The organism is Rheinheimera pacifica (genome assembly GCF_024809855.1).
Taxonomy (GTDB): domain Bacteria; phylum Pseudomonadota; class Gammaproteobacteria; order Enterobacterales; family Alteromonadaceae; genus Alishewanella; species Alishewanella pacifica_A.
Window position 1 is genome coordinate 1 of sequence record NZ_JANUEM010000009.1, and the last position, 115343, is coordinate 115343.

General features: G+C 50.6%; 97 protein-coding genes and 2 pseudogenes (1 of these 99 running past the window's edge). 52 read left to right on the forward strand and 47 right to left on the reverse strand.

Annotated features, from left to right (window positions below; all coding sequences use genetic code 11):
* Window positions 1–400 precede the first annotated feature (400 nt).
* The 3 genes from M2404_RS12420 to M2404_RS12430 form a co-directional block, all read right to left on the reverse strand.
* The gene (locus M2404_RS12420) at window positions 401–982 is read right to left on the reverse strand and encodes a cytochrome b (protein ID WP_259240062.1); all 582 of its coding nucleotides are present in this window, start codon (window positions 980–982) and stop codon (window positions 401–403) included.
* Between the two features lie 118 nt (window positions 983–1100).
* Window positions 1101–2027, reverse strand: a complete 927-nt coding sequence (locus M2404_RS12425) for an alpha/beta hydrolase (RefSeq protein WP_259240063.1) — start codon at window positions 2025–2027, stop codon at window positions 1101–1103.
* A gap of 126 nt (window positions 2028–2153) precedes the next feature.
* Window positions 2154–2699, reverse strand: a complete 546-nt coding sequence (locus M2404_RS12430; protein WP_259240064.1) for an NADPH-dependent FMN reductase — start codon at window positions 2697–2699, stop codon at window positions 2154–2156.
* Window positions 2700–2876: 177 nt separating this feature from the next.
* Here M2404_RS12430 and M2404_RS12435 point away from each other — a divergent pair, with 177 nt between their 5' ends.
* From M2404_RS12435 to M2404_RS12445, 3 genes are all read left to right on the forward strand, one after another.
* Window positions 2877–3566, forward strand: coding sequence for a pirin family protein (locus M2404_RS12435; protein ID WP_259240066.1), 690 nt, complete (start codon window positions 2877–2879; stop codon window positions 3564–3566).
* A 241-nt stretch (window positions 3567–3807) separates the two neighbouring features.
* A complete protein-coding gene (locus M2404_RS12440; RefSeq protein ID WP_259240067.1) occupies window positions 3808–4281 on the forward strand; it encodes a copper resistance protein NlpE in 474 nt (157 codons plus the stop codon).
* A gap of 3 nt (window positions 4282–4284) precedes the next feature.
* Window positions 4285–5022 (forward strand): substrate-binding periplasmic protein, encoded by a 738-nt coding sequence (locus M2404_RS12445; RefSeq protein ID WP_259240068.1) that lies wholly within the window; start codon window positions 4285–4287, stop codon window positions 5020–5022.
* A gap of 1 nt (window position 5023) precedes the next feature.
* On the opposite strand, the gene M2404_RS12450 is transcribed toward M2404_RS12445, so the two are convergent.
* Genes M2404_RS12450 through M2404_RS12465 form a run of 4 tightly spaced genes read right to left on the reverse strand, consistent with a single transcriptional unit; the run spans window position 5024 to window position 9594 of the window.
* Window positions 5024–6208: an exo-beta-N-acetylmuramidase NamZ family protein gene (locus M2404_RS12450; RefSeq protein WP_259240069.1), complete on the reverse strand. Its 1185-nt coding sequence runs from the start codon at window positions 6206–6208 to the stop codon at window positions 5024–5026.
* Window positions 6205–7140, reverse strand: coding sequence for an N-acetylmuramic acid 6-phosphate etherase (gene murQ, locus M2404_RS12455; RefSeq protein ID WP_259240070.1), 936 nt, complete (start codon window positions 7138–7140; stop codon window positions 6205–6207). The genes M2404_RS12450 and murQ overlap by 4 nt, the downstream gene beginning before the upstream one ends.
* Window positions 7130–8020 (reverse strand): glucosamine kinase nucleotide-binding domain-containing protein, encoded by an 891-nt coding sequence (locus M2404_RS12460; RefSeq protein WP_259240072.1) that lies wholly within the window; start codon window positions 8018–8020, stop codon window positions 7130–7132. The genes murQ and M2404_RS12460 overlap by 11 nt, the downstream gene beginning before the upstream one ends.
* Window positions 8020–9594 (reverse strand): sodium:solute symporter, encoded by a 1575-nt coding sequence (locus M2404_RS12465; protein WP_259240074.1) that lies wholly within the window; start codon window positions 9592–9594, stop codon window positions 8020–8022. Before M2404_RS12465 ends, M2404_RS12460 begins: the two co-directional genes overlap by 1 nt.
* A 171-nt stretch (window positions 9595–9765) precedes the next feature.
* Here M2404_RS12465 and nagZ point away from each other — a divergent pair, with 171 nt between their 5' ends.
* The 14 genes from nagZ (at window position 9766) to M2404_RS12535 (ending at window position 29553) form a co-directional block, all read left to right on the forward strand.
* Complete coding sequence (gene nagZ, locus M2404_RS12470; protein ID WP_259240076.1) at window positions 9766–11640, forward strand: beta-N-acetylhexosaminidase; 1875 nt, start codon at window positions 9766–9768, stop codon at window positions 11638–11640.
* Between the two features lie 4 nt (window positions 11641–11644).
* The gene (locus tag M2404_RS12475) at window positions 11645–12838 is read left to right on the forward strand and encodes an acyltransferase family protein (RefSeq protein WP_259240077.1); all 1194 of its coding nucleotides are present in this window, start codon (window positions 11645–11647) and stop codon (window positions 12836–12838) included.
* Between the two features lie 116 nt (window positions 12839–12954).
* Window positions 12955–14190: a nucleoside permease gene (locus tag M2404_RS12480; RefSeq protein WP_259240078.1), complete on the forward strand. Its 1236-nt coding sequence runs from the start codon at window positions 12955–12957 to the stop codon at window positions 14188–14190.
* 70 nt (window positions 14191–14260) lie between these two features.
* Window positions 14261–15424: a Gfo/Idh/MocA family protein gene (locus M2404_RS12485; protein ID WP_259240080.1), complete on the forward strand. Its 1164-nt coding sequence runs from the start codon at window positions 14261–14263 to the stop codon at window positions 15422–15424.
* A gap of 7 nt (window positions 15425–15431) precedes the next feature.
* Window positions 15432–16493 carry a sugar phosphate isomerase/epimerase family protein gene (locus M2404_RS12490; protein ID WP_259240081.1) on the forward strand — a complete coding sequence of 354 codons (1062 nt, stop codon included), beginning with the start codon at window positions 15432–15434 and terminating at the stop codon, window positions 16491–16493.
* A 214-nt stretch (window positions 16494–16707) separates the two neighbouring features.
* Window positions 16708–17442 carry a 3-keto-disaccharide hydrolase gene (locus M2404_RS12495; protein ID WP_259240082.1) on the forward strand — a complete coding sequence of 245 codons (735 nt, stop codon included), beginning with the start codon at window positions 16708–16710 and terminating at the stop codon, window positions 17440–17442.
* Between the two features lie 12 nt (window positions 17443–17454).
* Complete coding sequence (locus tag M2404_RS12500) at window positions 17455–18360, forward strand: sugar phosphate isomerase/epimerase family protein (RefSeq protein WP_259240083.1); 906 nt, start codon at window positions 17455–17457, stop codon at window positions 18358–18360.
* 159 nt (window positions 18361–18519) lie between these two features.
* A complete protein-coding gene (locus M2404_RS12505) occupies window positions 18520–20316 on the forward strand; it encodes a GMC oxidoreductase (RefSeq protein WP_259240084.1) in 1797 nt (598 codons plus the stop codon).
* Window position 20317: 1 nt separating this feature from the next.
* Window positions 20318–20977, forward strand: coding sequence for a gluconate 2-dehydrogenase subunit 3 family protein (locus M2404_RS12510; RefSeq protein ID WP_259240085.1), 660 nt, complete (start codon window positions 20318–20320; stop codon window positions 20975–20977).
* Between the two features lie 133 nt (window positions 20978–21110).
* Window positions 21111–24077, forward strand: coding sequence for a TonB-dependent receptor (locus M2404_RS12515; protein WP_259240086.1), 2967 nt, complete (start codon window positions 21111–21113; stop codon window positions 24075–24077).
* A 29-nt stretch (window positions 24078–24106) separates the two neighbouring features.
* Window positions 24107–26836: a discoidin domain-containing protein gene (locus tag M2404_RS12520; protein WP_259240087.1), complete on the forward strand. Its 2730-nt coding sequence runs from the start codon at window positions 24107–24109 to the stop codon at window positions 26834–26836.
* A 69-nt stretch (window positions 26837–26905) separates the two neighbouring features.
* Window positions 26906–27811, forward strand: coding sequence for a glucosamine kinase nucleotide-binding domain-containing protein (locus M2404_RS12525; RefSeq protein WP_259240088.1), 906 nt, complete (start codon window positions 26906–26908; stop codon window positions 27809–27811).
* Window positions 27798–28556 (forward strand): copper homeostasis protein CutC, encoded by a 759-nt coding sequence (locus tag M2404_RS12530; RefSeq protein ID WP_259240089.1) that lies wholly within the window; start codon window positions 27798–27800, stop codon window positions 28554–28556. Before M2404_RS12525 ends, M2404_RS12530 begins: the two co-directional genes overlap by 14 nt.
* Window positions 28557–28566: 10 nt before the next feature.
* A complete protein-coding gene (locus M2404_RS12535) occupies window positions 28567–29553 on the forward strand; it encodes an isoaspartyl peptidase/L-asparaginase family protein (RefSeq protein WP_259240090.1) in 987 nt (328 codons plus the stop codon).
* On the opposite strand, the gene pdxR is transcribed toward M2404_RS12535, so the two are convergent.
* Window positions 29542–30987 (reverse strand): MocR-like pyridoxine biosynthesis transcription factor PdxR, encoded by a 1446-nt coding sequence (gene pdxR, locus M2404_RS12540; protein WP_259240091.1) that lies wholly within the window; start codon window positions 30985–30987, stop codon window positions 29542–29544. The genes M2404_RS12535 and pdxR overlap by 12 nt on opposite strands.
* Before the next feature lie 87 nt (window positions 30988–31074).
* On the opposite strand from pdxR, the gene M2404_RS12545 reads away from it, so the two are divergent.
* The gene (locus M2404_RS12545; protein WP_259240092.1) at window positions 31075–31473 is read left to right on the forward strand and encodes a GNAT family N-acetyltransferase; all 399 of its coding nucleotides are present in this window, start codon (window positions 31075–31077) and stop codon (window positions 31471–31473) included.
* A gap of 13 nt (window positions 31474–31486) precedes the next feature.
* Window positions 31487–32068, forward strand: coding sequence for an FMN-binding negative transcriptional regulator (locus tag M2404_RS12550; protein ID WP_259240093.1), 582 nt, complete (start codon window positions 31487–31489; stop codon window positions 32066–32068).
* 53 nt (window positions 32069–32121) lie between these two features.
* On the opposite strand, the gene M2404_RS12555 is transcribed toward M2404_RS12550, so the two are convergent.
* From M2404_RS12555 to M2404_RS12620, 14 genes are all read right to left on the reverse strand, one after another.
* On the reverse strand, window positions 32122–32541 hold the full coding sequence (locus M2404_RS12555) for a hypothetical protein (RefSeq protein ID WP_259240094.1): 420 nt from the start codon (window positions 32539–32541) through the stop codon (window positions 32122–32124).
* Between the two features lie 109 nt (window positions 32542–32650).
* Window positions 32651–33823, reverse strand: a complete 1173-nt coding sequence (locus M2404_RS12560) for a lipase family protein (RefSeq protein ID WP_259240095.1) — start codon at window positions 33821–33823, stop codon at window positions 32651–32653.
* Window positions 33824–33845: 22 nt separating this feature from the next.
* Window positions 33846–34373 carry a DUF6795 domain-containing protein gene (locus M2404_RS12565; RefSeq protein ID WP_259240096.1) on the reverse strand — a complete coding sequence of 176 codons (528 nt, stop codon included), beginning with the start codon at window positions 34371–34373 and terminating at the stop codon, window positions 33846–33848.
* Between the two features lie 154 nt (window positions 34374–34527).
* Window positions 34528–35394, reverse strand: coding sequence for a D-amino acid aminotransferase (locus M2404_RS12570; RefSeq protein WP_259240097.1), 867 nt, complete (start codon window positions 35392–35394; stop codon window positions 34528–34530).
* A gap of 214 nt (window positions 35395–35608) precedes the next feature.
* A complete protein-coding gene (locus tag M2404_RS12575) occupies window positions 35609–36463 on the reverse strand; it encodes a DUF4392 domain-containing protein (RefSeq protein ID WP_259240098.1) in 855 nt (284 codons plus the stop codon).
* Window positions 36463–37404 (reverse strand): 5-oxoprolinase subunit C family protein, encoded by a 942-nt coding sequence (locus M2404_RS12580; protein ID WP_259240099.1) that lies wholly within the window; start codon window positions 37402–37404, stop codon window positions 36463–36465. Before M2404_RS12580 ends, M2404_RS12575 begins: the two co-directional genes overlap by 1 nt.
* Window positions 37401–38108, reverse strand: coding sequence for a 5-oxoprolinase subunit PxpB (pxpB, locus tag M2404_RS12585; protein WP_259240100.1), 708 nt, complete (start codon window positions 38106–38108; stop codon window positions 37401–37403). Before pxpB ends, M2404_RS12580 begins: the two co-directional genes overlap by 4 nt.
* Before the next feature lie 8 nt (window positions 38109–38116).
* Window positions 38117–38842: a 5-oxoprolinase subunit PxpA gene (locus M2404_RS12590; protein ID WP_259240101.1), complete on the reverse strand. Its 726-nt coding sequence runs from the start codon at window positions 38840–38842 to the stop codon at window positions 38117–38119.
* Window positions 38843–38990: 148 nt separating this feature from the next.
* Window positions 38991–40103, reverse strand: a complete 1113-nt coding sequence (gene zapE / locus M2404_RS12595) for a cell division protein ZapE (protein ID WP_259240203.1) — start codon at window positions 40101–40103, stop codon at window positions 38991–38993.
* A gap of 11 nt (window positions 40104–40114) precedes the next feature.
* On the reverse strand, window positions 40115–40609 hold the full coding sequence (locus tag M2404_RS12600) for a GNAT family N-acetyltransferase (protein ID WP_473091812.1): 495 nt from the start codon (window positions 40607–40609) through the stop codon (window positions 40115–40117).
* The gene (locus tag M2404_RS12605) at window positions 40609–40881 is read right to left on the reverse strand and encodes a type II toxin-antitoxin system TacA family antitoxin (protein WP_259240103.1); all 273 of its coding nucleotides are present in this window, start codon (window positions 40879–40881) and stop codon (window positions 40609–40611) included. The genes M2404_RS12600 and M2404_RS12605 overlap by 1 nt, the downstream gene beginning before the upstream one ends.
* A 116-nt stretch (window positions 40882–40997) precedes the next feature.
* Window positions 40998–43868: a glycosyl hydrolase 115 family protein gene (locus M2404_RS12610; protein ID WP_259240104.1), complete on the reverse strand. Its 2871-nt coding sequence runs from the start codon at window positions 43866–43868 to the stop codon at window positions 40998–41000.
* Window positions 43868–45616 (reverse strand): glycoside hydrolase family 43 protein, encoded by a 1749-nt coding sequence (locus M2404_RS12615; protein WP_259240105.1) that lies wholly within the window; start codon window positions 45614–45616, stop codon window positions 43868–43870. Before M2404_RS12615 ends, M2404_RS12610 begins: the two co-directional genes overlap by 1 nt.
* A gap of 177 nt (window positions 45617–45793) precedes the next feature.
* Window positions 45794–46990 carry a XylR family transcriptional regulator gene (locus M2404_RS12620; RefSeq protein WP_259240106.1) on the reverse strand — a complete coding sequence of 399 codons (1197 nt, stop codon included), beginning with the start codon at window positions 46988–46990 and terminating at the stop codon, window positions 45794–45796.
* A 211-nt stretch (window positions 46991–47201) separates the two neighbouring features.
* Between M2404_RS12620 and xylB the strand changes: the two genes are divergently transcribed.
* The 4 genes from xylB (at window position 47202) to M2404_RS12640 (ending at window position 51573) form a co-directional block, all read left to right on the forward strand.
* Window positions 47202–48668: a xylulokinase gene (xylB, locus tag M2404_RS12625; protein WP_259240204.1), complete on the forward strand. Its 1467-nt coding sequence runs from the start codon at window positions 47202–47204 to the stop codon at window positions 48666–48668.
* A 142-nt stretch (window positions 48669–48810) separates the two neighbouring features.
* Complete coding sequence (gene xylA / locus M2404_RS12630; protein WP_259240107.1) at window positions 48811–50130, forward strand: xylose isomerase; 1320 nt, start codon at window positions 48811–48813, stop codon at window positions 50128–50130.
* Between the two features lie 454 nt (window positions 50131–50584).
* Window positions 50585–51169 (forward strand): RNA polymerase sigma factor, encoded by a 585-nt coding sequence (locus M2404_RS12635; RefSeq protein WP_259240108.1) that lies wholly within the window; start codon window positions 50585–50587, stop codon window positions 51167–51169.
* Between the two features lie 38 nt (window positions 51170–51207).
* Window positions 51208–51573: a VOC family protein gene (locus tag M2404_RS12640; RefSeq protein ID WP_259240109.1), complete on the forward strand. Its 366-nt coding sequence runs from the start codon at window positions 51208–51210 to the stop codon at window positions 51571–51573.
* 95 nt (window positions 51574–51668) lie between these two features.
* Here the strand turns inward: M2404_RS12640 and M2404_RS12645 are convergent, their stop codons facing one another.
* The gene (locus M2404_RS12645) at window positions 51669–52601 is read right to left on the reverse strand and encodes an aldose epimerase family protein (RefSeq protein WP_259240110.1); all 933 of its coding nucleotides are present in this window, start codon (window positions 52599–52601) and stop codon (window positions 51669–51671) included.
* 102 nt (window positions 52602–52703) lie between these two features.
* On the reverse strand, window positions 52704–54443 hold the full coding sequence (gene ggt / locus M2404_RS12650) for a gamma-glutamyltransferase (RefSeq protein ID WP_259240111.1): 1740 nt from the start codon (window positions 54441–54443) through the stop codon (window positions 52704–52706).
* 261 nt (window positions 54444–54704) lie between these two features.
* On the opposite strand from ggt, the gene M2404_RS12655 reads away from it, so the two are divergent.
* Window positions 54705–55526, forward strand: coding sequence for a helix-turn-helix transcriptional regulator (locus tag M2404_RS12655; protein ID WP_259240112.1), 822 nt, complete (start codon window positions 54705–54707; stop codon window positions 55524–55526).
* A 74-nt stretch (window positions 55527–55600) separates the two neighbouring features.
* On the opposite strand, the gene M2404_RS12660 is transcribed toward M2404_RS12655, so the two are convergent.
* Complete coding sequence (locus M2404_RS12660) at window positions 55601–57028, reverse strand: sugar porter family MFS transporter (RefSeq protein WP_259240114.1); 1428 nt, start codon at window positions 57026–57028, stop codon at window positions 55601–55603.
* Window positions 57029–57198: 170 nt separating this feature from the next.
* On the opposite strand from M2404_RS12660, the gene M2404_RS12665 reads away from it, so the two are divergent.
* Genes M2404_RS12665 through M2404_RS12690 form a run of 6 tightly spaced genes read left to right on the forward strand, consistent with a single transcriptional unit; the run spans window position 57199 to window position 68121 of the window.
* Window positions 57199–58536 (forward strand): family 8 glycosyl hydrolase, encoded by a 1338-nt coding sequence (locus tag M2404_RS12665; RefSeq protein ID WP_259240115.1) that lies wholly within the window; start codon window positions 57199–57201, stop codon window positions 58534–58536.
* 29 nt (window positions 58537–58565) lie between these two features.
* Window positions 58566–60083, forward strand: coding sequence for an MFS transporter (locus tag M2404_RS12670; protein WP_259240116.1), 1518 nt, complete (start codon window positions 58566–58568; stop codon window positions 60081–60083).
* Window positions 60084–60088: 5 nt separating this feature from the next.
* Window positions 60089–61093 carry a glycoside hydrolase family 43 protein gene (locus tag M2404_RS12675; RefSeq protein WP_259240117.1) on the forward strand — a complete coding sequence of 335 codons (1005 nt, stop codon included), beginning with the start codon at window positions 60089–60091 and terminating at the stop codon, window positions 61091–61093.
* 14 nt (window positions 61094–61107) lie between these two features.
* The gene (locus M2404_RS12680) at window positions 61108–63570 is read left to right on the forward strand and encodes a glycoside hydrolase family 3 N-terminal domain-containing protein (protein ID WP_259240118.1); all 2463 of its coding nucleotides are present in this window, start codon (window positions 61108–61110) and stop codon (window positions 63568–63570) included.
* A 49-nt stretch (window positions 63571–63619) separates the two neighbouring features.
* Window positions 63620–66193, forward strand: coding sequence for a glycoside hydrolase family 3 protein (locus M2404_RS12685; RefSeq protein ID WP_259240119.1), 2574 nt, complete (start codon window positions 63620–63622; stop codon window positions 66191–66193).
* The gene (locus M2404_RS12690) at window positions 66181–68121 is read left to right on the forward strand and encodes a sialate O-acetylesterase (RefSeq protein ID WP_259240120.1); all 1941 of its coding nucleotides are present in this window, start codon (window positions 66181–66183) and stop codon (window positions 68119–68121) included. The genes M2404_RS12685 and M2404_RS12690 overlap by 13 nt, the downstream gene beginning before the upstream one ends.
* An 81-nt stretch (window positions 68122–68202) precedes the next feature.
* Here the strand turns inward: M2404_RS12690 and M2404_RS12695 are convergent, their stop codons facing one another.
* The 8 genes from M2404_RS12695 to M2404_RS12730 all read right to left on the reverse strand — a co-directional run bounded on the left by M2404_RS12695 (window position 68203) and on the right by M2404_RS12730 (window position 78504).
* Window positions 68203–68595 (reverse strand): hypothetical protein, encoded by a 393-nt coding sequence (locus M2404_RS12695; RefSeq protein ID WP_259240121.1) that lies wholly within the window; start codon window positions 68593–68595, stop codon window positions 68203–68205.
* A gap of 142 nt (window positions 68596–68737) precedes the next feature.
* A complete protein-coding gene (locus M2404_RS12700) occupies window positions 68738–69553 on the reverse strand; it encodes a nucleotide-binding protein (protein ID WP_259240122.1) in 816 nt (271 codons plus the stop codon).
* Window positions 69554–69776: 223 nt separating this feature from the next.
* A complete protein-coding gene (locus M2404_RS12705; RefSeq protein WP_259240123.1) occupies window positions 69777–71123 on the reverse strand; it encodes a Fic family protein in 1347 nt (448 codons plus the stop codon).
* 127 nt (window positions 71124–71250) lie between these two features.
* The gene (locus M2404_RS12710; RefSeq protein WP_259240124.1) at window positions 71251–71940 is read right to left on the reverse strand and encodes a DUF6445 family protein; all 690 of its coding nucleotides are present in this window, start codon (window positions 71938–71940) and stop codon (window positions 71251–71253) included.
* A 23-nt stretch (window positions 71941–71963) separates the two neighbouring features.
* On the reverse strand, window positions 71964–73451 hold the full coding sequence (locus M2404_RS12715; protein WP_259240126.1) for a tryptophan halogenase family protein: 1488 nt from the start codon (window positions 73449–73451) through the stop codon (window positions 71964–71966).
* Window positions 73452–73482: 31 nt separating this feature from the next.
* Window positions 73483–74517, reverse strand: a complete 1035-nt coding sequence (locus M2404_RS12720) for a cupin-like domain-containing protein (protein ID WP_259240128.1) — start codon at window positions 74515–74517, stop codon at window positions 73483–73485.
* Window positions 74518–74527: 10 nt separating this feature from the next.
* A complete protein-coding gene (locus M2404_RS12725) occupies window positions 74528–75295 on the reverse strand; it encodes a SapC family protein (protein ID WP_259240129.1) in 768 nt (255 codons plus the stop codon).
* A gap of 128 nt (window positions 75296–75423) precedes the next feature.
* Window positions 75424–78504 carry a TonB-dependent receptor gene (locus M2404_RS12730; protein ID WP_259240130.1) on the reverse strand — a complete coding sequence of 1027 codons (3081 nt, stop codon included), beginning with the start codon at window positions 78502–78504 and terminating at the stop codon, window positions 75424–75426.
* 457 nt (window positions 78505–78961) lie between these two features.
* Between M2404_RS12730 and M2404_RS12735 the strand changes: the two genes are divergently transcribed.
* From M2404_RS12735 to cysW (M2404_RS12750), 4 genes are read left to right on the forward strand one after another with little or no spacing between them, the layout of a single operon-like run.
* Window positions 78962–80026, forward strand: a complete 1065-nt coding sequence (locus M2404_RS12735) for a sulfate/molybdate ABC transporter ATP-binding protein (protein WP_259240131.1) — start codon at window positions 78962–78964, stop codon at window positions 80024–80026.
* A 17-nt stretch (window positions 80027–80043) separates the two neighbouring features.
* Entirely contained in the window at window positions 80044–81048 is a 1005-nt protein-coding gene (cysP, locus tag M2404_RS12740; RefSeq protein ID WP_310503090.1) for a thiosulfate ABC transporter substrate-binding protein CysP, read from the forward strand.
* Window positions 81049–81050: 2 nt separating this feature from the next.
* Window positions 81051–81896, forward strand: coding sequence for a sulfate/thiosulfate ABC transporter permease CysT (gene cysT / locus M2404_RS12745; RefSeq protein WP_259240132.1), 846 nt, complete (start codon window positions 81051–81053; stop codon window positions 81894–81896).
* Window positions 81893–82720 carry a sulfate/thiosulfate ABC transporter permease CysW gene (gene cysW, locus M2404_RS12750; RefSeq protein WP_259240133.1) on the forward strand — a complete coding sequence of 276 codons (828 nt, stop codon included), beginning with the start codon at window positions 81893–81895 and terminating at the stop codon, window positions 82718–82720. The genes cysT (M2404_RS12745) and cysW (M2404_RS12750) overlap by 4 nt, the downstream gene beginning before the upstream one ends.
* A 16-nt stretch (window positions 82721–82736) precedes the next feature.
* Here cysW (M2404_RS12750) and M2404_RS12755 read toward each other — a convergent pair whose 3' ends face one another.
* On the reverse strand, window positions 82737–83642 hold the full coding sequence (locus M2404_RS12755) for a LysR family transcriptional regulator (RefSeq protein WP_259240134.1): 906 nt from the start codon (window positions 83640–83642) through the stop codon (window positions 82737–82739).
* A gap of 214 nt (window positions 83643–83856) precedes the next feature.
* On the opposite strand from M2404_RS12755, the gene M2404_RS12760 reads away from it, so the two are divergent.
* The 4 genes from M2404_RS12760 (at window position 83857) to M2404_RS12775 (ending at window position 89468) form a co-directional block, all read left to right on the forward strand.
* Window positions 83857–85695 carry an SLC13 family permease gene (locus tag M2404_RS12760; protein ID WP_259240135.1) on the forward strand — a complete coding sequence of 613 codons (1839 nt, stop codon included), beginning with the start codon at window positions 83857–83859 and terminating at the stop codon, window positions 85693–85695.
* A 95-nt stretch (window positions 85696–85790) separates the two neighbouring features.
* Window positions 85791–87158, forward strand: coding sequence for a chromate efflux transporter (gene chrA, locus M2404_RS12765; RefSeq protein ID WP_259240136.1), 1368 nt, complete (start codon window positions 85791–85793; stop codon window positions 87156–87158).
* 84 nt (window positions 87159–87242) lie between these two features.
* Complete coding sequence (locus tag M2404_RS12770) at window positions 87243–88298, forward strand: isopenicillin N synthase family dioxygenase (protein ID WP_259240137.1); 1056 nt, start codon at window positions 87243–87245, stop codon at window positions 88296–88298.
* A gap of 12 nt (window positions 88299–88310) precedes the next feature.
* Window positions 88311–89468: a trans-sulfuration enzyme family protein gene (locus M2404_RS12775; RefSeq protein ID WP_259240138.1), complete on the forward strand. Its 1158-nt coding sequence runs from the start codon at window positions 88311–88313 to the stop codon at window positions 89466–89468.
* 1 nt (window position 89469) lies between these two features.
* On the opposite strand, the gene M2404_RS12780 is transcribed toward M2404_RS12775, so the two are convergent.
* Complete coding sequence (locus tag M2404_RS12780; protein WP_259240139.1) at window positions 89470–90867, reverse strand: FAD/NAD(P)-binding protein; 1398 nt, start codon at window positions 90865–90867, stop codon at window positions 89470–89472.
* A gap of 241 nt (window positions 90868–91108) precedes the next feature.
* Between M2404_RS12780 and M2404_RS12785 the strand changes: the two genes are divergently transcribed.
* From M2404_RS12785 to cysW (M2404_RS12810), 6 genes are all read left to right on the forward strand, one after another.
* Window positions 91109–91654, forward strand: coding sequence for a DUF1993 domain-containing protein (locus tag M2404_RS12785; protein WP_259240140.1), 546 nt, complete (start codon window positions 91109–91111; stop codon window positions 91652–91654).
* Window positions 91635–92192 (forward strand): NAD(P)H-dependent oxidoreductase, encoded by a 558-nt coding sequence (locus M2404_RS12790; protein WP_259240141.1) that lies wholly within the window; start codon window positions 91635–91637, stop codon window positions 92190–92192. Before M2404_RS12785 ends, M2404_RS12790 begins: the two co-directional genes overlap by 20 nt.
* Before the next feature lie 133 nt (window positions 92193–92325).
* Window positions 92326–92493 (forward strand): YezD family protein, encoded by a 168-nt coding sequence (locus M2404_RS12795; protein WP_092789178.1) that lies wholly within the window; start codon window positions 92326–92328, stop codon window positions 92491–92493.
* A gap of 67 nt (window positions 92494–92560) precedes the next feature.
* Window positions 92561–93580: a sulfate ABC transporter substrate-binding protein gene (locus M2404_RS12800; RefSeq protein WP_259240142.1), complete on the forward strand. Its 1020-nt coding sequence runs from the start codon at window positions 92561–92563 to the stop codon at window positions 93578–93580.
* A gap of 62 nt (window positions 93581–93642) precedes the next feature.
* Entirely contained in the window at window positions 93643–94479 is an 837-nt protein-coding gene (gene cysT, locus M2404_RS12805; protein WP_259240143.1) for a sulfate ABC transporter permease subunit CysT, read from the forward strand.
* A complete protein-coding gene (cysW, locus tag M2404_RS12810; protein WP_259240144.1) occupies window positions 94476–95342 on the forward strand; it encodes a sulfate ABC transporter permease subunit CysW in 867 nt (288 codons plus the stop codon). Before cysT (M2404_RS12805) ends, cysW (M2404_RS12810) begins: the two co-directional genes overlap by 4 nt.
* Before the next feature lie 395 nt (window positions 95343–95737).
* Here cysW (M2404_RS12810) and M2404_RS12815 read toward each other — a convergent pair.
* The 9 genes and pseudogenes from M2404_RS12815 to M2404_RS12855 form a co-directional block, all read right to left on the reverse strand.
* Window positions 95738–96769 (reverse strand): annotated as a pseudogene (locus M2404_RS12815) (porin).
* 199 nt (window positions 96770–96968) lie between these two features.
* Window positions 96969–97754 (reverse strand): putative hydro-lyase, encoded by a 786-nt coding sequence (locus M2404_RS12820; RefSeq protein WP_259240145.1) that lies wholly within the window; start codon window positions 97752–97754, stop codon window positions 96969–96971.
* 104 nt (window positions 97755–97858) lie between these two features.
* Complete coding sequence (gene recG, locus M2404_RS12825) at window positions 97859–99943, reverse strand: ATP-dependent DNA helicase RecG (RefSeq protein ID WP_259240146.1); 2085 nt, start codon at window positions 99941–99943, stop codon at window positions 97859–97861.
* Entirely contained in the window at window positions 99943–100773 is an 831-nt protein-coding gene (locus tag M2404_RS12830) for a substrate-binding periplasmic protein (RefSeq protein ID WP_259240147.1), read from the reverse strand. The genes recG and M2404_RS12830 overlap by 1 nt, the downstream gene beginning before the upstream one ends.
* A 7-nt stretch (window positions 100774–100780) precedes the next feature.
* A complete protein-coding gene (locus tag M2404_RS12835; protein WP_259240148.1) occupies window positions 100781–101173 on the reverse strand; it encodes a RidA family protein in 393 nt (130 codons plus the stop codon).
* Window positions 101174–101178: 5 nt separating this feature from the next.
* Window positions 101179–103302 carry a bifunctional GTP diphosphokinase/guanosine-3',5'-bis pyrophosphate 3'-pyrophosphohydrolase gene (gene spoT / locus M2404_RS12840; protein WP_259240149.1) on the reverse strand — a complete coding sequence of 708 codons (2124 nt, stop codon included), beginning with the start codon at window positions 103300–103302 and terminating at the stop codon, window positions 101179–101181.
* Window positions 103303–103427: 125 nt separating this feature from the next.
* The gene (rpoZ, locus tag M2404_RS12845) at window positions 103428–103703 is read right to left on the reverse strand and encodes a DNA-directed RNA polymerase subunit omega (protein WP_215396067.1); all 276 of its coding nucleotides are present in this window, start codon (window positions 103701–103703) and stop codon (window positions 103428–103430) included.
* Between the two features lie 45 nt (window positions 103704–103748).
* Entirely contained in the window at window positions 103749–104381 is a 633-nt protein-coding gene (gene gmk / locus M2404_RS12850) for a guanylate kinase (protein WP_259240150.1), read from the reverse strand.
* 203 nt (window positions 104382–104584) lie between these two features.
* A complete protein-coding gene (locus M2404_RS12855) occupies window positions 104585–105070 on the reverse strand; it encodes a PaaI family thioesterase (RefSeq protein ID WP_259240151.1) in 486 nt (161 codons plus the stop codon).
* A 252-nt stretch (window positions 105071–105322) separates the two neighbouring features.
* On the opposite strand from M2404_RS12855, the gene M2404_RS12860 reads away from it, so the two are divergent.
* The 3 genes and pseudogenes from M2404_RS12860 to M2404_RS12870 all read left to right on the forward strand — a co-directional run.
* A complete protein-coding gene (locus M2404_RS12860) occupies window positions 105323–108211 on the forward strand; it encodes a ligand-binding sensor domain-containing diguanylate cyclase (protein ID WP_259240206.1) in 2889 nt (962 codons plus the stop codon).
* A gap of 107 nt (window positions 108212–108318) precedes the next feature.
* Window positions 108319–109779 (forward strand): aminoacyl-histidine dipeptidase, encoded by a 1461-nt coding sequence (locus tag M2404_RS12865; protein WP_259240152.1) that lies wholly within the window; start codon window positions 108319–108321, stop codon window positions 109777–109779.
* A 196-nt stretch (window positions 109780–109975) separates the two neighbouring features.
* Window positions 109976–110062: pseudogene (locus tag M2404_RS12870) on the forward strand (type II toxin-antitoxin system YoeB family toxin); the annotation flags it as partial.
* Here the strand turns inward: M2404_RS12870 and M2404_RS12875 are convergent.
* Window positions 110056–110184, reverse strand: a complete 129-nt coding sequence (locus M2404_RS12875) for a hypothetical protein (protein WP_259240153.1) — start codon at window positions 110182–110184, stop codon at window positions 110056–110058. The pseudogene M2404_RS12870 and the gene M2404_RS12875 overlap by 7 nt on opposite strands.
* Before the next feature lie 34 nt (window positions 110185–110218).
* On the opposite strand from M2404_RS12875, the gene M2404_RS12880 reads away from it, so the two are divergent.
* The gene (locus M2404_RS12880; RefSeq protein WP_259240154.1) at window positions 110219–110908 is read left to right on the forward strand and encodes a substrate binding domain-containing protein; all 690 of its coding nucleotides are present in this window, start codon (window positions 110219–110221) and stop codon (window positions 110906–110908) included.
* Here M2404_RS12880 and M2404_RS12885 read toward each other — a convergent pair.
* The gene (locus M2404_RS12885) at window positions 110905–111699 is read right to left on the reverse strand and encodes an isocitrate lyase/PEP mutase family protein (RefSeq protein WP_259240155.1); all 795 of its coding nucleotides are present in this window, start codon (window positions 111697–111699) and stop codon (window positions 110905–110907) included. The genes M2404_RS12880 and M2404_RS12885 overlap by 4 nt on opposite strands.
* A gap of 284 nt (window positions 111700–111983) precedes the next feature.
* Here M2404_RS12885 and M2404_RS12890 point away from each other — a divergent pair, with 284 nt between their 5' ends.
* A complete protein-coding gene (locus tag M2404_RS12890; protein ID WP_259240156.1) occupies window positions 111984–112394 on the forward strand; it encodes a hypothetical protein in 411 nt (136 codons plus the stop codon).
* Between the two features lie 13 nt (window positions 112395–112407).
* Here M2404_RS12890 and M2404_RS12895 read toward each other — a convergent pair whose 3' ends face one another.
* A complete protein-coding gene (locus M2404_RS12895) occupies window positions 112408–113337 on the reverse strand; it encodes a M14 family metallopeptidase (RefSeq protein ID WP_259240157.1) in 930 nt (309 codons plus the stop codon).
* Between the two features lie 196 nt (window positions 113338–113533).
* On the opposite strand from M2404_RS12895, the gene M2404_RS12900 reads away from it, so the two are divergent.
* The 3 genes in view from M2404_RS12900 to M2404_RS12910 are tightly spaced (at most 10 nt apart) and all read left to right on the forward strand, a layout consistent with a single transcriptional unit that may run on beyond the window.
* Window positions 113534–114025 carry a MarR family winged helix-turn-helix transcriptional regulator gene (locus M2404_RS12900; protein WP_259240158.1) on the forward strand — a complete coding sequence of 164 codons (492 nt, stop codon included), beginning with the start codon at window positions 113534–113536 and terminating at the stop codon, window positions 114023–114025.
* Window positions 114022–115086 (forward strand): HlyD family secretion protein, encoded by a 1065-nt coding sequence (locus M2404_RS12905; RefSeq protein ID WP_259240159.1) that lies wholly within the window; start codon window positions 114022–114024, stop codon window positions 115084–115086. Before M2404_RS12900 ends, M2404_RS12905 begins: the two co-directional genes overlap by 4 nt.
* 10 nt (window positions 115087–115096) lie before the next feature.
* Window positions 115097–115343 carry the beginning of a DUF2955 domain-containing protein gene (locus M2404_RS12910; RefSeq protein ID WP_259240161.1) on the forward strand. It continues 806 nt past the right edge of the window, so only the first 247 of its 1053 coding nucleotides appear in the window; it begins with the start codon at window positions 115097–115099; its stop codon lies beyond the right edge, outside the window.

The window sequence follows — 115343 nt, forward strand, 5'->3', positions numbered from 1 at the left end:
GAGCAGGTTGAGCATTTTATGGATAACGCCGCGCCGTTTCCGGGAGGCGGTCATGGCTTGCAGCGGGTGTATCAGAGTTAGGATCAGTTATTTAGGCCCGTTGGCTCTAACCAGTTTAGGGCTGCCCGAACTCCCTGCTCCCCGATAAAGGCCACTGAGGCCACGATAAAATGCCCATAATTCCTGAGGGCTTAAAGTAGTGTATTTACCATCTTCTATACGATATTTCATCTTCACAGTCCTTTTAGTGATAATTATTTACAATAATGTCACTAAATTGTGTTTGATTGCAATGATAAATAGTATTAATGCAACAATGGTGGGCCATAGCATCATCTGCAATGTCACCAAATGCAGTTTTGAAAGGGCATGATTCAATATGGGAGCACGCTCAAGCCGCCTACTTAGGCCCCAACATTTTAAGCAACGTGCGATCTTTTAGCTTTAGGTGATGATAAAACGCGGCAGCTGCATGGCCGAGTATTAATAGCCATACCACGTAGGCTCCGCCTTGTTTATGAATAAAGTCCATCGGTGCTTCAAACTGCTCAAAGCTCAGGCCCATACCATTGGCTACCACAGTCTGAAATAACCAGGTGTCTGCAAACTTGGGGATATCGAACAGGAAAAAATATTCAGTGGCTACGCCGGTGCCCAGATAACCGGTTAACGGCATCACAATTAACACGCCATATAAAGCAATATGCCCCAGGTGCGCAGCTTTATGCATTAAAGCTGAACCTGGTTCGGGCTCAGGTTGCGGGTTAGTTAAACGCCAGTACACTCTTAATATCACCAACACCGCAATGGTTACACCAAAAGACAGATGCAGTTGCAGTGCTGTCCAGTTTTCCGGTGTGCGCGCTTCAGTAAACCACTGCCGGTAGTAAACGCTGATATATGCCAGTAAAAACAACAAGGCGGTTAGCCAGTGCAGCGCTCTGGCAACATAACCATAGTGAGAGGCCGAGTTTCTAAGCACGGGGTATCCTTTTAAAACGGGTATTGGCTGTTAGTGTGTTTAAAAGCATGGGGCAAATAAAACATATTTTATTGAAGAAAACGCTGTAAATTATCGAACCATGCAGCCAGGCTGTAACTTACAGTGCTTTGCTGTTACCCAGTAAAAAGGCCAGTGGCAGGTGTAAACGCTCTGCCCAGGCGTTTTCGCTGTGTTCGGCGCCGTCAAAGCGCAAGGTTTGCCAGTTGGTATCGTTGTAACCTTTGCTGGCGATAATGGCATCGGCCTGTGCCTGCAGCGGCGGGTACCAGGCATCCAGCGTGGCGGTGCCGTAGTCAAAATACAGTTTGTGCTTACCGGCTTCAGGCAATTTACTGCGCATATAGGCAAAAAACTGGGCCGGTACCGGGTTGTTGTGTTGCTCAAAGCTGCCGGGCCAATGGGTAGATAAACAAGCCGCACCGCCAAATACCTGTGGGTATTCGCTAATGGCATACAATGAAATTAACCCGCCCATGCTGGAGCCCATAATAAAAGTATTGGCGGCGTCGGTATGCACGGCGTAGCGGCTGTCGATATAGGGTTTGAGCTCCTGCACCAAAAACTTAAGGTAGTTATCTGAATACACCGGTTGTGTAAATAGCGAGGCCTGTTGCGCTGTGGCAGGTTGATATAACGCCTGCTGTTGCTCGGCAGTTAAAGCCATAAAGGGTTGCTGCGGAAAGTACTCACTGTGCCGGTGCGGCCCGGCGTTAAAAATGCCTACTACAATAAAAGGCCGGGTTTTACCCTCTGTTATCAGCCTGGCAGCGGTTTCATCTACCCGCCATTCCTGTTGGTTCCAGCTGTTGCTGCCGTCAAACAGCACCTGGCCGTCATGCATATACACTACGGCGTATTTTTTCTTGCCGTTGTAGCCTTCTGGCAGCCAGATGTCGATGTGGCGTGGGGGGACAAATTCAGAATGATAGTTTTCCAGCCGTTCTATACTGCCCGAGCTGACTTTGGGCAGCTTGGCAAAAGCAGAGCAACTTAAAATAAATAACAATAGCGCAAGAAGTTTCATAACGGCATAGCCGGCAGCGGTTAAAGGTAGCTTATTTTAGCCCAAAGCCACCAAACAACCTACTGCTGAAGATAACGCACAGAAGAAAAGCAGCCCGGTGTTTAAGCTTAGCCGGGCCGGAGTGGCTTAACGCGTCAGTTGTTGTTGCCATTTGGCCAGAGCGTCGAGTTGCTTACGCACCATGCCCTGTATTTTTTCATCGGTCAGATTACCATCGTTGTCAAAGCTGCCGGTAAAAGCATTGGCAAAGACTTCGGGTTGGTTTAGCGGATGCAAATTCACATACACACAAACCTGGCGCAGATGGTATTGCGCCCGGCTGGTGCCCATGCCGCCACCGGCGCCCATAATGGCGACAGGTTTGCCGCTTAACAACTGGTTGTCTGGCTCGCGTGAGGCCCAGTCAATGGCGTTTTTCAACGCCGGTGCCAGCGAGTAGTTATATTCAGGGCAGCCGAACAGCAAGGCATCGGCTTCGCCAATTTGTTTTAACAGCTGTTTTACTGCGGCGGGTTTTTCCGCCAGATCGGCATTGTAAAACGGTACTTCCTGCAGATCGGCCAGATGAATTTGCATACCGTCAGGCGCATGCGCCTGGGCGTAACGCAGTAGCCCGCGGTTAGTGGATTTCGCCCGTAAACTGCCGCAAATGGCCAGCACATTAATACTCATAATCAGCTCCGTAAGTAGGTGTTGTAGTTGTGTCGCTCAGGACCAGTGTAGCTTATGGTGGCATTGCCGTGCTTTAGTTCAAAAAAACTGAACATTGAGCCCAAATTATTCCGCTTTTGTCGCCGGGGTAGCAATTATAAGCTACACCCAACTTAAGACCTGAGCGGGAGAAAGACAATGTTTGACATACGTTATGCAGCAGATCGCGGTAAAGCTGATTTTGGCTGGTTGCAAAGCCGGCATACGTTTTCGTTTGGCAGTTACTATGATCCGGCGCAGATGGGATTTTCGGCGCTAAGGGTAATTAACGACGACAGAGTGGCACCCGGTGCCGGGTTTGACACCCATGGCCATAAAGATATGGAAATTTTAAGCCTGGTGCTGTCGGGCCAGATTGCGCATAAAGATTCGGCCGGTAACACCGAAGTGCTGCCTGCCGGCGAGTTTCAGCTGATGAGCGCCGGTAAAGGTATTTACCATAGTGAGTTTAATGCCAGTAAGCACGACGAGCTGACCTTTTTGCAAATATGGCTGCAACCAAACCAGTTTGGCGGTAAGCCGGGGTATCAGCAAAAAGACTTTGGCCAGAAGCCGGGCCTAACGCTGATATTATCGCCGGATGGCCGTGAAGGCAGTTTAACTGTACTGCAGGATGCGCAGCTGTATCAGCTGATTTTAGCAACAGCGGCACAACAACAGTTGGATATCGCGCCCGGCCGCAAAGTGTATATTCACCTGATCAGCGGTGAGCTGGACGTTGCCGGACATACACTGCAGCGCGGTGATGGTATTAAGGTAAGTGAGCAAACCGCATTGCAACTTACCGCCACCAGCGCTGCCAAGGCACTGATTTTTGACCTGCCTTAAGCCGCTAGGTAGTTGCCCTCCGGCCTGGCTTGCTTATTGTGTATTACCAGATAAGCAAGCCATATATTTTTAGTGTGGGCCTCTAACAATAACATGATGATGCTTATCCCTTTTGTATGGATTATTCAGCCGCTATACAGCCCAGGCAGCGCAATATCACCTTTTAGCACTGGTAAAGCGCTGTTGATTAGCTACTTTATATGCTGGCTGTCAACATTGCCCGATACATTAGGAACTTAGAATGTTAAAGCAGAGTTTGACGAGAAATTTAGTTAAAGGTTTGGCTGTTACGGCCGCAATACTACTGGCCGCCGGTTGCGACAATACCGCTAAACAAACAGTAAATAATGCTCCGCCGCAAAGTGTTACGCAACAGGCTGATACTACACATAATGCGCGTACCAGCTTGGATTGGGCCGGTACTTATCAGGGCATGTTGCCCTGTGCTGATTGTGAGGCGATCAATACCACAGTAACGTTAAATGCTGATGGCAGTTATCAGCTGGAACGGGTGTATGTAGGTAAATCAGTCAGGGTATTTACTGAACAGGGCATATTTAACTGGAGTGATATTGGTAGCACGGTGTTGTTGGAGGCGGAGCAACCTGTACAGTTTTTTGTTGCAGAAAATCAGTTGTTTATGCTTGATAAGCAAGGAAAACGTATCGAGGGGGACATGGCTGCACGCTATCGCCTGCAGAAACTCACGGAGTAAAACATGAAGTTTGGGCTGTTATTATTGTTGGCAGTATTAAGCATGGAAGGGGCAATAGCACAGCCAAAGACTGGGCAACTGATTATTCATCATCCCCAGTTGCCGCCTTTTATTTATCTTAACGGGCGCTCAGAGCAGGTTAGCGGTATTTTGCCTGAGTTGTTTGAGCCGTTTTTCCGCCAGCAAAAAATAAGCAGCCGCTATGTTTTCAATAACCCGTTGCGCGCCGAACAGGCGTTGTATCAGGGCGAAATTGACGCCATGTTTATTAATCCTCTCTGGTTAAGTCAGCCGGAAGCACTGATATTTTCAGATCCGGTACTCAGTTACAACGACTACCTGTTTAGTTTAAGGCCTGAAGATGCGGTAATGGATTTAACCACAGCGCGTCAATTGCGGATCTGTACCCGCGAGCATTATATATATCCCGAGCTTGAACCGTATTTTAGCCAGCAGGGTTTTATCAGGGTAGATGCCTCCAGCCAGGAAGCCCAGCTAAAAATGTTGCTGAATGAACGTTGTGACTTAGCCTACATGAACGACATTATTGCGCGCTGGTTAATGCAGCAGCAGTTGCAGCAAGCCACGTTGTATCCGTTGGAGCAGGGGTTAGCCAAAGCCAGCATCAGTTTATGCCTGCACCCTAAATGGCGTGCGTTATTACCGGCACTGAACCAGTTTATTTTGCAACAACAGCAAAGCGGCGCGGTGCAGCAGGCAGTATTACGCTACCTGCATTAGTCTACGGATACAGCAGGTAAGGCTGGCGTTGCTGTTTAAATTGCTGCAATGCGTTTTGCCAGCTGGCACGGATTTGCTGTTCGGTTTGCCCCTGTTCAATTTGCAGCCTTAACTGATCGGTGCCGGCCAGTTTGTCCATAAAGTTGGCAGAGGTAAAAAACACTTCGTTGTGTTGCTTAAATAAGGTATGCCACTGTAGCAAATACTGTAAATTCAGCCCTTGTGCTTTTACCTGGCGCAAATCTTCGCCGTGCAGCAGTTTGTCCATTAATGGCGGTGTTAATGCCGCACCTGGGGTAGATACCGGCATAAACTGAAAGCCGGCAGGACCAAACTTGTCATAACCAATTACCTGAAACGGAAATTCCGTGCCGCGGCCAACACTCAGTGGTGTGGCTTCAAAAAAGCCCAGTGATGGATACAGCGCTATGGCCTGATCATTGGGCAGGTTCGGGCTGGGCTTTACCGGTAACGAATAGTGCTGGCTGCGCTGATAACCGCTTAATGGCATTACGTGCAGTTGCAGTTTGTCGGCGTTAGCAATCCAGTGCTCGCCTTTAATCATTTGTGCCAGCTCGGCCACTGTCATACCGTGCAGCAGCGGAATAGGGTGCATGCCAACAAAAGACTGAAAGGCGCTATCCAGCACCGGGCCATCTATATAAGCACCATTCGGGTTGGGCCGGTCCAGTACCAGCATGGCTACGTTATGCTCGGCTGCAGCCTCCATCATATAGTGCATAGAACTGATATAGGTGTAATAACGCACACCAACGTCCTGAATATCAAAAATAACGATATCCAGCTGTTGCATCTGTTCTGCTGACGGCTTTTTACTGGCACCGTATAACGACAGCAACGGTAAACCGGTTTTGCTGTCGGTACTGTTTTTTACACTGGCACCGGCGTCGTAATCGCCGCGAAAGCCATGCTCAGGTGCAAAAATACTGACAATATTCACCTTATTGGCCAGCAGCACATCAACCAGATGCTGCCCGTCAACCAGCGAGGTCTGGTTTACCAGCACACCAACACGTTTGCCCTGTAGCAGCGGCAGGTACTGTTGCAACTGCCCGGCACCGGTTTGTAGCCCGGCTTCGGCCTGCTGCTGTGTATCAGAACGTTCTGTATCTGGCTGGCAGGCCAGCAAACAGCAGCTTAGCAGTAATAACAGTAGTGGTTTCATTGGGGAGTACCTTGCTGTAATACCTTACGGATAAAGCCATGTTGCTGCTGCAACTGCTGGCGGCAGTGTTCAATATCCTGCCCGCTGAGAATATGCAAAATGGCCAGTTTAGCGCTCATGTCGGCAGCTTTTAACGCTTCACGTGCTGTTTCTGGTGTGCAATCGGTGGCTTGCATAACTATACGTACTGCGCGTGCTACCAGTTTTTCGTTGCTGGCGTGCAAATCTACCATCAGGTTCTGATACACCTTACCGCTGCGGATCATAGCTGTAGTGGTGAGCATATTTAAAATCAGCTTTTGCGCCGTACCGGCTTTCATCCGGGTAGAACCGGTAACCACTTCCGGCCCGACTACAGCAGCAATACCGATATCTGCCGCACTTAGCACCGGTGCATTGGCATTACAGCTGATGGCGGCGGTAAAGCAGCCGATACTACGGGCATAGGCCAGGCCGCCCAGCACATAAGGTGTACGGCCACTGGCTGCTATGCCAATCAGAATATCGTTGGGCTGCAGGTTTATGCTTTGTAAATCTTCTACCGCCAGTTGCGGGTTGTCTTCTGCTCCTTCTACCGCTTTGTATACGGCGCCGTTACCACCGGCAATTAACGCTACTACCTGTGAAGATGGCACGCTGTAGGTTGGTGGGCATTCTACGGCATCAAGAATACCCAGCCGGCCACTGGTGCCCGCACCCAGGTACACCAGGCGGCCACCTGCATCAAAGGCTTCTACTATGCGATCAGCCACTGCTGCCACCTGTTCAAGGCAGCTGGTAATGCTTTGTGCCACGGTTTGATCTTCAGCGTTAATGCGTTTTACGATCTCCAGGCTCGACAACAAATCAATATCCCAACTATCGGGATTACGCGCCTCTGAGCTCATGGCATCCAGTTGTTGTAGTAAAGAGTCCTGTTGGTTATTTGTCATTGCCGTTTCCTGAAAGGGGTAAAGAGTGTGTTAGTTGTGTTGCAAGAATAAAAGCGCCATCCAGTGCGCTACCGCGTGGCGGTTGCAGCAAAGCGCGGCATTCTGTATTTAAAAGCGGGGCGGTAATATCAGCCAGGCCGCCTAACAAAACTACCGGTAGCTCAAATTGCTCACGGGCGCTCCAGAGTAGTTGGTGCACGGCTGAACTGTGGCGTTGTAGCAAGGTGTCGGCAACTTCACAGCGCCCGGCATAATTAAACACCAGTGGTGCCAATGCCGCATAATCATTCGGGCTGGCGGTTTTCAGCCAGGGCAGTAATACAGCAGCATCGTCACCAATTTGTTGTGCCACGGCCTGCAGCAGCGGGCTTTGCACACCGGCCAGGCTGTCTACCTGCCATAGCAGTTCGCGTACTGCTTGTTTTCCTAGCCAGGCACCACCGCCTTCGTCACCAATATTAAAACCCCAGCCTCCAACCTGTTGTTCAGCGCCATCGCCCAACAGGCGCATAGCAACCGAACCGGTACCCAGTGCTACTACCAGTACCGGCTGGCCCAGGTTAGCGCCATAAAGAGAGGTTTTAGCGTCGGTTGTCAGTAAAAAACTGGCATAGTGCCGGGCCAGTTGCTGGCAAGCCTGCTGATGTTGCTGCGGGTTACCTGCACCAGCCAGCCCTAGTACCGCCACCACTTGCTGGCTGCTGATACCGGCTTGCTGGCACAGGCTGGCACTGAGTAAATTAATATTACTCAGTGCCAGCGAAAAATCGTTTGTCAGTGAGGCCGGGCCGGCCTGTTGCTGCCAGTGCTGGCCGGTGCTGGTATTGGTCAGGCGGGCCAGTGTTTTACTGCCGCCACCATCAACTGCCAAAATCCACATTAGTTAACTCCCTCCATGGCAACGTCTTTTTCTTCAGTTGGCTTACCGGCCAGACACACTAATGTTGCCACCAGAGTACCGATACACAGCTGCCAGGTAAAGCCTAAGTCCAGTGCAGCCAGTTGCGGGCTAAGTTGTTGCAGAATATAAGGTTGTAGTAGCAGCGTTACGCAAAATCCGGTTAACAGTGCTGCGGTAACAGAGTAACGGTTGCCGCGTTTGCTAAATAAGGCGGTAAAAAATACTCCCAGCAAGCCACTGTATGAAAACACCATTACACTAAGGGCAAACGCCAGTAGTGGCATATCCGAATACTGCTGCCAGTAAAAACATAAAATAGCCATGGCCGACAGCGTAATAGCAGTAAACAGCATACCCAACTGACCGGCGCGGACAAAATGCCGGTCTTTGGTATCGGGCTGGCGCTTTAACCGCCAGGGTTTGTACATGTCGGCTACCAGCACTGATGACATAGAATTTAAGCCCGAGGTAATAGTAGATAACGCCGCAGCTATTACACCAACTACTACCAGACCGCGCAGGCCAGACGGCATTTCATTTAATACGTAATACATAAATACGGTAACTTTTTCCCCGCCGAAGCTGTCAGCAAAACCTTGCGCTGGCTGGTATAAATCTGGGCGCTGATAAAAGATATATAACAAAAAGCCAATCAGAATAAACACCAGCATAATGGGGATCACCATCAGTGCTGAGCTTAGTAGTGCTTTGGCACCGGCTTTGCTGTCTTTACAGGTGAGCACACGTTGCGTCATGTCCTGATCTAAGCCAAAAGCGGCGATATTCAGCAAAATAAAACCGGTTAATGCTGACCACATATTAAAAACACCCGCTGAGCTGACATCAAAACGCCAGTCAAACAGTAATAATTTAGAGGGCCCGCCCTCTGCCGGTGAGCTAAGTGCCTGTGTCAGGGTGGGTAGATCCAGCCCAATGCTTTGGTACAGGTAGCCCAGCACCAGCAGCGCAGCCAGCACATAAACGCCACATTGCAATGCATCGGTATAAATAACTGAACGAATGCCTCCGGCAACAGTGCAGGCCAGGCCAATTAATGCCAGTAATACTACGGCAGCCAGTACACTACCTGCCTGAATGTCGTTAAACAGCAGCATGGCTACGGCAATGGCAGCCATATAAAGCCGTGCGCCGCTGGCAAACACCCGGCCAAATAAATACATTTTACCGGCGTGATCTTTGGCACTGGCACCAAAGCGTTGCTCTAACAGTTCGTACACCGTGGTAACTTTAAGCTGGTAATAGCGCGGCAGTAAAAACTTAATCACGATATAGGTAGCAATAAGGGCGCCAATATTAGTGGCGATATAGCTTAAGTTGCCACGAAAGCCCATATCAGGGCCGCCAAGAAAGGTGGCCGCCGATTGCGAAGTGGCCAGCACCGACAGTGCTACCACCCATACCGGCATGCTGTTCGCTGCCAAAAAGTAGTCATTACTGTTACCGGCTTTCTGCCGGTTTACATACCAGCCCGTCAGTGCCAGTATGACGAAGTAACCAAAAAATACCGTCCAGTCCAGTAAAGTCAGTTGCATGCACAGCTCTTAACAGAGAAAAAGTACTTAACCATACCATAATGTATAGTAGGTGGGTAAAGTATTCATTTAAATTTTACTTGAATGAATAATTTATTTTTGTTGTACTGCCTGCAGCTTTTGCCAAAATAACAGGATATCGCCGTGGTTGTTTTATCTCTTGGGAACTCTATGTCATGTTTGACCCGCGCTTCATTACTGCTGCTCAGCGCCTGCAGCTTTACTCTGTCGGCTGCTGCTATGCCGGTTAAATCTGCAACGCCTGCTGCCAGTGTAAAACAAATGCTGGGGCAAAAACTGATGCTGGACCTGCGCTACTATTGCGAACAAGCGCCGATAAATGGCCAGTGCCGCACACCGATGACAAAACTGCCGCCTGAACTGGCCACGCTGGTACGTGATTACGATATCGGCGGCGTGATCCTGTTTGCAGAAAACCTGGCCGGTGTCGCCCAAACCGTGCAGCTGAACCGTGATTTACAAAGCGCGGCAGCGGCATCAAAACTTAAATTACCGCTATTTATCGGTATCGATCAGGAAGGCGGCCGGGTTGCCCGCCTGCCACGCAGTTTAGCCACATCTTTTGCCGGTAATATGGCAATAGGTGCAACGTATGCAGAACACGGCACTAAGTTTGCCACTGAAGCAGGTAAAGTGCTGGCCGATGAATTACTGGCACTGGGTATTAATGTTAACTTTGCCCCGACAATAGATGTTAACGTTAATCCGCAAAACCCGGTGATTAACGTGCGGGCTTTTGGCGAAAACCCACAGCAAGTTGCTGAACTGGGTAATGCTATGACCAGTGCCATGCAACAGCGCGGCATGATCGCAGCGCTAAAGCATTTCCCCGGCCACGGCGATACGGAAGTAGACAGCCATTTAGGCTTACCACGGGTAGAGCACAGCAGCGAGCAAATCCGCCAGGTAGATTTATACCCGTTTGCACACATTATTAAGCAGCAAACCCCGGGTATGATTATGACAGCGCATATTCAGTTTCCGGCGTTGGACAGTAGCACCTTTGTTTCGAAAAATGGCGAAGAAATGCTTAAACCCGCTACGCTGTCGCGCACCATTTTACATGACGTACTGCGTCAGGAAATGGGCTACAAAGGCGTGATAGTGACTGACGCACTGGATATGGCCGGGATCAGCAAGTTTTTTACCCACACCGAAGCAGTAGTGCAAACCTTTGCTGCCGGTGCCGATATCGCTCTGATGCCGGTAAAGCTGCAACACCCCAGCGAGCTAACCGCGCTGGCAGCGCTGCTTAACGAGCTTGAGGCTGCGGTAAACAAAGGTGCTATTGCTAAAACAGAACTGGCCGAATCTTATCAGCGCATTGTCGCATTAAAGCAGCAGTATCCTTTATTACCGGCGGTGAAATCGGCGGCAGAACAAACCAAACTGGCCGGCAAACTGCTGGGTAGTGCTGCACACCGGCAAAGCGAGCTGGCACTGGCCAAAGCCGCGATAACCCAGGTAAAACCGGCTTCGTCTTACTGGCCGTTTAAACTTAGTGATACCAAAAAACTGTTACTGATTATGCCGGACCAAACTAAGGCTAAGGCCCTGGCCGCCGCGCTGCAGCATTACAGCAAAGATCATTTCGTGATTGACAGCATTAGCTTGCAGCAAACCGACCTGAGCAAAGCCAGTGCACAAATTAGTGCGGCTGATTTGGTAATAAGCGGTTTTATTGCCCCTATGCAAAGCCTGGCTGATATTGGCGGTATGGATGATTTAACCGGCATTGCCAATATTGCTGCCGCTTACGAGCGCCAGAGCCTGCAATTTGAGACGTTACTGCCGCAGATCACAGCGAAGAAAAAACCGCACGTGTTTTTAAGTATGCGTGCACCCTATGATATCAGCCGTTATGGCCAGTATGCCGATGTAGTGCTGGCAAGCTATGCCTATAACACGTCAGAACAGCCAACTGCTATGGGCGCCGGTAATGCGGTGTATGAAGCGCTGGCGCAAGCTTTACTTGGGCAGTACCGTTTAACCGGTAAGCTGCCGGTTACTGTTAGCGGGTATTAAAACTATGTTTAACTGGTATCAGCGTTACGCCGAAGCAATACTTTCTGTGTTACCGCCAAAGCGCCTGCTGGCGCTGGACGCGCTGCGCGGCCTGACAATTACTGCCATGATACTGGTTAACAACCCCGGCAGTTGGAGCCATGTGTACAGCCCGTTGCTGCATGCACAGTGGCACGGCTGGACAGTAACAGATCTAATCTTCCCGTTTTTTATTGTTATTGTTGGTATGTCGCTGCAATTAAGCCTGCAGCGGCAAAACAGCAGTGGCAATATTGCAGTGATAAAACATGCCGCAGTGCGCAGCATAAAGCTGTTTGCGCTGGGGTTGTTTTTAGCGCTGTTTTATTACAATTTCCGCGATCCGGCGTACAACTATATTGAGCAGAAACTGCTTACGCTGCGCTGGCTTGGGGTATTGCAGCGCATTGGCCTGGTGTACTTTTTTACCGTGCTTATTGTGCTGTATTGCGGCACCCGTGGCCGCATTGGCTGGCTGTTAGGGCTGTGTGCCTTATATCTGGCGGGCATGTTGTATCTGCCATATCAGGATGCGCACGGCAATCAGTTCCGTGGTTTATTGGAATTTGGCAACAGTTTTGCTGCCTGGCTGGATCATGTGGTGCTGGGCGCCAGCCATGTTTATTACCGCAGTGCCACGCCATTTGCTTTTGATCCGGAAGGGCTTTGGTCTACCTTACCGGCAATCAGCAGTTGTCTGACCGGAGTGTTAATGGCGCAGTATCTGCAAAGCGAGCGCACGCTGGTGCAGAAAATTCGTGGCTTATTATTATTTGGCGTAGTGGCAGTATGGCTGGCCGAACTGTGGCATATGGGCCTGCCAATTAATAAAAGCTTGTGGACCCCCAGCTTTGTACTGTTAAGCAGTGGTTATTGCGCTATCGCACTGGCAGCATGCCTGTGGTTATGTGATGTTAAACGCTGGCGGCTATGGAGCGCGCCTTTTGTGGTGTTTGGTGCCAACGCTATTTTGTTTTTTATGTTTGCCGGTGTGGCAGCACGCATACTGATGATGGTGTCTGTCGGCGATACCTCTTTACACGGCTGGTTATTCAGCGCTGTGTATCAGCCATTGTTTGGCGATTACAACGGCTCACTGGCTTTTGCGCTGAGCTTTTTGTTGCTTTCCTACCTGTTAATGCACTGGTGTTATAAACGCGGTTATATCTTTAAAGTTTAAGTAGGCGATGGCGGTTTTTTCTGCTGCGTGCCAGCTTGTAATTTTTGGTGTAACCGGTTACAGTTATTTCTGTTGTGGATAAAAAGTATGCTGATCAACAGAGTTAGCAACCACCAATGCCAATAAAATCAACAGGGAAAAACACCGCCATGCCTATCAGCATCCGACTTAAATTGTCGCTCATGATGTTTCTGCAGTTTTTTATCTGGGGCGCCTGGTTTGTTACCATGGGCACCTATCTGTCACAGCGTTTTTCTGCCTCTGGTGCGCAAATGGGCATGGCGTATGAAACGCAGTCTATCGGTGCTATTATCGCGCCTTTTATTATCGGCCTGATTGCCGATCGCTACTTTGCAGCACAGAAAATTCTGGCGCTGTTGCATCTGGTAGGGGCGGCCTTGCTGTTTAGTGCAGCCTATAGCGGCAGTTTTAGCAGCTTTTACCCCTATATTCTGTTGTATATGGTGGTGTATATGCCAACGCTGGCGCTGGTTAATGCCATTAGCTTTCGCCAGTTGGCAGAACAAACCGCGCAGTTTGCCCATATCCGTGTGTTAGGCACTGTCGGCTGGATCACTGCCGGTTTGTTAATTGGCTGGTTTGGCTGGGAAAGCAGCCAGAACTTGCAGTTCACTTTTATGCTGGCCGCCGGCGCGTCTTTGGCGCTTGGCGTGTTTAGCCTGACTCTGCCCGATACTCCACCACAGGCCTCGCAGCAGCGGCCTACTATAAAGCAATTGTTGGGGCTGGATGCACTGGCATTGCTGAAAGATCGCGCTTACCTGGTGTTTTTTCTGGCCTCGGTGCTGATCTGTATTCCGCTGGCGTTTTATTATCAGAATGCCAATCTGTATCTGAACGATTTGGGCATCAGCGGCGCCGCTGCAAAAATGTCGCTGGGGCAAATGTCTGAAATTGCCTTTATGTTACTGCTACCGTTATTTTTACGCCGTTATGGCATTAAAGCCACCTTATTGGTGGGCATGCTGGCCTGGGTACTACGCTATGTGCTGTTTGCCTATGGTAACAGCGGCGAGCAATTGTGGATGTTGTTTTTTGGTATTTTGCTGCACGGTATTTGTTATGACTTTTTCTTTGTCAGCGGCCAGATTTACACCGAACAAAAAGCCGGCCGTGAGATAAAAGCAGCAGCGCAGGGCCTGATCACGCTGGCAACCTATGGTGTGGGTATGTTGCTGGGGTTCCGTCTGGCCGGTTACATCACCGATTTGCATCACCTGGACAGCGGTTACCAGTGGTGGCAAATCTGGTTAATTCCGGCTGGTATAGCGGCGTTGGTATTAATGGTATTTGTATTAAGCTTTCCAAAGCAGCGCCGGTTACCAGTGTAACCGCAGCGGTGTTGCTACAGTAAAACAGTGTAGGGTTTTTCGGTGTTGTAACCGGTTTCAAGGGGTGTTAATGGCGCAGACAAAAGTCAGAATGGCGATGGTTGGTGGCGGCGAGGGGGCTTTTATCGGGGCTATACACCGTATTGCAGCCCGGCTGGATAACCAGATAGAGCTGGTAGCAGGCTGCTTTAGCAGTAAGGCTGAACGCAGCGCTGCTATGGCGGCACAGTTGGGTATCAGCAGTGCGCGTTGCTATGATTCCTACCAGCAGTTGTTTGCTGCTGAAGCCCTGTTACCGCCGGAGCAACGGATAGAGTTTGTTACTATAGTGACACCGAATCATCTGCATTTTCCGGTGGCAAAGGCAGCCTTGCAGGCCGGTTTTCATGTGTTGTCAGATAAACCTGCAACCTTGTCATTAGACGAGGCACTGCAGCTACAGGCGCTGGTGCAGCAAACGGGCCTGCATTATGGTTTAACCCACACTTATGCCGCTTACCCAATGGCGCTGCAAGCCAGATTATTAGTGCAGCAGGGCAATTTAGGTGCGGTGCGTCGCGTTGCTGTAAGCTATCCGCAGGGCTGGCTGGCAAATAAGGCCGATAGCGATGGCAGTGCCCAGGCGCAGTGGCGCTTAGATCCGGCCCGCTCGGGTGTCAGTGGTTGCTTTGCTGATATTGGCACCCATGCTTTTCAACTGGCGGAGTTTATCAGCGCGCTTGAAGTAACAGAGTTGTGCGCTGATCTGGTAACCGTGATAGACGGTCGCCAACTGGATGATGATGGCAGCGCTTTGCTACGTTTTAGTAATGGTGCCCGCGGTACTTTGCTGGCCAGCCAGGTATGTGCCGGCATGGGCAATGGTTTACAAATTAGTGTGTATGGCGAGCTGGGTTCACTCAGTTGGCAACAGGAGCAGCCGGATCAACTGATAGTACAAATGCACGGCCAGCCGAAGCAAACCTGGCAGGCGGGTACTGACAAAGCCTACCTGGCACCGCAGGTACGGGCTTGCTGCCGTACTCCGGCGGGGCATCCTGAGGGCTATCTGGAGGCTTTTGCTAATATTTATCGTGACTTTGCGCTGGCATTACGCCAACCCACAACCGGCAACCTTGCAGCAGGTATTGAGCAGGCGGTGCGCGGCATGGCCTTTGTACAGGCTGCTGTGGTAAGCAGCAGGCAAAATGCTACCTGGGTAAGCATAGCCGGGCAATACACTTTTACGGGATAATAAATGTATGCTGACAAGCAAAATTAAAGGGCCTGCGATATTTCTGGCGCAGTATCTGCCACCTGCCGGTGAGGCCTGTACATTAGAGTCATTATTACGCTGGGCAGCGGAACAGGGATACAAAGGCGTACAGTTGCCAACCTGGGATAAACGTATTTTTGATTTAGAGCAAGCTGCACAAAGTCAGCAATATTGCGATCAGCTGCTGGCATTATGCCAGCGTTATCAGTTGCATATTACCGAGTTGTCGACCCATTTGCAGGGCCAGTTAATGGCTGTGCACCCGGCATACAATGAGCTGTATCAGGGCTTTGCCCCGGAGCACGCGAAAACCGAAGCGCAGAAGCAACAATGGGCTACTGAGCAATTGTTACTGGCGGCGCAGGCGTCAAAACGGTTGGGCCTTAACTGCCATGTTACTTTCTCCGGCGCTTTGCTGTGGCATACTGTGTACCCGTGGCCACAGCGCCCGGCCGGGCTGGTAGAGCAGGGCTTTGCCGAACTGGCGCAGCGCTGGTTGCCGGTGCTGGATGCTTTTGATGCAGCCGACATAGATGTATGTTATGAGCTGCACCCGGGTGAAGATTTACACGATGGCTTATCATTTGAGCGCTTTCTTAACGCTACAGGGCAGCACCCACGCGCCTGTATTTTGTATGATCCCAGCCATTTTCTGCTGCAGCAGATGGACTACCTGCAATTTATTGATTTTTATCATCAGCGCATCCGGGCGTTTCATGTTAAAGATGCTGAGTTTCGCCCTTCCGGTAAAGCGGGTGTTTACGGTGGCTACAGCAGCTGGCTGGACCGGCCGGGCCGGTTTCGCTCGCTTGGCGATGGCCAGATAGATTTCAGCGCTATTTTCAGCAAACTGACACAATACGGCTATACCGGCTGGGCAGTACTGGAGTGGGAATGCTGTTTAAAACACCCGCAACAAGGTGCGGCAGAAGGTGCTCCTTTTATTGCCAAGCAGCTGATTTGCGTGGCCGAGCGGCCCTTTGATGATTTTGCCGGTGGTGCTACCGATGCCGATCGTAACCGGCGAATTTTGGGTTTAAGTGACTAAGGCTGCCATATAGCCGTGCAGGCGGTGCATAACTGCACCGCTGTAAAAACAGACAAAAAATAACCAATCTGGCTTGACAAAATTCTGAGCCGGATTTAACTTAAATGATGTAACCGGTTTCATTGGCAGTGATCGCAGAATCACGCCAACACAATAATTATAACGAGCGGTACCGGCCAGCAACAGCGCTGGCCACAACAAGGGGAGCGTCAACGTGATCAGAGTTAACTCGGATGCGTTTTGTCGTACAGTAGTGTTCAGCCTGCTGTTAATGGCAGCTGTTACCGGCTGTAAACCTGCACCAACTACCTCCGAAAGCAGCGGTGTTGCTAGTACTGATAAAATCACTGCAGAAGTATCCGGCGGCTGGCAATGGCTATTTAATGGCGAGTCTGCCGAAGCCTGGACAAGCAAGAGTGGTGAACCGATTGGCGAGCAGTGGCAAATTATCGACAATGCACTGGTGCTTACTGCAGCTGGCGGCGGGGATATTGTCAGCAAACAAAGCTTTACCGATTTTGAGCTGGAACTGGAATGGCAAATTGCCGCATCCGGCAACAGTGGTATCTTCTACAAGGTTAACAGCGCAGGTTGGTCCGGTGGTTTAGAGTACCAGCTACTGGATGATGATAATTATCCCGGCCATGACAACCCTATTCATTTTACTGCTTCATTATTTGATATTTACGCACCGCAAGTTGATGCCCATTTACCGGCCGGTAGCTGGAATCATACCCGGATTGTAGTGCGCCACCCGCAGGTTGAGCACTGGCTTAATGGCAAGCTGGTGCTGCAGTTTGAGTTAGGCTCCGCCGACTGGCAGCAGCGTGCTGCCAACAGCAAATTTGCCCCTAAGAGAGTGCTTGGCGCCAACGAGCCGGGGCATATTATGCTGCAAGACCATAATGACAAAATAGCTTTTCGTCAGATCCGGATCCGGGCCTTATAACAGGAGCATGTTATGGCTATTAACCGCCGCCATTTTTTATCTCGGGCTTTTGCCGGGGCTGCTGTTGCAGGCTTTGCCAGCCAGTTGCCGCTAAGCTGGCCGTTGTTTGCTGCCAGCCCGGTGCAGCCAAAAATTTCGCTGGCCCAGTGGTCACTGCACCGCCAGTTACGTTCCGGTCAGTTAAAGGTACTGGATTTTGCTGTAAAAACCCGCCGCGATTTTCAACTCGGCGCAGTGGAATACGTAAATCAGTTTTTTGCCGACAAGGCGCAGGATAAAACTTTCTTACGCCAGCTAAAACAGCGTGCCGATGACAGCGGTGTCAGCAGTTTACTGATTATGGTAGACGCTGAAGGCGATCTGGCCGCTATAGATGCAAAGCAGCGCCAGCAGGCGGCAGAAAATCACTATAAGTGGGTTGAAGCTGCAGCATTTTTAGGCTGCCACGCTATCCGCGTCAGCATTGCAGATAACGCCAAAACCGACGCAGTAAAGATGCAACAGGCAGCAGTATTGGGCCTGCAACAACTGGCGCAGTTTGCTGCACCCTTTGGCATCAGCATTATTGTTGAAAATCATATGGGCCATTCTATGGATGCCAACTGGCTTGCTGCGGTATTACAGCAGGCCGGTAATATTGGCAGCCTGCCGGACTTTGGTAACTTTAGCGGTGACAAATACCTTGGCACGCAACTGCTGCTGCCGTTTGCCAAAGGCATCAGTGCTAAAAGCTATACCTTTGATGAAAACGGCGCTGAGAGCAGTATCGACTATCAGCGCATGTGGCAATTAATCCAAAGCTCAGGCTACCAGGGCTATATCGGTATTGAGTATGAAGGTGAAAGTGCTGACGAAGATACTGGGATCCGTGCAACACGCGATTTACTGCTGGCGGTAGCCAATTACACCGGGCGTTGAGGTTAAATTTAAAGCCCGGTTTTTTGCCTGTTGATGTAACCGGTTACAAATTGGTGTTCAAGTGAGTAGTTCCAGGCCGGCAGGCCGTGAGGAGCCAGGCGGCATAATTATTATAACAAAGCACATTAGTGCAACGTGTGCAGACGAGGAGAGCGCAAGATGTCAGGAGCATCCGGACAACAGGAATATGATGTTATCGTAGTCGGCTCGGGGGCCGGCGGCGGTATGTCAGCATTAATATTAAGTATTGCCGGTTTAAAGGTGTTAATGCTTGAAGCCGGACGGCATTACGATCCGGTAACAGAAACGCCGATGTTTAACCTGCCCAAAGAGGCACCGTTGCGCGGTGCCAGCACACCAGACAAACCTTTTGGTTTTTATGACGCCACCATTGATGGTGGCTGGCAGGTGCCGGGTGAACCTTATACCCAGGCCAGCCGTGAGCCACAGCAACGTTTTGACTGGTGGCGGGCGCGTATGCTGGGCGGGCGCACTAACCACTGGGGCCGCATTTCACTGCGTAACGGCGAGTATGACTTTAAGCCTTACAGCCGCGATGGCCAGGGCTTTGACTGGCCGATAAGCTATGCCGATTTAGCCCCTTACTACGATAAAACCGAAATGTTAATTGGTGTGTACGGTGACACCGGCCACGGCCTGGAAAACACGCCAGACTCACCTGAAGGCATTTTACAACCTGCCCCCAAGCCACGTGCTTATGAGTTATTGGCGAAAAAATCCTGTGATGAGCTGAATATACCGGTGATCCCGGCGCATCTGGCCATTTTGAGCCAGCGTCAGGACCATACCCGGTTGCCGGCAAAGCTGTTTCCTAACAGTGAACTGGGGCAAAAAGTGGTAGCCGGTTCTATGCAATCCCGTGCGGCTTGTTTCTGGGCTACACCTTGCGGCCGTGGCTGCTCTATTAAAGCCAATTTCCAGTCTACTACGGTGTTAATTCCACCGGCACTGGCCACCGGCAATCTGACCGTTATTACTGATGCGATGGTGCGCGAAGTCACGCTGAATAAGGCCGGTAAAGCAGATGGCGTAATTTATATCGATAAAAACAGCCGTCAAGAAGTAAAAGTTAAAGGCCGTGCCGTTGTGGTGGCGGCCAGTGCAGCCGAAACGGCGCGGATTTTTCTTAACTCGCGCAGCCCGCTGTTTCCGGATGGTATTGCCAACAGCTCCGGCCTGGTGGGTAAGTATCTGATGGATACTGTTGGGGCAGGTGTCGGCGGGCAAATTCCGGCGCTGGAAAACCTGCCGCCGATGAATGAAGACGGTTCATCCGGTATGCACCTGTACCAGCCGTGGTGGCTATACAAGCAGCAAAAAGCCGGCAAGCTGAATTTTGCCCGTGGGTATCACATTGAAATGAGCGGTGGCCGTGGCATGCCGGGAGCCGGTGCTTTTGGCGGCCTGCAAAGCTTTACTGAAGGTGCTTACGGTGCCGGTTTTAAACAAGCGTGCCGGCGCTATTACGGCACCTTTGTGCACTTTGATGGCCGTGGCGAAATGATCCCGAACGAAAACAGCTATGCCGAACTGGATCCGACAGTGGTAGACCAGTGGGGGATACCGGTACTGAAGTTTCACTGGCAGTGGTCAGAGCATGAGATAAATCAGGCGGCGCATATGCAAAAGACCTTCGCCGACATTATTACCGGTATGGGCGGCAAGGTAACCAGCAATATAGAAACCGACGGCCGCAAAGCCATTATGAACGGCGGCTCTATTATTCATGAAGTGGGCGGCACCATTATGGGCGCCGACCGTAAGAAATCGGTGTTGAATCAGTATTGTCAGGCCTGGGACGTACCCAACCTGTTTGTTGCTGATGGCGCACCTTTTGCGTCCAACGCTGATAAAAACCCCACTCTGACTATTATGGCGCTGGCCTGGCGCACCAGTGATTACATTGTTGAGCAGTTCAAGCAAAGGAATATCTGATATGGCAGATCATAACGACAACAGCAGCACCAACTTAAAACGGCGGGATGCCTTAAAGTTGCTGGCAACAGCCGCCGTAGCCGTGCCGGTACTGGGCATGGCGGGCCATGCTGCGGCGGTAACGGCCAAAACTAAAGGGGCAGAGCTGATTTACCGGCCTACCGATCCGGATATGCTCAAGCCGGTAGTACCCTGGTCAATGACACTGACTCAGGCTGAACTGGACGATCTGGCCGTACTGGCTGACATTATTATTCCGGCCGATGCACAGTCGCCTTCTGCGGCCAGCCTGGGCGCGCAGCACTTTATTAATGAATGGGTGAGTGCGCCTTATCCGCAACAAAAAGCCGATCTTGTGCTGGTACGCGGTGGCCTGCTCTGGTTAAACGGCGAAGCAAAGAAACGTTTTGGTAAGGCATTCGCCCAACTCAGTACGGCTGAGCAACGGCAAATTTGTGACGATATTTGTTTTGAGCCCAAAGCGGCTGCCAACTTAAAACACGGTGCCCGTTTCTTTGCCAAAGTACGCGATTTAACTGCCACAGCTTTTTACACCACTGAACCGGGTATGGCCGACATCGGCTATATCGGCAATAAACCTATGGCCAGTTTCGACGGCCCGTCTGATGAGGTGCTGCGCAAACTGAAACTAAAAAGTTAAACCAAAGCCCCTGGTTAAGCGGGCAGCTAAATAGTGACGCAAGTGAAAACAGGGTTCTGACTGCGTTTAGGCGGTAAGAGAAACTCATAGCTCAGAACAACATTTAAAACTAAAAAAATGAGAGCAACACACTATGTACAGCAAAAACATGTACAACAAAACGGGGAATATCACGCAGCCTGTAAAGCTGCACAAACACCGGCTGGCACAGGCAGTAAGCCTGAGCCTGCTATTAACGGCCGGCTGCAATACAGCACTGGCGCAGCAAGCTGAGCCAGTGGCAGAAACCAAGACTGAAGCCGAAGTTGAGGTAGTGCAGGTTCGGGGTATCCGTGCCAGTATGGCCGAGAATATGGCGATAAAACGCTTGTCCAGCGCGGTGGTAGATGCCATTACCGCTGAGGACATCGGTAAGTTTCCGGATAAAAACGTTGCTGATTCACTGCAGCGCGTGCCGGGTGTGGTGATCCAGCGTGACGGCGGCGAGGGTTCAACCGTTAGTATCCGTGGTTTATCGTCTGATCTTACGTTTACCCAGTTAAACGGCAACTTTATTGCATCGTCACCCGGCGAACCGTCACGTTCTTTTGACTATACCCTGTTGCCGTCGGCGATGATCCAAACCGTTGAAGTATTTAAATCGCCGGAAGCCCGGCTGGATGCCGGTGGGGTTGGCGGTACTGTACTGTTACATACACGCAAGCCGTTTGAGATGGATGCTAATTCCGGCGTACTAAACATTGAATCAACCTATGCTGATGTTACCGACAAACACGAACCGCAATTTACCGGTGTGTATTCGTGGAAAAATGATGCTGAAAGCCTGGGCCTGTTGGTGGGATATACCCGGCAAAACCGTACCAGCCGTGTGTTGTCGGGCGGTACCGATTCAAGCATCTGGCGTTGGAGCGGTGTGGCGGATACAGCGGTAGATGTTAACGGCAACCCGGTAGACAACAACAACAACTGGGCAGCACTGACCGATGCTCAGGGTAATGTTTACAATGGTGTTTGGTTTCCACAGGTAGCGCGTGTTGGTGTTACCAAGGAAGAGCGCGAGCGTGAGGGTTTGCAGCTTACCGGGCAATGGCGCCCTACCGACCGGCTGGAGCTGGGGTTTAACTATTTTGGTTTTACTCTGGGCCAGGACAGAACCCGTTCAGTGGTGTCGATGCCGGAGTGGTCATTAAACCCTAATTTTCTTACCGGTGTAACACTGGATGCTTCCGGCACTATTATTACTGGCATGGACTATACCGTCGGCGCCGGTGGGGCCGAGAATGATTTGCAGTTTCCCTGGATGAATGGCAGCTATGTCAGGGAAGAGTCTACCTCAGATACTTTCGATTTTAACTTCAGTTACGAGGGTGACAGTTACCGCTTGAAGCTGGTTGCCGGTAACACTAAAGCTAAAGGCGGACCAACAGAAAGCTGGGATGTCGCGTATAAAAGTTCAAACTGGGGTGAAAACCAGCCGTTTATTGAAAATGCTGCACAGTATGCTGGCTGGTCAACGGGTGACCGTATGTCAATGTATATGGACCCTAATACCTTAACCAACCTGCTAAGCGGTGTCGGCGGTGGCCGGGATCCGGGTTCATCTAATTCCAGCTTTGTGCGCAGTACGCTGGAAGAGCGCTACTATCAGCTGGACCTTGATTTTGATATCGACTGGGGTATTTTTACGCTGGTTCGTACCGGCTTAAAATTCCGGGATGCCAAATTACACCGCGAAACCGGCAATAACTTTTTTCTGGCTCCCGACTTTGATGTTGAAGGTGCACTGGCCAGTGGCCGGGGTATAGATCAGTTTGACAGCTACCAGTGGAATGGCGGTATGCCACTGGCAAAAGACGTACTAAAAACAAATGGCGAAGGCAATATTGCCGGTGGCTTTAATATTAACCTGATGCCGGTGATCGACTGGGATAAATACCGTGACATTATTTTAAGCAACTACAAACCCTATACCCGGATTGAAGATAATTTTGTTTACAACATCCGTGAGCAAAGTGAAGCATTCTATCTGCAGGGCGATTTTAGCTTTGGTGATTTCCGCGGTAATACCGGTGTGCGGGTAGTAAAAACCAAAACCACCGGCGAGTCGACCGATTTATACACCTACTTTCTTGATCATACCGACGATGTAACCGGTTTACCTGTAACCGGCGACGCCCGTTTTGTCGAAAACTGGCAACTGATCTCGCAAACCACTGAAGAAACCTATGTGTTACCCAGCCTGAACCTGGTATGGGATGCCGGTGATAATCTGGTAGTGCGTGGTGCGCTGGCAAAAGTGATGTCGCCCCCCGGCTACAGCGATTTGGGTAGTCAGGAGCGTATCAGCTTTATATCAGATGAATGGGCTAAAGACCGCGAGGCTTTTAACACCCAGCCAGGTTTTAGCGGCAGTGGCGGCAATAAAAACCTTAAGCCGTTTGAATCTGTGCAGGCCGATCTGTCAATAGAGTACTACTACGGCACCGGCTCGGCGGTGGGGATGGCACTGTTTTATAAAGACGTTGATAACTTTGTGGTGCCGCTGATCATTGACTCGGTGCGCGATTTTGCCGGCGAGCCGGGTGTGGTTGAACCGGGCCAGATCACTATCAGCCCTTACAGCACTGTAGGTAATGGTACAAACGCCAAGTCGCAGGGGGTTGAGCTGTTTATCCAGCATGCTTTTGCCAACGGCTTTGGCCTTAATGCCAACTATACCTACAACAAAACTAATCAGGCAGATGTGAATGTTGATGGTGAAAAATTTGGTGAATCGCCTTTAGTGGGCAGTGCCAAGTACCAGTACAACCTGTCGGCGTTTTATGAGACAGACGATTACAGTATCCGGGCGTCTTATAACAAACGTGGCGAAACGGTACTGGGCATTAACAGTGGTTTAAACGTATATCAGGACCCTTATGATCAGGTGGATGTGAATGCCACCTACGCCCTGACAGAGAGCTGGCTGCTAAGTGCATCGGTTATAAACCTGACAAAATCTGAATCAACATCCAGGTTAGGTAACGACACCGACGCACGCTTTTTAAACAATAGCTACTCTGGCCGGCGCTATTATGCCGGTATTACGTTTAATTTCTGAACCATGCACACAAAGAGGCAGAATATATAATGAAAACAATACAACAATGTCAGCTACTGTGTGCGATGGCAGTAGCACTAGGTGCAATAACCGGTTGTGATAGTGGTGAGACACCGGATGTAAATAATGCACCAACACCAGTGTTAACCTCAGCCGAGGTAAGCGCCAGTGCTGTAAAAGGGGTTTTAAGCGGCGCTGCGGTTAGTGTCAGTGCATTAAACGGTACTACGGTAAGCAGTACCGCCGTGCAAACCGACAGTAACGGTATGGCGGCTACCACCCTGACATCAGCTCCGGGTTATGCTTTTAGCGCAGTGCACAAACTGGCGGTTACCACTACTGCCGACAGCAGTATGCTATGTGATCTTAACCTGTGTGGCGAAACAGCCTTAGGGGCGCCGGTCAGTGCTGACGCGCTGGGCAGCGTGACATTAACTAACCTGTTCTGGTTAAAAGCGCCGCTGGGCGCTGCCGCTGATGGTACTGCTGATGCCACAGTGCAGGTTAATGCGCTCACTACCTTTGCCAGCCAGTTACTGGAGGCAGCAATTGCAGGGGGGCGTAATGTGTCGGCACTGGCTACGCTGGAACCGGCGCAACTGGAATACTCAGCGCAGCTGTTACGTATTCTTGGCGTTGACATGCCGGCAATAAACCTGCTGCAACAGCCACTGCAAAGTGCCGATAATGCAGAAAATTTTGCTCAAAGCAGCAACCAGCTGATTCGGTTATCCTTTGCTAATGCCGCTTTTGCCTATATTGGCGCAGAGGCAACCCTGGCCGATACGTTTGCTGCCGCAGCAGCACAGGTAGCGCTGGCGGCAGAAGGCGATGAAGCCGCTGCTACAGCACTGCGCCAGCAACTGCTGGATGCATTGCAGGGCCACCCGGTACTGGCAGAGCTGGGTTTAACCCCGGACAGCATTATTGATATTGAGCTGCCATTAGTACTGGCAGATAACAGTAGCGGGCCAATTCGCGAATACACCACTGCAGCCTATTTAGCCGGTGCGCAAATAAGCTACCGTGGTGCTATCAGCGATAGCGAAAGTGGTGACCAGGCTTTTGATGGCAGTGCCGACACTAAATGGCTGGATAATACCGGCGTGCCCAGTGCAGAGGCTCCGGCCTGGTTAACACTGCAGTTTGCCCAGGAGCAAGCTATCAGTGTGTTGTCTGTTACCAGCGCCAACGATGCGCCGGACCGTGACCCGGAAAACTTTAACCTGCAGGCCTCTAACGATGGTGAGAGCTGGCTTACGCTGGGGCAGTGGGCCGGTGTCAGCTTTGAGCAGCGCTTAACAGCGCAGGATTTTGCCTTTAATAACAGCTTGCCGTATAGCTATTACCGGCTGAATATTACAAAAAATAAAGGTGATACCAACTTAATGCAACTAGCTGAAGTGCAGCTGTTTGGCCCGGTGTATCCCGACCAAATTCAGCAAGGTGGCAGCATAACTGCCAGCGGTGCCATTGGCGATGCAGAAAGCGCCGATATGGCGTTTGACGGCTTGCTGAGCACAAAATGGCTGGATAACACGGCGGTGCCAACAGCTGAGCAGCCATCCTGGGTGCAGGTGCAATTTAGTGAAGCAAAAGCGGTCAGCAGCCTGGCTATCAGTAGTGCTAACGATGCGCCGGACCGCGATCCGGAGAACTTTAACCTGCAGGCATCAACCGATGGTGTCAACTGGCTGACTTTAGGCGAATGGGCCGGTGAGAGTTTTGACAGCCGTGGTCAGCGCCGTTTATTCAACACCGGTAATAGCCTGGCTTATCACTACTACCGGCTTAATATCAGCAAAAACAAAGGTGATGTCAGCCTGATGCAAATTGCTGAAATTGAGCTTATCGGGCCTGCGGTACCAGCGCTGAATCATGCTTTAACCGCTACAGCAGTGGCCTCCAGCGGTGCTATAAGTGAAACTGAAGCCGCCGGCTATGCCTTTGACGGTGACAGCCAGACTAAGTGGCTGGACAACACAGCAGTGCCAACAGCCGCAGCACCAGCCTGGGCCAGTGTAACCCTGGCAGAGCCACAGGCAGTGAATATGCTGGCGCTGGTTAGTGCCAATGATGCGCCGGACCGTGACCCGGAAAACTTTAGCCTGCTGGCCTCTGATGATGGTGAGTATTGGGTTAATCTGGGGCAATGGGCCGGTATCAGTTTTAGCGAACGCGCCGAGCGGCAAACTTTCGCAGTAGCTAATGCGCTGGGTTACAGCCATTACCGGCTGAATATCACGAAAAACAAAGGTGATAGTGCTTTAATGCAGGTAGCCGAAATTGAACTGATTGGCCCACAGGTACAGGCGCAGGATCACAGTGATAATGCTGCAGCCCAGGTTACCGAGCGTGCTGCTATCAGTGATGGCGAAGCGGGTACTATGGCGTTTGATAATAACCCGGCAACCAAATGGCTGGACAACGGCGGCGTACCTTCGGTTGAAGCGCCCTCCTGGCTGGAAATCAGCTTGCCGCAGCCGGTAATTGTGAATACCTTTGCTATGACCAGTGCTAACGATGCACCGGACCGCGATCCGGAGAACTTCCGTTTACTTGGTTCAAACGATGGTGAAAGCTGGCAGGTACTGGGTGATTGGGCAGGTGAGAGTTTTGCAGCCCGTGCCGAGCAGCGTAGCTTTAGCATACTGAATGGCCGCAGTTTCAGCCACTACCGCATTGAGATCACAAAAAACAAAGGTGATACCAATTTAATGCAGGTGGCAGAGTTTGAGCTGATCGGCCCTGTGCTTTAAGCTGCAATATTGTTGGCATACAAAAGGCGCAGCCAGGCTGCGCCTTTTATCATAAAGGTAATCTGATCGATGTTAACTGTAAGCTCTGCGCTGTTTGCCGGTATCGATGCCGGCGGCAGCCATTGCCGGGTGCGGCTGGAAGATGAAAGCGGTAATCTGCTGGGTGAAGGGCGCTCGGGCGCTGCCAATTTGGGGCTGGGCTGGCTACAGGTTGAAGCCAATGTCTGGCAGGCGCTAGATGCCGCTTTATTGCAGGCCGGGCTGGATAGCAGTGCTTATACCCGCTTGCATGTGGGAGCCGGTTTTGCCGGTGCCCATCTGGCCGGGTTAAAAGCCACAGCGCTACAGTGGCAGCACCCTTTTGGCAGTTGGCATGTTACCACCGATTTACACGTCGCCTGTTACGGCGCACACGGCGGCGAGGCTGGCAGCGTGATTATTCTGGGCACCGGCTTTAGCGCTATCGGGCTGACCGAGCAGGATGAAACCCTGCTTGGCGGCTATGGCTTTCCAATCAACGCTGTTTGCAGCGGTTCTGGTTTGGGTTTGCAGGCCGTGCAGGCGGTATTGCTGGCACTGGATGCTCTGGCACCTGCTACGATGCTAAGCACCTTGTTACAACAGCACTTTAATGGTGGAGCGGCTTTGATGGCAGAGCAACTACTACACGCTACACCGCAGCAGTATGCTGAACTGGCGCCGCTAGTATTTCAGGCGGCAGACAGCGGTGATGCGGTTGCACTGGCTATGCTGCAACAGGCATGCGATTTTATTACCAGGCTTACCCGGCAGTTGCCACAAGGCCGTTGTTGCCTGTTGGGGGGCGTAGGGCAGCGCTTGCTAACTTATCTGCCGCCAGCACAGCGTAACCACTTTAGTGCTCCGCTGGCACCGGCAACAGTAGGGGCTATTTATTATGCCCGCCGCCAACTGGCCATTGCAGCGCAGGAGGCTAAGCAGTATGGCACAAATTGAAATATGCCTTGATAGCGACAGCCGCTACCTTACGCAGAATATCCGCACCGTTTGCGCTGCCGGTATTGACAGCATTGAGCTGTGCAGCCAGATGGCGCTGCAGGGGTTGTCGGTTAGTGCTGATGCGTTACGCCAGGCTCGTGCAGCCTGTAATTCGCATACACAGCTGCGGGTTATGCTAAGGCCCAGAGCAGGTAATTTTGTTTACTCGGTGCCCGAGCAGCAGCAAATACAAGCACAGTTACTGCAGGCAGCAAAATTGGGGGCTGACGGCATTGTGGTCGGAGCCCTGACGGCAGATGCGCAGCCGGATCTGCCGTTTTTAACCGGTTTGTTGCAACAGTGCCAACAACTGGGCCTGGCTTGCACTTTTCACCGTGCTTTTGACGCCTGCATCAGCCCGGCTGCAGCGGTAGAGCAGCTGCTGGGATTAGGCGTGCAGCGGTTATTAAGTAATGGTACACCTTGGCAGCAACAGCAAAGCATAACGCAGGGGGTACGCCAGTTGGCAGCGCTGCAGCAGTATATTGCCGGGCGCATGGTGCTGGTGGCCGGTGGCGGGGTTACGCTGGCCAACTTACCGCAGCTGCAGCAAACACTGCACGACAATGCACAGCTGTGCTGGCATTTGCATTCGGCGGTACTTACCGACGATAAGGTAGATGCCGCTAAGCTTGAGCAACTACAACATTGTCTGACTGAACGGGCTAAGCCAAATCAACAACCAGCGCCAAACCGGCAATAAGGAGAGCCACATGCTTAAACGGAGGTATTTTTTAAAACTTGGCGCTATGCTTGGCGCCGGTGTATCGGCTGCAGCCTTGTTACCGGGTTGCGCAGCTGTAGCGGCGCCGGGGCGTAAACCTGTGGTGATCAGCACCTGGGATTTCGGCCTGCAGGCGAATAAGGTGGCGTTTAATTTATTACAACAGGGAGCCCGTGGCGTTGATGCGGTACAGCAAGGTGTAATGCTGACCGAAGCCGACCCGACCGAGCGCAGTGTCGGCTATGGCGGCCGACCGGATCGTGACGGCAAAGTCACACTGGACGCCTGCATTATGGATGAATTTGCCAATATCGGCGCGGTGGCGGCGCTGCAGCAGATTAAACACCCAGTGGCAGTAGCCCGGGCGGTGATGGAGCAAACACCGCATGTGATGCTGGTAGGCCAGGGCGCGCTCGATTTTGCGCTGGCACAGGGCTTTGTTGCTGAAAATTTACTCACGCCAGAGTCAGAACAAGAATGGCGGCAGTGGCTAAAAGATGCCAACTACCGGCCAATTGTTAATATTGAAAACCATGACACCATAGGTATGCTGGCGCTGGACAGCCACGGCAATTTAGCCGGCGCCTGCACCACCAGTGGTATGGCGTTTAAACTGCACGGCCGGGTAGGTGATTCGCCGATTATCGGCGCTGGTTTATATGTTGATAACGAAGTCGGTGCGGCCACAGCCACTGGCCATGGCGAAGAGGTGATTCGGGTGACAGGCTCATTTTTAGTGGTCGAGTTGATGCGCCAGGGCTACAGCCCGCAGCAGGCGTGTGAGCAGGCGGTACAGCGTATTTATCATAAGCTGCAACTGCGCAAAGGCAATATTGCCGACACCCAAATTGGCTTTATTGCACTGAATAAAAACGGTGAATATGGCAGCTATTGTCTGCAGCCGGGTTTTAATTTTGCCGTGCAGCACCAGGGGGAAAGTAAGCTACACGCTGCGGCAGCATTGCTAACCCGGTAAAGCCACTTGTGCCAGTGCGTACCGGCATAAAGTTACCAACCGTTTCAGTGCAGCAGCTAATTCCGGCTGGCTGCTATTGGCAATACCCAGTATCAGGCCACTGCGCGACTCAGCATTAAACAGATAGCGGCTAAGTGGCTGTGCTTTAATACCATAGGCTGCGAGTTGTTGCTGTAAACTGACATCATCGATTGGTTCAGGAAACTCCAATACTAAATGTAAGCCAGCGTCCAGCGCATATAAGCGGCACTGCGGCAAATCTTGTTGTAGCAGTTGTGCCGCAAACTGCTTTTGCTGCTGATAATAGCGGCGCATTTTGCGCAGGTGACGGCCAAAATGGCCTTCGCTGATAAAATCGGTCAGAGCGGCTTGCGGCAATAATGGTACATCGCCATGCAGCGCCTGCAAAATGCTGGCGGCATGGGCGATAACCGCCCTGGGGGCAACCAGATAACCGAGGCGTAGCGCCGGAAATAAGGTTTTGCTGCACGAACCGGCAAACAACACGCCTTCACCGCCTGCTAACCCTTGCAAGCTGGCAACAGGGCGGTGCTGGTACTGAAACTCGCTGTCGTAATCATCTTCTACCAGCCAGCAGTTGTGTTGGCGCGCCCATTGCAACACTGCCAGCCGGTTTGCCAGTGGCATAATGCCGCCCAGCGGATACTGGTGCCCAGGCGTAAGGAATAGTGCTTTGGCCTCAGATGATGATGGAAGCTGTGTTATATCCAGGCCATTGGCAGAGCTGGCATCCAGATACTGCACCTGCAACTCGCACAACTGCAAGGCTTGTTTCAGGCGCGGATAGCCGGGTGTTTCCATCAGTACCTGCTGGCCTGCCTTTGCAACCAGTTTGGCTGCAATAAACAATGCCTGCTGTGCTCCGGCGGTGATCAGTATGTTGTGCTCGTTACATACTACCTGGCGCGACTGGCACAGATAAACAGCCAGTGCCTGACGCAGCGGCAGATACCCTAATGGCTCAGCAAAGCCGCTTAACTGCTCACGATTGCTGTGGCGTGATAACAGGCGTTGCCATAACGCATAAGGAAACAGCGGCAAAGCCGGTACACCAGGTTGTAGTAAGCCGCTTACCATTCCCTGTTTTTGCGGTAAATCATAATGGTTTAGTGTTAGCTGGTTAACTGGCAAAGCCCGGGCAGGCTCCGGCTGAAAGTACTGCTCTGGCACCGCAATAATCTGATAGCCGCGGCCTGGCTGGCCTTCGATATAACCTTCTGCTACTAATTGCTGCAGCACCTGATTCACCGTGTTGCGGCTTAGCTTTAAGTCTGCGGCCAGCTGTCGGCTGGATGGCAGCAGGGCACCATTGGGCCAGAGCCCTTGCAGAATTTGATATTGTAACAACTGATATAGCTGTAATTGCAGGCTACCCCGGCCGCTAAGTTGCAGGTTGTCAGTTAGTATGCGCAACTGGATCTCCCACTTTGTTAAAACTGGTACTTTTTATGAGGCCAGTTTAGCCGCTATGCTAGCGGCAAGACAAGAAGGAGGCAGCTAATGACTATCGTATACCGACAGGAAAGCAGTTTTAATCTGGACGAAATGCTGGCGCTGTACAGCGCATCGGGTATTAACCGGCCAACAGACGATAGCGCAAGAATGGCCGTTATGCTGGCAAGTAGCAATTTACTGATTACCGCCAGGCAAAATGGCCGGTTACTGGGGCTGGCACGCTGTTTAACCGACAAAGCCTATGTGGTGTATATCTGTGATCTGCTGGTAGATAAAGCTTACCAGCAGCAGGGTATAGGTAAAGCGCTGTTGGCTGCGGTACTGCAGGCTACCGGGCCGCAGGTACAACAGTTACTGCGCAGTGCGCCGTCTGCCATGCAGTATTATCCGCAAGTGGGTTTTACCGCGATAGATAACGCCTTTCATATTCAGCGCCAGTACTAAGCAGGAGACAGCAGTGTATCCCCCCGCTTTTTATTACACCGATGACCGCACACAATTACAGGCATTTTTACAGCAACATTATTTTGGTTTACTACTTAGTAGTAACGGCAGTTTTAGCTACACACCACTACCGTTTTTATTTTCCTGGCACAGCACGGGTGATAAAGCGTATTGCCATTTGGCGCGCAATAACCCGCAGTTAAGCCAGTTGGATGGAGCGCCGGTTACTATTGTTATTCAGGGGCCGCATGCCTTTATCGCCGCCAGTTGTTACCGGCAGCAACCGGCGGTATCTACCTGGAACTACGCTCTGGCTGAGCTAAAGGGTACAGCACGGTTATTGGATGCAGAGCAAACGCTGGCATTGGTCAGAAAACAGGAAGCGCATAGCGCAGCTGATATGACGCAAGCCACTGACTACCAACAAAAGTTAGTTAACGCTATAGTCGGTGTTGAGATTAACCTGAGCAGTATCACGGGCCGTTTTAAGTTATCGCAAAGCAAAACGCCTGCCGAGCAGCAGGCGGTTATCAATTATTTGCAGCAAACCGAGCAACCTGCCACGGTATGGCAAATGATGTTATCGCAGCATTAGCTTGGTGGCTTTCACATAGTTGCCGGTATTCCGGTTTACAGCACGGCATTAGTTTAATGCGTGCGCGGTAATTGGTCTAACCCCAGTAGTTGTTCGGCAAAAAATAAACCAAGCACTGTACCAACAGAAATGCCAAGCAGTACACCGGTTGCCGCTATATTAAGCGACAATTGCAGTGGCTGACTGATGAGCAGGTGGCTTTTTAACACGACAAAACTGGCAACAAGTAATACCGCTGCTAAGGGGTTAAACAATAGGCTGATAGGCACATCGAAAGCCCACAAACTAGTGGCATCTTTAAAGCGCAGATATACGTTGAGCGTTGGCAAGATGGCATAAATAAGCGCAGCAGCCAGCAATAGCCCAAGCCAAAGGCTTACGCCATGCAATTCAATAATTTTATAGCTTTTAATCGCAGCATAAATAACGGCTGCGGCATAGGCTAAAAAAGCAGGTAAAAGCAGTATGCCCATAGTTTAATTCTTATAAGCGTTCGCCATAGAGTAGCTTCATATGGATAGGAACTTTCATTACGAATGACAAAGGCGGCCAGATAGTGATTAACCATCTGGCCAATAAGTTTTACATGACGCTACTGATAGCTTCGCGGGCACTGCGATAAAGTGCACCAACGGTTCTATCAAATACCCAGCGGATAAATTTAAATGACAGCTCTGTCACAGTAGTTACTGCCTGGCGGGCGAATGTTAGCATGTGGCCCAGCAAACCTTTGGTCTGTTCAGCAAGAACCGTAGATGCTTTGGCAACGGCCTCCAGTGTTCTCGCCAACATATCGTAAAAAGTCAGGCCGGTACCAATAGCGGCCTGAGCCATAACAGCCGTGTAATAGCCTGAGTCTTTGAGTAAAGTGATTAAGCCAGAGCTTATTTTTTCTGCCCAATAACTGGTAAATGAAGCCTGATGGCGATTTTCATATTTCAGCCGGACCCCAATATGGTTGACAGATGATTGTGTTTGCAGATTACGCCAACTGTTATTGTTGGCTGTATTCAGGTAACCTGGCGTTGCTTCTGTAGCCATTTTATGTGCAGCAAAGCTGATCCCTTGCCCAGGCGCTAACAAGACTTCTTCACCTTGATAAGGGGCATGTACAAAAGGCCACAGCGGTACCATTGGAACAGGGTCTGCAGCATGTGTACAGCGGAAAATACGGTCGATGTTATTAGATGTTTTGATGGCGAAACCATCCAGCCCGACACGGGGAGCGCCGAAAGTATATAAAAAGACCTTATTTTTATAACGACGTTTAACCCAATCTGCCGTGATATGTGCCAGTGCGCCACCCAGGCTATGGCCGACACAATGTACAGTTCCGTTTGAGCTGCGTGCCAGTAAAGGCGTTAATGTGCTTTCTAATGCTGGTTTCATACTTTGAAAGGTTTTATTAAAACCGGCATGGATTAACGAATTATTCTCACCACCGGTTAAGCCGATATGAGCGTCGGTAATACCGTCACTTAAGCTTGCGGTGCCACGAATAGCAATAACATGGTCGCCATCGTACTGTGCTTTTCCTTTACCAACAGCAGCAAAGCCTGTGGAGCGTTTTAGCATTCGGGCCAGTATGCTGCCGGAAATACCCTGAATAGGGCCATTTGATAAATCAAACTGAAATGCTTTATCAACATCAGGGACTGATTTACCAAAACGGTATAAACCTGAAGAGCTTGGTTTCTGTATGTCATAAGCTGCAGACGCCAGTTGTACTGCCAGTTTAGGTGTTAAAGTTGCCATTAGATGATCCTTTCGATGGTAATTAGTCCAGACTGCAGACACCTGTCACACCGTGTGGGTGGTCAGGAAACTCATGGTTGGGTAATTCGTAAGTTTTTTCCGGATGTGTTAATTCGCAACGTAATTGCTGCATTTTCTCGGTAAGTGTTTTCGCTTCAGAAGCATTCAGCGTGCTGTAGTACCACAACAAATAGCGTTGTTCGTCGTAATCAACATAAAGTACTTGTCGCTTAGCTGTATCAAAAGCCCCACCGGGGCGACTTGAGCGAATGTTTTTTTCATCAAAATCGAAATGGCCACTGCTGTCAGTTACAGCATGGTCCAGGTACTCTTTGTCGTACGTAAGCTCACGGAATACTTTAACGTTGGCCACCGGGGTGCCATTGAAAGTGATTTTACCGTGCACGGCAGGTGATAAATGCACATCGTATTTTTTAAACCAGCTAAACATATCTGCGTTAACCTGTTGTGAGAAAACAATAAATACTAAAAAGCTCAATACCGCTGCCAACAGCGGCAACGGCTTTCGCCATACGTTGGACATACGCATCCGGGCTCCGGCTAAAATGACGTTACTAAAAGATATATAAATAATGCAATTTTGTAAATTAATTATTTTATAAATTGAGGTTAAAAGAAGATGAAAGATGACGCTGCCGGGGTTGGCAGCGCCACTGTAGCGGTATTTTTAACAAGGCATAGAGTTAATAATCGAACTTATACGTGCTGAACAGCTGTTGTACCGCAAGCCAGATATCGCCAACTTTACCGTCAGCTACCGGTTTATCGTTAACATATAGTACCGGTGCAATTTCTTTGCTGGAGCTGGTAAGCCAGATCTCATCTGCAGCCAGCACTTCGGCTTCGCTGATCTCGCGCTCTTCAACTTTAATGCTGCTGTGTTTGGTTAAAATGGCTAGCAGTATCTGCCGGGTAATGCCAGGTAGCAGTTTATGGCTTAACGGTGGCGTAGCAATAACACCATCTTTTACCACAAACACGTTTACGGCTGCGCCCTCGGTTAAATTACCGTCTTTATCAAACAGTAATATCTCCTGTGCGCCTTGGTTGTAGCTTTGCTGGTAGTGCAGCACATTGCCAAGTAGCGATGTCGATTTAATGTGGCAGCGCTGCCAGCGTAAATCCTGGCCGGTAACCACAGCATAGGTGGTGGCTTTGGCTTTATCTGCCACCGGCTCTGGTGGGATGGCAAAGGCAAAGCCAAATACCGTTGGCGCTATATTGGCCGGAAAAGCATGGCCGCGCTTGGTATCGGTACCGCGGCTAACCTGAAAATACACACCGAGGTTATCGCCCAGTTCTGTGCGATTATCTGCCAGCAGCTTATCAGCAATGCTTTGCCAGTCAGCCAGGCTTAGCTTAGGGTCAATCGACAGTTGCGCCAGGCCGCTGTGCATGCGGTCAATATGCGGGCCAAAACCAACAAAGCGGCCGCCATAACTTGGGATCACTTCGTAGATACCGTCGCCAAATAAAAAGCCGCGGTCCATCGGCGATATTTTCGCTTCGCTGGCCGGTACAAAGGCGCCGTTTAAATATACTGTTGTCATAGCATTTCTCTCATCAAAGCTACTCAGATGTATGTTGAGCGGAATCGATATGCTCTAAACCAACCGTTGACGGCATGGATGCCGACAAATTCGTCAGGAACGAATTTGAACAGCTCCGCTGGCCCGTCAAGGGTGAACTTCATGGATGAAGTTCATAACCGAGCCTACAGGGACGTATTTACGGCGTGTTGGTGTGGGCATATCGGTTCTGCGGCTAGTCAGCACCTTGCAACACAGTGCACAAATCTTTAATCAATTGCTGGCCTTCAGTATGCTCCAAGCCGTCTTCAGTCAGAGTGTTTAGCCGGGTAACGCCATCCATACTGCCTTTGGCTGATAAATACTGCAAAATTGCCAGCGGGTCGGCATCACTTAGCAGGTTTTCATTGCGCAGCAAGGACACCATAGCCGCCAGTCCCCAGGCTGCCCAGTTCGATACATCGGCGACAATCAGCTCGTCGCACTGGGTAACACAAGGCGTAATATTCAGCGCACTAACGGCCTGCAGCAGATTTCCCATACCAATTTCATTGCCACCATCGCCAATGCCAATAGTCGGGCAGGGAGCCTGGGTTAAAAAATAATCAAAGCTGGCACAGCGGGCACTGATATCTTCACCGCGCATATTGGCGTAGCGCTGCTGTGCATTAAAACCGGGCCTTTCGATAGAGATCACCAGCTGCGGCTGTAATTCTGCCAGCGCCTTAGTGGCAATGGTCGGCAGCGCTTCGTACTGATTTACCGTAATTTGGTAGCACTGGTAATCAGCTTTTAATGCGCTGTATAGCGGGTCGCCACAGACAATGACAGGCTTTGCTCCTAACTGCGTGAGCAACTGATATAAAGCAATAGCGCCAACCGGGCCGTCGGTTTCAAAGGTATCCAGCACCGGAAAACCGGTGCCGATAAGCACAGTACCACGGCATTGGTTAATCAGCCGCGCTGCACGCAGAATATAACCGGGGCGCAAATGTGGCTGCAGTGTGGCCATGCCACGCAGGTTTTGCCGCACTAATAGCTGTTCTATCTGTTGGCTTAACGCCAGAAAATCAGGGTTCAGTGCTGTCATTACAGGCTTACCAGTTGGCTTGTTATAGCATCAGTACGTACTTTGGCTAAACACAGTGCATTGTGCGCCTGTTCAGGGCTGATGGGGGTAAAGTACAGCTCTGTACCGGCCACCGCCTGCGCCAGCAGCGCGCAATCAAGCGATAGAACTGAACCTATTTTCGGATAACCGCCCAGTGTCTGACGGTCATTCAGTAATACTATCGGCTGGCCATCGGGCGGTATTTGTACTGCGCCGTAACAGATGCCTTCAGATAACAACTGGCTTTGCTGGCTGTGAATGGCAGTACCAGTTAGCTTATAACCCATACGATCGGCCTGTGGTGTTACTTTATAGCTGTTAAGGTAAAAGCGCTGCCGCTCGGTAACAGGAAAGCTGTCTGCCTGATAACCTTCAACCAACCGTAGTGTCAGAACGCGGTTAAACTGCGGCCGGTAGGCCAGCGGCAGGCTTAGCCGTGGTAGCTGGTTAACCGGCTGTGCGGCCAGCACATCACCGCTTTGTAATTTATTACCCTTTAAGCCACCAATACCTTCGCGCAGCACGGTAGATACGCTGCCAAACTGAGGCGTAACAGCAAAACCTCCGGAAGCGGCCAGATAAGCCCGCAGGCCCTGGCTTACCATGCCCAGTTCTATAACATCGCCAGGCTGAACTTTATGCACTGTCCAAAGCTCAGCTGCTTTGCCATTAATGCTAAGTGGCAGTTCGGCACCGGTAACAGCAATATAGCTGCTGGTGTTGGTGCGCAGTTGCAGGCCGCCAACACTGCACTCTATCAGGGGGGCACCATAGTCGTTGCCCAGTAACCTGTTAGCCCAGCGGGCAGAAGGGGCATCCATAGCGCCGCCGGTGGTTAAGCCCAGCGCACTCTGGCCGAAACGGCCTCTATCCTGCAACAGGCTTAGTACGCCGGCAGCTATTACTTCAAAGCCACTCATAGCTTAGCACCTTGTAGTTCACCACCCAGGCGTAAAAACTCTGCTTTATCTATCGCGACAAAACGCACTTCATCGCCTACCGACACCGGCATTACCGGTGTTTGCTCAGGGTTAAACATCCGCGTTGGGCAAAGGCCGATTAAATTCCAGCCGCCAGGTGATTGTGCCGGATATATCGCAGTTTGCCGGTCGGCAATAGCAACGGCACCCCGTGGCACTTTGGCGCGAGGTGTGGCTAAACGTGGCATTTGCAATAGTGGGTCTACCTCACCTAAATAGGCAAAGCCCGGTGCAAAGCCAATGGCATAAACACGGTAACTGACAGCCTGATGACGCTGAATAACCTCATCAATGCTGATGTTTTTTGTTTGGGCAATAAGGGCTAAATCCGGCCCGCTTTCCTCACTGTAATACACCGGTAGTTCGACAACTTTGCCGCTCTGGCTATCGCTATTGTGCAAGTTGGCCAGGCAGTGCTTCAGCTGTGCCTGTACGCGAAAGTGGTCGGTACGCAGCGGGTTAAACATCACCAGCACCGAGGCGTAAGAGGGCAATACATCGATAAGATCTTCAGCCAGTTCTGCCCGGATCAGCACACAAGCCTGTTGTACCAGAGCGGATATAGCTGGGTCAATGCGCTGGTCAAAATACAATATCAGGGCATTTTCACCGGCCAGGGTAAGTTGGTACTGCGGTTTACTCATACCCATACTCATTTTAACAGGGCCCTAATTTGCTGCACCTGGGCAATAGCGGCCTGGTTATCGCCATGCACACACAATGTATCGGCAGCCAGAGCCAGTTGTTTGCCGCTTGCGGTGGTGACGATGCCGTGTTTAACCAGTTGGGTAACCTGGGCCAGCATTTCATCAGCATGTAATACAGCGCCCGGCTGGTTGCGCGGGGTGAGTTTGCCATCGTCTGTATAACGCCGGTCAGCAAAGGCTTCAAATAACAGAGTAACGCCCTTGGTAGCTGCTAAATCGCGGTAATCCTGCTGCTGTGCTGTGGCTAAAATCATCAGTTTAAGCGGTTTATAGTAGCTGGTAACGGCGTCCAGTACCGCAGCAAATACGGCTGGTTTGCTCATCATATCGTTGTATAAAGCACCGTGCGGCTTGACATAGCTAAGGGTTAAGCCAGCGCTTTGTGCCATACCATCCAGTGCGGCAATCTGGTAATGCAGGCTGTTCACTATTTCACTGTGCGACAGAGCCATACTACGTCGGCCAAAGCCTTGTAAGTCGGGGTAAGATGGGTGTGCGCCGATAACAACACTGTGCTGTTTCGCCAGTTGTAAGGTTTTTGCCATTACATCCGCATCACCGGCATGAAAGCCACAGGCAATATTGGCCATATCAATATGTGGCATAACGTCGCTGTCCAGCCCCATTTGCCAGCTGCCAAAGCTTTCACCCAAATCACAGTTAAGTTTCATCTTCCCTCCGCAATGGAAAAATAATTTATTCATATTGCGTTCAATTTTAGTAATAGTCTAGTCGTATGCGACCAGTTACTGCTATCTGTTGGTCGCACAAGCTTATGATCAGGGTAGCAAGTATGCCCTGTTGTTGGCAAAAACTGCTTTATGTGATGGTGGTGTTGTGTTTTAACCCGCGGTTTTGCATTTCATGCAGCCGCGAGCTGCAACGGGCGAAGGTGAACGCCAGTTGTTTTGCCTGATACAACTCATTAACCGGCACGTCGGCGCTAAGCAGTAACATAGTGCCTCTGTCGTAGCATTCATCTACCAGGGCGATAAAGCGGCGGGCTTCGTTGTCCAGTTTGCTGACATAGTATTCTTTGTGCTCACGCTGATAACAGTCTTCAACGCCGTGCACTATCGGCTTATCGGCCAGATAGCTAAATTGCGGTACGCCGTGTACGGCAATAGCGGTGTACTGGCTACACAGCGCCATATAATCCAGCTGGCTACGCGGCCCGGCGCAAATGGCGTTAAAGTTAAAGCCTATAAGGTGTTGGTTATGCCACAGTGCCGGTACATTGCGGTTTAGCAAATTAATTGTTGGTAATGCCGTCAGCGGGCCGCTTAGTTGCTCTGCCTTTTGTTGCAGTGTTGCCAGGCTGGCACCCTGTAAATAATACGGCCAGCTTTGCTGCTGGTGCAGGCGGTAATCTTCGCCGCTGTCCAGCGTTACCACCTCGCAGTGTTGCTGCAACAAGGCGATAGTGGGCAAAAACCGTTGCCGTTGAAGGCCATTGGCGTATAGCTGCTCCGGCAAAGCATTCGAGGTAGTAACCAATACCACGCCAGCGTTAAACAAATGGCGCCATAGCGTACCGAGTAACATGGCATCGCCGATGTCGTTGACAAAAAACTCATCAAAACACAATACCCGGTACTGCGCTGCCCACTGCGCAGCAATATGCTGCAACGGCTCTGGCTGGCCGCTTAGCTGGTGCAGCTCCTGGTGAATACGTGCCATAAAATGATGAAAATGCAGCCGGATCTTCTGCGATGTTTTTAGCTGTTGGTAAAACAGATCCATCAGCAGGGTTTTGCCACGGCCAACCGGGCCCTGAATGTACAAACCACGCAGCGAAGACGGAGCCGCGGCGCTTTGGCCGCTACTTAGCTTCTGTGCCAGCAGCGATAAGTGCTGCAGCAGTTGATACTGGTTTTCGTCGTAGCTTAGCGCTGCCTTGGCAACCTGCTGTTGGTATAGGGTAAGTGGAATAACTGCCTCACTTAAGCAAAACTGGCGCGGATATCGGCGATGGTAATAAACAGTTTATTTTCACTATCGGCAAAGGCGGTAAAGCCGTAGTGTTGATAAAATTGGCTTACACCGTCTTTAGCATCGACTATCACCAGTGGAAAACCCACGGTATCGCTGGCATGCAGCAATTTTCGCAGGGCATCTATCAGCAACCATTCGCCCAGCCGCAGGTTCTTATAACGCTGATCAACTGCCAACCGGGCAATGAGGCCGGCGGAGGTTCCTGGCTGATGCTTTTTCTGTAAAGGAGTTGGTAGTGCGTTTAAGTCAACCGGGGTCATGGTCAGAGTGTAAAAACCGGCTATATGCTGAGGGTTGTTATCATCTTCCAGCACAAAGGTACGGCTGTTGTCTTTACGTGCTTGCTGGCCAGCCATTACTTTCAGGTAGTTGTTTAATGGCACAATGCCGCAATCAAAGCGGTTGCGGTCATGTTTAACTTTATCCAGCAGTACCGTTTGCATCAATGTGTTTTGGTTTCATAACGTGTTGCAGCAGCTTTTAAGTTAGCATTAGCTGCTGCGGGGCTATCCAGCGCCTGCATCAGCAACATAGCATCACGCTCTGACAGCTTAAGAGATTGTTCGCGCTCGATAATCTGCTGGGCTTTTTCTACCGCAGCACTTAATACAAAAGCGTTAATACTAGGCATACCAGCAATAGCGGCTGCCTGCGACAGCATTTCTTGAGTATCAAGATCAACCCGTGCGGTAATTCTGGGGGCTGTGGTGCTCATTAGTTTACTCTCATGTGTCAAAGTGGTGCTTTGGTGTATTGTGGATGTTAAAGCTAAAAAGGTCAAGCAATGTGCCAGTTTGGCACATTGCGATAAGCTCCAAGTGAAAACAGCCGCTAGCGCAGCCGTTTACTTTCTTGTGGGCCAAGATAACTGGGTTTAAGGCCACCGGTATCGATCAGCAGTTTTTGCAGCACCAGCGCCGGATCTACCAGATAAATACGCAGTGTATGGGCGCCGGGTTTAGTTACCTGCAGCGGGCTTTTAATTATACGCACACCATCCAGTACCGATTGCTCCCACACCTGCTGGCTGTTATCGGCCAGTGTATCAACCAGTTGCGGCGGGTTGTTATTCAGTGCCACGGCAAAACGCAGGCCGCGCCCCGGCACTAGGTCCAGCGTGGGTGCCACTATGCTGTGCAGGGTAAAAGTGCCGGTGCTATGAAAAAACAGCGGATACTCCAGATAAGGTGCCTGTTTTAGCGCACTGGGTTGATAATCCGGCACTGTCATGGCTGACATTGAAGAGTGCGTGCGGCCATGGCCCGGAATTTCCTGCCACCAGGCTTGCTTATTATTGGCAACCGTTTTGCCACTGGCGACTTCGATAGCGATATAGCCATCTGCTTCAACAAAACCCTGTGTTGCTGTTGTAGCGGGTTTTATGGCGGCTAGCTGTACTTTTGCCCCGCCCCAGCCGGTGCCCTGAATATGCACTTCGGCGTTATTCAGCCCGGTTTGGGCTTTGCTCCAGTCAACGGATACGGCAATGTGTTGCTCAACGTTGATTTTACCGCTGCTGTGGCTCAGTTTTACCCAGTCTGCCGAGGCTTTAGCGCTAAACTCAAATGGCACTGTGCCTTTATTAAACACTTCGATAGTGCGTTGTTGCTGGCCATGCGGATAAAAGCTATCCAGTACCAGTTGCTGGCCCTGATATTCGCTTATTGGCCATGATAGTGGTGAACCTTCGGCGGCTACGCCCATATCTGCTACTGCCATAGGTTCAGCTACTGAGACAACAGGCATCAGGTTAGCCGGTGGGTTACGCCAGTAAGTAAAACCAATATGTGGTTGCGACATCATATGGTTCCAGCGGCCGTTGCCCAGGCTATGGTATTGTGCTGTCAGTTCGGCGTCGCGGTTAAACCAAAACCTTACCTGCTGCGCCCAGTAGTTGGTGGTAACCCGGCCTTGTGCGCCATGCAGCTGGTTTATCGCCACCGCGCGGTTTAGCTCATACACCGCCTGGCTGGCTTTTAGTGGGTGGGCAACCAGCTGAATATAAGCATCATGCAGCTTTGGGATTAACTGCTGTTGTACCTTATCTGATGTTGCTACCAGTTGTGCCAGTTCATCGCTGATGCGCTGTGCCTCACTGTAATGAAAAATACTGTAAGTGCCGGGCTCTACCGCTTCGGGCTTGCGGCGGCCGTTATGCCGGGTGTAGCCCTGGATCAGCTCTGCTATGGTGGAGGCATGTTCAGGGCCAAATTGTTGCGTGGCCCAGTCAACAGCATATTGCTGCAAATTGTTAGCGTTAAAAGCGTCCGGGTTCCAGGCCATACGCAGGAAAAAATCAATCGGAAATTCCATCGGTTTTAAATCACCGACATTCACTATCCAGATACGGTCAGCCTGATAGTGCCAGGCCAGCTGCATTTGTTCCCAGATTTTTGCCATCGGCACGGTGTTGATCCAGCGATACGAGCGGGGGCTGCCAACATAATCAAAATGATAATACACGCCGGCTCCACCGGCCCGGTTACGCTCGCTGGCGGTAGGTAAGCGGCGGATATTGCCATAGTTATCGTCAGCCCACAGCAGGGTTACATCGTCGGGTACCCGCATGCCTCGCTCGTAAAAGCTCTGCACTTCTTTGTACAGCGCCCATACCTGCGGCACAGTTTCAATCGGGCGGTCGGTAAAGGTTTGCTGCAAAATAGTGCGCTGATCGGCCACTATCTGCTGCAGTAATTCAATATTATCGCCTTCGCTCATCGGTTCGTCTTCCTGGCCGCGCATACCCAGCGTAAAAATACTTTCCAGGTTTTTGTGCCGCTTCGCGCCGTGCTGCCAGAACTTATAGATATTGTCGCGGTTGATAGAGTATTCCCAGGGCCCTTCGCCGTATCGGTTCCATTCTTTGTCGGCGCGCATCATCGGCTCGTGGTGGCTGTTGCTCATCACTATGCCCATTTCATCGGCCAGAACGGCATTTTGCGGATCATCATCGGCAAAGGCGTTGTTCCACATTGCCGGCCATAAAAAGTTGGCTTTAAGTCTTTGTAACAACTCAAATACATGGATATAAAACTGGCTGTTATAGTCGCCGAATTTCTCCGTTACCCAGTTTGTTAATGCCGGGTGTTCGTCGTTCAGAAAAATGCCGCGGTATTTTACCTTTGGTGCATCAGTAATGGCGGTGCCCGCTTTAATATACAGCTGTTCGCGTTTTACTACCGGCACATCGGCCCACCAGTGCCATGGCGAAACGCCAAGGGTTTCGGCCAAATCAAACACGCCGTAAATAGCGCCGCGTTTGTCACTGCCCGCTATAACCAGAGCTTGTGCTACGCCCGGCAACGGTTGCTCTATCACCTGAATAAGATAGGCTTCCCACTTGCCGGCAATAGCGCTGCTATCCAGTTTGCCTGCTGCTGTCAGTTGATCCAGCAGCGGGTTATTGCCCAGGGTACCAATAATCAGTACTTGCCCGGTTGGCTCAGCTCCTGGTTTGTAGCTGATACTCAGCTGTTTATCACTAACATTGGCAATATCTTGCTGCAGGCTGTTAACTGCCCGCAATAAGCCTTTATGGTCTTGCTCTGCTAGCAGAATGGTGGCCTGGCTGTTTTTGCCTACCAGCGCAAAATCAGCTTTAGCGGGCGTCAGTGCCAGATAATCACCCGGCAAGGCATATGTTTGCAGGCTAAACAGCGCACAGTACAGTAGTAAACAGTGCAGTAATAAAGATGCTTTCATCAGTTAACCCCGGTTTCCTGTCGGCTATGTAAACCCAGCATAGTGCCAACGAAACCACCGGCTACCTGCGTGCTTAACAGTTTGGCGTCCTGGGTGCCGGCCAGTGCTTGCCAGTCGTCATTGCCTTTTGCGTAATAAAAACTGATGCTACCGGCGCGGCCGCTTATTTTCAGGCGGATTGGCTCAATGGTGTCGGTTAGCGGCTGGCTGGCTATTTGCTGCGGTGCGCCGCCATTGGCCTGTTCCAGAAAAATGCTCACTTGCTCACCCTGGGCTTTAATACCCAAATAGTAGTGATATTGCTCGTTTTGAAACGCGACTATTCCGGCAGAAAACGGGCCTGCAGAGCGTTCACTGGCAGAGGCTTGCCCGGCAGGTAGTGTTAAGCTGGTGCTGGCATCAAAATGGGTATGTTGTTGGCGACGGCCAATAAAAGCCGGTTGCTCGGATGAATCCAGCCCGCTGGCACCGGCCTGCAGCGTAAGTTGCTGCTTGTTCAGGCTAAGCCAGCTTTGGTCATATTTACGCAAGGTATTCCAGTTTAAATCCAGAGTGTTTGCGCTAAAGTCGTCACGCCAGCTAAAGTTGCCGGTCAGTGGTTGCGCTGCAGTTTGCGTGGCCAGGCTGGCCGGGGCAGCAGGGCGGTAAAGAATCGCTTCACCGGCCGGTAAAATATGCGGCCAGCCATCCTGCCAGCTAACCGGTAATAAGAAGGTTTCACGGCCGGTATTAAAATAGCGTTCCTGATAGGCGCGGCTGGCCAGAAATACCGCCCACCAGCTGCCATCGGGCAGTTGTACAAAGTCGGCATGACCAGCGGTGGTAATAGGATCCGGCCGCTCGGGTGCCAGATCGCGCTGGGTTAAAATAGGGTTGTTGCTATAAGGTACGAAAGGTTCTGTCAGGCTGCGGCTGCGAAAGATTACCGCCGAATGCTGATCTGCTGTACCGCCTTCGGCACAGAGTAAATAATACCAGCCATCATGCTTATACAGGTGCGGGGCTTCAATCCAGATCGGTTTAGTGCTTAAGTCAACACCGCCATTAACCAGTAGCCGTTGTGAATCGGCTACAATTTTCTGGTTTGCTAAATCGTATTCCCATAACCAAATGGCTTTATGGCCCTCGTACAATGATTCGACGGGGTCGCCATTGTGGGCAATATACACTTTGCCATCGTCATCAAAGAAAATATCCGGGTCGATACCTTCTACTTCAGGTAGCCAGATGGGATCAGACCAGGGGCCAGCAGGATCGGTAGCAGCAAGAATAAAGTTGCCGCCTCTGTCTACTACGGTGGTGATAATATAGTAAGTGCCATTATGGTAACGCAGCGTAGGGGCGAAAATACCGCGCGACACCTGCAAACCGGCCATTTCCATTTGCGACTGGCGCGTTAGCGCATAGCCAACAAGCTGCCAGTTTACCAAGTCGCGGCTGTGCAGAATGGGCAGCCCGGGTGTGTAGGTAAAAGACGACACCGTCATATAATAGTCATCACCATTGCGGGTAATGCTGGGATCAGGGAAAAAGCCCGCCAGTACCGGGTTCTGATAGGTGCCCTGCGCTAATGGCTCGGCAAACAGCGGGTCAAGGCCCTGATATTCAAACCAGTTAAATTGTGCGGCTGCAGGTGCTGGTGTAGGGGTGTGGTTTGCTACTGTATCCACAGCGGGTTGGCAGGCGCTTAAGCAAAACACCAGCCCCAGTACCGATTGTTGTAACATCGTCCGATAGTTGTTTGTCATTTATAACACTCCCGCTGTCAATGCCGGGGCAGCCTGTGCGCTGGCCCGCTACATAAAAGGTAGTGTCATTAAAAGAAAAAAGGCCATATTCATCAATGGCCTTAGTGTTATGAAAATACGTCTGCGTTGTGCGTTTTTTGCCCAAAGCGCTAACCGGGCAAATAGCAGCGTTTCAGGTTAATCATTTACCGCCATGGCGTTAAAGGCGTCATGGCGCTCAGTACGGTACTCTTTTGGTGTCTGGCTGAAATGGCGCTGAAAAACGGCATACATATATTGTAACGACGGGTAACCGCACATTTTGGCAATCTCGGTGGGATTAACCTCGGTTTCTCGCAGCATTTTGCAGGCTTTGGTCAGCTTTTGGTTATGCAATTCTGTATGAATAGAATGGCCCCGCTCCGAGCGGAAGCGTTGCTCTAAGTTAGAGCGCGAAATACCAACAAAGTCTGTAACCTGTTCAACCTTGGCGCCACGGGTGGCATGGCGGCGAATGTAATGCATAGCCTGAATAACATAAGGGTCGCGCAGGGCTTTAAAGTCGGTAGACTGGCGCGAAGCCACGCCCACCGGCGGCACCAGAATACGCTTATTACCCACATCAATATTGTTCAGTTGCATATGCAGCAGCTTGGCGGCCTTGTAACCCATTTCAAAGCAGCCCTGGGTTACCGAACTTAAACTAATGCGGCTGAGATAACGGGCAATATCATCATCGTCGATACCAATAATGGCGATATTGTCTGGCACAATAATGCCAACGTGCTCACAGGCCTGCAGCAAATGGCGGGCGCGAGAGTCGGTTACGGCAATAATGCCGATGGGTTTGGGCAGGCCCTGAATCCAATCGGTCAGGCGGTTCATCGCATATTGCCAGGTTTCCGGCCGGGTGCAGTGGCCCTGATATACCTGGCAATCGTAACCATCTTGGGCTGTTAGCGTGCGTATGGCACTTTCACGTTCACGTGCCCAGCGGTGCTGTTCATCCACCGGTACACTGTAAAACGCAAAGCGATCCAGCCCTTTACGTTTTAAATGCTCATAGGCACTTTGTACTAAAGCGTAGTTATCGGTAGCGACATAGGGCACTGCCGGGTAATCGGCGGCATTATTGTAAGACCCACCAACACCAACCAGCGGTTTTACTGTGCCTGCCAAAGCGCGCTGGATATTCATATCATCAAAGTCGGCAATAATGCCATCGCCGCTCCACTCGTGAATATGTTCCAGCCGGCAGAGAAAATCCTCTTCCAGATACAGATCCCAATCCACTTTAGATGACTGTAAATAGTGGCCTATACCCTCAATAACCTGTCGATCGTAAACTTTGTTCGCATTAAACAACAACGTAATGCTGTGTTTGGCCTTAAACATATCCCCGCCCCGTCTGGTTTATCTGGTTATTATTTTTGTTTTGTTTTTTTAACTAAAATAGTGCAAGCGTGTTCAATATTAGACCAGCCAGCGCAACAGGCAAACCAGAAAACATAATTCGGCCATTCATTATGAATTTTCGTAATTGCTGCTGGCAGCAGGCTCATCAAAGATGCGTTCATCAACGCTAACATTCGGATAATTATTGCAAATGTACATAGGTATAGACTTAGGCACATCCGGCATAAAGGTTATTTTACTTAGTAGCTCCGGCAGCGTTATTGACAGTAGCAGTAGCTACCTTTCCGTAAGCCGGCCTCATCCATTATGGTCAGAACAAGACCCACAGCACTGGTGGGCTGGCCTGCAGCAATGCATGGCCCAGCTAAGCCAGCGCCAGCCGCTGGCCGGGGTAAAAGCCATCGGGCTGGCGGGGCAAATGCATGGTGCCACCTTGCTTGACAGCAACAACCAGATAATCCGTCCGGCGATACTGTGGAACGATGGCCGCGCTTTTGCGCAGTGCCAGCAGTTGCAGCAACAGGTGCCGCAATTGCAGCAGTTTACCGGTAATCTGGCCATGCCCGGTTTTACTGCACCAAAATTGTTATGGTTGCATCAAAACGAGCCAGAGCACTTCGCCCGTGTCGCAAAAGTATTATTGCCAAAAGACTACCTGCGCTTTTGCCTAAGCGGTGATTTTGCCTCTGATCTGTCTGACTCGGCCGGCACTTTATGGCTGGATATGGCCGGGCGCGACTGGAGCGACGCACTGCTACAGGCCTGTGGTTTACACCGCGGGCACATGCCGCAATTGTATGAAGGCAACCAGATCACCGGTACTTTGCTGCCAGAACTGGCGCAGCGCTGGGGCATGGTCGAAGTACCACTGGTTGCCGGTGGCGGGGATAACGCCGCCGGGGCTGTTGGCGCCGGTATTGTCCGTGCTGGGCAGGCCATGTTATCGCTTGGCACCTCGGGGGTGTATTTTGCGGTCAGCGATGGGTTTATGGCGAATCCGCAGTCGGCAGTGCATAGTTTTTGCCATGCATTACCCGGTAGCTGGCATTTAATGTCGGTAACCTTAAGTGCCGCCAGTTGCCTGCAATGGTACGCCGAACAGGTGGCACATGCGCCGGTGGCTGAGCTGTTAGCAGAACTGGAGCAGGCCAGTGCAGATACAAGTGCGGATATTGCAGAGTTGCCACTGTTTTTACCTTATTTATCTGGCGAACGTACACCGCACAATAACCCTAATGCTAAAGGCGTCTGGTTTGGTTTAAGCCACAGCACAGATCGCAAAGCGCTTACCTATTCAGTGTTAGAAGGCGTGAGCTTTGCCCTGGCGCAAGGGGCCGATGCCGTGCATGCCAGCGGCCTGCAGCCGACAGAAATTAACCTGATTGGCGGTGGCGCCCGCAGTGCTTATTGGCGCCAGCTAGTGGCAGATATATTAAACCTGCCGCTTAGCTTTCGCCAAAGCGGTGAAGTGGGGCCTGCACTGGGCGCTGCCAGGCTGGCGCGGCTGGCTATAGAGCCACATACCCCAATGGCCGATATTTGCCCGCAACCTGAGCTGGTAAGCCGGCATTTGCCCGACAGCCAGCGCCATGCTGCACTATTGCCGCGCTACAGCAAATTCAAAGCACTGTACCAGAGCCTGGCCGGACATTTTTAAGCTACAGCTTCTGAGCCAAAGCAATGACGATGGCAATTATGTTGAAAAGCACAAGATGGCTCTGAAAAAACATAATTGTGATAAGCCGCATCATTGCCCAACATTACTCAGGCAATATGTATGCAAAACCAAGGAGAGCAGCGTGGCTCAGTATTTCGATCAAGTAGATAAAATTGCCTATGAAGGTGCTGACAGCACCAATCCCCTCGCATTTAAACATTACAACGCCAGTGAAAAAATCCTCGGTAAAACCATGGCAGAGCACCTGCGCATGGCAGCCTGCTACTGGCATAATTTCTGCTGGAACGGCCAGGATGTGTTTGGCCAGCCCACCTTTGGCAGGCCCTGGCTGGCAGCCGGTGATGCTATGCAACAGGCAAAGCATAAAGCCGATGTTGCCTTTGAGTTTTTCCAAAAGTTAGGCATTCCGTATTATTGTTTTCATGACGTTGACGTAGCACCCGAAGGCAACAGCATTAAAGAGTACGTTAATAATTTTGCTGCCATGGTAGATGTGCTGGAGCAAAATCAAGCGCAAACCGGCGTTAAACTGTTGTGGGGTACCGCAAATTTATTCAGCAACCCGCGCTATGCCGCCGGTGCTGCGTCTAACCCCGATCCTGAAGTATTCAGTTACGGTGCTACCCAGGTATTTCATGCCCTGAACGCTACCAAACGGCTGGGCGGTGATAACTATGTACTGTGGGGCGGCCGTGAAGGCTACGAAACGTTGCTTAACACGGATCTGCGCCAGGAACGTGCCCAACTGGGCCGCTTTATGCAAATGGTGGTAGAGCATAAGCATAAAATTGGTTTTAAAGGCACCTTACTGATAGAGCCTAAACCGCAAGAGCCCACTAAACACCAGTACGATTATGACTCAGCAACAGTGTACGGCTTTTTAAAGCAGTACGGCCTGGAAAAAGAGTTCAGAGTTAATATCGAAGCCAACCATGCCACCCTGGCCGGCCATTCTTTTCACCATGAAGTGGCAACTGCTATTTCGCTGGGTATTTTTGGCAGCATCGACGCCAACCGGGGGGACGCACAAAACGGCTGGGATACCGATCAGTTTCCTATCAACGTGGAAGAGTTAAGCCTGGTAATGTACGAAATTTTAAAATCGGGCGGTTTATCTACCGGCGGCTTTAATTTTGACGCCAAGTTGCGCCGCCAGAGTGTCGATCGTTACGATCTGTTTTATGGCCATATCGGTGGCATGGACCATCTGGCCATGGCATTAAAACGTGCCGCTACCTTGCTGGAAAAAGACTTCCTAAGCGCCGCTGTTGCCAAACGCTACGCTGGCTGGAGCAACACCCTGGGTAAAGCCATTCAGAGCGGTGAGCACAGCCTGCAATCACTGGCTGATATGGTCGCGCGCGAACAACTGAACCCGCAAGCAGTGAGCGGCCAGCAAGAAAGGTTAGAAAATCAGGTTAATCTGGTGCTGTACCGCTAAGGTTGTGTTACCCCGTTGTTGTTGCCCGGCTTGCCGGGCTTTTTTATGCTAATTATCAACATAGCGTGTATTTTTGCCGGTTAAAAACAAATATGTACCGCAAACGGCTGCCCCAGTGCGAGCCAGAATCGATCAGCGGCTGACAGACACTGCTGGAAGATATTTAATTTTTATCTGACCCTGTTTATTGTTATCTGACCCTGTTTATTGAGCCTGTTTATTCATTAAACCGCATATCCCTAACTTACAATGACGTGTTGGTGCAAGTAATCTGTGTGATGGATATTTCTGCTTGCCGTACTTTTTGCTTGCAGGAGGTCATGGCTCCATATAGCTTAACCAGCAGGCATGGTGTGATAAATACTGATACTTCTGTGTTGTTTTCTGCGTGGTTGGTTACATTTTGAAGGTAAGTACGAGAATAAAAAATGCAGAGGCTGGCCCGTTGCAGTTGATGAAAAAACTCCAGCGTTACGCAATTTATTGTAGCCGGCAGCAACATGAAGCTGAGGATCTATTGCAGGATGCGCTGCTTGAAGCTGTCAGGCAAGGACGGGCAGAGCTGAGCCTGGCGGCGAACCTGCGCTGGCTGCGTGGTGTTATTCGCCATTTGGCACTGGAGCGTGCCCGCAGTGCCGTGCGTAGCCGCCAGCGTGATTCCGGTTATTATCAGTTGATGCCGCAGCAAGCGGCAGAACCTATTCCGCCAGACACCCGTTGGTTACAGATTCTTTCCGCCGGGCAACAGTTGGTGGCACGCTTAATTATGGCGGGGCATAACCGACAGGAAATCTGTTACCTTCTTGGGTTATCTGATGTGGCGTTGAGGCAACGGCTTAGCGCGCTACGAAAACAGCTGCAATACCGGCAGCATAATCCGCAAGAGTTTTGTATGCTGAAGTTACCTTTGCCGTATGGGCAAATTCGCCAGCGGCTACTGCCGTTGCTGGCGCAGACAGGGAAACTGGGCTGCCACGATCCTGACGGGCATTTATTTATTATTTCACACCTCACAAAAAACAATTCGGCGGCAACTTAGTGTCGGGCAGTTCGCCTTTATAGGTAAGGAAACAACAAATGAAAACATTGCGCATAGGTACCATCGTTTATTATGTGTCTGACATTGGCCGTACAGAAGCTTTTTACCGCGACACTATTGGGCTGCAGGTAGAGCGGATGGAGGCCGACGACAAAGGGGAACCCTGGTTGCATGCTTCTATTCCGGGAAATGTTGATTTGGTCTTTTTTAAAGGTGAAGTGAAAATTGGATCTTCGCCGGTTATCGTGTTTGAACTGACTGAAGATATTGAGCAGGTGGTTAGTAATCTGGCGGAAGCCGGGGTAACTATCGTCACGCCTGTTAGCCATGCTCCGGGTGGCTTATCAGCAGATTTCCTTGACCCGGACGGTTATATTTTGTCCGTTTATCAGCAAAGCGTTTGATAAAGACGGGCGGCAGCCGTATCTGACGCGGCTGCCACTTCGGCACTTAAGGTATGGCTTTAAAATTTGGCAATTTGCTTAAGGTTTTGTCTGTACTAAGTGTTTCTTTCCAACTGATAACATATATGCGCCAAAAACGGTTGTTCTGGCCCGGTTAAACGCAGTGGGAACTGGCTGTGGTTTGGGGCGTCGGGATAGAACTGCGGCTCCAGGCAAATACCCTGACGTGGGGTAAAAGGCACGGCCAGATAATCACCGCTATAAACCTGCAGGCCGGGGTAGTCTGAGCTTACCAGTAACCTGAGCTGTTGATCCGGGCTGGTTAGTATCGCTGCGGGGTGCTGCATATTGGTGTTAACTACCAAATTGTGATCAAGCAGTACTGTGCCGATGGTTTTGCAGTGGCGAAAATCCAGTGCGGTTTCGTCTACTGACAGTAGCGCACCGGTGGGAATTTTATCATTGTCGGTCGGGGTATATTGCTCGGCGTTAAGCCATAGCTGATGCCGGTTTACCGGCTCGGCTATGCCAGACAAATTAAAGTATGGGTGCAGGGTTGGCCCGGCCAGCGTTAACTGCGCTGACTGCGCTTCAAGCGTAATATCCAGCGAACCGTCTGCATTTAGCTGATAGGTTACAGTAAACTGCAGTGGGCCGGGGTAACCGCCCTGGCCATCCTGCACCGTGCAGCCTAGTACCAGCAAAGAGGGGTGATGCTGCAGGCAATGCCACGTCAGGCGGTGCAAGCCAATACTGCCGCCATGCAGGTGATGGCGGCCTTCATTTTGCTGTAACTGATAACGCTGTTCGCCAAGTGGTAATACGCCGCCGCCAATACGGTTGGCATAGGGGCCGACCGCAGCACCAAGATAGCAGTTATCCTGCAGGTACTGTCGGGTGTTTGTGTAGCCGAGGATTATCTCACGCTGGCTGTTACCCAAACGCACTAGCCAGCTTTGCATGCTGGCACCATGCTCCAGTATCGTCAGGCGGTCGCCTGCCGGGTTGGTTAAGGTAAATTGGCGCATAGGCTTAGTTACTCTGGTAAATAACTCAGCCTAACCTTGTCGGCGCAGCGGCAGTATTGCGTTAGCTGCCGCTGCTATTACGGAATTTGCCAGCCGCAATGCTTAATGAGCCGCGGCTATGCCGTCTCGTCTGGAATCAGAGCCTGCAACATAGCCTTTGTCTAATTTCATCACAGCCTGACCACCACCGAATACTAAGCCTGTGTTATTGCCATGAAAAAAACCTTGTGCTGTTGCCATAATGGGATTTTGTGGTGCATGCCCCATCAAATACAGCTTATCGACGGTGCTTTGCGGGATTGCTTGTTCAAAACTGACATTATTGTCTTCCCAGTGCCGAAATCGCGGTGCATCAATGGCTTGTTGTACATTCATATCAAACAGCACCATGTTAAGCAGCACTTGGACATGTGCTTGCGGCTGTTGCGGACCACCGACAATGCCGTAACTTAACCAGGGTTGTTGCTTACCCTGGGCATCTGCTTTGGTGACAAAACCCGGAATGATGGTATGAAATGGGCGTTTGCCCGGTGCCACGGTATTTGCTCTGTTTGGTTGTATTGATAGTCCTACCCCGCGGTTTTGCAGTGCAAACCCGGTGCCTGGCACTACAATGCCTGAGCCGAAAGGTCCCGCTAAGCTGTTAATAAAAGATACCATGTTGCCATCTTTATCCGCGACGCTTAAATAGGTGGTATCGCTGGTCGTTAGCGAAGGTTCAGGGGCCGCGTGCGCCATCGCTTTGCTGGCATTGATGAGTGCGCGCCGCTTGCTTATTACCTGATCTGACAATAATTGCTCTGGTTTTATCTGCATAAAGGCCGGATCGCCGACAAAGTGCTCCAGGTCAGCATACGCTAATTTTTTTGCTTCAATTAAATGATGCAGATAATCAGCAGAATTGTGCTGCATGGCGGCTAAATCATAAGGCTCTAATATCTTTAGCATTTCTAAAGCCGCAATACCCTGGCCATTGGGTGGTAATTCCCACAAGCGATACTCTTTGAACGAAACAGACATCGGCTCTACCCACGTCGCACTATAGTTCGCAAAATCGCTTTGCGTTAAAAAACCACCCAACTCCTGCACTCTTGCTGCAATTTTTTCTCCCAGTTCACCGCCGTACAGCACCTGTGGGCCGTGTTTTGCAATAAGCTTTAGCGTGTTGGCATAATCCGGGTTATAAAACCATTCACCTGCCTTTGGTGTTCGGGTCTGATCAATTAAAAAGGTTGAACGGGAACCTGGGTCCCAATTGATATTGCTTTCAAATAGCCCCCATTCAATCGCTGTGGCTTCCGATACCGGAAAACCTTGTTCCGCCAATTCAATAGCCGGGGCCATTGCTTGCGCCAAAGTAAGTGTGCCATGCGCCTCTAACAGTTTCGCCCAGCCTGATAGTGCGCCTGGCAGTGTAATAGATTGCGGGCCACTATCCGGCACCCGCCTGCGGTCTTTCATTTTGTCGAATGTCATCAAAGCACCTGCATGACCGCTGCCATTAATACCAACCAGCCGCTGCTCTTGCTCCAGCCACACCATAGCAAACATGTCACCGCCAATGCCGGTCATATAGGGTTCGACCACACTAAGCACCGCAGCTGCAGTGATTGCTGCATCAATTGCATTGCCGCCATTTTTCAGCACTGTTAAACCAGCCTGACTGGCTAAGGGTTGACTGGTTGCTACTACGCCATTGGGGGCATACACAGCCTTTTCCCGGAACTGCTCGACTGGCGAGCCAAGCCCTGCCCGAAATGAAAAACCAGCCACTACGGCAGATATCGCCACCAGCATAATTATCGCCAGCGTCCACAGTAAAAACCGTTTGATCCCGCGCATATTATTTTATCTTCCTCTACGTTTAACCACAGTCAAATTTCTAATGTTTATTGCTTGTCGGCGTGATAAGCCGAAGACGATTTGGTGAAATCAATGCGATTTTTAGTCACAAAATACAACCCAATGAATGTTCCGGGCTATAGTAGCCCGGCCAGCCAGTGCATTATTGAACGATATTGCGATTGCATGCACAAAGTCAGGTAAAGTATTGAAAAAGCCTGGGCTTGGCTTGAAGTGGGTAAATGCAGGAGTATCGCAAGGATGGATAAAAACCACAGTCTGGTAAAAAGTTGGGTAAAAAGAGCTGCTGGCGAGACAGAACGCATCGAGGCGTGTTTTAGCGGGCTGGCTTATGCGCCACATAGCCATGACACTTACACCTTGGCTTTAACAACGCTTGGTGTGCAAAGCTTTAATTATCGTGGTGAACTACGCCACTCCCTTCCCGGTGAGGTGGTGATATTGCACCCTGACGAGACCCACGATGGCCAGGCTGGAACCGACAGCCCATTTGCTTATCGGGCGATAACCATTAACCCTGTCGACGTGCAAAATGTTCTGCAAGGCGCCAGTTTGCCTTTTTTGCAAGGTGGCGTGACGAGAGATCCCCACTTTATCCGAATTGCCACCCGGCTGTTAGCAGAATTCAACCGCCCGCTGGAAACATTAGAGCAGGAGGATCTCATTTATGCTTTTGCCAGCTGTTTACAGCGCGCCACGTCTAACAGTATTAAACATACTCAGGCAAACTACTTTGCTATGAAACAAGTACGTGAATACATTGACGATGTAATAACCGTTGCTTCCTCTACGCCAATCGACATCACTCTGGATGAGCTGGCTGCTATTTCACAATATAGTAAGTGGCAAGTAGCTCGCGATTTTAGATCCCTCTATGGCACAACGCCTTACCGTTACGTAATACTAAAGCGATTACAAAAAGCAAAAGCCTTAATTGAGCATGGCTTGCCATTGGTGCAAGTCGCCTGTAACAGTGGCTTTGCTGATCAAAGCCATCTGACACGACATTTTAAAAAGTGCTTTGGTACAACGCCGAAAGTGTGGGCAAATCTAAATCAATGATATTCGGCATTGTTAAAGCAGCAGCCACAAGTGCTGCTGTAACAAAAGTTGCCATTGCATCTGGTGCTTCCACCTTAACCCTGCATATCTTCCAGCTCGGTGCCTTTGGTTTCATGCACCATTTTCGCGACAAAGATTACTGATATCAGCGCGCCCAGCGTGTATAAACCATAAGCTCCGGCTAAGCCTATGCCGCTTAGCAACAGCGGGAATGTCATAGTGATAAGGAAGTTACTGCTCCACTGTGCCAGGCCGCTAACCGCCAGGCCTGAGCCGCGAATTTGATTAGGGAACATCTCGCCCAGCATTACCCACATGACCGGGCCCCAGGACATATTAAAGAAAAACACATAAGCATTGGCACTAATTAGCGCCACTATACCCCAGTCGCCCAGCAGCAGGCGGCCATTGGTGTCCTGATCGGCATTGGCAAAAGCCAGTACCATCAAAGCCAGCGTAATGGCCATGCCAACAGAGCCCCATTTCAGCAGTGGCTTGCGGCCAATTTTATCAATTACCAGCAGCGTAATCACACAGGCAGCAATACTCAGGCCGCCGCTTATCACATTAATTAGCAGCGCGTCTGATTCGGAAAAGCCCACTGCCTGCCACAGCACCGCGCCGTAATAAAACACCACATTAATACCCACTAACTGCTGAAACGTAGCCAGGCCAATACCAACCCAGACAATACGACGCAATTTGCCGCTTTGCTTGTCTATTAAATCGCGCAGCTGTGGTTGATTATTGCCTTCCAGCGATTGCTGAATTTCGGTTAATTTGCGTGTTGCTGCCGTGTCGCCATACAGCCGCGTTAACACCGTGTTCGCCAGTGCTGTTTTGCCTTTTAGCACCAGAAAACGCGGGCTTTCCGGTATAAACAACAGCATCAGTAAAAACAGCACTGCCGGAATCAGCTCCATCCAGAACATCCAGCGCCAGGCGGCAAAATCCAGCCACAGCATAGCGGTAGAAGCACCGGCGAATTTTGCCAGTAAGTAGTTGCTGATAAAGGCCATAAACAGGCCAAAGATAATGGCAATTTGCTGCACTGTGGTGAGCATGCCGCGATAACGCGCCGGTGCCACTTCAGAGATATAAGCCGGAGCCATTACCGACGCGGCCCCTACCGCCAAACCGCCGAGAATACGGTAAAACACAAACTCCAGTGAGCTGTCTGCCACGCCTGAGCCCCAGGCGCTGATAACAAAAAACACGGCCGCAACCTGCAGTAAGGTACGCCTGCCGCTAATGTCGGCTAACCGGCCGGCAAAAAAAGCGCCAACGGCACAGCCCAGCAGCATGCTGGCTACGTTAAATCCGGTACCGGCACTTTGTGAATTAAACGCCTGCTGCAGGCCATCCACGGTGCCGTTAATTACACCGCTGTCATAGCCAAATAAAAAGCCACCTAAGGTGGCAACTATAGTAATAAATAAAATAAAGCCGCGGTTATCGGCCTCTGTCGCAGTGAGCGCTGTGTTTACTGAGTTAGGCTGCAAAATAGTGACCCCTGTTATTGTAGTTATCTTTATGCAGCATAAAGTTTAATCGGTACTTAAGCAGCGTGCTTGTTAAAAAACATAATTCTTTCAGTACATTTCGTTAATCCGCCAGGCGGCCTTGCATTGTATGGTAAGGTCAGATTGTCATTATAAAAGTAGCAATACCCATGATGTCAGCACCTAAATTTTTGCTGTTATACAAACCGGCACTACTGGTTTGCAGCCTTTGCCTGATAGCTCTGTTAGCAGCCTGTACGGCTAACCGGCAAACAGCAACTATAGTGCCCGGGCAGGCAAAGCAGGGCAGTGCTGTTAGTGGCCGTTACGCTAACTTATTTGCTCAGCAGGGCTACAGTCAGCAGGCCATTAACGCCAAAATCAGCCAGGCTTTTAACCAGCTGTTTTATGGCACACCAGATACCCAGGCCGTGTACTTTGCTGATGGCAGTAACGGGCATGGCACCAAGGCATATATTGCAGACATTAATAATAATGATGTGCGCTCTGAGGGTATGTCGTACGGCATGATGATCGCCGTGCAGCTGAATAAACAGGCTGAATTTAATGCGCTGTGGAACTGGGCTGTCAGTCATATGCACCATAGCGACCCGGCGCACCCGGCTTATGGCTACTTTGCCTGGTCTGTAGGTACCAACGGTGTGGCGCTGGATGAAATGCCCGCGCCTGATGGCGAAGAATATTTTGCTACAGCGCTATATTTTGCCTCGGTACGCTGGGGCGACGGGGCTGGCATATATCAGTACAAGGCCAAAGCCGACGAATTGCTGCAGCATATGCGCCACCGCAACATTATTACCGGCCAGACCTTACGTGGCAGCCAAACCGGCACCAATTTGTTTCATCCTGAATATGCCATGGTGCGCTTTACACCCGATTTAGCCAATGCCGACCATACCGATGCCTCTTACCACTTACCGGCTTTTTATGAAGTGTGGGCCAGAATGGGGCCAGAAGCCGACCGGGCATTCTGGCAACAGGCCGCCCGGGTTAGCCGTGATTATTTTAGCAAGGCTGCGCACCCAAAAACCGGCCTGACACCGGATTACGGCAACTTTGACGGCAGCCCATGGGCGGCGTCATGGCGGCCCGAGTCGGCCGATTTTCGCTTTGATGCCTGGCGCACGGCAATGAACTGGTCATTTGACTGGAGCTGGTGGCGCAAAGATGCCAGAGCAGTAGAACTAAGCAACCGGCTGCAGGCGTTTTTTATCAGTGAAGGGCTAAGCAACTACAGCAGCCAATACAGCCTGGACGGCAAAAAGCTGGATAACACGCAGCAAAGTGGTTTAGTGGCAATGAATGCCGTAGCCAGCCTGGCCGCTACAGGGCCCGATGCCGGTAAATTTGTGCAGGCTTTATGGCAGCTGCCCGTACCGGAAGGCCACTACCGTTACTATGACGGCATGTTGTATATGCTGGCATTGTTGCACGTAAGCGGGCAATTTCAGGCCTGGTTGCCTGCAGCAACAGATAAAACAGAATAAAAACAACGATAATCAACAGGCAGGCAAAGATGCAGACAGCTAGCTCAAGCGCCACAGCAAAACTCAGTACGCCAGAAAAGCTTAGTGTGACAGAAAAAATCGGCTATAGCCTCGGCGATCTGGCGGCTAACCTGATCTTTCAGACACTGATGACCTTTCTGGCTTTTTTCTATACCGACGTTTATCAGATCCCGGCTGGCTCTGCGGCGGCTATTATTTTTACCGGCGGTATTATCGGTGCTTTTTTTAACCCGGTAATGGGGCTGATTGCTGACAGAACCCAAAGCCGCTGGGGTAAATTCCGGCCCTGGATTTTATGGACAGCCGTGCCCTTCGGCGTTATTGCTTTGCTGGCGTTCAGCACGCCCGATTTCAGCCCGCAGGGTAAAATTATTTATGCTTTTACAACTTATGTGTTGCTGGTGCTGGTGTATTCGGCCAATAACCTGCCATATTCGGCATTAAGCGGCGTACTTACCGGCAATATGGCCGAACGTAACAGCTTGTCGGCATACCGCTTTGTAGCGGTAATGGTGGCGCAGTTTATTATTCAGGCGCTGTTGCTACCACTGGTGCTGATCCTGGGCGACGGCGATAAAGCCGTGGGCTTTGAAAACACCATGACGCTGTTTGCCTGTGTGGGTATCGCTTTTTTTCTGATCACCTTTATTACCACCAAAGAGCGGGTGCTTACCCTTAGCAGCGGCAGTTCCAGTATCCGCCAGGACTTAGGCGATCTGCTACGCAACAAGCCGTGGTTTATTCTGCTGCTGTTAACGGTGCTGGTGTTTATTACGCTGGCACTAAAAGGCGGCATGTATATTTTTTACTTTGAGCATTACCTCAGTGCGCCACATGTTGCGCAATTTCTGCAACATATCGGCTTTAATCGTTTTATTGCCGGTTTAAACAGCCTGCTTACCGGCATGGGTTTAACGGAGTTTCTCTGGCCGCAAGATGCCGCTACCTCGGGTTTTAGCCTGTTTAATGCCGGCGGCATTATCTGCATGATTATTGGTATTGGTTTTTCCAAGCCGCTGGCCGACAGGTTTGGCAAGCGTGATGTGTTTGCCGTGGCGCTGTTTATTTCTACGCTGTTTATTCTGCTGTTTTATCTGCTGCCGCCTGATGCTATTGGTCTGGTGTTTTTAGCGCAGCTGCTGCACGGCTTTTTTTACGGCATTACTATTCCGCTGCTGTGGGCCATGATTGCCGACGTGGCTGATTATTCCGAATGGAAAAACCACCGCCGCGCCACCGCCATTATTTTTTCAGCGATGATTTTCGGCCTCAAATTAGGGCTGAGTATCGGCGGTGCTCTGGTAGCAGGCATTCTGGCGCATTACGGTTATGACGCCCTGTTAGCCACCCAGGCCGAAAGCACCATTAACGGCATTAAACTGTCGGTTAGTTTATATGCGGCGCTGCCGTTTTTACTCGGTGTGGCCTGCATGTTTGTGTATGAAATTAATAAGCATAAAGAAATGCAGATTGAACAAGAACTAAGCCAGCGCCGCGCCGCGGCTGGTGTGCTGCAGGGAGAATAACGCTAATGTCCGCCACCGATTATAAAGCTCTAAAAGCCAAAGCAATTTCGCAACCACTGGTAGAGCATATTTACACTGCCGACCCATCAGCGCATGTGTTTGACGGCCGTATTTATATTTACCCGTCGCACGACATTGACGCGGGTATTGCCTTTAATGACAACGGCGATCATTTTGCCATGCAGGATTACCACGTACTGTCGCTGGACGACCCCGATGCCACTGCAGTAGATCACGGCGTAGCGCTGCATATTAACGACGTACCCTGGGCAGAGCGGCAAATGTGGGCACCGGATGCGGCAAAAAAAGGCGATAAATATTATTTTTATTTTCCGGCGAAAAAAGCCGATGGCCGCTTTCAGTTGGGTGTCGCAACCGGTGATAGCCCAGCCGGGCCTTTTACGGCACAGCCGCAGCCAATACAGGGCAGTTACTCAATAGACCCGGCCGTATTTGCCGACGATGATGGCAGCTACTATCTGTACTTTGGCGGCATCTGGGGTGGCCAGTTACAGCAGTACCGCAATAACCACTACGATGCGCAATATGCCGAACCTGCCGCCAATGAACCGGCACTGGGGCCCAAAGTGGCCCGGCTAACCGACAATATGCTGGAATTTGCCGAAGCGCCGCGCGAAATTTTAATCCAGGACGAACACGGCCAGCCATTACTGGCCGGTGATACTGAGCGGCGCTTTTTTGAAGCGTCCTGGCTGCATAAGTATAACGGTAAATACTATTTTTCTTATTCTACCGGCGATACCCATTATCTTTGCTATGCCACCGGCAACAGCCCCTACGGCCCTTTTACTTATCAGGGCCGTATATTGGAACCGGTTATCGGCTGGACTACCCATCATTCTATCTGCGAATTTAACGGTAAATGGTATCTGTTTTACCACGACTCGGTGCTGTCTGAAGGAGTAACCCATTTACGCTCGGTAAAAATGGCTGAACTACAGTATGACGCCGAAGGGCGGATCCGCACTTTAACGCCGTACCGCGACTAAACAGGAGGCACCGCATGGCCAGGCAACTGCTTGCAGCACTATTAGGGGTTAGCGCAGTATTTACTGTGTTAGCGCAACAGCCATATCAAAACGCCAGCCTGAGCACAGAGCAACGGGTAGACGATTTACTGGCCCGCATGACACTGGAAGAAAAAGTCGCCCAGTTGCAAACGGTGTGGCAGCAACGCCGGGGGATGGAAGGGCCGCAACTGCAGTTTTTAGCCGACAAAGCAGCACAAATTATCCCGCTGGGCATTGGCCATATCGGCCGGCCGAGCGAATTTAAAACACCACAACAAATGGCAGAATTTAACAATGCACTGCAGCGCTGGCTAAAAGAGAATACCCGGCTGGGCATTCCAGCGCTGATGCACGAAGAAGCGCTGCACGGCTATGCCGCTTTTGATGCCACCAGCTTTCCACAGGCAATCGCGCTGGCCAGCAGCTGGTCGCCGGAAGATATGCATGATGTATATGCGCTGGCCGCCCGCGAAATGCGCGCTACCGGGGTACACTGGGCCTTAACGCCGATTCTGGATATTGCCCGCGACCCGCGCTGGGGCCGGATTGAAGAAACCATGGGCGAAGATCCTTACCTGATGTCAGCGATGGGGGTGGCAGCGGTACAGGGCTTTCAGGGTAACAGCGGTAAAACCGGCCAGTTTGCGCCAGATAAAGTGGTCGCGACATTAAAGCATCTTACCGGCCATGGCCAGCCGCAAGCCGGGCTAAATATTGCCCCGGCACACATTTCCCCGCGTGAGCTGCATGAAGTATTTTTGCCGCCGTTTGAAGCAGCTGTAAAGCTGGCGCATGCCGCCAGTATTATGGCATCGTACAATGAAATTGATGGCATTCCATCGCATGTTAACCGCGCCTTATTGCAAGATATAGTGCGCAAAGAATGGGGTTTTACCGGCGTAATTGTCAGTGACTATTTTGCCATTGAAGAGCTGAACAGCCGCCATAATTTGTACGACACCGAGGCCGCTGCAGCCAAAGCCGCCTTACTGGCCGGGGTGGATATGGAAACGCCGGATCCGAAAACCTTCCCGCACTTAACAGCACTGGTGCAAAGTGGTCAGTTAGACGAAAGCGCGATAGACACCGCAGTACGCCGCGTACTGGCGCTGAAATTCCGCTTGGGTTTGTTTGACAACCCCTATGTTGATGCCAGCAAAGCCAACGCACTGGTGGGGGCTGCTAACGATCGCGACTTTGCCCGGCGGGTGGCGGAAAAATCCATGGTGCTACTAAAAAATGACGGCATTTTACCGCTAAATGCAGCAAAAATTAGCAAGCTGGCGGTTATTGGGCCGCATGCCGATGAAGTGCTGCTGGGCGGTTACAGCAGTATTCCACGCCAGACAGTGAGTATTTATCAGGGCTTAAAACAAAACCTGCAGGGTAAAGCACAAGTGCAGTTTGCCCGTGGCACTGTTTTAACCAAAGCCTTAACAGCAACTAAAGCACAAGAGCAGAACCAGGCTTTTATTACCTCAGATATCCGCCAGCGCAGCCAGGCGGCCGGTACGTTTTCTATGCAACGCTGGAACTATGATCCTATAGCGCTGGCGACTGATAACGATCGTAAAGGCCTGCTGGACGAAGCCGTGGCACTGGCAAAAACCGCCGATGCGGTGGTACTGGTGTTAGGTGAAAACGAGGGCTTATCGCGCGAAGCCTGGGCCGAAAGCCATTTGGGCGACCGCACCAGTTTAGCGCTGGTAGGTAACCAGCTGCAGCTGGCGCAGGCCATTCTGGCTACCGGCAAGCCAGTAGTACTGCTGCTAACTAACGGCCGGCCGCTGGCACTTGGCGAGTTGGCCGAAACAGCACCAGCCATTATTGAAGCCTGGTATCTGGGGCAGGAAACCGGTGCTGCTGTGGCCAATGTGCTGTTTGGCGATGTTAACCCGTCTGGCAAGTTGCCGCTGACATTCCCGCGCAGTGCTGGCCATATTCCCAGCTATTACAACCATAAAGCCTCTGCTAAACGTGGCTATTTGTTTGACGACATGAGCCCGCTGTATCCCTTTGGCCATGGCCTGAGCTACACCAGCTTTACCTACAGCAACTTGCAGATTGATGCCAGCGATGCCAGCGCCAATGACGAAGTGCAAATAAGCCTGACGGTGCAAAACAGCGGCCAGCGCCAGGGCACTGAGGTGGTGCAGTTGTACATTAATGATCCGCTGGCCAGTGTCACCCGGCCGGTGCAGCAGTTAACCGGCTTTAAGCGGGTACCCCTTAAACCCGGCGAACAGGCCACACTGCAGTTTACTGTGCCGGTTAACCTGCTGGCGTTTTTTGATCAGCACATGCGCTGGGTAGTGGAGCCGGGCGAAATCCGCCTGATGCTGGGCAGTTCGTCGGCAGATATTCGCTTAACAGGCAGTTTTGTTATTAAAGGTGACGTGACTGAAGTAGCTAACAATAAGGCGTATCTGAGCCAGGCCGTGATCAGCAATAAATAACCGCGGTGGGCATATCACAATAGGATTAACCGCAACAGCGGGAGGAATTATGCAACAAAGCAAGCGATATCACGGCAGCGGGCAGTTGTCGGGCATGCTGACACTGGCGTTAGCCTGCAGTTTGGCGCTGGTTGGTTGTGCTGGGCAGGCACCTGACGGCAGCAGCCAGGGCGTAGAAAAACCGCAGATCCAGCCACAAAACTGGCCACTGCAAAGCGCGCCGATTGCGCGCAACCAGCAAATAGAAGACAAAATTAACGCCTTGCTCCGCCAGATGACACCCGAGCAGAAAGTCGGCCAGATTATTCAGGCCGATATTGCCTCGGTTACACCCCAGCAAGCGCGCGATTATTACCTGGGCTCGGTGCTAAACGGTGGCAACTCGGCACCGGGGCGTGATAACCGGGTTGGTGCAGCTGCCTGGTTGCAGCTGGCCGATGCGTTTTGGCAGGCCAGCACCGACACCAGCGATGGCAGGCCGTACATTCCGCTGATCTGGGGTACCGATGCCGTGCACGGCCACAGCAATGTAAAAGGTGCGACCATTTTTCCGCATAATATTGGCCTGGGCGCCATGCGCGAACCGCAGCTACTGCATGCTATTGGCCGTGCTACTGCTGTTGAAATGCAGGTAACCGGGCTGGACTGGACTTTTGCGCCAACCATTGCGGTAGCGCGTGACGACCGCTGGGGCCGCACTTATGAGTCGTACAGTGAAGACCCGGCACTGGTCGCCAGCTATGCGCCGCATATTTTGCAGGGTATTCAGGGCATGCCGGGCGCCGCAGACTTTTTGCGTGGCGAGCATATGCTGGCTACGGTTAAACACTTTTTGGGTGATGGCGGCACTGTCGGCGGTAAAGATCAGGGCGACAGTATAGATACTGAAGCACAACTGCGTGATATTCATGCGCCAGCTTACTACAGCGCCATTAAGGCCGGTGCACGGGTGGTAATGGCGTCTTACAACAGCTGGCATGGCGATAAAATGCACGGTTTTGCCTCTATGCTAACCGACGTTTTAGTACACCGGATGGGCTTTGATGGTTTTGTGGTAGGCGATTGGAACGGCCACGGCCAGATAAGCGGCTGTACGCCAACAGATTGTGCGGCCTCGGTTATTGCCGGGCTGGATATGTATATGGCGCCGGACAGTTGGCAGGCGCTGTATGCCAATACACTGGCACAGGTAAAAGACGGCCGCCTGCCGATGGCGCGGCTGGATGAAGCCGTACTGCGCATACTACGCATTAAGGCAGAAATGGGCTTATTTGAGCAGGTAAAACCCTCTGAACGGCCACTGGCCGGGCGTTATGAACTGCTGGGCAATGCACAGCACCGGGCACTGGCACGTGAAGCTGCGCGTAAGTCACTGGTATTGCTGAAAAATAACCAGCAGTTACTGCCACTTCAGCCAACTGGCCGGGTGCTGGTGGCGGGCGACGGTGCCGATAATATCGGTAAGCAAAGCGGCGGCTGGACATTAAGCTGGCAGGGCTCGGGTAATGCCAACAGTGATTTTCCTAATGGCGACTCTATTTATACCGGTATCCTGCAAACGGTTACTGCCGGGGGCGGCAGTGTGGAGCTTAGCGAAAACGGCCGTTACAGCCAGCGCCCTGATGTTGCCATAGTCGTATTTGGTGAAGAGCCTTATGCCGAGTTTATTGGCGATCGCAGCCATCTGGCGTTTGACGACAACCGCGGTTTGCAAATTCTTAGCCAACTAAAAAGCCAGGGTATTCCTACCGTGGCGGTGTTTTTATCCGGCCGGCCGTTGTGGGTAAACCCTGAGCTGAATCAGTCTGATGCTTTTGTTGCTGCGTTTTTACCCGGCAGCGAAGGTGGAGCGGTGGCCGATGTGCTGTTCCGCTCGCCTGCAGGTGCTGTGCAGCATAATTTTCAGGGCAAATTGTCATTCTCCTGGCCGGATAACGCCAAAGGCGAGCCGCTTAACGTCGGCGATGCGGGCTACAAGCCGCTGTTTGCCTACGGCTATGGTTTAAACTACGGCGACAATACCACTGTGGGCCAACTGCATGAAGAAGCCGGCATCAGCGCTGATCAAATGCTCAATACCAGCCGTTATCTGCATGCCGGTAAAGCCGTAACACCCTGGCAGTTGCAATTGCTCGATCGGGGCCAGATCACCCGGGTAACAGACGCCCTGCATACCTCAGCCCGTGGCGCAGTAACCGCCACTGCCACAGACCGGTTGCAGCAGGAAGACTCGGTTACGCTTAGCTTTGCGCAGCCTGGCACAGTGCTGCTAACCCATGCCGACGGTGCAGTGCTGGATTTAGCCCGTCAGTCTAACGGCGATATGGCGCTGGAACTGGAATATCAGGTGCTGGCGCTTAGCAGCAATAACACTACGCTTGGCATGCAATGCGGCGACAACTGCAGCGCCAATATTGATATCAGCGGCCAACTGGCGCAAATGCAGGGTAAGGGCTGGCAGAGTATGAAAATTGCGTTGCGCTGCTTTAGTGAAGCCGACAGCACTTTTGATATCAGTAAAGTTACCCGGCCAATGGTGCTGCAAGCTGGTGCTGGCCTGGTGTTACAACTGGCTAATGTGCGGCTGGCGCAAAATGAAGGCAATGCCACATGCGGCAACTAAAATTTGCTGGCTATACCGCCTGGGTTAAGCACGCCAGCTTATATATTGCACTGCTGCTTAGCCCGCTGGCATTTGCTGATATCAGCCTGCCAAAACTGATTAGCGATGGTATGGTGTTGCAGCGCGACAGCGCTATTACATTGTGGGGCTGGGCTGCTACCGACGAAGCGGTTGAAGTGCGCTTTAATGGCAAAGTCATTGGCCAGGCTAAGCCTGTCAACGGCCGCTGGCAGCTTAAGCTGGCAGCACAACCCGCCGGTGGGCCTTATCAGCTAAGCTTTCACGGCCATAACCAGATCACGTTGCAGGACATTTATTTTGGTGATGTCTGGGTGGCGTCGGGCCAGTCTAATATGGAAATGGAGATGGCACGCCTGGCCGAGGCCTATCCGCAGGATTTAACCGCCGCCAGCTATCCGTTAATCCGCCAGTTTAAAGTACCGCAGCATTACAATTTTAAAAAGCCGCAGCAGGATTTCAGCAGCGGCCACTGGGTTGCTGCCAGCCCGGACACTATTAGCGGGTTTTCTGCACTGGCGTTTTATTTTGCCCGTAACTTGTTCAACCATAACGGCATAGCCATCGGCATTTTAAATAATGCGCTGGGTGGCTCGCCGGTTGAAGCCTGGATGAGCGAGCAGGCGCTGCAGCCATTTCCTGACGCGCTGGCTGAAGGCCTCCGCTTTCGCGACGATAAGCATATTCAGGCAGTTACCGAGGCCGATAAGGCAAAAAATGCACAGTGGTATGGTGATTTACAGCAGCGTGATGCGGGCTTAACCAGCAGCACACCCTGGTATAGCACTGCTTTGGACGACAGCAACTGGGCCAGCTTTAACGTGCCGGGCTTTCGGCCCGGGCCTTTTACCGGTGTCTGGTGGTTGCGTAAAACAGTGCAGCTAACTGCCAAACAGGCGGCACAGGCTAATACCTTGCGGCTGGGCTCTATCGTCGATGCCGACGAGGTATATATCAATGGCACGCAAGTGGGTGATACCACCTATCAGTACCCGCCGCGCCGTTATGCTTTACCCGACAACCTGCTTAAAGCCGGTAGCAACCTGCTGGCAGTTCGTATTACCGCCACCAATGGTAAAACCGGCTTAATGCCGGATAAACCCTATTGGCTTGGCACAGACAATAACAAGCTGGATTTAACCGGGCCGTGGAAAATGCAAAGCTCCGCCCAAGCAGAGCCTTTACCGGGAGATACCTTTATCCGCTGGAAACCGCTGGGCTTATTTAACGGCTTAACCGCGCCGTTAACTTATCTGCCGGTTAAAGGCGTGATCTGGTATCAGGGTGAATCTAATGTTGGCCAGTACGCGCAGTATCAGCCGCGTTTTACCGCGATGATCCGCGATTGGCGGGCAAAATGGGCGCAAAATGGCGGCCAGCAACAGCCGTTACCATTTTTATTCGTGCAGTTGGCTAATTATCTGGAAAAAACACCAGAGCCTACCGACAGCCACTGGGCCGGGTTACGCGAAGCGCAGCGCCACAGCTTAGCCGAGCCGGATACCGCTATGGTGGTGGCAATTGATACCGGCGAGTGGAACGATATTCATCCGGTAGATAAAAAAACCTTAGGCCAGCGCCTGGCGTTAGCCGCGAGGGCGGTAGCGCTGGGCGAAGATGTGCAGTATCAGGGGCCGCAGTTGTTGTCGGTACAAGCGCAGGGCAATAAATTACTGCTTAGCTTTGATCAGCAACTGGTACTCAAACCCGGCCAAAGTTTTGCCATCGCCGGCAGCGACGGCAAGTATCGCTGGGCGCAGGTAAAGCTGCAGGGTAAGCAATTAGTGCTGTCGCATGCTGATATTACCGCGCCGGTACAAGTACGCTACGCCTGGGCCGATAACCCGGATGCAGTGCTTTATAACACCGAAGGTTTACCGGCATCACCTTTTATTTACCAGCCAAAGTAAATACTCAGCCAGCCATCAATATTTTATCTTTGTTAGCGCCCAATGGGCGCTATGTTATAGACGCTAAACACAGCGGCTCTTCTAAGGTGTTTCAAAATACTGCCTCTTTCTGAAAAGCTTGCATAGGTTATCTTCACAGAACTCCAACGTAACACTGTCGAAGAAATAGGCGGAGTCAAACATAATTATCCACTTATTTGAGTCATTGAAATACTCTGAAGGTGAAGATAGTGAAGCACTTCTAGAAGATTTGTCGCTGTATACCAAATTTATTATTTCTATGCCTTTTTCGGATTTATCATGCAGATGCGTAAGAACTTCTGCTTTACTAGTACCAATAGTAAATCCATATGCACCTCCTTCTTCAACGACTTCATGAAGCGAGCTCGACCACAGAAAAAATGCAAATAAAGTACCGAGTATAAATACCACAAGGAGCGATTTATAAATGACTGAACTAGGTTTAGCTTTCATTCATCAAACCTCGGGATTTTTGCAAAAGGGGTCGGAGACAATCAAAGTTAAGTTTGGCTAATCCATTATATTTCAGTTGCTTGCATAAAAAATGGTTATTATTAGCTCCGCCCCCTTTTTCCGGTACAGTAGTTTGTTATGCCTAAATACGCACATCATAGCCAGCGGCTTTAAGTTCACGAATGATGCTGTACGCTTGCTCATCTATAGAGCTGCCTATCTTCTTGTATACAAGACCGCTCAAATCACTAGGTATTGCAACCTCACCTTTATGTACACAACATACTCGCGAGCGTCCGAGTCTCCCCACAAAATATCCGAATTCAAAAATTACATTTGGTCTTGCTCGCTTTTCCAAGTGCCTTTCTTTATCAGAAAGATCTAATTGGCTAACAGCGAAAGCAACCTCGTCAGGTGTCAATAGGATGAAGGCATATCCCACATCCGCGTGCTTTTCGAACTTCTCAATTATTGTTGCTCCCTCATCTACTTGACGATGAAGAACCACTGGCTCTAGGCCAATTTCATGCAAAAACCTCTCAACGTCCGTTTTTAACTCAGTATCATGTCCATGAACAACGAAGACCTTATTTGACAGGGATGCCGAACGATGTGTTGCAGTCGGTCCCGCAAGCTCACCATAAACATCAGACTCTAGAGCTGCTCTAGTAAGCTCAAGTGCCTTCAATAGGTTGGACTTAGCACCCTCGAAATTATCTCTTCCATTTCCTTTTGTAATTAACGATATACCTTTTGCTGCAAGAGCACGCGCTGGAGATGAATCTTTACAAATTCGGTCGACAGCATTACGAGTTCTAGTTTTCCACGCTAGCCACTCAGGCACGTCCGTTCCTGCATATTGACCTGGATAGTCGGTGTCAGCTTGACAGAAGTTCGACCAAGTAAACCTCTGTCCTTCAGTTATAAGGTTATCTATAAGTGTTTTATCACTGTCCATATTTCTCTCTATATATTCTTGGTCACCAAAGGGCATAACACTTATTCGGCGGGTCGAGCCGCAGTTAAACACGGGTTAACCCATGCTTGTAAATGTACAGAACACTACACCGCTTATTTAAAACTTACAATAACTTATAGAAACAGCTGATAGTCGTGCTGGCGATAAGTGCGGGCTAAGCTGTCTTAACCCGTTTATTACTAATCTGGAATAGTGCGCCTTGTTATGCTTTTTTTCCGTTCAGCTTGGATAGAAGCTCAGATGGTGCGATATAAATTATTGTTCTTCCATCTTTGGTACTGAAAAAAAGCTTCATTTCAACCAGCTTTGTCAGATAACTGCGTGCTGTATTTTCTGAAACTGAGTAAGAGCTGGAAATTTCTTTTGCGCTAAAAACTCTGCCTGGTTCTTTAACTGCCTTTTTAATTAAATCTTTTTGGATAAAGTTAAGTTTTGAACCCCAGGACGTTCTCTCCAGTACTTCAGATATTTTCTGAAACTCAGTCGCTTTTTGATTCAGGTATTTTTTTAGCTCATCGAAGGCTTTGTATATTGTATCTAACTGAAAGTAGATAAAATAAGTAAGATCGTTGCTGTCTTTTTCAGTGTACATATAAGACAAACCGTACTCTCTTGGCTTCTCTCTTAAAAGCTTACTGATGGAAATGTATTTGAACAGAATATAATCACTTTTCAACATAAACCAGTAAAACAGGGCTCTGGCTGTCCTGCCGTTTCCATCTCTGAAGGGATGCTCATATCCAATCATAAAGTGTAACGTTATTGCCTTAATCATAGGGTGTATAAAGTCGTTACCCTCTATGCCGGTGTGATTTGTATTGGCGAATTCGCACAGCTTCAGCAACCGGTTTTCTATCGTAGAAAAATCCGGTGGTTGGTGGGCAATATTGCCATCACCGTCTTCTATATATATATCGTTGTGCTGCCTGAACTGACCAGGGATCACACTGTTTTCAGTAGTTCCGGCGGTTGCTATCCTGTGAAACTCAAGAATCATATCGAGTGTTAATGTGTTTTTACTATTTTGCTCGGCGTATTTTAGTAACAGATAGTTATTGAGAATCATCCGTTCATCTTCATCGACCGGCTCTCTCCCGTCTTCCAGCATTTTTTTTGCAACTTCCCGGGTTGTCGACGCACCTTCTAACTGGGCACTGGTAATGGCTTCTTCCATTATTAATGAAGAAACCAAAAACCTGCTCTGCAGGCTGTCACTCGCTGCTGAATCAGCTACCGCGCCCACGTTTCCACCGGTCACTTTAACCAGTTGATACAGGATCGCCTCCATCGAGTGAGGTGTGCAATAAACAAATGGAGCCCCGTGTTCATCAAATAATCCGATAGGCTTGTATTGTGACATCCGTTTAAATTTGACAGCTTTCCATAAGTTTTCTGCGTTTTCTTTAGGAACCCGCCATTTGAACTGGCTCCAGTGCAGATAACGGCCATCAGAATCTGTTACATCACACTTTTCCAAAAGCGGAATAACAACCTCAAGATCTTCAGGAATACTGAGTACTGGTGGTTTTTCAACTCTCGACTTAGCCATAACGTATCTCTGACAAACTTGCTTATTTGGTTTTTAGAGTAAGCTTTTTATTATTTAAACTCAAATTTTAAAATTTGAGTTATATAGCATGCATAAGTGGCATTGCATAACAAAGTATGGGCAGTATTTAGCCGCGCTCTGGCTGTATATCAATAAAGCTGCTAATGGTTAGCCGGCCTAAACGTGGGTTGGCGGATAAGCTGGTGTTTGGGGTAATAATGCCGCTGTGCAATGCATGGCGGCGGTAAATAATCAGCCGATTAAAGATGCCTTGTTGCGCGCCAATTTGCTCAAATAGTGCGGTATCGCCGCCAATATAACCATCGCTGGCTTTGGGCAGGTTGGGGCCGTCGTTTTCGGCTTCCAGCGCGCGGTAATAGGCCATAGTTCGGCTGTCATCAATAGTTTCAAAACCGGTTTTGCGGTGGCGGTAAAAGGCAGTGCCGCCCTGATCACCGTGAAATAAATAATGCACCGCCGCCAGGGCGTGTTTTTCGGTAGTGTCAAAATGCGGAATACGTTGCAGCAGTTTGAGTTGTGTCGGTGGTGTCGTTACCAGCGAAAAATGACACACCGAAAAGCCCAGCGCTGTTGCCGGTAGGGCAAAGTAGTCAATTAACGTGGCCTGCAGGCTTTGCAGCATAAACTGGCGATAGCTTTCAGGCGCTGCTGAGCGCACGCCCGGATAATAAGGCGAGTTGGCAACATATTGCTGGCCACAGGCATATTCAACTAAGGTTTCAGGCTGCGGTATAAAGTTATCTACCAGCAACAAGGGCGATTGTTCTTTGCCTGTAGCCAGCCTGGTGATCTGCATCTGTTGTTATGCTCTGTCAGGCACTATGTCAGATTAGACGGACAGTACTGGCGCAAAAAGTCACGGTGCGACGGCAGCCGGTGCACAGCGCTGTTAATCGTGTCGCGGATCTGTTGTAAGTGGCGGCTTAATTCGCCGCTGTTCAAGCCTGCCACCAACTGATGATAACTTTGCGGTTGTAACCGCTGCCCCAGCATGACATGGCTCCAGGATTCGAGCCGGAACATCTCATCACCGGTCTGGAAGGCATGAGCACTTTCGCGGAACAGCTCTATACGGTGCGCCAGCGAATCCGGGATCGTCATAGTACGGCAATAGTCCCAGAACGGACTGTCGTTACGTTCGGTCTGGTGGTAATGCAGAATAATAAAATCGCGGATTTTCTCTACTTCAGTAATAGATTGCTGGTTATATTCGTCGGTTAAGGCCGGTGTAATGCCGTTAAAAGGAAACAGCCGCAGTAGGCGGATAATACCGCTCATAAACAGGAAGATACTGGTCGATTCCAGCGGTTCAATAAAGCCACTGGATAAACCAATAGCGACACAGTTTTTCTGCCAGAACTTTTTACGCCGGCCGGTTTGATAACTCAGTACGCGGGGCTCCATAATTGCCGGTGCTTCGAGGCCATCCAATAAACGCTGCCTGGCTTTGTCGTCGGATAAATAATCGCTGGCATACACCAGGCCATTACCCACCCGGTGCTGCAGCGGAATTTTCCACTGCCAGCCGCTGTCATGGGCAATAGCCCGGGTATAAGGCGGTACAGTAGGGCCGGGCTCTGTTTGTACTACTACCGCTTTATTGCATGGTAACCAGTGATCCCAGCGCTCGTAACCGGTTTTTAATGTTTGCTCAATTAACAGGGCGCGAAAGCCGGTGCAGTCGATAAACAAATCGCCGGTTATTTCCTGGCCAGATTCCAGCACCAAAGCGCGGATATCGCCGTTAACATGCTGCTGCACCTGAGCAATTTTGCCCTCAATGCGTACTGCCCCTAAGTCTTCGCTGAAGCGGCGTAAAAAGCGGGCATAACGGCCGGCATCCAGATGGTAGGCATAGTTAATGGTGGATTGCTCAGTTTTAGCAAACTTATGCTGCTTGGCCGCCTGTAACTCGTAACAGTAGTCACCAAACGGGGCGGCTATGCCCTGGCTTAAACCGTGTAAATAATAGTGCTGAAAATCACTGAGAAAACTGCCTTTGCCGGTTACGCCAAAAGGGTGGAAGTAATGGTCACCCTGCTGGCCCCAGTTTTCAAACGAAATGGCCAGTTTAAAGGTGGCATCGGTAGCCTGCATAAACTCCTGCTCGTTTATGCCGAGCAAATTGTGAAACAGCTGTACCGGCGGCACGGTAGATTCGCCCACGCCGACCGTGCCTATTTCTTCTGACTCTATCAGCACTACATCAATTAAGCCTTTTAGCCGTTTTGACAGCGCGGCTGCAGCTACCCAACCGGCGGTGCCACCACCGGCTATCACCACTTTTTTAACGGTATTGTGTTGCATTGTCTGCTCCCTGTGATTTTTATAATATTTTTTAGCGATTTAACCGGTTTAGCAGCATGGCTCTGAGTTGCCGCGCCTGCATCTCATCCAGCTCACCCAATACACCGCGGGCGGCTTCAGGCAAATGTTGCCCGGCTTGTTTTGGGTCGTCAAAAACATAGTAATTTAACAGCGCCTGCCAGGCGCGGCGTTCATGCTCTGGCTTGTCGCGCAGGCACAACAGGGCGTGGTATAACAGGTTCATGCCCGAGCCGGTATAACGTGGGGCTGTGCTCCACCAGTAATTAATTAAAATATTAAATGTGCCCGGTGCCTCTACCTGATGCCACCACATGCTGGGTAAATACAGGGCATCGCCGGGTTCTAACTCGGCTATCTGGCCTGCCGCCACGGCAGCGGGGAAATTAGGAAAACGCTGTAAATCCGGGTTGGCAAAATCGACCATACTGATGGCCTGGCCACCCGGTGTCGGCTCCAGTGGCCCGGGGTACAAATTACTGATTTGTTCTGGCGGAAATAACGTAAAACGGCGTTTACCCAGTACGCAACAGGCCAGGTTTTCAGAGGTATCGTAGTGGCAGGCGGCCAGTGAATGGTTACCCAGCCAGATGCTGACGCGGTCTGGTTCAGTGGCATAGCCCGGCTCAGGTTTGGGTAACTGCATATTATGCTGATCGGGCAGGGTGGGAAAATGGCTCTGCAACAGGTTAGATGCAATGTAAACAGAGGGTGGTTGTGCTTGTTCCTGCCAGGCCAATATATCGCGTAGTACCTGATCAACCTTACCTAAACTAACAGTAAAATTCAGCTTAGTGGCGTTGTCATTATAAAAATAGCGACCGTTCAGGCCGGGTTCGCCGTAATATACCTGGGTGGGCTGGCCGTTATAGTGGCTGTTAAGGTAATCGGCCACTAAGGCCGGATTTTGCTGCCCCAGTTGTACCATGGGCCAGTGTTTTGCCAGGCCTTTTAGCACCACCGGTTGTTTGGCGTTGACGATTTCTGCCGGTAAAACACCGGGTTGGCAAGTGTCAACAATACGGCAATGGCGGCTAATATTCAGCATAATGCTTTGCTCATAATGGCTTGTTGCTTACAGTGGCGGCCTGTTGCCGGTTAAGCTGATTTTTGCGCTCAATTAGGCTGCGAATATTGCCCATTGAGTTAACAATGGCATACGCCAGTTGTAAAAAACCGGCCTGATGCAGCTGTTCTAACTCTGTGCCACGCAGTGCAGCCAAACGGGCAGCATTAATACAGTAATTGCCGGTCAGGCGGTATTTTTCGCCGTTGTCGAGGCTGAACTCTATATTGACCGGCTCTATCAGCTCCAGTTCGGTAAAGGCTGCAAACATCGCCGGCGCTATAGCCAAGCCCTGATGAATCGCCTGCAGCCGGGCTGAAATATGCTCCAGATAAGGGCTGTTACCACCCTGGGGTAAAAACAATTGCTGGCCGTATTGTTCACTGATTTTGGGGTGGTCCATATCAATATGTACTACCGGCTCTGGAGCTTCGTTCAGATCACTATTTTGGCGCTGAAAGCCAATCAGAAACGGGCCTTTTTCAATGCTGGCCGGAATATAGCGGGCGTCCCAGCCAGACGGATGCTGGTTGCTCAGGTATAAATTTTCATCTGCGGCAAAACCTAACAAAGCAATGGCCTGATACTTATTATCAGCAGCGTCACTGCGCAGCAGAATAGGGTACTCTTTTTGTAATTCGGTAAATTCGGTAGGAAACGCCAGTGTGCTGGCAATGTTGTCGCCGTATTCTGTGCCAAACCGGTGTAGTACACGGGTATGCTGGTGGCTGATATTGTTTAATAGTGCATGTCGGGGCATTTTTACATCCTGTGTCTGCTGTATCGCAATAACTCCCGTCGGTCAGGAAAAGCCGCTGCAATAGCGGCCTGGCTTTTAATGTACAACCGATACAACATTCCCGCCAGTCTGGCTGGCGGGATCAGTTGTTAGAAGTCGTAGCGGACACCAATCTGATAGCGTGGCCCCAGATCCGTCAGATACCACAACATGGCTTCATTGCGGGCATGAGAGCGGCTGTTTTCGCCTGTCAGGTTCAGCACTTCGGCAAATACCGTTAACTGCGGGTTGATGTCGTAGCTGACATTAACGTCAATTTGCCAGTAGGCTTCTTCATACCTGGGGTTATTTGAGCCACCTTTGTTTACTTCAGCCAGGTATTTATCACGCCAGTTCCAGGCCACCCTGGCTTGCCAGCTGTCTTTTTCGTAAATACCAATCAGGTTGGCGGTATCACTGAGGCCAATCAGCGCAAACTGTGACTCGCCAGGATCAGCGTTGTTATTAAAGCCAACGTCACCGCGCACTATGGTGTAGTTTGCCTGCACACCAAAACCGCTTTCACCAAAGAAATGCTGGATAGCAAATTCAGCACCGTATATTTTCGCTTCGCGGTTGTTGTCGGGCGTGCTGGTACGGAACACCATTTCCGGGTCATCATCGTTAGCGCGTAAATCAAAGCCCGGGTTACTGGCTAAAAAGTCGATTTGTTCTTGCGTACCGGTAAACTGCGGGTTAGCGCCGTATCTGGCAATCATATCCGGATGGTTACGGAACTCATTAAAGGCCATCATGGCGAATAAATAGGTATCGTCCAGCGGGAAGCCGGCATCGCGCACCGCCTGGGCCGCAGCTATTGCCCGTGGCCCACCGGTAACATCACGAATACCCAGCAGTGGCTGATCTACCTGGCGGCTGCCGATAAAGTTAATCACGTTTTTCTGAAACACCCCGGCCGACATATAACTGAACGGGTTGTAATACCATTCCAGCGACAAATCAAAGTTGCTTGATTCCAGCGGCAATAAGCCTGGGTTAGAGGCATCTGCTGTTGGCTGCGCGCCCAGCAGTGTTGAGCCACCACCGCCGCCAAAGTCAGACGCCGACACACCAAGGCTGCCCAAACCGGCACGGGCTATTGTTTTACTGAACGAGAAGCGGCTGACAAGGTCATCGCTCAGGTGCAGGGTGATATCCAGGCTGGGTAACAGGTAGTCGTAATCATTGTCTGCATTCGCCGGCTCTGGTGGTACTGTGGAATCGACATAAGCAATGATGTCGTTATTATCTTCCCAACTGAAATACACCTGGCTAACCAGTGAACTGGATTTTGATTTGGTTTTTTCATAACGCAGGCCGGTTAATACATCAAACGGCATACCGCCAAGCTCACCGCCTAATGCCACCTGAAAATACACAGCTGTGGTGTCTTCTTCAACGATGTTGTCATACGACAATGAGCTTTCAACACCGGTAGGAATACCGGGGTATAAATCTAACGCAGCGGTGTATAACGCACGCGGGTCGGCAATAAAGCCATAGCCGCCTGGTCGTGCGCTGTAGTCGTCAAACTCGCCGGGTAAGTCAAATGGTTGAATTAAATCGCCAAATTCGCCGGGGTTGCCTACGTTCCAGTTACCCAGTGCGATATTGTTACCGGCTGTCTGGATAGAGCGTGACTCCATCTTGCGCATCTCTACGCCAAAATCAAAGCGGCCATCGGCCAGCTCGTACATACCGTCCAGTTTAAGCTGTTTAATTTTGCTTTCCTGGCTGGCGTTACGAATACGGGCAATGGATGAGCCGACATCACCGGCATCTACCACGCCATTGGCGTTGGCGCCCTTCTCCGGTATGGTGTCGTCGTACACGTTTTGATAAGTGGGTAAATCGGCACCAAAGAACCACTCACGCGAGGTCACAATAGGTGCGCCTAAACCCACCGCCAGTTCGCCTGAACCGCGTGGGCCGGTACCACGGCTGAACATTTCAGAGCTGTGGGCATCCAGCATCAGGGTTAGCGCATCATTAACCTGATATTCCAGGTTTAAACCGGCAGATTTCAGCGTATTGGTTTGCTCACGCCATTGTTGCTCATAGCCTTCATCTACGGCGCTGGCATAGGTTTCCTGAATATAAGACGGTGTTTTTACTAAATTATTGTCAAACTCTACCACCTTGGTATTGCTACCGGTTTGCATCCAGTTACCCACTTCACCACGGTGCTCAACCAGATTGTTCTCGGCAAAGGTATAATCTGCCGTTGCAGTAAAGTTGTCGACCGGCCTGAACTGTAACGTAAGCTGGGCATTGTCGCGCTCGCGCCGGGTATTGGAAAACGCATAGCGGATATCATTCGGCCGGGCATATAACTGGCCTTGCTGAGGTGCATTAATCACTTCAGTATCAGCGTTATTCCAGGTGCGGTCGGCATCGGCGATATCGTCCCAGTAATCTACCTGCCAGTCGTTAACGGTAGCGCCGGTGTAACCGGAGTCGCGCCGTTGATGGCTGGCCGATAAACTGACACCGAATTTGCCGTTATCCAGCGCATGGCTGAAGATGCCGGATATTTCCGGGGTAACATCATTGCCGGTGCGGTTAGTGGTGTCATGCACCGCTTTTAAGCCAACACTGGCTACCGTTTCTTCTGTATCCAGCGGGCGGGCAGTTTTAACGTTAAGTGTGGCGCCAATACCACCGGTGGCAATATTGGCTTTACCGGTTTTATACACTTCTACCGCGCGGATACTTTCTGACGCCAGATTAGAGAAATCAAAAGCCCGGGCGCTGCCGCCGCGGGTGGTGCCGTCCGCACCCGAGCCTGCACCATAAGTGGTGGCTGATGGCATGGTGCGGCCGTTCAGGGTAACCATATTATTGTCGCCGCCAAAGCCGCGAACTGTTACTTCAGAGCCTTCACCATTGGTGCGGCTGATAGACACACCGGTAATACGCTGCAGTGATTCTGCCAGGTTGGTGTCGGGAAATTTACCGATATCCTCAGCAGAGATGGCATCTACCACCCCCATTGAATTACGTTTTATATCAGCGGCTTCCTGCATACTTGACCGTACGCCACGCACTTGTATTATTTCAACGTCTGCCGGTGTTACAGCTTCGGTCTGTGGGGCTTGCTGCGCGTACAACGGCATACCCGCGGTGCTGCCAAGCAGCAATGACACGGCTTTGGCCAGTGCTGTCCGGCTGAATTTTTTCCTGTTTTCCATTTTATCTACATCCCCTCGTGATTTGTTATAAGTCATTCAAATCAAACACTCGGGCAGCAGCGCTGTTATTTACTACATATACTAGGAGCTGCCAGCATGTTCGTTTGTGCAGGTGCTGACCTAGCGGCTTCCTGCACATCCATGCCGAATAGCCAACCCCCGACAGTCATTGTAGTAATCTTGTCACTTCGGGGAAGTTGTCAAAATGCGTTACCTTCTTGCTTTTTTTATTATGTGCTGCAAATGCAAAGTAAAAACGCTGTGGCATGGCAGTGTTTTACTGCTTGTGGGAATGGCTTTGGGTTGCTTATATTTCAAAAAGATATAGAAGATTCTTATTTGCTATTTTAAAGTTATTAACTGCCCGGCGTAAGATAGCGTTGTCGACTGCTGCGAGCGCAATACAACACAGCCTGAGCGGCCATGCACTGTAACAACAGAACAGGATCAACAGGTTATGAGTATCAGCATTGAGCAGGTAAATAAACGCTTTGGCGACTTTGTGGCGGTAGACAACGTTAATCTGAATATCAATACCGGCGAATTAACGGCACTGCTGGGGCCGTCTGGCTCGGGTAAAACTACCTTGCTGCGCATTATTGCCGGGCTGGAACAAGCCGACAGCGGCCGTATTCAGTTTAATAATGAAGATATTACCGGCCAGCATGTGTCTGAGCGCGGTGTGGGTTTTGTGTTTCAGCATTATGCGCTGTTTAAACATATGACAGTATTTGAAAATGTCGCTTATGGTTTAACAGTAAAACCGAAAAAATTTCGCCCCAGCAAGGCTGAAATTGCGAAAAAAGTGAATAAATTACTGCAGCTGGTGCAGCTGGACTGGACTGCAGAGCGCTACCCGGCGCAGTTATCCGGTGGCCAGCGCCAGCGTATTGCACTGGCCAGGGCGCTGGCGGTAGAGCCCAAAGTGCTGCTGCTGGACGAGCCTTTTGGTGCTTTGGATGCCAAAGTGCGGGCCGAACTGCGCCGCTGGTTACGCCGCTTACACGATGAAATTCATGTCACCAGTGTATTTGTCACCCACGATCAGGAGGAGGCGCTGGAAGTAGCCGACCGCATAGTGGTCATGAACAAAGGCGCTATTGAGCAAGACGGTACCCCAGAGCAGGTTTACGATCACCCGGCCAACCCTTTTGTGTATGAGTTTCTTGGCAATGTAAATTTATTCCATGCCAGGGTGAAGCAGGGCCAAACCACCATTGGTACTGTGCAACTGGCATCGCCGGAGCATACTAATGGGGATGAGCAGGACGGCTTTGCCTATGTGCGGCCGCATGAAATTGAGGTATTTAAAGCGCCGGTAAGCGACGCTTTAAAAGTAAAACTGGATTTGGTGACCATAGTCGGGCCGGTGGCGCGGCTGGAAGTATTAACCGATACTGAGCAACAGCTTATTCATGTTGAATTACCCAAAGAGCAATTTAAACAGCTGGCGCTGGCGCAGGGCGATATCGCCTGGATCCAGCCCCGTTACAGCAAAGTCTTCCTTGGTGAAGGCATTTAATTTACAGGACTATACCTATGCACACTTCAAAAAAACTGGCGTTGCTGTTGTTTGCTACCTTGCTGAGCGCACCGCTGGCCGCAAAAGAGCTGCTAAACAGCAGCTATGATATTGCCCGTGAATTATTTGCTGAAATTAACCCGTTATTTATTGCGCACTGGCAGCAGCAAAGCGGTGAAACCTTAACCATTAACCAGTCGCACGGCGGCTCGTCGCGCCAGGCGCAGGCTATTTTGCAGGGGTTGCGCGCCGACGTAGTAACCTTTAACCAAAGCACTGATATTGATGTATTACACCAGCGCGGTAACCTGCTGCCGGCTAACTGGCGGGAACGCTTAGCCAATAATGCCTCGCCGTATTACTCCACCATGGCCTTTTTGGTGCGTAAAGGAAACCCGAAGCAAATCAGCAGCTGGCAAGACTTGGCTAAGCCCGGTGTTGGCCTGGTCTTTCCTAACCCGAAAACCTCGGGCAATGCGCGTTACACTTATTTAGGCGCTTATGGCGATGCATTGCAGCGGTTTGACAACGACGATGCTAAAGCCCGCAACTGGGTAAAAACCTTTTTAGCCAATGTAGTGGTATTTGACACCGGTGGCCGTGGTGCTACCACGTCTTTTGTTGATCGTGGGCTGGGCGATGTGCTGATCACCTTTGAATCTGAAGTAAACGGCATTATTAAACAATATCCGGATCAGCAGTTTGAGCGGGTAGTGCCGCCAACCAATGTGCTGGCCGAATTCCCGGTTGCCTGGATTGATCGCAACATCCAGCGCAACGGCACTGAGAAACAAGCTAAAGCCTACCTGGAGTTTTTATACAGCAAGGCGGCGCAGCAGGTACTGGCACGGCACTTTTACAGGGTACACGATGCCGACGTAGTTGCTGCTACTGCGGCGCAGTTTCCGGCAACTAAACTGTTTAAAGTAGAAGAGGTGTTCAGCAGTTGGGATGCCGTGCAAAGTAACCATTTTGCCAGCGGTGGTGTGCTGGACCAATTATTAGCCGAGGGTAAACGCTAACCGTGACCTTTTATCGCAGTTTTACCAGTAAACGTGTGCTGCCGGGCTTTGGTATCAGCCTTGGCAGCAGTTTGTTTTTTATTAGCCTGGTTATTTTGCTGCCCATTACCGGGCTAATAGTACAAACGGCAGAGTTAAGCTGGGCGCAGTACTGGGCAATTATTTCTGATCCGCGGGTAGTGGCTACCTATAAAGTCACGCTGTCTGCAGCGCTGGTAGCCAGTGCTTTTAATTTGTTTTTTGGCCTGCTTATGGCCTGGATCTTAACCCGTTATCGTTTCCCAGGCCGTATTTTGCTGGACGGCCTGATGGATTTACCCTTCGCTTTGCCCACCGCAGTAGCTGGCTTAACGCTGGCAGCGGTGTTTTCTACCCAGGGTTGGTTTGGCCAGTATCTGGCATTGTGGGATATAAAAGTGTCTTACACCTTGTTGGGCATAGTGCTGGCAATGATTTTTACCAGTGTGCCTTTTGTGGTGCGCTCGGTGCAGCCGGTGCTGGAAGAATTTGGCCCGGAATACGAAGAGGCCTCAGCTACGTTGGGCGCCAGCCCGTGGCAAACGTTTTTCCGTATTATTTTGCCGGAAATAAAACCGGCACTGCTTACTGGCACGGCACTGTCATTTACCCGCAGCCTGGGCGAATTTGGTGCGGTTATTTTTATTGCCGGTAATCTGCCGTGGCAAACCGAAGTAACCTCGCTGATGATTTTTGTCCGGCTGCAGGAATTCGACTACGCCGGTGCCAGCGCTATTGCCAGTGTGGTACTGCTGGTATCGTTAATTTTACTGTTTATTATTAATGGCATTCAGCAGCGCTACCAGCACATTACCGGAGGCGTGAAATGAGCCAAACTGCGCTTAACAGCTCACGGCGCTGGATCCGGCCGTTATTAATCAGCCTGGGTGTGGTGTTAACGCTGTTGCTGTTAGTGGTGCCGCTGGTGTTTATTTTTGTTGCGGCATTTTCAGCCGGTGTTGGCGGCCTGTGGCAAAACCTGACCGAGCCTGACATGCTGCATGCCATTGGTTTAACACTGCTGGTGGCGGGCTTAACGGTGCCGATCAATCTGATTTTCGGCACCCTTATTGCTTGGTGTGTTACCCGCTTTAGTTTTCCCGGCCGGCGTTTATTACTCACGCTGATTGATATTCCGTTTGCCGTATCCCCGGTGGTGGCCGGGTTGCTGTATTTGTTGTTGTACGGCAGTAATGGCCCTTTTGCCAGCCTACTGGATCAGCACGATATACAGCTGATGTTTGCCTGGCCCGGCCTGGTAATGGTAACGGTATTTGTGTCTTGCCCCTTTGTGGTACGCGAACTGGTGCCGCTGATGTCAACATTGGGCACCGAGCAGGAAGAAGCTGCTGTACTGCTAGGCGCCAGTGGCTGGCAGGTTTTCTGGCATATTACCTTGCCCAATATCCGCTGGGCGCTGCTGTACGGCGTTATTTTAACCAACGCCCGTGCGGTGGGCGAATTTGGCGCGGTGTCTGTGGTGTCGGGTACTATTCGTGGCCAAACCAATACACTGCCACTGCATATTGAACTGCTGCAGCAGGATTACAACACCGCCGGTGCCTTTATTGCCGCCGCCTTGCTAACCCTTATCGCTATTGCCACCTTAGTGGTAAAAGCGTTTTTGCAGTGGAAGCTGGCCCGGCAGCACTAAGCTGCCGCCGATCTGCTTAAACCGGGACCGATAATGCCGCACCACTGCTTTTGGCCAGGGTAATAAAAGTTTGAATATGTTTATTCAGCTTTTCCTGCTTACGGTAACCGACATAAATATGTTTATGAATACCGCTGCTGCCTAAACGAATAACATTAACCGGCAGGTTTTGCGCATATTCCAGTGCCAGCCATTTCGGCATAGCGGCAACGCCGCGGTTAGCTGCCACCATTTGCAGGATAATGTCGGTAGCTTCCAGCGTTTTATGCAGTTTGGGCATACACTGCGCCGGCAGTAAAAACTGCTGAAAAATATCCAGCCGTGCCGTTTCTACCGGGTAGGTTAGCAGGATCTGGTCGCTTAGCTGCGCCGGGGTTATCTGGCTTAAACCGCTTAGCTTGCTGTGCTGGCTTACCACCAGCACCAGCTCGTACGGAAACACCGGTTCAAACACTATACTTTCTTTGTTGATTGGGTCGGGCGTTATCAGTAAATCTATATCGTAGTTAAACAGCGCCGCCATGCCACCAAACTGAAAGCGCTGTTTTACGTCGATATCTACCCCCGGTGATTGCGCTAAAAACGGCTGTACCACCTTAAGTAGCCATTGGTAACAAGGGTGGCATTCCATACCCACGCCGAGGCTGCCCTTTTCATTATCGGCAAACTGGCGCAGCGTATCGTCTATACGTTCAAACTGCGGCAGCAGGCGGTTGGCTTGCTCCAGCAGGTAGTTACCCGCCTCAGTTAAACGGATATTACGGCCATCCTTTAGCCACAAATTAATATTGCGCTGTCGTTCCAGCTTTTTTATGGTGTGGCTAAGTGCCGACTGCGTCAGGTTTAAACTGCTCGCCGCCGCCGTTAACGAGCCCTGACGGGCGATTTCGCGCAAAATACTCAGGTGAATTTTTTCAATCATGCTGCTACCTATACTTCAATGTATGATAAATATTCATTTATAAGCTGAAATATAGCATTTTTAATCATGTGTGTAGCGATCTGTAGTTAGTCGGTGTTTCAGGTATGGCGCTGATAAGATGGGCTGAAACAAAAGTATTGTTGATCTGTCGCTAAGAAGTTTTACTCTGTTTATCTTAATATTACGCCTTTTACACTACAGGGGCTAACGGCAAATGAACACAGAACTGCTTTGCGTGCTGGCTATGCTGCTGTTGTGTATTGGTTGTTTTGCGGCGAATAAACCCCGTACTGATGTTGTGGCCTTAATGGTGCTGGTGTTGTTTCCGTTAACCGGTGTGCTGGATTTACAGCAAACGCTGGCCGGGTTTAGTGATCCTGCCGTTATTCTTATTGCGGCCTTGTTTGTTATTGGTGATGCCCTGGTGCGCACCGGTATTGTCTACCGGCTGGGCGATGCCTTGGTTCGGGTGGCAGCGAACAGCGAAACCCGGCTGCTGGTACTGCTGATGTTAGCGGTAGCGTTATTAGGCTCGGTAATGAGCTCTACCGGTGTGGTAGCTATTTTTATCCCTGTGGTGTTAAGTATTTGCGCCCGGTTGAATATTGCGCCGGGGCGCTTGATGATGCCGCTGGCTTTTGCTGCGCTGATCAGCGGTATGCAAACGCTGGTGGCGACACCGCCAAATATGGTGGTGCACAGCGAATTGCAGCGAAACGGTCTGGAAGGCTTTAACTTTTTCAGCTTTACACCTATCGGCTTAGTGGTGCTGTTGCTGGGTATTGCTTATATGCTGCTGGCACGGCGCTGGCTTAAACCGCAGTTAGCGCCGGGGCAGAATGGTGCGCCGCGCCTGACATTAAACGCGCTGGCGCAAAGTTACCGCTTAAACGAGCGTGAACACCGGCTAAAGGTATTACCGGGGTCGCTGTTACTAAACCAGCAACTGAACGAACTGGCACTGCGCAAAGACTACGGCATTAATGTAGTGGCGGTAGAGCGCCAGCAGAAATTCCGTACCTTGCTGCTTAATGCTACCGGTAATACGGTAGTTCAGGCCGGTGATGTGTTGCTGGTTGATCTGATATATCCGGCACAGGGCTTATTGCATATTTGCCACCAACTGGGGCTTGAACCACAGCCATTAACCAGTTCTTACTATGCTTTGCATGCTCATGAGTTAGGGCTGGCAGAGGTGGCGTTTCCGCCGGAGTCATCTATGCCGGGTAAAACGATTCAGCAACTGTCGTTTCGCAGCCGACATAAACTGAATGTAGTGGGGTTGCGCCGTGGCGGTGAGGCGCTGCAAGGCGTTCTGGTAGATGAACAATTGCAGCGGGCCGACACACTGCTGGTAGCCGGTAACTGGAAGGACATTCATAACCTGCAGCGCCAGGGCCGGGATTTTTTGGTACTGAGCCTGCCAGCCGAAGTGGATGAAGTAACTCCGGCAGCCAGTAAAGCACCGCATGCACTGTGTTGTCTGGCGCTGATGGTGCTGCTAATGGTAACGGGCATAGTCCCTAACGTTATAGCTGCACTGATTACCTGTCTGCTGTTAGGCGCACTGCGGTGTATTGATTTAACCAGCGCTTATAAAGCTATTCACTGGCCCAGCCTGGTGCTGATTGTGGGTATGCTGCCCTTTGCACTTGCTCTGCAGAAAACCGGCGGTATCGAGCTGGCTGTCAGCAGCCTGTTGTATATGCTTGGCGACAGCGGCCATTACGCCCTGCTGGCGGCATTATTTGTGTTAACCGCGGTAACCGGCTTATTTATTTCTAATACTGCCACTGCGGTGCTGATGGCACCGGTTGCGGTGTCACTGGCCGGTACACTGGAGGCATCGCCTTATCCGTTTGCTATGATGGTGGCATTGGCCGCTTCGGCAGCCTTTATGACGCCGGTATCCTCACCGGTAAATACTTTAGTGCTGGGGCCGGGGCAATACAAATTCAGCGACTTTATGCGTATTGGTGTGCCCTTTACCTTGTTGGTACTGGTGGCAAGTGTGTTGCTGGTGCCGCTGTTATTTCCGTTATATCCGGCGTAATAAACTCAGCTTAAACAATACTGCTGTCATATTATTTAGGCATACTGCGCCGGGCAGCTTTACCGCCACATTCAGCAGAGCAGGATAACTTAGTAATGCCACAGCCTTTATCTTCAGCGGCCAAAGCCGTTAGCCTGCGTGAAGCATTTAGCTACTGGCTGAAACTGGGGTTGATCAGCTTTGGCGGCCCGGCTGGCCAGCTGGGTATGATGCACCAGGAACTGGTAGAAAGGCGGCGCTGGATCTCTGAAGCGCGTTTTTTACATGCACTAAACTACTGCATGTTGCTGCCGGGGCCGGAAGCCCAGCAACTGGCCACCTATATCGGCTGGTTATTGCACGGGGCTAAAGGTGCCTTAATCGCTGGTTTGCTGTTTATCCTGCCGTCATTTTTTATCCTCAGTTTGCTGGCGTGGCTATATCTGGCACATGGCGACGTGCCGCTGTTGCAAGGCCTGCTGTATGGCGTAAAACCGGCAGTTACCGCCATAGTGCTGTTTGCCGCCTGGCGCATCGGTAAAAAAACCTTACATACTACAGCGCTTAAACTGCTGGCGTTGGCCGCGCTTATTGCGATCGCGGTATTTAAAATGCCATTTCCGTATATTGTTATTGCTGCGGCGTTTATTGGCTTAGCGCTGATGCGCTGGTGGCCGGTGCAGCTTAAAGTAGCGCCAGCAACGCATGGCAGTACTCAAGCCGGTGCTGTGGCAGATACTGCGGTAATAAACGATAACACTGCATTACCAAAGTGGCAGTTATTTAGCTGGTGCAAGTTTATATTCGGTATAGCGCTGGGCATAGCGATCTGGGCAGCTTCGCTTGGTGTGTTAGCCGTATTGTATGGCTGGCATAGCCCGCAAGTGCAGCTGGGCTGGTTTTTTACCAAGGCAGCACTACTAACCTTTGGCGGCGCTTATGCGGTATTACCTTATGTGTATCAGGGTGCGGTAGAGCACTACAGCTGGCTGACAGCACTGCAAATGATCGACGCACTGGCGTTGGGTGAAAGCACCCCCGGCCCTTTGATTATTGTGGTGGCTTTTGTCGGTTTTATCGCTGGCTGGACAGAGCAACTGTTTGGGCCAAACATGCTGCCACTGGCTGGTATGCTGGCCGCAGCTATTGTCACTTTTTTTACCTTTTTGCCGTCATTCCTGTTTATTTTAGTTGGTGCACCGCTGGTTGAAAGCAGCCGTAAACAAGCCGCCCTTACCGCACCGCTTACCGCCATTACGGCGGCGGTGGTGGGGGTAATTGTTAATCTGGCACTGTTTTTTGGCTACCATGTGCTGTGGCCGCAGGGGGGAAGTGGCAGTTTCGATTGGTTTGCCTTACTGCTGGGTATCGCTGCCGGTGTCGCTTTATTTCGTTATAACCAGGGCATAATGCGGGTGCTGGCATGTGCTGCGTTGTTTGGCATGGTTGCGTGTCAACTAATAGCCATCTGCGCTTCCGGCTAGCTATATATCCAAGCGGCCGGTTATTTCTGTTTTATATAACTAATAGTTATCAAATCCTTCGGCGCCTGTTATTACAGGCATAGAATGCGCACATTGAACAACCCACAATGTGAGCGCTATATGACGTTACAACTTCCGGTGCTGGATCTCGCTTTATGGCGTGCTGGTGGCGAGCTACGCCGCCAGTTTCTGGCGCAGCTGGGCGAAGCTGCACGCGATGTCGGTTTTTTTTATCTTACCGGCCACGGCATTGCACAAACACAGCAGCAGGCAATTTTACAACTGGCTGCCGAGTTTTTTGCTTTGCCACAAGCAGACAAAGATGCCGTGCAGATGGTGAAGTCGCCGCATTTTCGTGGCTATACCCGCTTAGGGGGCGAATTAACACTGGGCAAGGCTGATCAGCGCGAGCAGTTTGATATTATGGCCGAGCATAGCGTGCCGGTACTGCAACAAAATGAACCGGCCTGGTGGCGTTTATATGGCCCGAACCAGTGGCCTGCAGCATTGCCAGCCATGCAACCGGTTTTGTTACAATGGCAGGATCAGTTAACCGACCTTACCGTAACCCTGCTACGCGCTTTTGCGCTGGTACTGCAGCAAAGTGAAGACGCCTTTGACAGTACTATTAAAGATGGCCCATACCGCCATATGAAACTGATTCGTTACCCTGGCCGCACTGCGCCAGAGCAGGAGCAGGGTGTAGGTGCACATAAAGACCCCGGTTACTTAACGCTGGTATTACAGGATGGCCAGAGCGGCCTTGAAGTGCTAACGGAAAAGGGCTGGCTAAGCGCAGTACCGCTGCCCGGCGCCTTTGTGGTGAATATAGGCGAGTTGCTGGAGCTGGCGTCAAACGGCTATTTGCGCGCAACTTACCACCGTGTGGTTAGTCCGCCTGCCGGTGTTGAGCGGCTGTCATGCGCCTTTTTTATGGCGGCACAGTTAGATGCCACAGTGCCGTTGCTGCCATTGCCAGAAGAGTTAGCATTGCAAGCCAAAGGCCCGGCCAGTGATCCGCTTAACCCGCTGTTTTATCAGGTGGGGCAAAATGTATTAAAAGGCCGTTTGCGCTCACACCCTGATGTGGCGCAGGCACATTATTCGCCTGTTTCCGGCTTAGAAAAAACTGCTGTTTAACGGATAAAACCAATGAAATTTAAAACCCAATTGCTGCACAGCAGCGCCGGTGCCGATGCACAAACCGGCGCTTTAACTACACCCATTTACCAAAGCAGTACCTTTACTTATGGCTCGGCGGCAGACGGCAAAGCCCGTTTTGCCGGTGAGCAGCCAGGCTTTATTTACAGCCGCATGGGCAACCCGACAGTACAGGCGCTGGAGCAACAACTGGCAAATCTGGAAGGTGCCGATGAAGCACTGGTAGTCGCCAGTGGTATGGCAGCCGTTAGCAGTATTTTTTATGCACTGGTAAGTGCCGGTGACGAAGTAGCCTTTATTGATCCGGTGTACGGCGGCACCGCAGCGTTTTTAATTAATACCCTAAGCCGTGCCGGTATTAAAGTAAGCCGTTACCTGAGTGACGACGACTTAGTGGCCAATATTAACCCCGGCACTAAACTGGTGCTGTTTGAGCCTATCACCAACCCTAATCTTAAGGTTGCCGATTACCGCAAGGTTAAGGCCGCAGCGGCCAAAACCGGTGCTATTACGGTGTGTGACAATACCTTTTTAACACCCTATTTATTTAAGCCGCTTGAGCATGGTATTGATTTGGTGATGCACAGCGCCACCAAATATTTAAGCGGCCACGGCGATATTATTGCCGGTGTAGTAGCGGGCCGCTCAGATTTGATGCAGCAGGTGCGTACCATAGCGCTGAAGCATATTGGCGCTCCCATAGGCCCACAGGAAGCGTATTTACTGCAACGTGGCCTGCGCACGCTGGCACTGCGGATGGATGCACACTTAGCTGGTGCAGCAAAAGTAGCTGAGTTTTTAGCACAGCATCCGTTGGTGGCTAAGGTGATTTATCCCGGTCTGGTTACCGATGCCGGATACCCGGTACTGGCTGAAACTGTGGGTGCCTTTGGCGGTATGGTTAGTATTGAGCTGGCTGGCGGTTTCAGCCGTGCTGCACGTTTTCTGGATCAATTGCAGCTGTTTACCCAGGCGGTAAGCCTGGGGGATTTGGAAAGCCTGGCCTGCCACCCGGCCAGCACCACCCATGCGGCAATGGATGCAGCAAGCCGTTTAGCTGCCGGTGTTACCGATGATTTAATCCGCCTGAGTATTGGTGTTGAAGACCCGGCAGATTTAATTGCCGACCTGCAGCAAGCGCTGGCGTAGTTTAAGTGACACTAAGTTGTTTAATGATCTGGGTTGCCAGTTTTTGTGCCTGGCTTCTCAGCTCATTTACAGCTGTACTCTCCCATAACTCACCACGTAAATTGCTACCCAGGGTAAATAATGCCGGTTGTGCCTGGCCGTGGCGGTTTAACACCATGAAACTGTCTACATCAGCAGCAATACCTAATTGAAATTTATCCTGTTGCAATAAGCCATCTTCCAGCATCTGGCAGATAAAATGGTGTGGCAGGTTACGCCAATCTGTTTCCGGCCCGGTACAATTGATAACTGCAGCAACATTTAGCTGGTGTTGCTGATGACTTTTCCGTTCAATAAACTGCACCTGTACTCCATCAGCCTGCTGTTGCAACTGAACCAATTTACCGGCGTAAACCCGCAGGCTGCCTTCCAGTTGCAGGTGTTGCAAATAATCGTGAATATGTAATGGCAGACGATGCCGGGCAACACCCCACAAATGGCGTATCTTTGATAAAAAGCGCTGTTTGTCGGCACCGGATAATCTACGCCATAACTGTTGTGTATAAGGGCGTATTGCATCAATAACCGGTTCAGCAGAAATCCCCAGTTGTCTTACCAACCGGATGTGTTGGTGCACTATCTTAACCAGTTGACGCAGTGACGTTGCTGCCAGTAATTCAGTTGAAAAATCCGGATAAGTTAAGCCATTGTGCCGGTGAGGCAGCATAGCGTAACCATGGCGCGACAACGAGATGATAGGCTGTGTTATGCCATGCTGCCGTAAACTGAGTACTGTATCTGCCATCGTTAAACCGTTACCGAGTATTAATACCGGTTTAGTGTTATTGAGCAGTGTTTCGGGCAGCCTCTGCCAGGGGTTTTGCAGATAAAAAGTACTGCGTGCAAAGCTGGCGTCGGGTAATACCCTGTTGCCGGGTAGCTGGTTTCCGTTTGCCAGCACCACTATATCGGCGCAAAGCTGCTGTGTATTGTCCATGCTAAGCAGAAACTGTTGTTGGTGCGGTTTGCAGGCGATGATGGTAGCGGGAACATGCCGCAGCTTTATCGCTTTACTTTGTGCTGCATGGACAGTTTGCTGCCAAATCTGCTTTATATACTCTCCGTAAAGTGCTCTTGGTAAAAAGGCCTGGGCAACAAAGTGTTGTGGCAGGTTGCTATACTGGGGTCGTGTCATTACCCAGTTAACAAAGTGCTCGGGTTGATCAGGAAACAAACTCATTTTGGCTGCATTAACATTAAGCAGTAATCTGGTTGCATAAGGCTGATAAGCAGTACCGGTTAAAAAGGTCGGTTCAGGGTTTATCAATGACAACTGAACGGGTTGCTCCAGTTGCTGAACAAGCTGAGCTGCGGTGGCAGTGCCGGCAAAGCCACCACCAACAATAACAATATGCTTCATATTTCCTACAGTTACCTATACAGGACTAGTTTTCCATTCTGCCATAGTGATACTTTTAATCTACTATATTCCTAAAAGAGATATAAAAATAATAATAACGTTATTTAAGTTATATTAAGATGATTGTGTAAGCGCTGCTTACTCCTGCTTTTTCACCTGTCTTTTCGCGGCACCTTTTGGCTGCCGCGTTTTTTTACAGCGCAGGATACTGAATAAGGTTTTCTGGCACAGGAGAGACAAGATGAGCGTAGGTTTATATGACGTCACCGTTCCGGTATTTATCCGCAGTTTAACCAATCTGGCCAGTTTACTACGCAAGGCGGGTTATCAGGCTGCGTTAAAAGGCTATCCGGCAGCGCTATTGTTGCAAAGCCGCTTATACCCGGATATGTATGAGTTGTCGCTGCAAATAAAACGTGCTGCTGATATTGCGCGTGAAACCATTGAGTTGTACAGCGGTAAAAACAGTGTCAGCTTTGTAGAGGAGGTGGTCAGTATTGAGCAACATATTGCTTATGTTAACCACAGTATCAGTTACCTGCTAACCATTGCCCCGCGCCAGTTTGAAGGTGTGCTGGAGCAAAGCTTCACCCTACCGCCTCAGCACGATGAGCGCTATACCTCACTTGGTTATGCACTGTTTTATGCACTACCCAATTTTTATTTCCATATTACTACTGCCTATAACATTTTGCGCCATAACGGTGTGGAGATAGGTAAACAGGATTACCTGGGGCTGAATTTATATCGTAATCAAGGATTCCAGGATGCGGGTTCTGGTATTTAATGGCGCACCGCGCTATCACCATATTAATGTAACGCTGGCGCAGGTGTTTGCGCAGGCGGCAACAGAGCAGCCTGCAGCAACAGTGCAGGTGTTACATTTACACCAGATAGCGGCAGATTTGGGCAGATCTGAAAGTTTGCTGCAATTGTCTGATACCGCTGCAGAAGCGTATCAGGATGTACTGGATGCTGACTTGCTGATTTTCAGTGTGCCGCAGTATGCGGCCGGGTTGCCGGGGCTGTTTACACACTTTTTTGATTTGCTTGATGTAACTGCGTTACGCGGCAAGGTGGCATTAATAGCGGCTACCGGCAGTGGCTTATATTCGCCTTTGCTGGATACACAGCTAAGGCCGCTGCTGGATCATTTTGGCTTGTTTGTTATGCCAATAGATAATTACCTGCCGAATTCTGCTTTTAGTACGTTACCCGGTATAAACAGCACCTTGCTTACCGACCAGCAAGCGCTGGCCCGTGTTCGCTTTAGTACCCAGCAAGCTACCAGCCTGGTAGCTGCCAAGCTACGATCAGTCGCTTAGTGGTAAACCGCGTTTGTCAGGGGGTAGGTTCTCTTATTTCTTTTTGGTATAGACAATCATAATTTGCTATTTATTGGTTATTTATATTCGTGTTTATGATAAAGCCGTCAACCGCTGCGCTAAGGAGCACAACATGACAGTAACTGATGAAGCCAAAGATGCGTTGCCGCAACTATTGGCATTACTGGAACGGTTGGTGGGCCAGATAGAGTTTGGTTCAGTAGAGCTGATTTTCCACCATGGCAAATTAGTGCAACTGGAAAAAAACGAGAAATTACGGCTGGAACACCAACCCAAATAGCACTGCCCGCTGACCGGACCTCCGGAAGCCTTTGCCAATAATAAAATTATTAATAAAGGATTTCGAAATGAAGATCAGCACTGTAGTTAAACACCTTACACTGGGCACCGTATTGGCTGTCAGTAGTTTTATCGCTACTGCCAATACTACTATCCTAAATGTGTCTTACGACCCAACCCGCGAGTTTTACCGCGAATATAATCAGCTATTTAGCAAACACTGGCAGGCACAGGGCAATGCAGCACCTACAGTGCGCCAGTCGCATGGTGGTTCTGGCTCACAGGCGCGTTCGGTAATCGACGGCCTGGACGCTGACGTAGTGACCCTGGCATTGGCCTATGATATTGACGCCCTGCACAACAATGGCAATTTGATCCCGGCCGACTGGCAAAGCAGGCTGGATAAAAACAGCTCGCCTTATACATCTACCATAGTGCTGTTGGTGCGTAAGGGTAACCCGAAAAACATTAAAAACTGGGACGATTTAGTCCGCCCTGATGTAGAGGTTATTACCCCTAATCCGAAAACCTCCGGTGGTGCACGCTGGAACTATCTGGCGGCCTGGGGTTATGCGCTGAAAGAATATGGCTCGGAAGAAAAAGCCTACGAATTTATAGAAAAGCTGTTTAAAAATGTGCCGGTGCTGGATTCCGGTGCCCGTGGTGCCACCAATACCTTTGTGCAACGTGGTATTGGTGACGTGTTTATTGCCTGGGAAAACGAAGCCATTTTGTCGGTAGAGCAGTTAGGCAAAGGCCAGTTTGACATAGTGGTGCCCAGTGTCAGCATTTTGGCTGAACCGCCGGTAACAGTGGTGGATAAGAATGTTGACCGCAAAGGCACCCGCAAAGTGGCAGAGGCTTATTTACAGCATTTGTACAGTGACGAAGCCCAGCATCTGGCGGCTAAGCACTATTACCGGCCGTCTAACCCCGCTATTGCCAGCCAGTATGCAAGTGCCTTTCCTAAAGTAAACCTGTTTACTATTGATGAAGTGTTTGGTGGCTGGACCAAGGCGCAACAAACCCACTTTAACGATGGTGGCGTGTTCGACAAGGTTTTGGCATCTATCAATAAAAACCGTTAATTATCTGACCAGTGCGCTGCCGCTGGCAGCGCCTTTAGCGACCCGACAACGCGGAGCCTTATATGGCAACTGTAGTATCCCGAACTGTGATCCCCGGCTTTGGCTTAACACTGGGGTTTTCCGTATTTTATCTGAGCTTATTATTTTTACTGCCGGTAGCCGGTTTACTGATCTTTACCCTGCAAATGAGTTGGGCCGATTTCTGGCAGGCTATCAGCCACCCGCAGGTTGTTGCTTCATATAAACTGTCGTTTCTGGCGTCTTTTGCCGGTGCTACCATCAATGCGGTATTTGGCAGCCTGACGGCCTGGGTGTTAGTGCGCTACCGTTTTCCCGGCAAAAAGGTAGTAGATGCATTGGTTGATTTACCCTTTGCGCTGCCTACCGCAGTTGCGGGTATTGCTTTGGTAACACTGTATTCCACTACCGGCTGGGTGGGGCAATATCTGCAGATATGGAATATTCGTATCGCTTATTCTGAAATTGGTGTGATTATCGCCCTTACCTATATTGGTTTGCCGTTTGTGGTGCGCACCGTGCAGCCGGTACTGGCTGACTTTGAGAAGGAACTGGAAGAAGCCTCTGCCAGTTTAGGTGCCAGCCGCTGGACGACAGTAAGGCGGGTTATTTTACCGGCGTTGCTACCTGCTTTACTCACCGGTTATGCGCTGGCTTTCGCCCGGGCCTTGGGTGAATACGGCTCGGTTATTTTTATTTCCGGCAATTTGCCTTACCGCACTGAAATTACCCCGTTGCTGATTGTAGCCAAAGCCGAGCAATACGATTACCAGGGTGCAGCGGCTATTGGTGTGGTGATGTTAGTGGCGGCATTTTTGTTATTGCTGTTAATCAACGGTTTACAGTGGTGGACCAATAAACGCAATGGAGGTGCAGCATGACAGACGTTAGCGATGCAATACCGGCAAAACCGCTGCAAAAAGCGACTACAGAGCCGCGCTGGGTACGTTATAGCTTAATCAGCATAGTGCTGCTGTTTTTAAGCCTGTTTTTACTGCTGCCGTTGTCAGTTGTGTTGTATGGTGCTTTTGAAGCCGGGCTTAAAGTGTGGTGGCAGGCCGTTACCGAGCCGGACGCCGTGGCCGCAATCAAGCTGACATTGTTTGTGCTGGTTATTGTGGTGCCGCTTAATGCTATTTTTGGTGTAGCAATAGCCTGGGCCGTAGCCAAGTTTGAATTTCGCGGTAAAACCCTGCTGGTATCTATTATTGATATGCCGTTTGCGATATCACCGGTGGTAGTAGGGTTAATTTTCGTGATCTTTTTTGGCAGCCATGGCTGGTTGGGGCCCTGGCTACAGCAGCACGACATAAAAATTATTTTTGCTGTGCCCGGTATTGTTATCGTTATTTTGTTTGGCACTTTGCCGTTTGTCGCGCGCGAGCTTATACCGTTAATGCAGCAGCAGGGCAAAGATGAAGAAGAAGCCTCGTTAACCTTAGGTGCCAGTGGCTGGAAAACCTTCTGGTACGTTACGCTGCCTAATATTAAATGGGGCCTTATTTACGGTGTTGTGCTGTGTAATGCCCGCGCTATGGGCGAGTTTGGTGCAGTAGCTGTGGTGTCGGGCCGTATTCGCGGCGAAACCAATACCATGCCATTGCATATTGAAGTGCTGTACAACGAATATATGTTTACTGCTGCTTTTGCGGTGTCATCTTTATTAACCGGTCTGGCGCTGGTTACCATAGTGGTAAAAAGCTATGTGGAATATAAAGACGAGCGTAAGCATAAAACAGCCTGATTTGACGGTAAAAAAAGCCCCGCAAGCGGGGCAACCAAAATGGTTATTTCAACAGGAGGAGGAAGGTGCATTTGCCAGTCCGTGGCGCTGCAATTCATCCATAAAAACGGTGTTACATCTAGGGCTTGTTGACGTTTCAAGATTAAATTTTGTTCGCTCTGGCGGCGTTCTGAACGCGAAACAAGGAGCGAAGTTTAGTCATTCTAAATAAGCGACGAGTGACAAAGTGCAGAGCGCCGCCAGACGAACCCGAAGGGCAGCGCCTGGCCGGTCTTTCTGCTGCGTTAGTGCTCGTTTATGTAGAATAACTACACTGCACTCGCACTGCCTGGCATAAAAACCGGCCAGACTGCTGCAAAAAGAACCCTGAAACGTCAACAAGCCCTAGTAGCGGTTTAGAAGCTGTAAATAATACCCAGTGACAAACCAGAGTTGTTTTCGCCGGCAATAGCAGGGGCTGTTGTACCGCGGCCACCACCGGAGATACTGTAAAGTGCCGCATCATCGTTTGAAGTAATGCCGTAGGCAGCATATAAGGTCAGATCTTTACCCAGATTACGGTCAACGCCTACTACTGCCAGGGTGGCACCGGTGTCCGGGGTGTCGTTATCACTTACCTGATACAACTGGGCGCGCAGTACATATTTATTCAGCTTGTAGCTGGCACCTGCACCATAAACATTACGATCACCGCCTGGAATATCGCTGGCATTTTGGTATAACGCCGATACCCGCAGCTGAGCACCAATATCGTAATAAGCCCCCAGCCGGATGGCTTTAGGGTCAATGCCCTCTATACCTTCAAAACTTTCATAAGCCGCCGCCAGATACAGGCCTTTTACTTCATAGGTTAAAGAGGTGCTGTAAGATTCGCGTACATTATCGGTGGTTGAGCCGGTAGTATTATGTGGTGTGTAATGAAAGGCTCAACTGATATTGTTAAATTGCGGGCTTTCATAGGCGATGCCATTTTTAAAGCGTTCATCAAACACGTTACCAATATTACTGCTACCGGTATTAATACGGGTAAGGTTACGGATGTCGCCGATGCGATCACCAAACTGGTCTACCTTACTGCGAATGGCTTTTAGCGGGGTATCAAACTGGCCTGCTTTTAGCGTACCGAATTCGCCGCGCAGGCCAACATAAGAATCCCGGTCTGCAAACTGGCCGCTGCCTTCATCAAAACGAATGGTTTGCTCTAACTGGACAAAGGCTTCCAGACCGTCTTCCAGCTTGGTACTGGCACGAAAACCTAGCCTGCTGGAATTGCTGGATACATTGGTGCCGCTGTCTACGCCGTTATCCAGCTGATCCAGTGATAAATGTGCGCGGCCATAAATAGTTACATCAGCTGCCTGAGTAACGGCGCTGGTAACGGTGAGCAGCAACGCAGCCGCCACCTTACCTGTAGTAAAGGATGTCATAGTGTTTTCCTGAATAATTTATTGTTGGTTTGGTGCGGCCCGGTTGGGCACTGGGGGGCAATGCTGCTGTAGTAAGGTAAATTTATACGTTAAAATCGAAATAGTAAATTGAGTTTTTATTCTTTAAAAGAATATAAAATAAGTGAATGCACATTGCCTTCCGTGGCTCAGTAGCAGCAGTTCAGGGACATTACTGTCGTCAGAATACCGACAGCTTACTGTTAGCCAAATCGGTTACCAGCATATGGCCCGGGCTGTGAGTAATGCAAAAATCTACTTTAGCATTGGCTATGGCTACCTGAGGGGTAACGCCGCAGGCCCAGAATACCGGCACTTCGCCCGGCTTTATTGTTACCGCATCGCCAAAATCCGGTTTATTAATGTCATTAATACCAATAGCGGCCGGGTCACCAAAATGCACCGGCGCGCCGTGCACCTGCGGAAAACGTGAGCAAATTTGGATTGCGCGTATTGCATCAAACGGTTTCATAGGCCGCATACTGACTACCATACCACCATGAAATACCCCGGCTGGTGTACAGGCGATATTGGTGCGGTACATGGGTACGTTAACTTTTTCTGTAATATTGCGGATTTCCAGGCCATCGGCCAGTAATGACTCTTCAAACGAGAAAGAACAGCCAATTAAAAACGTCACTAAATCATCGCGCCATACATCACGTACATCGGTTACTTCATCGGTTAGCTGGCCGTTTTTGAAAATACGGTACTTTGGCAGATCGCTGCGGATATCCAGATCTTTTGCCAAAGCAGGCATATCAATGGCTCCGGGTGTTGCCGCCATACCCAACAGCGGGCAAGGCTTGGGGTTAAAGTGGCAAAATTGCAGAAAATCGGCGGCGTACTGTTTGGGTAATATCGCCATATTGGCCTGAACAAAACCCGGTGCAAAACCCGAAGTATTGCCGTTAAAGGCACCACTGCGGCACTGCTGGCGTAATTGGTAGGGGCTTAATGCTGTCATACGAAGGTCCTTGAGCGAAATTCCGTTGTTATATTGCGCAGTGTGGCTGAAACCGTCCAGCGTAATACGGTAGTGTGCTGTAATTTATAGCCAGTTTTGTTGTATCAGGCATTACCATAAATTTCTTTATTGGCCAGCCAGCGTTTGATTAGCGCTAGGCTGGCGGGGCGGTTGTGTTGCCATAACTGTGTTGCCAGTTGTTGTGCCTGTGGCAGTAAGTCGGCGTCGCGGCTGAGATCGGCAATTTTAAACTGCAAAATACCCGTTTGGCGGGTGCCCAATAGTTCGCCGGGGCCACGTATTTCCAGGTCACGCTGGGCAATAACAAAGCCGTCGTTAGAGTCGCGCAGTACGCCAAGCCGGGATTGTGCAGTGCGTGACAGCGGCGCATGGTACAGTAATACGCAATGCGAAGCGGTGCTGCCACGGCCTACGCGGCCGCGTAGCTGGTGCAACTGAGCTAAACCCAGTCGCTCGGGGTTTTCAATAATCATCAGGCTGGCGTTGGGTACATCTACACCAACTTCAATTACCGTGGTGGCTACCAACAGGTCTAATTCGCCACTGCTAAACTGCTGCATTACCGCTTGTTTTTCAGCGGCTTTTAACCGGCCATGCACCAGGCCAATTTTCAGTTGCGGTAAGGCTTGCTGCAAGTTCAGCATGGTGTCTTCAGCTGCCTGACATTGCAGGGTTTCAGATTCTTCAATCAGCGTGCATACCCAGTACGCCTGGCGTTGCTCGCTTTGCACGGCGCTGCGCACCCGTTCGATAATATCATCGCGCCGGGTATCGGGTATTGCCACTGTTGTTACCGGCGTACGGCCTGGCGGTAGCTCGTCAATAATTGAGGTGTCCAGATCAGCATAAGCGGTCATCGCCAGCGTACGCGGTATCGGTGTGGCCGTCATAACCAACTGATGCGGATACTTACCTTCGATACCGCCTTTTTCCCGCAGCGCCAGGCGCTGGTGCACGCCAAAGCGGTGCTGCTCGTCAATGATGATCAGTGTTAAGGCATTAAACTCTACCTGTTGCTGAAACAGCGCATGGGTACCTACCACCATTTTTGCACTGCCATCGGCAATGGCTGCAAGGGTTGCCTGACGCGCTTTGCCTTTGGTTTTGCCTCCCAGCCAGGCTACGCCAATGCCTAAAGGTTCAAACCAGCGGGCAAAGTTTACCGCGTGCTGCTCGGCTAATAGCTCAGTGGGAGCCATTAATGCTACCTGATAACCATTACCTATGGCTGTCAGGGCCGCTAAGGCTGCTACCAGAGTTTTACCTGAGCCGACATCACCCTGGACCAGGCGTAGCATTGGCAGAGTTTGGCTTAAGTCGTGGCGTATTTCGTTGGTTACCCGCTGCTGGGCATTGGTGGGTGAAAATGGCAGCGCGGCTAAAAAGCGCTGCTGTAAATTGTTGTCAATTTTCAGTGCTACAGCTTGTTGCTGCTGGCTTTGGCTGCGCAGCTTGTGCATGCTCAGTTGCTGCGCCACTAATTCTTCAATAATCAGCCGTTGCTGCGCCGGGTGTTTACCCAGCTCCAGTAATTGCAGGCTGGCGTCTGGCGGCGGCCGGTGAATATAAGTTAACGCCTCAGTAAGTGACCACGGCTGGCGCAGCATATCAACTGGCAGATATTCATCCGGCTGGCTGCGTTGTAAATACTGCAGCGCCGCATCGGTAAGGCTGCGCCAGGTGGCCTGGCGTAAGCCTTCTGTAGTGGGGTAAATGGGTGTTAAAGTTTCACTGACTTCGGTCAGCAGTTCGTCGTTGTGAACACGGTATTCGGGGTGCAGCATTTCCAGCCCGCGTGGGCCGCGCTTGGCTTCACCAAAGCAACGCAGTAGTACACCCGGGGTAACCGCATTTTTTTGCGCAGCGCTAAAGTGAAAAAAGCGCAGGGTAAGAAAGCCGCTGCCATCTTTAATTTTTACCAGCCAGCTGCGCCTTTTACCCATTTGTATTTCGCTGCTGGTAACTTCGCCCAGTACAGTGCCGTGCATCAGTGGCATTAAATCGGCTATGGCATAAATACGGGTGCGATCTTCATAGCGTAGCGGCAGGTGAAACAAAATATCCTGTATGCTTTGTATGCCCAGTTTATCCAGCCGTTCGGCTACTTTGGCACCTACGCCTTTAATGGCAGAAACAGGCTGTCTGGCAACAGAGTCGGCTAATGTCATCAGGGCTGTTTATTTAACCGGGGGGCAGGTTGCAGCTTGGTTGGTATGGCATATAAGCGCTCTACCGTGCCGTCGTTTAACATGGTGGCCAGATGTTGGCGCAGTATTGGTTCCATTGCTGCATAGGGGCTTAGCCGTGATAAACCAATATGAATAAAGCCAGACTGGCCGCGGCTGAAGTCGATGCCCGCATTACGGAATTTATTGTGGTAGCTGCTGATATTATCAATAGCTTCAGAGGTGCTGACAGTAGGTGCAACTAAGCCATCTACTCTGCCACGGATAACCATTTCCAGCCCGGCTTCAATTGAGTCTACCTCTACGATATGCCGTTGTTTTTGCTGTAGTAGTGCCGTGATTGCCGGCGAATAAATATAGCCGCGGATACTCACTAGTGTTAGCTGCTGCAACTGTGCTTCGGTTTCTAGCTGGCGCTTGTCGTCCTGGCGGATAAACAGGCTTTCAGGCACAGTTTTATTGTAGGGCAAAAGGTACATAATGGCGTCACGCTCGGCGCTGAATTTCAGGTTGGACATTAAATCTACTTTGCCTTCGGCCATCAGCCGCAGGCAACGTGCTACCGGCGTTTTAGGAGTAAAAGCCAATTTAAAACCTGCACGGCGGGCTAATTCCTGCATTAAATCAACTGACGGGCCGTAAGGTATGGTGACGTCTTCGTAATGATGAAAGCGGGAGAAATGATCCAGACACCAAAGCAGCTGCGGCTCGCTTTCGCCTGGCAGTGGCTCTTCTGCCTGCACTGCCGTAGCTGCCAGCCAACTGGCCAGCATAATGGTAACGGTAAGGCAGAGCGGGCGGGCGGGAGTCATTGTCGGCCTAGTGTGTTGACGGCACTTCCATTACGCCGTCGATCTCAATCTGGCTGGCACGCGGCAGGGCCGATACCTGCACAGCGGCACGCGCCGGGTAAGGTTCGGCGAAGTACTGGCTCATAATTTCATTTACTGTGGCAAACTGGCTAAGGTCGGTCAGAAAAATATTGACCTTCACCATATCATTTAAGCTACCACCGGCGGCGTCACATACTGCAGCCAGGTTCTTAAATACCTGATGGGTTTGTTCAGCAAAGTTTTCTGATACCAGTTGCATAGTGGCTGGTACTAATGGGATCTGGCCGGACAAATATACCGTGGTACCAATTTTTACTGCCTGGCTGTATGTGCCAATGGCGGCCGGTGCATCGCTGGTACGGATAATCACTTTAGACATGCTGGTTATTTCCTTCTGTAAACTTTTTGTACGTCTGGCATAACACGGATTTTGCGCATTACATTGGCCAGATGTACCCTGTCACGCACTGACAGCGTAATTTTAATCACGTATTCACCGGTGTCGCGATCGTCGGTGGCTAAGTCCTGAATATTCGACCCCTGCGAAGCAATCAGGGTGGTAAGTTTAGCCAGTACGCCCTGACGGTTAACAATAAACACGCGGATATCGCACAGGAACTGTTTATCGCCGGTTTTATCCCAACGTACCGGGAAAAACTTGCCTGGCTCTTTGTCCCAGCCTTTAATGTTGCGGCAATCAGCCCGGTGCACGTTCAGGCCTTTGCCCGGCGTGGCGTTGGCGATAATATCATCGCCAGGTATGGGCCGGCAGCATTTGCCAAAGGTTAGTAACATACCCTCAGAGCCAATGATAAAGGCTTTGCTTTTCGGCATCGGGCCGTTGTTATCTTTGCTGCTGGACTCATCAGAATCAAACTCGCCCAACAAGCGCCGCGCTACGGCGATGGCCAGCTGATTACCCAGGCCAATTTCACTGCAAAGTTCGTCTAATGATTTTTGTGTGGTGTTTTGCAGTACCTGTTCTATCCGCTCCGGTGCGATATCTTCCAGTTTTACTTCGCCCAGCGCCGAACTTAATAAGCGCCGACCCAGGCCGGTAGATTCATTTTGCTGCTGTTTTTTCAGGTAGTTACGAATGCCTAAAATAGCCCGGCTGGTTACCACATAATTTAGCCAGTTGGCGTTGGGCTTACCGCCGGGGCTGGTCACAATTTCTACTGTCTGGCCGGTTTCCAGCGGTTTGTTCAGCGGGTAAGGTCTGCGGTCTACTTTTGCACCTACGCAGCGGTTACCAATATCGGTATGTACGGCATAGGCAAAATCAACGGCTGTAGCGCCAATTGGCAGCTCGACAATTTTACCTTTGGGGGAGAACACATACAGCTCGTCCGGGTACAGTTCTGATTTTACGTTCTCGACAAATTCTGCGCTGTTACCGGCATTTTGCTGTAATTCCAGCAAGCTTTGGATCCAGCGTCTGGCACGGATTTGCGCTGTGGTGTCCTGATGCTCGCCATTGGCTTTGTACATCCAGTGGGCGGCAATACCTTTGTCGGCCATTTCGTCCATTTCACGGGTACGCATTTGTATTTCTACAGGTATACCGTGCGGGCCAATTAGCGAGGTATGCAACGACTGATAACCGTTTTGTTTCGGAATGGCGATATAGTCTTTAAAGCGAATCTCAATCGGCTTGTACAGATTGTGCACCACGCCCAACGTGCGGTAACAGTGATCAACGCTTTCTACCACTACACGAAAAGCATAAATGTCCATCACGTCGTTGAACATCAGCTCTTTGTTTTTCATTTTACGGTAAATGCTGTACAGGTGTTTTTCGCGGCCGCTGACATCAGCATTAATACCGGCTTGTTCTAAGCGGCCTAAAATTTCATGCTGAATTTTTTCCAGCAGCTCACGGCGGTTGCCACGAGCCTGTTTAACCGCAGTAGACAGCGCACGGTAACGCATAGGGTACAGCGCCTGAAAGCCCCAGTCTTCGAGCTCGTTTTTAATATTATGAATACCCAGACGGTTAGCGATAGGGGCGTACAGTTCGAGGGTTTCTTTGGCAATACGACGGCGTTTTTCAGGGCGCAGAGCACCTAAAGTGCGCATATTGTGGGTGCGATCGGCGAGCTTAATTAAAATAACGCGGATATCCTGCGTCATTGCCATAAACATTTTTTGCAGGTTGGTAACTTCAAATTCCTGATAGTCTTTGAACTTTACCTTATCAAGCTTACTTACCCCCTGCACCAGCTCAGCTACGGTGTTACCAAACAGGCGGGTTAAATCTTCTTTGCTTACCGGGGTGTCTTCAATGACATCATGCAGCAGGGCGGCCATTAAGGTTTCGTGGTCCATGTGCATATCGGCCAGAATACTGCTTACGGCAACCGGGTGGGTTATGTAAGGCTCGCCGCTGGATCGGGTTTGTGGCGCGTGCGCGTCTCTTGCCACTACATAGGCTTGTTGCACTAAGGCAACCTGCTCCGGTGGCAAATAGGCACTAATCTGGTTTTTCAGACCTTCAAATAAATACACCTGTGCTCCCAAACTGCGACAGCAAATAAAACACGCCGTTAAGCGCGGGATTTATTATGAATATACGTCTATTTATCACAGTTGCCAACGGCTAAACGCCGCTGGCCTGCATACGGCGAGGGATTTTAGTGGTCTGAACCGATAATCGCAGCTACGGCTGCCATTTCTGACGCTTCCTGCTGGATCTGGTCGCGACGCTCTTGCTCGTCCAGAACTGAATTGGTGATAAAGCCTTTTTCAATTTCGCGCAGGGCAATTACGGTTGGTTTATCGTTTTCGATATCTACCAGCGGCTCTTTGCCTTCAACAGCTAACTGACGGGCACGACGTGCGGCCACCAGGATTAAGTCAAAACGGTTACCAATTTTATCTACTGCATCTTGAACAGTTACGCGTGCCATTTACCACTCCAGTGTTCGGGCCATCACAAGACCGCATAGTTTACGCTAATTTGCTGTTTTCGCCAACAGTTGCTTAAGCAACGGGCTATGTTTGCTGGCCTGGCTGCCGTAGCTGTTACGCTGTGCCAGCACAATGCGCTCAAACTCGGCTAAAGCCGTGTCAAAGTTATCGTTAATAATCAGGTACTCGTACTCGTTAGCATGGCTCATTTCGTTGTGTGCCTGCGCCATACGTTTGGCGATAACGTCTGGTGAATCCTGCCCACGCTGGTTTAACCGTTGCTCCAGCTCTGTAAGATTGGGCGGCAGAATAAAAATACCTTTAGCTGACGGTGCCTGCTGGCGGATTTGCCGTGCCCCCTGCCAGTCGATATCCAGAAAAACGTCTATGCCCTGGCTTAGGCTGGTGCGAATAGTGCTTTTTGAGGTGCCATAGTAGTTACCAAACACTTCGGCCCACTCTAAAAACTCATCCTGTGCAATGAGTGCTTTAAACTGCTCTACGCTAATAAAATGATAGTGCACGCCATCTTGCTCGCCCGGCCGTGGCGCACGGGTGGTGTGCGATACACTAACCTGCATATCGCGGTGGTTTTTTAACAGCGCCTGGATCAGGCTGGATTTACCGGCGCCGCTTGGCGCCGAAATAATAAACAGATTACCGGCAAGTTCCTGCATGGGGTTGACGCCTGAAAATGAAAGAATGCGGATTTTAGACGCTGTTGGTCGTTGCTGCAAATAAGATGAGATTGTTTAGCAAGGAGTCGGTGTACCCTAAATCAACCGTTGCAGGCCAGGATGGCCGAATCGAGCCCCCAGGGATGGGTTTACGGCGTGTTGATGTGGGTATACCGGCTCCGGGTGCCCCAGAGCTGGAACGGTTAATTCTTTTGCTTTTTAGCTTTAACGGATAAGGTCAGCGTAAAAGTTGCCATCGGCTCGTCGCCATGTAAGCTCGGGCAGGTGATTACTACCGACACCGGCTTGTTAATGCGCTCGCCTGTGGCTAACGATTCATCAATCATGGCGTCAATAATATCGCCATCATGGCTGGTAAAATGCACTGTTGCTTCCGGCCGTTTTAAAAACTGGCCCTGCACATCTTTAAAGGCAAAATTAGCATTTACGCCACGCGCTTTGGCTTTGCTGAACACTAAAAAAGCGCCTGCTAAATCAGCACCTATAGCCAAAGCGCCAAAATAAATACTGCCTAAATGGTTTTTAGTGCGCCAACTGTGCGGCATGGTAACTTCCAGCGTTTTGTTGTTCATACGCACAATTTTCGGCGAGCAAAAGCCAATCAACGGAATATAACGCCAGGCAAATAATTTTAAACCCCAGTTAGCTTTACGCAGGGAAATAGCCATAGCATGGCTCCTGTATTTAATTTTTGCTTGAGCTTACACTGGTATGACCATTGCTGCAACCTGGCCGTTAATGCTGCAAAAAATACCATTCGTCAGGTTTATACTGACGCTGGTAAAGCAAGCTATAGTAAAGTCGGATTTAAAAATAACTTTTTACAGGTAGCGGATATTAATAACGTGCGTTGTTACCATCTGGTGTTACTTTTTTCCCTCTTACTAAGTTGTCTGAGTGTACCGCAGGCAACAGCTTTGGTGCTGACACAGGATGATTATTTATACCGCATCTGGTCGGTAGAAGCTGGCTTACCACAAATTTCAGTTACGGCAATAGCGCAGGATGCGCAGGGTTTTATCTGGTTGGGTACGCAAAACGGCCTGGCCCGTTTTGATGGTCTGAACTTTAAGGTATACAACACCGCCAATACTCCGGCCTTACCCTCTAACCTAATCTCGGCACTGCATATCGATGCACAGCAACGGCTATGGGTTGGCACTGTTAATGGCCTGGCAAGGTTAGCGCAGCATGAGTTCAGCCGTTTGGATCAACAACAGGATGCTCTGGGGGCAGTAAGCAGTTTTGCTGAACTGGCAGATGGTACTGTGCTGGTAGGTGCAATGCGGTTATTTCGCTGGCATGAGCAATTACAGCACTTACAACCGGTATTTGAACACCATGGTCAGGTATTTCAGCTGCATCAGCAGCATGACACGGTATGGATTGGCGCACTAAACGGCTTTGCCACGCTTAATGCTGATGGGTACCAGTGGCATCCGGCACCTGAGCAGGTGTCGGCTTTGCAAATTTCAGAGATTGCCGTGCAGGGCGCTAATGTGTATTTGGGTTCAAATATGGGCTTGTTCAGCTGGCAGAATAAACAGTGGCAAAAGCTAACCTTACCGGGCCAGCCAACGGATACCCGCATAGAGCTACTCTACCGGGATCCACAGCAGCGGCTATGGGTAACTACCTACGAAAAGCTTTATAACCTGCACAAAGGCGTATTAGTTGAAACCGATTTTGTCAGTGATAAAGATGGTGATTTTGTCTGGGTAGAAAGCATGTTGCAGGACAAGCACGGCAATTTGTGGCTGGGTAGTCATTCTCATGGTTTGAAACGGCTGCGCCGTGCATCAACCCAGCGCTTTAGCCGGGCGCAGGGTATACCGGATCCTTATGTTTGGGCACTGATGCCCTGGCAGCAACATTTGCTAACAGGTACCAGTAATGGCTTGGCCTTGCTGCAATACGGCCATTTTCAGCCACTAACGGCCAACCAGTATTTGCCAAACAACTTTGTATATAGCCTGTTGCTGGACACGCAGCAGCGGCTGTGGGTAGGCACCCGTGGCGGTTTAAGCCAACTGGATGGTGTAACACTGGCCTGGCAGCGTAATTATGATGCCATAGCGCATTTGCTGGTGACCACGCTGGCGCAGGAAGATGAACGCATTTGGGTTGGTACCAACGGTGGTTTGTTCTATTTGCAGCAGGATGAACTGCAGCAGTCTGAGGTGCCAGAAACTCTACGCCAGGCTAAAGTACGGATGGTGTTTCCTGATAGCCGGCAGCGGCTATGGGTTGGCACCGAAAACGGCTTGTATATGCGTGACGCCAGCGGCTTTAATCAGGTTGACGATATGCCATTGTCGGGCGGTTTTGTTAGTACTATTACAGAATTTGCCGATGGCAATATTTTGGTGGGAGGCCTGGACCAAGGCTTTGTGTTGGGGCAGCCGGGGCAGTGGCAATGGTTTAACCAGCAAAATGGCTTGCCGGGCAGTGGAGCTCTGCATGCTGAATTGGTCGATAATCAATTATTGATCAGCAATTTTCAGGGGTTTTACCGCGTAAATTATGCTGGTTTACTACAAGGCCGGGTAGAGCAGCTGTATATGTTAGTGGACGATCGCAGGCCGGAAGCCGCCACCGATTCACATCGTTGCTGTAATGGTGCCGGCAGCAGTAAAGGTGTAGTGTATCAGGGGCGGGTATGGTATCCAACACTGGATGGCGTAGTATCTCTGCCGCTGCAGCAGCTAATTCAGCATGGCCCTTTGCCTGAGCCTGTACTGGAAAGTTTAATGGCTGATGAGCAGTATTACCGCAGTAGCAGCGTCAGATTAGCACCAGAGCAGCGCGACTGGCATTTCCGTTTTACAGCACCTTACTATGTGCAGGCGTCATCAGTGCAGTTTCGCTATCAGTTGCAGGGTTACGACGCCCAGTGGATTGATGCCGGTAACCGACGGGAGGCCTTTTACACCAACCTGCCGCCCGGCCATTACAGCTTTAATGTGCAGGTACGGGTGGCGGCCGATTACCGCTGGAGTGACGCAGTAACCATGGATATACGCTTAACACCGTACTGGCACGAAACAGCCTGGGCGCGTGGTGTATTAGCAATGTTGTTTATATTGTTGTTGTGGGGGATTTATCGCTGGCGTTTACTGGCATTGGCCCGTTTGCAGCATCAGTTAGCTAAACTGGTGGCCGATCGCACCCGCGAGTTACACCAGGCAAATGAAAAATTGCAGCTGATGAGCATGCAGGATGCGCTTACAGGCCTGCACAACAGGCATTATCTGGACAGTAATATCCAGCAGATATTAGCGCGTGCCAGCCGCCATGCCGAACCACTGATTTGGGTTTTGCTTGATCTGGATTACTTTAAACGCATCAATGACAGCTTCGGCCATCAAACCGGCGACAATATATTAATGGTAGTGGCCGAGATTCTGCTGCAAAACAGCCGCAGCTCTGATCACGTGATTCGTTGGGGTGGGGAAGAGTTCTTATTGATCCTCGAACACAGTGAAGATGCCGAGCTGGTGTTACAGCGTATTCAGGATGCGATTTGCCAATACCCCTGGCAAAAAAATATGGCCTTGCAACCGCCACTAACCTGCTCAATTGGGGCGATAGCGCAGTTAGCCGGCTACAACTGGCAGCACAGCCTGCGTCTGGCTGATCAGGCGTTGTACTGGGTAAAAGAGCATGGCCGCGATGGTTATTTGTTACTGCTACCAGCCTCTGAGCCACCTGTCGGCACGCCTGCCGATACCACTTCAATAACCAGTTTACTGGCAGCCGGTACTCTGCACGCCATCAGTAACAAAGACTTTACTACGCAACCGGGTTGATATTTTCGTGTTAGCCGCGACACTGTGAAGCCAGCAGCCCGCTGTGCTAAAATAGCTGCCTTTTCGCCGGTAAGCTTTTTGCCGCGCCAGTAATACAGGAGCCCGCAGTGTCAGCATTATCAAGTTTATATCCGCAGCCGTTATGGCAATGGTTCGCCCAAATTTGTGCTATTCCGCACCCGTCTAAGCACGAGCAAGCCTTAAGCCAGCATATCCAGGTTTGGGCACGTAATAAAGGCTTAAGCGTACTGGAAGACAAAGTGGGTAACCTGATCATTAAAAAGCCAGCAACAACGGGCTTTGAAAACCGCAAAACCGTGGTGATCCAGGCGCACCTGGACATGGTGCCGCAGAAAAACGCCGACAAAGTGCATGATTTCACCAAAGATCCTATTGAAGCTTATGTTGATGGAGATTGGGTAAAAGCCAATGGCACGACCTTAGGCGCCGACAACGGCATTGGTATGGCTTCGGCACTGGCCATTTTAGGCAGCAGCGACATTAAACACGGCCCGCTGGAAGTGCTGCTGACAATAGACGAAGAAGCCGGTATGACCGGTGCTTTTGGCGTAGAGCCGGGTATGCTGGAAGCTGAAATTCTGATCAATACCGACTCAGAGCAGGAAGGTGAAATTTACATGGGCTGCGCCGGTGGTGTAGACGCTGAATTTACCGTACCGGCACAGTGGCAGGCACCTGCTGATGGCGTAACAGCGTTTACCTTAAGCTTAACCGGCTTAAAAGGCGGCCATTCCGGTGTAAATATTCACCTTGGCCGTGGTAATGCCAATAAACTGTTAGCGCGCTTTCTGGCCGACCAGGCCGTAGCACTGCAACTGACCGTAGCGGTGTTTAATGGCGGTTCTTTACGTAATGCCATTCCACGCGAAGCCAGTGTTACTGTAACAGTACCTGCAGCTAAACTTAGCCAGTTACAGCAACAGGTTACTGAATTTGAAGCACTGTTAAAGCTGGAGCTGGCTGCCGTAGAGCCGGCATTAAAACTAAGCCTGACCGAAGTAGCCACACCGGCGCAGGTATTAACACCAGCAGCGCAGGCGCGGTTAATTAACCTGTTAAATGTGTGCCCTAACGGCGTAATGCGCATGAGCGATGAGGTAGCCGGTGTTACCGAAACCTCGCTGAATATGGGCGTGATCACCACTAAAGATAACAGCGTGCAGGTATTGTGTTTAATCCGCTCGTTAATTGATTCCGGCCGTGAACAGGTGCAAAGCATGCTTGGCTCACTGGCTCAACTGGCTGGTGCAGAAGTGACATTCAGTGGGGCTTACCCTGGCTGGAAACCTAACCCAGATTCGCCGGTAATGGCGATAGTAAACCAAACTTATAAAGACATTTACCATAAAGATCCGGTAATTATGGTTATTCACGCCGGTTTAGAATGCGGGCTGTTTAAAAAGCCTTACCCGGAGATGGATATGGTGTCGATAGGCCCCACCATCCGCTTCCCGCACGGCCCGGATGAAATGGTTAATATCACCACCGTAGGCCAATACTGGGAGTTGTTATTGGCTGTATTGGAGCGTATTCCACAGCGTAACTAAAAGCTGGCAGGTGAAGGCATCGGAACAAGATGCTTTCACCACAACGCCTTTTGTGCTCGCCACAGCAACTAGTGTGGGCATCCTGCCCAAGCCCTTTCAGGCCAGCTTCGCTGTTCAAATTTGCTCCAGACGAATTTGTCGCTGCCACTGCCGTGGCAACTCATACAATCTGCGGCTGTGCGCAAAAGGGTTATGATCGCGCCGTATTGATGACACCAACCGGCTGGTACATGCGGTGGACGATAATGCGCTAACTATTATTTCCTGCCGTTATCATTACTGATTAGCTGGTATTTGTGCAGTGTTACGCTGGCGTATTAGTTTTAATAGCTGCGGCAGCATCAGGCCCAGCAACACAACGGCCATACCGGTAACCTGAATAGATGTAACCTTTTGCCCCATCATCAGCGCTGTTAAAGCTGTGCACACCGGAATTAAGTTGAAAAATAATGCTGCAGGTGCCGAGCCCAGCCGCTGCACCGCATTACATGCTGAAAAGCATGAACCTGCTGGTGCGCTTAGAGTCGCGGTGCCGGTTAATACCATGTACCGCTGGCTGGCAACCGCGCTGAATCAGTTTCAGTTACGCTACCCGAAAATTGATTTAGATATTCGTATGTCAAACTGGCTGATTGACGTTGGCGAACAGGCTATCGATTTAGCTATTCGCGTAGGTGAGCCTGCATTACAAGGCTGGATAGCCAGGCCGCTGACCAATGTGCAATCGTTATTGTGTGCTGCCAGTCAGGCAACGCAGTGGCATCACATTCAGCACCCGTCTGAGCTGATAAGCTATCCGTTGGTTGTCAGCAACCCGATTAATGTCTGGCGCTTTGAGCATCAGCAGCGCCGCGAACACGTTGACTTTCGCCCGCAAGGTAATGTCCGGCTGTTTGTTGATGATATGAATATTGCCATGCAGGCAGTTGAAGCTGGCGTAGGTATTGGTTATTTACCGCGCCGGGTGGTGCAGGAGCATATGCAGCAGGGCAGGCTGGTCGCGCTGGCCACAGACTGGCTGGGGCCGCTGCGTAAAACTTATCTGTTATACCGCGATCGCGATAACCAACCGCTGCGGCTGCGTTTGCTTATTGAGCATTTACTGCAGGTAGCCCCGGCAGAATATTAGTCTGGTTGGCTGAATAGCTGATTCAAGCCGGCATAAGTTAACGCTTGCTCTTCCGGGTGTTCAATTTGCAAAAAGCTACGGCAGGCTTGTTGATAGTAGCTGTAGCATTGTAAAAACAAAGTCGGCCCGCTGCTTATACGTTTTACTCCTGCTTCATTTAATGTTTTATGCGTTGCGTCTGCTGGCCAGCCCATCAGATTAATAGGTAATGTCAGTTGCCGGTGTAGCTGTGTTACTTCGGCTAAATCAGCTAACCCCGGTATAAAAGCGCCATCGGCTCCGGCCTGCTGATATCGCTTGAACCGGGATATGCACTCATCGATTGCGGCATCAGGGCTGCATAGTTGGCTCAGATAAACATCGGTTCTGGCGTTGATAAACAGCGGTATTCCGGCCAGAAACTGACGACAGGCCATAATTTTTTCAGCTAATTGCTCTGGTTCATCACGGCCATCTTCCAAGTTAATGCCGGCGATGCCGGCTTCTGCCAATTGTTTCACCAGCTGTGCTACCTGCCGCGGATCATCACTGTAGCCTTGTTCAATATCGATACTCAGCGGCACTTTACTCACCCGTAGCAAGCGGTGTACTGCTGCTATCAGTTCAGTAGCCGGTAAAGCGGCACCGTCGGCATACCCCAGCGACCATGCCAGCGCTGCGCTGGAGGTAGCCACAGCCACTGCACCTTGTTGCTGCGCCAGCATCAGGCTGGTAGCGTCCCAGACATTGACCAGAATAAAGGGTTGTGATTGTTGATGTAATTGCATAAAACGTTGCACTGCTGCCGACATAATGATTCTCCTGTTTGATGTGTCGGCAGTATGCTAAATAAGAAACCTGGTGATGTCTGGCCATATCCGGTACTGACCAGTAAATAGTATTTAAGTTATTGCGATGGGTACTTCGCCACATATTGTCGTCGTACAACTCGAAATTCATTTAGACAATACATTGCCGATATCACATTCATAAGTGGCTGATAAATAAAATGTATTTATCAATATTTTGTTGTTAAGTTAGCAGCACTATTTTGACCCGGCGTAAAATGGCCTCTCATAATTAAGGATAATCAAATTTGAAACTCAGATATTTGTTTATTGCTCTAGTTAGCGTTAGTGCATTCTCGCAGACTTTTGTAGAGAAAGAAGAAGGGGTTGCCATAGGTAACGGCGGCATTCCGTGGGAATTGTTTGTTGACCGCGGCAAATTGCTGGGCTGTATTTACGATAGCCGTTTTTACTCGCTGGGATCTATTCTGGTGTTGGAATCTCTGCCAAGAAAATGTGAACTGGCGTCAGACCGTACCGGCATGTGGGCACAATTATCTGAAGCCGAGATGTTGTTGTTTAAGGAAAATATTGAGACTCAACAAAAACTGGAAAGAGAGTCTACTTACATTGGTAAAGATCCAATAAACGAAGAAGAAGCCCGGGTAATAAAGTATCTACGCCGGGCTAAAGCATTTGCTGATAAACAGCAGAATTAACGTTACTTTAATTTTAGGCTTGAGACGATTGCTGCAAATATTCCAGAGCACCTACCACTGCCGCTACTTGCGCCTGAATACATTGCTCCGGCGTGGCGCTTGGGCTGTCGGGGTATACTTCTGTAGTGCTTACCAACGGGGCATCGGTTACGCTGCCGCATAAACCCAAGCTGGCTTTGGCGTAGTTAATTACACCAAACTGCGCAATTTTCTCGCCAATTAACTCGCCGTTTTCATCTGCTTCGGCAATATGGGTTACTTTCGCTACGCTGTCGATAATAGCTTTTTGCAGCGCCGGGCAAGGGTGTTCGGCATCATCTACCGTGTAATAGCCATCCGGAATATTCCAGTTTTTATTTACTGTGCCATCGCGGGCGGCTTTGGCCGGGCGGAACTCGCTGTTATCTGAATCAGTCGTTTCGTGCAGGTCAATATGCAGCGCAAAATGGGTGTCCAGGCTGGCCAGGTACTGCCGCACCTGCTGCGCTTCAGTGGCTTTGCCATCGGCGCTAAAGCTGCGGTTTGGATCTATTGCCTCTGGGTTCCAGCGGTTAATCGTTTCATAACCCCAGGGGCTGATACAAGGCAGTACCAGCACGTTTACTTTGTCGCTATAAGCTTTGGCCTGGGTCTGTAAAAACCGCAGTGCGCCATGTACACCGCTGGTTTCATAGCCATGTACACCACCGCTAACTAAAATGGTCGGTTTATTGCTTTGCCAGTTACGGCTTTTTACCGCATACAGCGGGTAAGTTTTGTCGCAAACGTGCTGATAATTCAGCTCGCCGTATTGCTCAACATCAAACTCGTTTTGCAGTGCTGTAATTGCCGGTAATACGTCGTCGAAGAAACTACGTTTTATCTGCTGTTCGCTAAGCCATTGTACTTTTTCTGCCTCGCCCCAGGGTTGGCCCACAGTGCCGATATGGTAAATAGTGTTCATGCGTATTCCTGTAATAAAGGCTGCCAGCGGCAGCGTAAAACGTGGCGTCACTATAGCATTGAACCTGCAGTGGCAGCCATGCTGCTGCGTTTAACGTAAACCCTGAGCAGTTCAACGCAAGAACGAAATAGTTAGCTTGCTAAGTATATTACTGACCATATAATACTTAGCATGCTAACTAATTTATGGGCGCGTAATGACTGAAATAACCAACCTGGCCGAAATGAAAGCCATGCTGAAAGTGCCGCTGGGCAACCAGATAGGCCGGGTGCATCGCTTATGGCGCAGCGCTATTACTGCATCGATGCAATCGCTTGATATGACAGAGGCACGCTGGACAGCAATGTTACATCTGAAAATGTTGGGCGAAGGCGCTACCCAGCAGGCATTGGCGCAGGAGCTGGGTATAGAAATGCCGTCGCTAAGCCGCACGCTTAGCCAACTGGTAGAACAGGGTATGCTGCAGCGCCGATCACACCCTAGCGATAAAAGAGCGCAGTGCTTGTATTTCACTGCAACCGGCCAGCAAATGCTGTCGCAGCTAATTGACCGCACTATGCAAATCCGCGAGGCGCTGTATCAGGATTTAACTCCGGCTGCGGTACAGCAGTTGATGCAGTCGTTAGACATTATGGAGCGTAACGCCCGTACTTTGTTGCTCGCTAACGCTACAGAGAATAAAGCATGACACCGGATCAAATTTTTAAACGCTGGGTACAGGGGGCTTTAGCGGTATTTGTTATAGCCTTTGTTTATTTTATTTGTGCCGATATCTGGATGCCGTTAAGCACCCAGGCGCGGGTAATGCACCCTGTGGTAGCTATAGCACCCGACGTTAGCGGCCAGGTAACGCAAGTGCTGGTGCACAACAACCAGCCGGTAAAAGCCGGTGATACGTTGTTTACGCTGGACCAGCGCGCTTACTTATTGGCGGTAGACAAAGCCGAACTGGCGCTTGAAGCCGCAAAGCAGGAAAACGCCCAACTGGAGGCCGCTATTGCCGCTGCCCGCGCCGGTGTAGCGGCGTATCAGGCCAGTGCCGATGAGCTGGCGCTGGAAGTAAAGCGGCTGGGGCAGCTTATTGGCAGCAAAAGCGTATCGCAGCAGTTAGTTGATCAAACCCGGGCCAATTACACCGGCGCACTGGCACAGGTAGAGGCTGCTAAAGCGCAGGTATATGAGCTGGTGGTGCGCCGTGGGGCTGCCGGTGAGGATAATCTGTTGCTGCGCCAGGCCAGCAATAACTTGGCTAATGCCAGGCTAAACCTGCAGTACACCGCAGTGCAGGCTAAAGTAGATGGCGTTATCAGCAACCTGCAACTGATGCCCGGTAACTATGCCACTGCCGGTAAAACCCTGGCAGCACTGGTGGCAGCGAAAGCCGATATTATTGCTGATTTCCGGGAAAAATCGCTGATGAAAGTTAGCGTGGGTACAGCAGCCAGCGTTATGTTTGACAGCCTGCCGGGCCAGGTGTTTGCAGCCACAGTAATGTCGGTTGATGCCGGGGTAAAAGACGGCCAGTTGCCCGCTGATGGTAGCCTGGCTAACCCGGAAAGCTCTGATCGCTGGGTGCGCGATGCGCAGTACCTGCGTTTGCATCTGGCATTAAAGGATAATGATCAGGCGCTGGCAGCTTTACCCAGCGGCGCGCGTGCCACGGTGCAGTTGTATCCGGTAAGCGGCCTGGCCCGCTGGTTGGGGCAGGTGCAGGCGCGGTTTGTCAGCCTGCTGCATTATATCTATTAAGGTAGCGGCTATGTCTTCGCCCCTGAGCATTACGCCACAAAAATTGCAGCTAAGCAGTAACGATCTGCGCCAGTGTTTGCGTATTGCGTTTGCCGGTACTTTGGGTTTTGTGTTGTGCAAGCTAATGGGCTGGAGTTACGGTACTTTTTTTGTCGTTAACCCCATGTTATTGCTGGGGTTGGTGCCGGTGCTTAATGCCCATATACTGCGCCAGTTTATTGCCAGTACGCTGTTTGTCAGTATCAGCATTTTGATAT

Coding starts and splice junctions, on each gene's coding strand:
- M2404_RS12605 (WP_259240103.1), bottom strand. CDS start 40,881: ATGAGCACCACAGCCCCCAGAATTACCGCACGGGTTGATCTTGATACT.
- M2404_RS12725 (WP_259240129.1), bottom strand. CDS start 75,295: ATGCCCCGACATGCACTATTAAACAATATCAGCCACCAGCATACCCGT.
- gmk (WP_259240150.1), bottom strand. CDS start 104,381: ATGCAGGAACTTGCCGGTAATCTGTTTATTATTTCGGCGCCAAGCGGC.
- M2404_RS12460 (WP_259240072.1), bottom strand. CDS start 8,020: ATGTGGATTTTGGCAGTTGATGGTGGCGGCAGTAAAACACTGGCCCGC.
- M2404_RS12610 (WP_259240104.1), bottom strand. CDS start 43,868: ATGAAAGCATCTTTATTACTGCACTGTTTACTACTGTACTGTGCGCTG.
- cysT (WP_259240143.1), top strand. CDS start 93,643: ATGGCAACTGTAGTATCCCGAACTGTGATCCCCGGCTTTGGCTTAACA.
- M2404_RS12620 (WP_259240106.1), bottom strand. CDS start 46,990: ATGTTTAAGGCCAAACACAGCATTACGTTGTTGTTTAATGCGAACAAA.
- M2404_RS12795 (WP_092789178.1), top strand. CDS start 92,326: ATGACAGTAACTGATGAAGCCAAAGATGCGTTGCCGCAACTATTGGCA.
- M2404_RS12500 (WP_259240083.1), top strand. CDS start 17,455: ATGGCTATTAACCGCCGCCATTTTTTATCTCGGGCTTTTGCCGGGGCT.
- M2404_RS12855 (WP_259240151.1), bottom strand. CDS start 105,070: ATGGCTATTTCCCTGCGTAAAGCTAACTGGGGTTTAAAATTATTTGCC.
- M2404_RS12430 (WP_259240064.1), bottom strand. CDS start 2,699: ATGAGTATTAATGTGCTGGCCATTTGCGGCAGTTTACGGGCGAAATCC.
- M2404_RS12635 (WP_259240108.1), top strand. CDS start 50,585: ATGAAAAAACTCCAGCGTTACGCAATTTATTGTAGCCGGCAGCAACAT.
- nagZ (WP_259240076.1), top strand. CDS start 9,766: ATGTCATGTTTGACCCGCGCTTCATTACTGCTGCTCAGCGCCTGCAGC.
- M2404_RS12680 (WP_259240118.1), top strand. CDS start 61,108: ATGGCCAGGCAACTGCTTGCAGCACTATTAGGGGTTAGCGCAGTATTT.
- M2404_RS12785 (WP_259240140.1), top strand. CDS start 91,109: ATGAGCGTAGGTTTATATGACGTCACCGTTCCGGTATTTATCCGCAGT.
- M2404_RS12535 (WP_259240090.1), top strand. CDS start 28,567: ATGCTTAAACGGAGGTATTTTTTAAAACTTGGCGCTATGCTTGGCGCC.
- M2404_RS12800 (WP_259240142.1), top strand. CDS start 92,561: ATGAAGATCAGCACTGTAGTTAAACACCTTACACTGGGCACCGTATTG.
- M2404_RS12450 (WP_259240069.1), bottom strand. CDS start 6,208: ATGAAACCACTACTGTTATTACTGCTAAGCTGCTGTTTGCTGGCCTGC.
- M2404_RS12435 (WP_259240066.1), top strand. CDS start 2,877: ATGTTTGACATACGTTATGCAGCAGATCGCGGTAAAGCTGATTTTGGC.
- M2404_RS12875 (WP_259240153.1), bottom strand. CDS start 110,184: ATGATGGGGCAAAAGGTTACATCTATTCAGGTTACCGGTATGGCCGTT.
- M2404_RS12600 (WP_473091812.1), bottom strand. CDS start 40,609: ATGCAAACGGTACTGCTGGATAAAGTTAAACATGACCGCAACCGCTTT.
- M2404_RS12900 (WP_259240158.1), top strand. CDS start 113,534: ATGACTGAAATAACCAACCTGGCCGAAATGAAAGCCATGCTGAAAGTG.
- cysW (WP_259240133.1), top strand. CDS start 81,893: ATGAGCCAAACTGCGCTTAACAGCTCACGGCGCTGGATCCGGCCGTTA.
- M2404_RS12515 (WP_259240086.1), top strand. CDS start 21,111: ATGTACAGCAAAAACATGTACAACAAAACGGGGAATATCACGCAGCCT.
- M2404_RS12885 (WP_259240155.1), bottom strand. CDS start 111,699: ATGTCGGCAGCAGTGCAACGTTTTATGCAATTACATCAACAATCACAA.
- M2404_RS12530 (WP_259240089.1), top strand. CDS start 27,798: ATGGCACAAATTGAAATATGCCTTGATAGCGACAGCCGCTACCTTACG.
- M2404_RS12505 (WP_259240084.1), top strand. CDS start 18,520: ATGTCAGGAGCATCCGGACAACAGGAATATGATGTTATCGTAGTCGGC.
- M2404_RS12690 (WP_259240120.1), top strand. CDS start 66,181: ATGCGGCAACTAAAATTTGCTGGCTATACCGCCTGGGTTAAGCACGCC.
- rpoZ (WP_215396067.1), bottom strand. CDS start 103,703: ATGGCACGCGTAACTGTTCAAGATGCAGTAGATAAAATTGGTAACCGT.
- M2404_RS12490 (WP_259240081.1), top strand. CDS start 15,432: ATGCTGACAAGCAAAATTAAAGGGCCTGCGATATTTCTGGCGCAGTAT.
- M2404_RS12775 (WP_259240138.1), top strand. CDS start 88,311: ATGAAATTTAAAACCCAATTGCTGCACAGCAGCGCCGGTGCCGATGCA.
- recG (WP_259240146.1), bottom strand. CDS start 99,943: ATGACATTAGCCGACTCTGTTGCCAGACAGCCTGTTTCTGCCATTAAA.
- cysP (WP_310503090.1), top strand. CDS start 80,044: ATGCACACTTCAAAAAAACTGGCGTTGCTGTTGTTTGCTACCTTGCTG.
- ggt (WP_259240111.1), bottom strand. CDS start 54,443: ATGCGCGGGATCAAACGGTTTTTACTGTGGACGCTGGCGATAATTATG.
- M2404_RS12510 (WP_259240085.1), top strand. CDS start 20,318: ATGGCAGATCATAACGACAACAGCAGCACCAACTTAAAACGGCGGGAT.
- M2404_RS12770 (WP_259240137.1), top strand. CDS start 87,243: ATGCGCACATTGAACAACCCACAATGTGAGCGCTATATGACGTTACAA.
- M2404_RS12525 (WP_259240088.1), top strand. CDS start 26,906: ATGTTAACTGTAAGCTCTGCGCTGTTTGCCGGTATCGATGCCGGCGGC.
- M2404_RS12835 (WP_259240148.1), bottom strand. CDS start 101,173: ATGTCTAAAGTGATTATCCGTACCAGCGATGCACCGGCCGCCATTGGC.
- M2404_RS12905 (WP_259240159.1), top strand. CDS start 114,022: ATGACACCGGATCAAATTTTTAAACGCTGGGTACAGGGGGCTTTAGCG.
- M2404_RS12735 (WP_259240131.1), top strand. CDS start 78,962: ATGAGTATCAGCATTGAGCAGGTAAATAAACGCTTTGGCGACTTTGTG.
- M2404_RS12570 (WP_259240097.1), bottom strand. CDS start 35,394: ATGACAACAGTATATTTAAACGGCGCCTTTGTACCGGCCAGCGAAGCG.
- M2404_RS12560 (WP_259240095.1), bottom strand. CDS start 33,823: ATGGCAACTTTAACACCTAAACTGGCAGTACAACTGGCGTCTGCAGCT.
- M2404_RS12820 (WP_259240145.1), bottom strand. CDS start 97,754: ATGACAGCATTAAGCCCCTACCAATTACGCCAGCAGTGCCGCAGTGGT.
- M2404_RS12665 (WP_259240115.1), top strand. CDS start 57,199: ATGATGTCAGCACCTAAATTTTTGCTGTTATACAAACCGGCACTACTG.
- M2404_RS12480 (WP_259240078.1), top strand. CDS start 12,955: ATGCCAATAAAATCAACAGGGAAAAACACCGCCATGCCTATCAGCATC.
- M2404_RS12715 (WP_259240126.1), bottom strand. CDS start 73,451: ATGCAACACAATACCGTTAAAAAAGTGGTGATAGCCGGTGGTGGCACC.
- chrA (WP_259240136.1), top strand. CDS start 85,791: ATGCCACAGCCTTTATCTTCAGCGGCCAAAGCCGTTAGCCTGCGTGAA.
- M2404_RS12545 (WP_259240092.1), top strand. CDS start 31,075: ATGACTATCGTATACCGACAGGAAAGCAGTTTTAATCTGGACGAAATG.
- M2404_RS12705 (WP_259240123.1), bottom strand. CDS start 71,123: ATGGCTAAGTCGAGAGTTGAAAAACCACCAGTACTCAGTATTCCTGAA.
- M2404_RS12555 (WP_259240094.1), bottom strand. CDS start 32,541: ATGGGCATACTGCTTTTACCTGCTTTTTTAGCCTATGCCGCAGCCGTT.
- M2404_RS12615 (WP_259240105.1), bottom strand. CDS start 45,616: ATGACAAACAACTATCGGACGATGTTACAACAATCGGTACTGGGGCTG.
- M2404_RS12730 (WP_259240130.1), bottom strand. CDS start 78,504: ATGGAAAACAGGAAAAAATTCAGCCGGACAGCACTGGCCAAAGCCGTG.
- M2404_RS12790 (WP_259240141.1), top strand. CDS start 91,635: ATGCGGGTTCTGGTATTTAATGGCGCACCGCGCTATCACCATATTAAT.
- M2404_RS12655 (WP_259240112.1), top strand. CDS start 54,705: ATGGATAAAAACCACAGTCTGGTAAAAAGTTGGGTAAAAAGAGCTGCT.
- M2404_RS12685 (WP_259240119.1), top strand. CDS start 63,620: ATGCAACAAAGCAAGCGATATCACGGCAGCGGGCAGTTGTCGGGCATG.
- M2404_RS12590 (WP_259240101.1), bottom strand. CDS start 38,842: ATGAAACTTAACTGTGATTTGGGTGAAAGCTTTGGCAGCTGGCAAATG.
- M2404_RS12565 (WP_259240096.1), bottom strand. CDS start 34,373: ATGCGTATGTCCAACGTATGGCGAAAGCCGTTGCCGCTGTTGGCAGCG.
- M2404_RS12580 (WP_259240099.1), bottom strand. CDS start 37,404: ATGAGTGGCTTTGAAGTAATAGCTGCCGGCGTACTAAGCCTGTTGCAG.
- M2404_RS12445 (WP_259240068.1), top strand. CDS start 4,285: ATGAAGTTTGGGCTGTTATTATTGTTGGCAGTATTAAGCATGGAAGGG.
- M2404_RS12760 (WP_259240135.1), top strand. CDS start 83,857: ATGAACACAGAACTGCTTTGCGTGCTGGCTATGCTGCTGTTGTGTATT.
- M2404_RS12695 (WP_259240121.1), bottom strand. CDS start 68,595: ATGAAAGCTAAACCTAGTTCAGTCATTTATAAATCGCTCCTTGTGGTA.
- M2404_RS12575 (WP_259240098.1), bottom strand. CDS start 36,463: ATGACAGCACTGAACCCTGATTTTCTGGCGTTAAGCCAACAGATAGAA.
- M2404_RS12465 (WP_259240074.1), bottom strand. CDS start 9,594: ATGCAACTGACTTTACTGGACTGGACGGTATTTTTTGGTTACTTCGTC.
- M2404_RS12755 (WP_259240134.1), bottom strand. CDS start 83,642: ATGATTGAAAAAATTCACCTGAGTATTTTGCGCGAAATCGCCCGTCAG.
- M2404_RS12895 (WP_259240157.1), bottom strand. CDS start 113,337: ATGAACACTATTTACCATATCGGCACTGTGGGCCAACCCTGGGGCGAG.
- pxpB (WP_259240100.1), bottom strand. CDS start 38,108: ATGAGTAAACCGCAGTACCAACTTACCCTGGCCGGTGAAAATGCCCTG.
- M2404_RS12700 (WP_259240122.1), bottom strand. CDS start 69,553: ATGGACAGTGATAAAACACTTATAGATAACCTTATAACTGAAGGACAG.
- M2404_RS12830 (WP_259240147.1), bottom strand. CDS start 100,773: ATGACTCCCGCCCGCCCGCTCTGCCTTACCGTTACCATTATGCTGGCC.
- M2404_RS12520 (WP_259240087.1), top strand. CDS start 24,107: ATGAAAACAATACAACAATGTCAGCTACTGTGTGCGATGGCAGTAGCA.
- murQ (WP_259240070.1), bottom strand. CDS start 7,140: ATGACAAATAACCAACAGGACTCTTTACTACAACAACTGGATGCCATG.
- M2404_RS12475 (WP_259240077.1), top strand. CDS start 11,645: ATGTTTAACTGGTATCAGCGTTACGCCGAAGCAATACTTTCTGTGTTA.
- M2404_RS12645 (WP_259240110.1), bottom strand. CDS start 52,601: ATGCGCCAATTTACCTTAACCAACCCGGCAGGCGACCGCCTGACGATA.
- cysW (WP_259240144.1), top strand. CDS start 94,476: ATGACAGACGTTAGCGATGCAATACCGGCAAAACCGCTGCAAAAAGCG.
- M2404_RS12440 (WP_259240067.1), top strand. CDS start 3,808: ATGTTAAAGCAGAGTTTGACGAGAAATTTAGTTAAAGGTTTGGCTGTT.
- M2404_RS12710 (WP_259240124.1), bottom strand. CDS start 71,940: ATGCAGATCACCAGGCTGGCTACAGGCAAAGAACAATCGCCCTTGTTG.
- xylB (WP_259240204.1), top strand. CDS start 47,202: ATGTACATAGGTATAGACTTAGGCACATCCGGCATAAAGGTTATTTTA.
- M2404_RS12780 (WP_259240139.1), bottom strand. CDS start 90,867: ATGAAGCATATTGTTATTGTTGGTGGTGGCTTTGCCGGCACTGCCACC.
- M2404_RS12675 (WP_259240117.1), top strand. CDS start 60,089: ATGTCCGCCACCGATTATAAAGCTCTAAAAGCCAAAGCAATTTCGCAA.
- M2404_RS12670 (WP_259240116.1), top strand. CDS start 58,566: ATGCAGACAGCTAGCTCAAGCGCCACAGCAAAACTCAGTACGCCAGAA.
- M2404_RS12425 (WP_259240063.1), bottom strand. CDS start 2,027: ATGAAACTTCTTGCGCTATTGTTATTTATTTTAAGTTGCTCTGCTTTT.
- M2404_RS12640 (WP_259240109.1), top strand. CDS start 51,208: ATGAAAACATTGCGCATAGGTACCATCGTTTATTATGTGTCTGACATT.
- M2404_RS12720 (WP_259240128.1), bottom strand. CDS start 74,517: ATGCTGAATATTAGCCGCCATTGCCGTATTGTTGACACTTGCCAACCC.
- M2404_RS12485 (WP_259240080.1), top strand. CDS start 14,261: ATGGCGCAGACAAAAGTCAGAATGGCGATGGTTGGTGGCGGCGAGGGG.